The sequence below is a fragment of the Corynebacterium macclintockiae genome (assembly GCF_027570165.1).
In the GTDB taxonomy this organism is placed as follows: domain Bacteria; phylum Actinomycetota; class Actinomycetes; order Mycobacteriales; family Mycobacteriaceae; genus Corynebacterium; species Corynebacterium macclintockiae.
On the sequence record NZ_JAKMUV010000008.1, the window covers coordinates 1 to 90426 of the forward strand.

The 90426-nt window shown below is 62.1% G+C and carries 80 protein-coding genes, 1 tRNA gene and 2 pseudogenes; 46 read left to right on the forward strand and 37 right to left on the reverse strand.

What is annotated here, in order from left to right; genetic code table 11:
- Window positions 1–319 precede the first annotated feature (319 nt).
- From L8U58_RS07200 to L8U58_RS07215, 4 genes are all read left to right on the forward strand, one after another.
- Window positions 320–1468, forward strand: a complete 1149-nt coding sequence (locus tag L8U58_RS07200) for a DivIVA domain-containing protein (RefSeq protein ID WP_034977341.1) — start codon at window positions 320–322, stop codon at window positions 1466–1468.
- A gap of 60 nt (window positions 1469–1528) precedes the next feature.
- The gene (locus L8U58_RS07205) at window positions 1529–1687 is read left to right on the forward strand and encodes a hypothetical protein (protein WP_034972096.1); all 159 of its coding nucleotides are present in this window, start codon (window positions 1529–1531) and stop codon (window positions 1685–1687) included.
- A gap of 383 nt (window positions 1688–2070) precedes the next feature.
- The gene (gene ileS / locus L8U58_RS07210) at window positions 2071–5331 is read left to right on the forward strand and encodes an isoleucine--tRNA ligase (RefSeq protein ID WP_269955021.1); all 3261 of its coding nucleotides are present in this window, start codon (window positions 2071–2073) and stop codon (window positions 5329–5331) included.
- Window positions 5332–5364: 33 nt separating this feature from the next.
- Entirely contained in the window at window positions 5365–6711 is a 1347-nt protein-coding gene (locus L8U58_RS07215) for a DNA polymerase IV (protein ID WP_269955022.1), read from the forward strand.
- 26 nt (window positions 6712–6737) lie between these two features.
- Here the strand turns inward: L8U58_RS07215 and L8U58_RS07220 are convergent, their stop codons facing one another.
- On the reverse strand, window positions 6738–7778 hold the full coding sequence (locus L8U58_RS07220) for an asparaginase (RefSeq protein WP_269955023.1): 1041 nt from the start codon (window positions 7776–7778) through the stop codon (window positions 6738–6740).
- A 132-nt stretch (window positions 7779–7910) separates the two neighbouring features.
- Between L8U58_RS07220 and L8U58_RS07225 the strand changes: the two genes are divergently transcribed.
- The 3 genes from L8U58_RS07225 (at window position 7911) to L8U58_RS07235 (ending at window position 10189) form a co-directional block, all read left to right on the forward strand.
- The gene (locus L8U58_RS07225) at window positions 7911–8237 is read left to right on the forward strand and encodes an ArsR/SmtB family transcription factor (protein ID WP_034970082.1); all 327 of its coding nucleotides are present in this window, start codon (window positions 7911–7913) and stop codon (window positions 8235–8237) included.
- Window positions 8237–9370, forward strand: a complete 1134-nt coding sequence (locus L8U58_RS07230) for an MFS transporter (RefSeq protein ID WP_237743906.1) — start codon at window positions 8237–8239, stop codon at window positions 9368–9370. Before L8U58_RS07225 ends, L8U58_RS07230 begins: the two co-directional genes overlap by 1 nt.
- A gap of 264 nt (window positions 9371–9634) precedes the next feature.
- Complete coding sequence (locus L8U58_RS07235; protein ID WP_034970076.1) at window positions 9635–10189, forward strand: WKL family lipoprotein; 555 nt, start codon at window positions 9635–9637, stop codon at window positions 10187–10189.
- Window positions 10190–10230: 41 nt separating this feature from the next.
- Here the strand turns inward: L8U58_RS07235 and L8U58_RS07240 are convergent, their stop codons facing one another.
- Window positions 10231–11142 (reverse strand): DUF6263 family protein, encoded by a 912-nt coding sequence (locus L8U58_RS07240; protein WP_230580329.1) that lies wholly within the window; start codon window positions 11140–11142, stop codon window positions 10231–10233.
- Between the two features lie 40 nt (window positions 11143–11182).
- Here L8U58_RS07240 and lspA point away from each other — a divergent pair, with 40 nt between their 5' ends.
- From lspA to rarD, 4 genes are read left to right on the forward strand one after another with little or no spacing between them, the layout of a single operon-like run.
- Window positions 11183–11752, forward strand: coding sequence for a signal peptidase II (gene lspA / locus L8U58_RS07245; protein WP_230580330.1), 570 nt, complete (start codon window positions 11183–11185; stop codon window positions 11750–11752).
- A complete protein-coding gene (locus L8U58_RS07250) occupies window positions 11749–12726 on the forward strand; it encodes an RluA family pseudouridine synthase (RefSeq protein WP_034970068.1) in 978 nt (325 codons plus the stop codon). Before lspA ends, L8U58_RS07250 begins: the two co-directional genes overlap by 4 nt.
- Window positions 12723–13382 carry a hypothetical protein gene (locus tag L8U58_RS07255; protein ID WP_269955024.1) on the forward strand — a complete coding sequence of 220 codons (660 nt, stop codon included), beginning with the start codon at window positions 12723–12725 and terminating at the stop codon, window positions 13380–13382. The genes L8U58_RS07250 and L8U58_RS07255 overlap by 4 nt, the downstream gene beginning before the upstream one ends.
- The gene (gene rarD / locus L8U58_RS07260; RefSeq protein WP_269955025.1) at window positions 13383–14258 is read left to right on the forward strand and encodes an EamA family transporter RarD; all 876 of its coding nucleotides are present in this window, start codon (window positions 13383–13385) and stop codon (window positions 14256–14258) included.
- On the opposite strand, the gene L8U58_RS07265 is transcribed toward rarD, so the two are convergent.
- Window positions 14255–15604, reverse strand: a complete 1350-nt coding sequence (locus L8U58_RS07265) for a D-arabinono-1,4-lactone oxidase (protein ID WP_034970060.1) — start codon at window positions 15602–15604, stop codon at window positions 14255–14257. The two genes, rarD and L8U58_RS07265, sit on opposite strands and share 4 nt — an antisense overlap.
- Window positions 15604–16782: an amino acid deaminase/aldolase gene (locus tag L8U58_RS07270; protein WP_034977359.1), complete on the reverse strand. Its 1179-nt coding sequence runs from the start codon at window positions 16780–16782 to the stop codon at window positions 15604–15606. Before L8U58_RS07270 ends, L8U58_RS07265 begins: the two co-directional genes overlap by 1 nt.
- Before the next feature lie 77 nt (window positions 16783–16859).
- On the opposite strand from L8U58_RS07270, the gene dnaE reads away from it, so the two are divergent.
- Window positions 16860–20429 (forward strand): DNA polymerase III subunit alpha, encoded by a 3570-nt coding sequence (gene dnaE / locus L8U58_RS07275; protein WP_269955026.1) that lies wholly within the window; start codon window positions 16860–16862, stop codon window positions 20427–20429.
- 32 nt (window positions 20430–20461) lie between these two features.
- On the opposite strand, the gene treZ is transcribed toward dnaE, so the two are convergent.
- Window positions 20462–22159, reverse strand: coding sequence for a malto-oligosyltrehalose trehalohydrolase (gene treZ / locus L8U58_RS07280; protein ID WP_269955027.1), 1698 nt, complete (start codon window positions 22157–22159; stop codon window positions 20462–20464).
- A gap of 30 nt (window positions 22160–22189) precedes the next feature.
- On the opposite strand from treZ, the gene L8U58_RS07285 reads away from it, so the two are divergent.
- From L8U58_RS07285 to L8U58_RS07295, 3 genes are read left to right on the forward strand one after another with little or no spacing between them, the layout of a single operon-like run.
- On the forward strand, window positions 22190–22873 hold the full coding sequence (locus tag L8U58_RS07285; protein WP_035008402.1) for an IMPACT family protein: 684 nt from the start codon (window positions 22190–22192) through the stop codon (window positions 22871–22873).
- A gap of 38 nt (window positions 22874–22911) precedes the next feature.
- Window positions 22912–23163, forward strand: coding sequence for a hypothetical protein (locus tag L8U58_RS07290; RefSeq protein ID WP_051873952.1), 252 nt, complete (start codon window positions 22912–22914; stop codon window positions 23161–23163).
- 9 nt (window positions 23164–23172) lie between these two features.
- A complete protein-coding gene (locus L8U58_RS07295; protein ID WP_051891441.1) occupies window positions 23173–23568 on the forward strand; it encodes an RNA-binding S4 domain-containing protein in 396 nt (131 codons plus the stop codon).
- A gap of 16 nt (window positions 23569–23584) precedes the next feature.
- On the opposite strand, the gene L8U58_RS07300 is transcribed toward L8U58_RS07295, so the two are convergent.
- From L8U58_RS07300 to L8U58_RS07320, 5 genes are read right to left on the reverse strand one after another with little or no spacing between them, the layout of a single operon-like run.
- Complete coding sequence (locus tag L8U58_RS07300; protein WP_043014769.1) at window positions 23585–24553, reverse strand: GTP pyrophosphokinase; 969 nt, start codon at window positions 24551–24553, stop codon at window positions 23585–23587.
- Window positions 24553–26919 (reverse strand): malto-oligosyltrehalose synthase, encoded by a 2367-nt coding sequence (treY, locus tag L8U58_RS07305; protein WP_269955028.1) that lies wholly within the window; start codon window positions 26917–26919, stop codon window positions 24553–24555. Before treY ends, L8U58_RS07300 begins: the two co-directional genes overlap by 1 nt.
- An 18-nt stretch (window positions 26920–26937) precedes the next feature.
- Complete coding sequence (locus L8U58_RS07310; RefSeq protein ID WP_269955029.1) at window positions 26938–27693, reverse strand: BRCT domain-containing protein; 756 nt, start codon at window positions 27691–27693, stop codon at window positions 26938–26940.
- 2 nt (window positions 27694–27695) lie between these two features.
- Window positions 27696–29900 carry a glycogen debranching protein GlgX gene (gene glgX / locus L8U58_RS07315; protein WP_269955030.1) on the reverse strand — a complete coding sequence of 735 codons (2205 nt, stop codon included), beginning with the start codon at window positions 29898–29900 and terminating at the stop codon, window positions 27696–27698.
- Between the two features lie 10 nt (window positions 29901–29910).
- A complete protein-coding gene (locus tag L8U58_RS07320; RefSeq protein ID WP_192816855.1) occupies window positions 29911–30459 on the reverse strand; it encodes a TetR family transcriptional regulator in 549 nt (182 codons plus the stop codon).
- Window positions 30460–30526: 67 nt separating this feature from the next.
- Here L8U58_RS07320 and L8U58_RS07325 point away from each other — a divergent pair, with 67 nt between their 5' ends.
- Genes L8U58_RS07325 through nadC form a run of 3 tightly spaced genes read left to right on the forward strand, consistent with a single transcriptional unit; the run spans window position 30527 to window position 33165 of the window.
- Window positions 30527–31090, forward strand: a complete 564-nt coding sequence (locus L8U58_RS07325; RefSeq protein ID WP_269955031.1) for a hypothetical protein — start codon at window positions 30527–30529, stop codon at window positions 31088–31090.
- A gap of 48 nt (window positions 31091–31138) precedes the next feature.
- Window positions 31139–32155: a quinolinate synthase NadA gene (gene nadA, locus L8U58_RS07330; protein ID WP_420839863.1), complete on the forward strand. Its 1017-nt coding sequence runs from the start codon at window positions 31139–31141 to the stop codon at window positions 32153–32155.
- Window positions 32155–33165 carry a carboxylating nicotinate-nucleotide diphosphorylase gene (gene nadC, locus L8U58_RS07335; protein WP_269955032.1) on the forward strand — a complete coding sequence of 337 codons (1011 nt, stop codon included), beginning with the start codon at window positions 32155–32157 and terminating at the stop codon, window positions 33163–33165. The genes nadA and nadC overlap by 1 nt, the downstream gene beginning before the upstream one ends.
- 13 nt (window positions 33166–33178) lie before the next feature.
- On the opposite strand, the gene L8U58_RS07340 is transcribed toward nadC, so the two are convergent.
- A complete protein-coding gene (locus L8U58_RS07340; RefSeq protein ID WP_269955033.1) occupies window positions 33179–34432 on the reverse strand; it encodes a hypothetical protein in 1254 nt (417 codons plus the stop codon).
- A 56-nt stretch (window positions 34433–34488) separates the two neighbouring features.
- Between L8U58_RS07340 and hisD the strand changes: the two genes are divergently transcribed.
- The 16 genes from hisD to pyk all read left to right on the forward strand — a co-directional run bounded on the left by hisD (window position 34489) and on the right by pyk (window position 50169).
- A complete protein-coding gene (gene hisD / locus L8U58_RS07345) occupies window positions 34489–35826 on the forward strand; it encodes a histidinol dehydrogenase (RefSeq protein WP_034980720.1) in 1338 nt (445 codons plus the stop codon).
- A gap of 5 nt (window positions 35827–35831) precedes the next feature.
- Window positions 35832–36947 carry a histidinol-phosphate transaminase gene (locus L8U58_RS07350; RefSeq protein WP_269955034.1) on the forward strand — a complete coding sequence of 372 codons (1116 nt, stop codon included), beginning with the start codon at window positions 35832–35834 and terminating at the stop codon, window positions 36945–36947.
- A gap of 57 nt (window positions 36948–37004) precedes the next feature.
- A complete protein-coding gene (gene hisB, locus L8U58_RS07355) occupies window positions 37005–37619 on the forward strand; it encodes an imidazoleglycerol-phosphate dehydratase HisB (RefSeq protein ID WP_034977400.1) in 615 nt (204 codons plus the stop codon).
- On the forward strand, window positions 37619–38968 hold the full coding sequence (locus L8U58_RS07360; protein WP_034970007.1) for an MFS transporter: 1350 nt from the start codon (window positions 37619–37621) through the stop codon (window positions 38966–38968). Before hisB ends, L8U58_RS07360 begins: the two co-directional genes overlap by 1 nt.
- Window positions 38969–38979: 11 nt before the next feature.
- Window positions 38980–39735, forward strand: a complete 756-nt coding sequence (hisH, locus tag L8U58_RS07365) for an imidazole glycerol phosphate synthase subunit HisH (protein ID WP_034977403.1) — start codon at window positions 38980–38982, stop codon at window positions 39733–39735.
- 68 nt (window positions 39736–39803) lie between these two features.
- Window positions 39804–40568 carry a bifunctional 1-(5-phosphoribosyl)-5-((5-phosphoribosylamino)methylideneamino)imidazole-4-carboxamide isomerase/phosphoribosylanthranilate isomerase PriA gene (priA, locus tag L8U58_RS07370; protein WP_034972127.1) on the forward strand — a complete coding sequence of 255 codons (765 nt, stop codon included), beginning with the start codon at window positions 39804–39806 and terminating at the stop codon, window positions 40566–40568.
- Entirely contained in the window at window positions 40568–41545 is a 978-nt protein-coding gene (locus L8U58_RS07375; RefSeq protein WP_269955035.1) for an inositol monophosphatase family protein, read from the forward strand. The genes priA and L8U58_RS07375 overlap by 1 nt, the downstream gene beginning before the upstream one ends.
- Window positions 41542–42324 carry an imidazole glycerol phosphate synthase subunit HisF gene (gene hisF / locus L8U58_RS07380; protein ID WP_034991778.1) on the forward strand — a complete coding sequence of 261 codons (783 nt, stop codon included), beginning with the start codon at window positions 41542–41544 and terminating at the stop codon, window positions 42322–42324. Before L8U58_RS07375 ends, hisF begins: the two co-directional genes overlap by 4 nt.
- Window positions 42321–42692: a phosphoribosyl-AMP cyclohydrolase gene (gene hisI / locus L8U58_RS07385; protein ID WP_034980725.1), complete on the forward strand. Its 372-nt coding sequence runs from the start codon at window positions 42321–42323 to the stop codon at window positions 42690–42692. The genes hisF and hisI overlap by 4 nt, the downstream gene beginning before the upstream one ends.
- 1 nt (window position 42693) lies before the next feature.
- A complete protein-coding gene (locus L8U58_RS07390; protein WP_269955036.1) occupies window positions 42694–44265 on the forward strand; it encodes an anthranilate synthase component I in 1572 nt (523 codons plus the stop codon).
- Window positions 44262–44951: a TIGR02234 family membrane protein gene (locus L8U58_RS07395; protein ID WP_051873954.1), complete on the forward strand. Its 690-nt coding sequence runs from the start codon at window positions 44262–44264 to the stop codon at window positions 44949–44951. Before L8U58_RS07390 ends, L8U58_RS07395 begins: the two co-directional genes overlap by 4 nt.
- 19 nt (window positions 44952–44970) lie before the next feature.
- A complete protein-coding gene (gene trpC, locus L8U58_RS07400) occupies window positions 44971–45780 on the forward strand; it encodes an indole-3-glycerol phosphate synthase TrpC (protein ID WP_034969988.1) in 810 nt (269 codons plus the stop codon).
- An 18-nt stretch (window positions 45781–45798) separates the two neighbouring features.
- The gene (gene trpB, locus L8U58_RS07405) at window positions 45799–47088 is read left to right on the forward strand and encodes a tryptophan synthase subunit beta (protein WP_034969984.1); all 1290 of its coding nucleotides are present in this window, start codon (window positions 45799–45801) and stop codon (window positions 47086–47088) included.
- A 3-nt stretch (window positions 47089–47091) separates the two neighbouring features.
- Window positions 47092–47862, forward strand: a complete 771-nt coding sequence (gene trpA / locus L8U58_RS07410) for a tryptophan synthase subunit alpha (protein ID WP_034969970.1) — start codon at window positions 47092–47094, stop codon at window positions 47860–47862.
- Complete coding sequence (lgt, locus tag L8U58_RS07415) at window positions 47859–48710, forward strand: prolipoprotein diacylglyceryl transferase (protein ID WP_043012195.1); 852 nt, start codon at window positions 47859–47861, stop codon at window positions 48708–48710. Before trpA ends, lgt begins: the two co-directional genes overlap by 4 nt.
- 40 nt (window positions 48711–48750) lie before the next feature.
- A complete protein-coding gene (gene pyk, locus L8U58_RS07420; protein WP_051891442.1) occupies window positions 48751–50169 on the forward strand; it encodes a pyruvate kinase in 1419 nt (472 codons plus the stop codon).
- Here the strand turns inward: pyk and L8U58_RS07425 are convergent.
- Window positions 50151–51395, reverse strand: coding sequence for an amidohydrolase (locus tag L8U58_RS07425; protein WP_070550991.1), 1245 nt, complete (start codon window positions 51393–51395; stop codon window positions 50151–50153). The two genes, pyk and L8U58_RS07425, sit on opposite strands and share 19 nt — an antisense overlap.
- A 42-nt stretch (window positions 51396–51437) precedes the next feature.
- Window positions 51438–52796 carry a DUF4921 family protein gene (locus tag L8U58_RS07430; protein WP_420839864.1) on the reverse strand — a complete coding sequence of 453 codons (1359 nt, stop codon included), beginning with the start codon at window positions 52794–52796 and terminating at the stop codon, window positions 51438–51440.
- A gap of 114 nt (window positions 52797–52910) precedes the next feature.
- On the opposite strand from L8U58_RS07430, the gene L8U58_RS07435 reads away from it, so the two are divergent.
- Window positions 52911–53300, forward strand: a complete 390-nt coding sequence (locus tag L8U58_RS07435) for a hypothetical protein (protein ID WP_034969953.1) — start codon at window positions 52911–52913, stop codon at window positions 53298–53300.
- Here the strand turns inward: L8U58_RS07435 and L8U58_RS07440 are convergent.
- The 7 genes from L8U58_RS07440 to L8U58_RS07470 all read right to left on the reverse strand — a co-directional run bounded on the left by L8U58_RS07440 (window position 53281) and on the right by L8U58_RS07470 (window position 60466).
- Window positions 53281–54402: an HNH endonuclease signature motif containing protein gene (locus L8U58_RS07440; protein WP_269955037.1), complete on the reverse strand. Its 1122-nt coding sequence runs from the start codon at window positions 54400–54402 to the stop codon at window positions 53281–53283. The genes L8U58_RS07435 and L8U58_RS07440 overlap by 20 nt on opposite strands.
- A gap of 92 nt (window positions 54403–54494) precedes the next feature.
- Window positions 54495–55268, reverse strand: a complete 774-nt coding sequence (locus tag L8U58_RS07445; protein ID WP_269955038.1) for an amino acid ABC transporter ATP-binding protein — start codon at window positions 55266–55268, stop codon at window positions 54495–54497.
- Window positions 55269–55276: 8 nt separating this feature from the next.
- Entirely contained in the window at window positions 55277–56233 is a 957-nt protein-coding gene (locus L8U58_RS07450) for an amino acid ABC transporter permease (RefSeq protein ID WP_269955039.1), read from the reverse strand.
- Window positions 56230–57186, reverse strand: a complete 957-nt coding sequence (locus L8U58_RS07455) for an ABC transporter substrate-binding protein (protein ID WP_034972144.1) — start codon at window positions 57184–57186, stop codon at window positions 56230–56232. Before L8U58_RS07455 ends, L8U58_RS07450 begins: the two co-directional genes overlap by 4 nt.
- 40 nt (window positions 57187–57226) lie before the next feature.
- Window positions 57227–58642: a PepSY-associated TM helix domain-containing protein gene (locus tag L8U58_RS07460; protein WP_043012191.1), complete on the reverse strand. Its 1416-nt coding sequence runs from the start codon at window positions 58640–58642 to the stop codon at window positions 57227–57229.
- Window positions 58643–58778: 136 nt separating this feature from the next.
- Complete coding sequence (locus tag L8U58_RS07465) at window positions 58779–59726, reverse strand: ECF transporter S component (protein ID WP_269955040.1); 948 nt, start codon at window positions 59724–59726, stop codon at window positions 58779–58781.
- A gap of 206 nt (window positions 59727–59932) precedes the next feature.
- A complete protein-coding gene (locus L8U58_RS07470) occupies window positions 59933–60466 on the reverse strand; it encodes a hypothetical protein (protein WP_043012190.1) in 534 nt (177 codons plus the stop codon).
- 1155 nt (window positions 60467–61621) lie between these two features.
- Between L8U58_RS07470 and L8U58_RS07480 the strand changes: the two genes are divergently transcribed.
- Window positions 61622–62185, forward strand: a complete 564-nt coding sequence (locus tag L8U58_RS07480; RefSeq protein ID WP_269955041.1) for a GNAT family N-acetyltransferase — start codon at window positions 61622–61624, stop codon at window positions 62183–62185.
- Window positions 62186–62689, forward strand: coding sequence for a GNAT family N-acetyltransferase (locus L8U58_RS07485; protein ID WP_269955042.1), 504 nt, complete (start codon window positions 62186–62188; stop codon window positions 62687–62689).
- A gap of 271 nt (window positions 62690–62960) precedes the next feature.
- Here the strand turns inward: L8U58_RS07485 and L8U58_RS07490 are convergent.
- A tRNA-Leu gene (locus tag L8U58_RS07490) sits at window positions 62961–63034 on the reverse strand.
- Between the two features lie 75 nt (window positions 63035–63109).
- Between L8U58_RS07490 and polA the strand changes: the two genes are divergently transcribed.
- Entirely contained in the window at window positions 63110–65689 is a 2580-nt protein-coding gene (gene polA / locus L8U58_RS07495) for a DNA polymerase I (protein ID WP_269955043.1), read from the forward strand.
- A gap of 16 nt (window positions 65690–65705) precedes the next feature.
- Here the strand turns inward: polA and L8U58_RS07500 are convergent, their stop codons facing one another.
- Window positions 65706–66602 carry a DUF368 domain-containing protein gene (locus tag L8U58_RS07500; protein WP_269955044.1) on the reverse strand — a complete coding sequence of 299 codons (897 nt, stop codon included), beginning with the start codon at window positions 66600–66602 and terminating at the stop codon, window positions 65706–65708.
- 261 nt (window positions 66603–66863) lie between these two features.
- On the opposite strand from L8U58_RS07500, the gene rpsA reads away from it, so the two are divergent.
- The gene (gene rpsA / locus L8U58_RS07505) at window positions 66864–68330 is read left to right on the forward strand and encodes a 30S ribosomal protein S1 (RefSeq protein ID WP_005295768.1); all 1467 of its coding nucleotides are present in this window, start codon (window positions 66864–66866) and stop codon (window positions 68328–68330) included.
- A gap of 116 nt (window positions 68331–68446) precedes the next feature.
- Here the strand turns inward: rpsA and L8U58_RS07510 are convergent, their stop codons facing one another.
- The 3 genes from L8U58_RS07510 to L8U58_RS07520 form a co-directional block, all read right to left on the reverse strand.
- Complete coding sequence (locus L8U58_RS07510; protein WP_080721185.1) at window positions 68447–68722, reverse strand: hypothetical protein; 276 nt, start codon at window positions 68720–68722, stop codon at window positions 68447–68449.
- A 394-nt stretch (window positions 68723–69116) separates the two neighbouring features.
- Entirely contained in the window at window positions 69117–69653 is a 537-nt protein-coding gene (locus L8U58_RS07515) for a lysozyme family protein (RefSeq protein ID WP_230580338.1), read from the reverse strand.
- A 110-nt stretch (window positions 69654–69763) separates the two neighbouring features.
- Window positions 69764–70624, reverse strand: coding sequence for a MinD/ParA family ATP-binding protein (locus L8U58_RS07520; protein WP_034972151.1), 861 nt, complete (start codon window positions 70622–70624; stop codon window positions 69764–69766).
- Window positions 70625–71435: 811 nt separating this feature from the next.
- Here L8U58_RS07520 and L8U58_RS07525 point away from each other — a divergent pair.
- Complete coding sequence (locus tag L8U58_RS07525; protein WP_141747012.1) at window positions 71436–72092, forward strand: hypothetical protein; 657 nt, start codon at window positions 71436–71438, stop codon at window positions 72090–72092.
- Window positions 72093–72193: 101 nt separating this feature from the next.
- On the opposite strand, the gene L8U58_RS07530 is transcribed toward L8U58_RS07525, so the two are convergent.
- A protein-coding gene (locus L8U58_RS07530; RefSeq protein WP_269955045.1) for an IS3 family transposase occupies window positions 72194–73386 on the reverse strand; the annotation gives its coding sequence in 2 pieces (ribosomal slippage) (window positions 72194–73107 and window positions 73107–73386; 1194 coding nt in all).
- 66 nt (window positions 73387–73452) lie between these two features.
- On the opposite strand from L8U58_RS07530, the pseudogene L8U58_RS07535 reads away from it, so the two are divergent.
- Window positions 73453–74037: pseudogene (locus L8U58_RS07535) on the forward strand (transposase); the annotation flags it as partial.
- A gap of 542 nt (window positions 74038–74579) precedes the next feature.
- Here the strand turns inward: L8U58_RS07535 and L8U58_RS07540 are convergent.
- Genes L8U58_RS07540 through L8U58_RS07550 form a run of 3 tightly spaced genes read right to left on the reverse strand, consistent with a single transcriptional unit; the run spans window position 74580 to window position 77216 of the window.
- Window positions 74580–75401, reverse strand: coding sequence for an ABC transporter permease (locus L8U58_RS07540; protein WP_269955046.1), 822 nt, complete (start codon window positions 75399–75401; stop codon window positions 74580–74582).
- Complete coding sequence (locus L8U58_RS07545; RefSeq protein WP_014303357.1) at window positions 75394–76155, reverse strand: ABC transporter permease; 762 nt, start codon at window positions 76153–76155, stop codon at window positions 75394–75396. Before L8U58_RS07545 ends, L8U58_RS07540 begins: the two co-directional genes overlap by 8 nt.
- On the reverse strand, window positions 76152–77216 hold the full coding sequence (locus L8U58_RS07550) for an ATP-binding cassette domain-containing protein (protein ID WP_014303358.1): 1065 nt from the start codon (window positions 77214–77216) through the stop codon (window positions 76152–76154). The genes L8U58_RS07545 and L8U58_RS07550 overlap by 4 nt, the downstream gene beginning before the upstream one ends.
- A gap of 411 nt (window positions 77217–77627) precedes the next feature.
- Between L8U58_RS07550 and L8U58_RS07555 the strand changes: the two genes are divergently transcribed.
- From L8U58_RS07555 to L8U58_RS07575, 5 genes are read left to right on the forward strand one after another with little or no spacing between them, the layout of a single operon-like run.
- Entirely contained in the window at window positions 77628–78257 is a 630-nt protein-coding gene (locus tag L8U58_RS07555) for a sugar O-acetyltransferase (protein ID WP_014303359.1), read from the forward strand.
- Between the two features lie 7 nt (window positions 78258–78264).
- Window positions 78265–79482, forward strand: coding sequence for a glycosyltransferase (locus L8U58_RS07560; protein WP_269955047.1), 1218 nt, complete (start codon window positions 78265–78267; stop codon window positions 79480–79482).
- Entirely contained in the window at window positions 79479–80264 is a 786-nt protein-coding gene (locus L8U58_RS07565; protein WP_023018093.1) for a thioesterase II family protein, read from the forward strand. The genes L8U58_RS07560 and L8U58_RS07565 overlap by 4 nt, the downstream gene beginning before the upstream one ends.
- A 27-nt stretch (window positions 80265–80291) precedes the next feature.
- Complete coding sequence (locus L8U58_RS07570) at window positions 80292–82058, forward strand: ABC transporter ATP-binding protein (RefSeq protein ID WP_034970331.1); 1767 nt, start codon at window positions 80292–80294, stop codon at window positions 82056–82058.
- Window positions 82058–83782 (forward strand): ABC transporter ATP-binding protein, encoded by a 1725-nt coding sequence (locus tag L8U58_RS07575; RefSeq protein WP_014303363.1) that lies wholly within the window; start codon window positions 82058–82060, stop codon window positions 83780–83782. Before L8U58_RS07570 ends, L8U58_RS07575 begins: the two co-directional genes overlap by 1 nt.
- A gap of 3 nt (window positions 83783–83785) precedes the next feature.
- On the opposite strand, the gene L8U58_RS07580 is transcribed toward L8U58_RS07575, so the two are convergent.
- The 8 genes and pseudogenes from L8U58_RS07580 to L8U58_RS07610 all read right to left on the reverse strand — a co-directional run.
- Window positions 83786–85264: an ABC transporter ATP-binding protein gene (locus tag L8U58_RS07580; RefSeq protein WP_014303364.1), complete on the reverse strand. Its 1479-nt coding sequence runs from the start codon at window positions 85262–85264 to the stop codon at window positions 83786–83788.
- On the reverse strand, window positions 85261–86007 hold the full coding sequence (locus L8U58_RS07585) for an energy-coupling factor transporter transmembrane component T (RefSeq protein ID WP_014303365.1): 747 nt from the start codon (window positions 86005–86007) through the stop codon (window positions 85261–85263). The genes L8U58_RS07580 and L8U58_RS07585 overlap by 4 nt, the downstream gene beginning before the upstream one ends.
- Window positions 86007–86633 (reverse strand): MptD family putative ECF transporter S component, encoded by a 627-nt coding sequence (locus L8U58_RS07590; RefSeq protein ID WP_034970325.1) that lies wholly within the window; start codon window positions 86631–86633, stop codon window positions 86007–86009. Before L8U58_RS07590 ends, L8U58_RS07585 begins: the two co-directional genes overlap by 1 nt.
- 91 nt (window positions 86634–86724) lie before the next feature.
- Complete coding sequence (locus tag L8U58_RS10280) at window positions 86725–86835, reverse strand: hypothetical protein (protein WP_155270010.1); 111 nt, start codon at window positions 86833–86835, stop codon at window positions 86725–86727.
- A gap of 50 nt (window positions 86836–86885) precedes the next feature.
- Window positions 86886–87215, reverse strand: a pseudogene (locus tag L8U58_RS07595) (transposase); the annotation flags it as partial.
- Window positions 87216–87236: 21 nt separating this feature from the next.
- Window positions 87237–88471 (reverse strand): IS3 family transposase gene (locus L8U58_RS07600; RefSeq protein ID WP_230580339.1). Its coding sequence is split into 2 segments (ribosomal slippage): window positions 87237–88180 and window positions 88180–88471, totalling 1236 coding nucleotides; the frame shifts between segments, so codons are not numbered across the junction.
- Window positions 88455–89057: a hypothetical protein gene (locus tag L8U58_RS07605; protein ID WP_269955048.1), complete on the reverse strand. Its 603-nt coding sequence runs from the start codon at window positions 89055–89057 to the stop codon at window positions 88455–88457. Before L8U58_RS07605 ends, L8U58_RS07600 begins: the two co-directional genes overlap by 17 nt.
- A gap of 655 nt (window positions 89058–89712) precedes the next feature.
- Window positions 89713–90426, reverse strand: a 714-nt coding sequence (locus L8U58_RS07610; protein ID WP_274706539.1) for an HNH/ENDO VII family nuclease, incomplete at its 5' end; no start/stop codon positions are given.

Sequence of the window (90426 nt, forward strand, 5' to 3'; positions counted from 1 at the left end):
CTTTCGGTCACTTGTTACAACGCGGGGGAGTGCGAAGCGTTACGTGCTCTGCTAAAGAAAATTAAAAAGTGTCATATGGGGGTAATAGCAGGGGGGTGAGGCGCGTGGGGTGGTAGCTGTGAGGCTGATGTGATTATGGTCGACTCAAGTTGAGTGAAGTTGAGCAACGGTTAAGGTGTTAATCTAGAGCTAAAGTTGAGACTGATACAACAGATGCTGGTATGCTTTGTATCTGTTTCATAAACCATCAATAGTTTTCATCACTGTTGCGAACGCCTTCTAGCACTTTGAGGCAATCCGAAAGGGAAAGGGACAACCTATGCCACTCACTCCGGCTGATGTGCACAACGTAGCTTTTAGCAAGCCGCCGATCGGCAAGCGTGGTTACAACGAGGACGAGGTCGATCAGTTCCTGGACCTCGTGGAGGACACTCTTGCGGAACTGCAGGACGAAAACTCCGACCTCAAGCTGAAGGTAGACCAGCTGGAGTCCAGCTCCGCTGGCGCCGGCGCTGCCGGCGTAGCGGGTGCCGCAGGCGCCACCCAGGTGGATGAAGCTGCCCTGCGTCGCGAGATCGAGGCTGATCTGCGCCGCAAGTTCGAGTCCGAGTACTCCACCAAGCTGGAGCAGGCTCGCAAGGATGCCCGTGCAGAGGCACAGGCTCAGCGGGGAACCGCCCAGCCGCAGGGTGTAGCCGCTTCCCAAGCCAACGCTGCCGAGATTGAGAAGAAGATCAAGGCGGACTACGAGGCCAAGCTGAAGGCTGCCGAGGAGCGCGCTGCGAAGGCAGAGAAGGCTGCCGAGGATGCAAAGATGCAGGCTCCGGCCCAGGCTTCCGGTTTCGCATCCCAGGGTGCTGTCGCTTCCGGCGACGGCAAGTCCGGCGTTGCTACCGCCGAGACCCACATGCAGGCCGCTCGCGTCCTGTCCCTGGCACAGGAGATGGCAGATCGCCTGACCGGCGATGCCAAGGCAGAGTCCTCCAGCATGCTGGAGGAGGCTCGCGCTACCGCTAAGAAGACCATCGACGACGCGGACAACAGCTCCAAGAACACTCTGGCAGACGCCAAGCAGCGTTCCGAGGCTCAGCTGTCCGACGCGAAGACCCGCTCCGAGAAGATGCTGGCGGACGCCGAGGAGAAGTCCAACGCACAGCTGGCAGACGCAAAGCAGAAGTCCGAGGTCATGATCTCCGACGCTACTGCTCAGTCCCAGGCGCAGATCCGCTCCGCACAGGAGAAGGCAAACGCCCTGCAGGAAGACGCAGAGCGCAAGCACACCGAGATCATGAACACGGTAAAGAAGCAGCAGGCCACCCTCGAGGCACGCATCGAAGAGCTGCGCACCTACGAGCGCGAGTACCGCACCCGCCTGAAGACCTTCCTGGAGTCTCAGCTGGAAGAGCTGAACAGCCGCGGCACCGCAGCCCCCGCAGGTTCCATCGAGGTCGAGGGCGACAACAAGTAAGTAGTTCCAGAGCCCACCGGCTCTAACCTCACCGACGACCGCTAGGAGGATACACAGACGATGCTTTTCGCAGCGATCCTCCTGGCGGTCGTCGGTTTTGTGGCGCTCGTTGTCAGCCTGGCCGTCGGATCCACCACCTGGGCGTGGGTCTGCGTGGCTGTGGCAGCAGTAGGCGTGGCGCTGTTCATCTTCGACCTGGTTCGCCACCGCAAGCGCTAATGCTTTGAGCACCCCACGAGCACCCCACGCCGCCACCCCATATGCGCAGCGTGTAGGGTTAAAGGCGATTGACAATTTAATAGCCCCAACCACGCAACGATCCGGCCATCACCGGGGAGCGTTCCCGGAAGAACGGATGCGCACAGTGCATCTCACTAGACCCGGGCGGAATCGCGGCACGTCACAGCCGTAAGTGAAGAAGTGGGCGAGCCCCCTGCGCAAAGCTTTGGCTAAAGCGGGCTCGTCAATCAGGGTGGTACCGCGCTGGGCTTTAATGCCCATGCGTCCCTGTTGTTTTAATGGCACGTTCGCCGGTTCACGCCGGTGGGCGTCATAAAGAAAAAGACCAAAGACAACAGCGAACGACAGAATTAGGAACCACCATGGCTGAAGCAACTCCCGCAGGCGGCGCTTACCCGCGCGTCGATATGTCCAACGGCGGCTCGACTGCATTCCCCGCTCTCGAAGAAAACGTACTGAAGTACTGGGCGAAAGACGGCACCTTTAACGAATCGGTCGCTGCCCGCGACAACGCCGAAGAATACGTCTTTTACGACGGCCCGCCGTTCGCCAACGGCCTCCCGCACTACGGCCACCTGCTGACGGGCTATGTCAAGGACATCGTTCCGCGCTACCAGACCATGCAGGGCAAGAAGGTCGCCCGAGTTTTCGGCTGGGACTGCCACGGACTGCCCGCCGAGCTAGAGGCGGAAAAGCAGCTGGGCATCAAGGATCGCGCCGGTATCGAAGAGATGGGCATGCGCTCGTTCAACGACTACTGCGCGACCTCCGTGCTGCGCTACACGGATGAATGGAAAGAATACGTCACCCGCCAGGCACGCTGGGTGGACTTCGACAACGGCTACAAGACGATGGATCCGGGATTTATGGAGTCCGTTATGTGGGCCTTCAAGACCCTCTACGACAAGGGCCTGATCTACCAGGGCTTCCGCGTGCTGCCGTACTCCTGGGCAGAGCACACGCCGCTGTCGAACCAGGAAACCCGCCTGGACGATTCCTACAAGATGCGCCAGGATCCAACCATCACGGTGACTTTCCCGATCACCGGTGCGACCGAGGGAACGGCCTCCGTAGAGACTCTGGCGCAGCACCCGGAGCTGGTCGATGCTGCATTTATCGGCTGGACGACCACCCCGTGGACCACGCCGGCGAACCTTGCTCTGGCCGTTAACCCGGAGGTTGTCTACGCCGCGGTGCGGATTGGGGATGACGCCGCAGGTGCCGACGGAGCAGAGGGCATGCACGGTGCGACCGTGGTGCTAGCCGACGACCTGCGCGGTGCGTATGCCAAGGAGCTCGGCGAGAAGGCCGAGGTGCTGGGTACGTTCACCGGTGCGCAGCTGGAGGGCATGACCTACGAGCCGCTGTTCGGATACTTCGCCGAGCGCGCGGGCGAGAAGGTCGAAGGCGGCGAGGGGAACCCCGGCAGCGAGTTTAAGGCGGGTGCCTTCCGCGTGCTGTGCGCAGACTACGTCACCACCGCTGACGGTACGGGCGTGGTTCACCAGGCTCCGGCCTTCGGTGAGGACGATATGTTTACCTGCGAGGCTGCGGGCATCGACCTGGAGATTCCGGTGGACATGGACGGCAAGTTCACCTCCCTGGCGCCCGAGTATCAGGGCCAGCTGGTCTTCGACGCGAACAAGGCCATCATCAAGGACCTGAAGGCTGCGGGCCGCGTGCTGCGCCACCAGACGATCGAGCACTCCTACCCGCACTCCTGGCGCTCCGGTGAGCCGCTGATCTACATGGCGCTGCCGTCTTGGTTCGTCGCCGTGACGAAGTTCCGCGACCGCATGGTGGAGCTGAACCACGAGCAGATCGAGTGGGCGCCTTCCCATATCCGCGACGGTCAGTTCGGCAAGTGGCTGGAGGGTGCGCGCGATTGGAATATCTCCCGCAACCGCTACTGGGGCGCGCCGATCCCGGTGTGGGTCTCCGACTCCGAGGAGTACCCGCGCATGGATGTCTACGGCTCCCTGGAGGAACTGGAACGCGACTTCGGCCGCAAGCCGGCCTCGCTGCACCGCCCGGACATTGACGAGCTGACCCGCCCGAACCCGGATGACCCGACGGGCAAGTCCACCATGCGCCGCGTGCCGGAGGTGCTGGACTGCTGGTTCGAGTCCGGCTCTATGCCGTTCGCGCAGAAGCACTACCCGTTCGAGAACAAGGAGTGGTTCGATAGCCACTCTCCGGCGGACTTCATCGTGGAGTACTCCGGCCAGACTCGCGGTTGGTTCTACACCATGCACGTTTTGTCCACCGCGCTGTTCGACCGCCCGGCGTTCAAGAAGGTCGTAGCCCACGGCATCGTGCTGGGTGACGACGGGCTGAAGATGAGTAAGTCCAAGGGCAACTACCCGAACGTCAACGAGGTTTTCGACCGCGACGGCTCCGACGCTATGCGGTGGTTCCTCATGAGCTCGCCGATCCTGCGCGGCGGCAACCTGATCGTCACCGAGCAGGGCATCCGCGAAGGCGTACGCCAGGCGATGCTGCCGATGTGGAATGCGTACTCCTTCCTGCGACTGTATGCCTCCCAGCCCGCGCGGTACGATACGTCGTCCACCAACGTGCTGGACCGCTACATCCTGGCGAAGTTGCATGGCACGGTGCAGGCGGTATCCGATGCGTTGGATAACACCGATATCGCCACCGCGTGCGATGAGATCCGCTGGTTCTGCGACGCACTGACCAACTGGTACGTGCGCCGCTCCCGCGACCGCTTCTGGGCAGGCGACGCGGTTCACCCAGAGGCCTTCAACACCCTGTACACCGTGCTGGAGACCCTGAGCCGTGCCGCCGCGCCACTGCTGCCGATGACCACCGAGGTGATCTGGCGCGGCCTGACCGGCGAGTGCTCCGTACACCTGGCGGATTTCCCGAACGCCGCCGATCTGCCTGCGGATGCCGAACTGGTGGCGGCTATGGACGCCGTGCGCGCCGTGAGCTCCGCGACGAGCTCCCTGCGAAAGGCACACAAGCTGCGCAACCGCCTGCCGCTGCCGCAGCTGACCGTCGCGCTGCCGAATGCCGACGCCCTGGAGGACTTCACCCAGATCATCGCCGACGAAGTGAACGTCAAGGAGGTCGAGCTGACTGCGGACGTGGACAAGGTCGGCCGCTTCGAAGTTGTCGTGAACGCCCGCGCGGCTGGCCCGCGCCTGGGCAAGGATGTCCAGCGCGTGATCAAGGCTGTGAAGTCCGGCAACTACACCGTCGACGGCGCCGGTGTGGTCACCGCCGATGGCATCGAGCTGCAGGATGGCGAATTCACCCGCAAGCTCGTCGCCGCCGACCCGGATCACACCGCCGAGGTCTCCGGTCAGGACGGCCTGGTGGTGCTGGATACCCAGACCACCCCGGAGCTAGAGTCCGAAGGCTGGGCAGCCGACCGCGTCCGCGGCCTGCAGGAGGCCCGCAAGGCCGCCGACCTGCAGGTCACAGACCGGATCCACCTGACCCTGTCCGTTCCTGCGGACAAGGAAGAGTGGGCCCGCACCCACGCGGATGCGATCGCCAAGGAGGTGCTGGCCACGGACGTGAAGATTGTCGTCGGCGAGCAGCTCAGCCACGACGTTGCCGACGGTTGCACGGCGGACATCGTGGTGGCGTCCTAAAGAAAAAGGCGGTTAGACCCGCAGGGTAGGAACATGCGCTGGGTGGCTCACATCGACATGGATGCGTTTTTCGCCTCCGTCGAGCAGCTCACCCGACCGACCCTGCGCGACCGGCCCGTGCTGGTCGGCGGGCTGGGCGGCCGTGGGGTGGTGGCCGGTGCCTCTTACGAAGCCCGTGCCTTCGGCGCGCGTTCTGCAATGCCGATGAGCCAGGCCGTTCGCCTGTGCAAACACCGCGCGGTGGTAGTGCTGCCGCGCAAGGAGGTCTATACCGCGGCTTCGCGGCGCATCTTCCAGGTCATCCGGGCGCACGCGGGCGTGGTGGAACAGCTCTCCGTGGACGAGGGCTTCGCCGAGCCACAGGGGTTGACCAGCGCCGAAGAGGCCCGCGAGTGGGCCGAAAAGCTGCAGGCCACGGTGGAAAAAGAGACCGGCCTGCCAGCATCTGTCGGCATGGCCGCCACCAAGCTGGATGCGAAGATGGCCAGCGATCTGGCCAAGCCCCATGGGGTGTTCGTTGTGCCGCCGGAGTCCCGAATGGAAGTCTTTGCCGATCGGCCCGTTGGCGACGTGTGGGGGATCGGCAAAGTGGCACAGGGGAAGCTGCACACCATGGGTATCGATACGATCGGCCAGTTCGTAGCGGCAGATGCCGCCGATATTCGCGGGGCTTTGGGGTCCGTCGGCGCGGAGGTGCAGCGCATGGCCGCCGGGGATGATCCGCGCCCCGTTGCTCCCCGTGCGCCCGCCAAACAGGTCAGCGCCGAAAAGACTCTGCAGGTGGACGCGCGCACCACCACGGAGGCCATGCGTGTGCTGCACGAGACCGCGCTGGCGATGCACCGCCGTCTGCTAAAGGACGGCCGCGCAGCCCGCACCGTTACCGTCAAGACCCGCACCACCGACTTCCAGCTGCACACCAAGTCCGCCGGGCTGCCCGCGCCGACGGAGGACTTCGACAAGATCTTCGCCCTAGCCCAGCGCCTGTTGCCGCGCCCGGAGGAGGCCGGTGCTTTTCGCCTGGTCGGCGTGAGCGTCTCCGGCCTGGTGGCCGATCGCCAGGAGCTGTTGTTCCCCGAACTCGACGGCCCGCCGGTGCCCATCGTCGCTGGTAACGAGGCCGATTCGGGTCTTTCTGTCTTTACTCATGACGCCACCACGGCCCAGCCCCGCTGGCGCGCCACCCAGGATGTTTCGCACGTGGAGTATGGGCACGGGTGGGTCCAAGGGGCTGGCAACGGGGTGGTCAGCGTGCGTTTCGAGACCGCCGCGACCGGCCCGGGGAAGACCCGCACCTTCCGGATTGACGACGAGGACCTAAGCCCCGCGGATCCGTTGGACAGTTTGGGCTGGGATCTGGACGGGCTAGTGGAGGAGTGAGCCTAGCGAGAGCGGGGCACGGGGCGCTAGCGGCCGCGGGCGATTTCGTAGAGCAGTTCGATCCGCGCCTGGCTGGGGCGCAGCGCCCCGCCGCTGCGGAGGCCGTCGCGGGCGAGCTGCGCCCCGCCGCCACTGCCGCCGTAGACGAAGGAAACCCCTCCAGTGGGCACGCGGCTGCACACGACCACGGGAAGCTCGCCTGCCTGGGCACTGCGATCGGCGCGCCAGGCGGACAGCTCTGCCGCGACCGCGGTGGGGATGTTGCCGGAGCCCATGGCAGCCAGCACCAGGCCGTGGACCGCGCCGTCGCGCTCCGGCACCGCGCCGTCGCGATCTGAACCGGCGCCGTCCCGCTCCCGCAGCGCGCGGATGAGCAGCCCGTCATCGCCCGCAAAGGTGGTGACTATCGGCACGTTCAGGCCCGCGATCCGCGGCGGGGCGGAGGCGCTGGTGGGTTCGGGCTCTGTTTCTGCCGAGCCGGATCCCGTTCCTTCTGAGCCGGGTGAAGGTGCCTCTTGACCGGAGTCGGCCAGCGCGTTGCGGAAGGCGGTCTCTGCCGTTGTGTGCGCCTTGTACGCCCCGCGGGCGGGCAGGATGGCATCCCCGAAAACGATGTGGACATCCGGGGAGAGCTCACCGGAGGCAAGCGCGGCGAACGCGCGGGAAAGGTTGGCCGGGCCGTCCGGTGCGGCGTCATCACCCGGGCGCTGGGCGCCCGTAAACACCACAGGGCAGGGCAGCTCAAGGGCACAGGCGGCGGCCAGGGCGGATTCCTCCATCGTGTCCGTGCCGTGCAACACCACGATGCCCGCCGGAGTGGGGGAGTAGAAGCGTGCGATGTGGGCGACGAGCTGGTCGATCTGGGGGAGGGTGATGGAGCTGGAGTCGATGCTCATGATGTCGTGTGGCAGGGCCTCGAACCCCTGCGGAACGTGAGCCTGCCTGACAATGTCTGCACAGGTCAGGGTTGGAACAAGGTCGCCTTCGGGGGAGTGGGTGCAGCTGATGGTGCCGCCGGTGCCGAGGACGGGGATCTGCAGGCAGTTCCGCGAGGGGGTGGAAGTCATGTGACCAATGTACGTGACGCTTAGTCGCGTTGATCGAAGATGTTGATGGAGTTTCGGCGAATAGGACGGAGTTGTGCAGGAATACTTGCATGATTATTATGCAGGTATTGCTGCACGATTGAAGGAGGTTCCATGTCCCCTCGCAAGTACCACCACCCGGAGCCTGATGAAATTACCCTGGCCAGGGTGCTGGCAGCCTTGAGCGATCCCACGCGTCTCGAGATGATTCGTCGTCTGGCTGACGGGCTCGAGCACGACAGTCTCGAGCTCGCGGACGACTTGCCCCGGTCGACGCTGACGTACCACACCCGCATGTTGCGGGAGGCAGGGGTGACATGGACCCGGGGGGAGGGGCGTGCATGTCTGATCCGGTTGAGGAGGGAGGATCTCGATCGCTTGTTCCCTGGAGTGCTTTCAGCAGTGGTGGCCAATGCTGTCCCTACAGAGGTACAGGAATGATGGGGCGGCTCTGGCCCTTCGTGGTGGGCAGTGTCGCGCTCGGGCTGGACGCATATGTTGTCGCCGGTCTCCTTCCTACTATCGCCTCATCTCTAGACGCACGCGAAGCTACTGTCGGCCTGGGAGTAGCGGCCTTCACCGGCTCATATGCGATAGCAGGCCCCTTGTTAGCTGGACGCGCGGGAAGGCGGTCACGACAGAGCCTGATCGTGTCCCTGCTTATCTTCACTGTGGCAAACCTAGCCACGGCGTTCTCGCCGACTGTTGAGTTCTTCTTAGGCTCCCGAGTGGTGGCTGGCGCAGCAGCGGGTGTGTACTCACCGCTGTCGTCCGCGGTCGCGGCAGAGATTGCAGGGGAAGTACGTCGTGGACGTGCACTGGCGCTAGTCCTTGCGGGTTTGGCAGTTGGCACCGTATTTGGAGTCCCAGCAGGTCTGGCACTAGCGCAGTACTGGGGATGGCGAGCCGCCATCCTGCTGATCGCAGCTATCGGAGGCGCGGCGCTGGCGGGAACTTTTCTGCGGGGCCGCGACCTGCCTGCTATTCCTGCTTCGGGCGCTCGTGAACGGTTGCTCTCGATCGCGCGACCCAAAAATCTAGTTACGGTGACCGTAACTCTTCTGACAGGTGTCGCTTCTCTGGGGCTTTACACCTACATGACTGTGATTTTGTCCTCAGGGAGCTTGGCGTCTCACCAGACGCTTGCGATCTGGGTCTGGGGCATTGGGGGTGCGGTGGGAGCGCTAGGCGTAGGCAGACTGTTAGACCGGCGTGCCCCGTTGCAACTAAGCATGGTTATACTCGGAGGCCTCACTTTCGCGCTGCTCGGCATGACGCAAGACCAAACCGCGTGGATTTTGGTCGCTAGCCTGTTTCTCTGGGGAATGTGCGGGTGGGCCTCGCTCGCACCTCAGCAACACATCTTGCTTCAGGCGAATCCGGCCGACGGGGCTACAGCTGTGGCTGCGAATGCTTCCGCCAATTACTTGGGGTCCGCACTGGGGGCAATCTTCGGGGCTTTACTGGTTTCCGCAGATGCGACACCAACCGTTCTCTGCATTTCCGCGGCGAGCGTAGCAGTACTGGCGCTGCTCAGTCAGTTTGCTCGGCAGCACATGAGCGCCACGGAATAGTCGTGTATGCCAACGCATGGGGGAGACTGCTTCTGTCATGTCCATCCCTGGTCGACGGTTCGTGCGTTTTGGCGCAAATCACACGAATAACATCTGCAACAGTATGGCTTGTATAGTCGGAACCTGGTTCCCCAAATTTCTTGGGATGTGTACTCCATGTGCACAGCTGTCTACGGCAGTGTGCCACAGAGCACTATTTTCTTACTCGGCTAATTGCACACGATCAGTAGCATTACATTTTCCAACCATCGAAGGAGCATTCTCGTGCGTTCTACCCAGCGCCACTCTCGCAGCACCAAGATCTTTACCCGCGCAACGGCTATCTCCGCCATGCTGGCCGCTGGCCTAACCCTGTCTGCCTGTGGTGGCGATGAGGATTCCTCCGACAATTCCTCGACCTCCAGCTCCGCTAAGTCCAGCGCCGCCCAGTCCGAAGGTGCGGGGGATAGCAAAACCCCGACCGTAGAGCAGCTGGCTGCCGTGCTGAACCGCGCTGTGGACCCCAAGGTGCCGACGGACCAGAAGACCGATACGGTTGTCAACGGCGAGCAGGCGCCGGAGCTTTTTGACGCCCTGACGAAGTCCCGCACCGAGTCCGGCGCGACCCTCGAGGTCGTGGAGCCCGTACTGCCGAGCCTGAACCCGGGCAACGTCAACGCCACCGTGAAGCTGACCGTGCCGAACCAGGAACCGCACGTGGTCAGCGACGTGGAGTTCGTTAACGAGGGCGGTAAGTGGAAGCTGGATCAGGGATGGGCCTGCACCCTGGTAGAAAATGTTTTGCCGGACCAGGTTCCGCCGATGTGTAATGAGCTTTAAGCTCCACCCTTAACTAGCGGCTCCCACACCGGGGGCCGCTTTTATTGTTTGGGGCTCCACTTGGACTTCGAGGTCGTGGTTTGCACCACATGTACCGGGGACTTGTCCTGCCCGTAGATGATCTTTGTTTTCACGTTAATGTGCCCGCGGGTCGGCAGTACCTTGTTGAGGTCCAGTGCGATCTGTCCGGTGGACTCCGTGTTTACAGACAGCACCTTCAAATCGGTCTGCGCCAGCGTGGACACAGCAGGCAGGCGCTGAACCTCTACCTTCAAGGAGACAGACTGACCCTGGCGCTCCAGCAGGGTGTAGGTGATGTCCTGCTTCATCGATATATCACCATCGACGCGGTTGGACACTGTCCACTTCGCGCCCACGCCGACGGCCGGAGTGGGGAAGACGATGGGGAAGTCATTCATCTGGTTCAGCGCGGATTCCACGCTGGCGCGGGCGGTCTGGCTGGCACTATCGGGGGCGCTGTAGCTGCGCGAGGTCACCCGGCCGTCGACGTCTTGCTCGGAGGACACCTTAAAGCCCTCGGCCGTTGCGATGTCGTCGTTCTTGTCCTCATTCGTGCCGGATGGCTTGCCCACGGTCACGGTGCTCTGGCGGCCCTTGCCATCGGTGGAAGCCTCGGCGGACAGCGGCAGGTGCATCGTCACCTCGTCGTAATCCAGCTCCGCAACATCGGGACTATTTTTGTCATGCCCCTTCGTGTGCTGTTCAAAGCCCTGGGTGGCGTCGAAGGAAACCTCTTGGTTGCCCCCTTGGGAGAACCACACGAGGGGTTCCTGCGGAGTGGCGCCACGGTTCAGCACCTCGATCTTTACACCCGGCACAGCCACGTCGGCTGGCTTAGATTGCGGCTCCTCGGTATCGGAGCAACCAACGGCCGCAAAGGCCAGGCCAATGGCGCTGCACACGGCTAGCGCGGACTTCCTAGAATTACCCACAAGTTCACAGCGTAACAGGCGGACATTAGACTACTTAAGCGTGACTTCGAAACGCGCATCTATCGCAGCCTTGACCCTGATGTTTGGGATCATCGCCGTCGACCAGATCACGAAATGGGCGGTCGTCGAGAACCTCGAGCCACAGCGGGCCTACCCCGTTATCGGCGAATTCTTCCGCCTGTACCTGGTGCGCAATCCGGGTGCGGCGTTTTCGATGGGAACCAGCGCCACCATCTTCTTTTCCTGCTTCCAGCTGATCGCCTTCCTGGCCTGTATCGTTCTGGCCCTGCGTACACGTTACTTGGCGGGTGCGCTGCCGATTGGCCTGATCGGAGGCGGCGCAGCGGGCAACCTGATCGACCGTGTTTTTCGCGAGCCGGGAGGTATGCACGGCCACGTTGTGGACTTTCTGTCTTTCGGTAGCTTCGCCATTTTTAATGTTGCTGACGCCGCCATCACCGTCGGCGTGGCGTGTTACGTGATCTACGCATTCTTCATCGAGCCGGCGAATCATGTGCGCGCTGAGCGGGCTAGCGAGTCCAGTGAGGCTAGCGATACCAGCGATACCAGCGATACCAGCGAGGTGAGCGAGGGGGAGGAGAGCCGATGACCCGGGAAAACCGAGTGATGCCGGTGCCGGATGGCCTGGCGGGAATGCGGGTGGACGCAGGACTGTCCAAGTTGCTGGGACTCAGCCGTACCGCAGTTGCGGAGCTGGCTGCCGATGGCGACATTCTGCAGGACCAGTCGCCGGTGGGGAAGTCCGATCGGCTCATTGCGGGCGCATGGCTGGACGTGACCCTTCCCGCCCCGCCTCGGGATCTGGCCGCCGAACCGGCCCGGCATGTGGAGGGGATGGAGATCCTGTACTCCGACGAGGACGTCATCGCGGTGGACAAGCCCGTCGGCGTGGCTGCCCACCCCACCGTCGGCTGGGATGGCCCGACGGTGACCTCCGGTCTGGCGGCCGCGGGCTTCCGCATTTCCACTTCCGGTCCGCCTGAGCGCAAGGGAATCGTGCAGCGGCTGGACGTCGGCACCTCCGGCGTGATGATTGTGGCAGCCAGCGAGCGTGCCTACAGCGTGCTGAAGAACGCCTTCCGGGATCGCGAGGTCTCCAAGACCTATCACGCACTGGTGCAAGGGCACCCCGACCCGACGTCCGGCACCATCGATGCCCCCATCGGACGCCACCCCTCCGCAGGTTGGCGCTTCAGCGTGCGCGAGGATGGCAAGCACGCGATTACCCACTACGACACGCTGGAGGCCCACCGCCAAGCCAGCTTGCTGGAGGTCAAACTGCAGACCGGTCGTACACACCAGATCCGCGTGCATTTCTCCGCCCTGCATCACCCGCTGTGCGGGGATCCGATGTACGGTAGCGATCCGAAGCTCTCCGAAAGGCTAGGCCTCAACCGCCAATGGCTGCATGCCGTGGAGCTGGGGTTCCCGCACCCGGATGGGTCGTGGAGAACCGTGCAATCGCCATACCCCCAGGATCTGCAGCAAGCACTGGATAGGCTGCGGGATGCCAACGGCATCGGCGCGAAAGGCACGAAGAACGCTGGAGGCCACCAGCCGTGAGCAAGCCCCAGCAACACTCCGATCAGCAGTATCGGGGGCGTAGCCCGCAGCAGCTGAAAGCTAACAAGAAGCGCCAGCGCCAGCTGGACTGGGAGGACACCCGCCGACCAGGCTGGGTCGCTTGGCTGTCCGGCATTTGCCTCATTGCGATGGGATGTGGCGTCATTGCCATGGGCGCATCAGACCTGACCTCCAAAGCGCCGAACATCAACGGCGACCAGCTCGGCCCCTTCGATGGCACCCCGGCGCAGTACCGCGAGCACGCGCGCGCACAACTCGACCACATGACCGGCGAAGAACCGCGCTGGGCGCTAGTTTCCCCGGCACCGGAGCACGCATGGAATTCCAGCGAGGTGATCGAGCTGCTCAAGGGCATCGATGCGCGCGTGAGCACCCTCTACTTCGGTGCGACGGCCTATGCGACGCTGCCGGAACCAGCGGTGGGGCATACCCGCGCCGACGTTATCAACCGCGCCGTGGGGCGCATGGCGCGGAGCGCGCACACACAACCGGATAAGCTGCGTATCGACGGAGTGCTAGTCCACGCAACCCCGGAGCAGCTCCGTGAGCTGGCGAAACGCGCCTATGCCGTGGAACCTGCAGATCCGGGGGCGGTGTACGGACGCATTGGGATTCGACCGATGGGAGCGAGATAGTTGATCTGGGGCCTGCTGTGTTACCTGATGTGGGGGCTGTTTCCCGCCTTCTTCCCCCTGCTGCAACCGGCCACGCCGATGGAGATCCTGGCGCACCGCTTTGTGTGGACGCTGGTGTTTATGCTGCTGGTGCTCGCCGCCATACGCGGGTTTAAGCAGCTGCGCTCCATTACAGCCCGGCAGTGGCGGATCGTCGCCATCGCCGCGTTGCTGATCAGTGTGAACTGGGGGCTATACATCTATGCGGTCAACAACAATCACGTTGCCGATGCCGCCCTTGGATACTTTATTAACCCCCTGGTCAGCGTGCTGTTGGGTGTGATCGTGTTGGGCGAGAAGCTGCGCCGCCTGCAGCTTGTCTCTGTCGGCATCGCCACCATCGCCGTCGTGGTGTTGACCGTCGCGCTGGGGTCGCCGCCGGTGATCTCCCTGGCGTTGGCCTTTAGCTTCGGGTTCTACGGGCTCGTTAAAAAGCAGGTTAGTTTGACGCCCATTCAGTCCCTCACCGCCGAGACTCTTGTCCTGGCGCCGGTAGGGCTGATTTACCTGGGATTTTTGCAGTCCCGGGGCGCCAACACTTACGTGCAGCTGGGCGCTGGCCACGCCGCACTGCTGATGCTGGCGGGCGTGGTGACTGCGCTGCCGCTGCTGTGCTTCGCTCGCGCCGCCCAAGAGATGTCTTTGACGAGCCTGGGCATGGTTCAATACATCACGCCGGTGATCCAGATGCTGTGGGCTGTCTTTGTGAACAGCGAGCACATCGAACCCGCCCGCTGGGTCGGCTTCGTGCTGATCTGGCTTGCGGTGGTTGTCTTCATCGTTGACCTGGTACGCAACCGCCCGCCGCGGGTACGGCGGGTGAAGAAGCTGAGCTAGGCTAGGCCGAAAACCCGATCCACCATCGCATTGCGCATCATGCCCTGCGGATCCACCTTTGCGCGTACCTCGCAGGCACGCGCCAGATCCTCGTGCCGCGCCAAGAGGTCCTCGTGGGTGAGGGTGTGCAGCTTCCCCCAGTGCGGGCGCCCCGTAGCAACGGACTTGAAGATCGGCTCGATGTGCCGGAACAGAGCCTGGTGGCTGTCTTTGTTGTAGCGGTGGATGGCGATGTAGCAGGATTCACGCCCCTTCGCCGTGGACAGTGGCACGTCATCGGCCGCGGTTGCGCGGACCTCAATGGGGAACAGCACCTGCTCGCCGCATGTGTTCATGGTGTGCTGAACCTCTCGCAGTACCTCGCGGGCGTCCGCCAGGGGAACGCTGTACTCCATCTCGTTGAAACGTACGCGCCGGGAGCTGACGAACACGTCGTGGGCGACGTTGGAGTATTCGCGCTGCGCCAGGGTCTTCGCGCTCAGCTTCGCAAAGGGCTTGCTCAGCCGGGGGAAGAAGTGCGCCAGGTCGCACATCGCGCGGTAGGCGCCGTTGTTGAGAAGTTCGTCGTCGAAGACCTCCTTCCAGCGTGGTACTGGGTTGGTTGGAGTATTGCCTGGCAGTCGGGTGTTCGTCTTCACGTGGGCCACGTCGGTGCCGGGGAACCAGTAGAACTCCAGGTGGTCCTCGCCCCGCACGCGCTCGGCGAAGTTATCCACCACCTGTGCGTTTGGTTCCGCCCGCTCGACCGCATGCAGAACGAAGGTATCCACTACGTCGAGCTCTACCTCGGTAATGATGCCGTAGGCGCCCAGCGAGACTCGGGCGATGTCGTAGAGCTCTCCGGCGATGCCCTCCGCGCCGGCGTAGCATTCGTGGGCGTGGCCGTCCGGGGTGATGATGCGGAAAGCTCGCAACATGCCAGCAAAACCGGTGAATCCCAGACCCGTGCCGTGGGTGCTGGTGCCGATCGCGCCAGCCAACGACTGCGGATCGACATCCCCCTGGTTGGCCAGTGCCACTCCCAGGGGAGCCAGGATGCCCGGCACATCCCGCAGGCGGGTTCCGGCGCGCAGGCGGGCGGTCATCTTCTGCGGGTCAAAGTGGATCAAGCCCGCTAGGTTGTCCAGGCTGACCTGGATGCCATCGGTCGCGGCGACGGAGGTAAAGGAGTGCCCGGCGCCGATGGGCTTGATCCTTTCCCCGGAAGCGGCGGCGCGCTGGATCAGCTGGATCAGTTCCGCCTCATCGCGCGGAGCCACCTGTTTGCGCGGCTGGCCGGTGGTCACGCCGGACCAGTTGGACCAGCGGGAGTTATGGGCGGGCTTGCGGGTAATAGTGGTGCTCATTAGACAAAACTCTTTCCTTCGCCGCGGTAGGTGGGCCATTCCGCGACAATTTCACCGGCCGAGACGACCAGCACGCTATCGATGTATTCAGTTGCCTCGCCGGCTTTCGCGTGGCGCATCCACACGTGGTCGCCGAGGCGCAAGTTCCGGGCTGCGGAGCCGCTCAGCGGAGTCTGCACTTCGCCGGGCCCTTCCAGCGGGGCCATCTTTAGATCCCTTGGCCAGTCGACGACCGGCAGGCGATCCTTGCCCGGGGGACCAGAGGCGATACGTCCTCCGCCGGCGACCGTCACTGTCTCCGGCCCAGGGCGGCGCACCACTGGCACGACGAACCATTCCGCCGGAGTTGGCTGGAACTGGCGGTAGTGGTCGAAAAGTCCGGGGCCGATGATGCCGGAGCCCGCGCCGATCTCGGTGATGGCGGCCTCCGCGCTGGTGGTTTCGATCGAGCCGGTACCGCCACCGTTGACGAACTCCAGAGGAGGCAGACCCGCCACGCGCAGTTCCTCGGCGACGGCGGCGACGATCTTCCCGCGACGGCTAGCCAGCTCACGCACCGACAGCGCCTTCATCGCCGCGACGGCAGGGGAGGTGTCCGTGGTGCCGGCGACCTGACCCTCGTAGGCCATGAGGCCGACCAAACGGAATCCCTCGCGCTGGCGGACCTGTCGGGCGAAGTCGCGAACCTCCGCCACCGTATACAGAGGGGAACGTAAGGCTCCGATGTGAACGGGGCCGGCGCGCAACGCGGCGTCAATATCAATACAAACCCGAATGTCTCCACGCTCGTGGGGCGGCACCACAGAGTCGATAAAGTCCAGGTGAGCGACCGAATCAACCATGAGAGTGATGGCCTCGCGGGCGCGCGCATCGTGGATCAAACGATGCAGCGCCTCGCGGTGGGCAGAAGGGTAGGCAACGAGGATGTCATCGCTGACCTGCTCCTCGCAGAGCCATAGCGCTTCGTTCAGGTTGTAGGCCAAGATGCCGCGATAACCGGGGAGGGTAAGGACCTCCGAGATCAGCGAACGGATACGCAGCGACTTGCTGGCCACCCGAATCGGGGTACCGCGAGAACGGTGCGCCATGTCTTGCGCGTTGGCTCTGGCGGCATCCAGATCGAGCACCGCGAAGGGTGCGTCCAGGTGCGCCACTGCGAGGCGGGTATCTTTCTTCATGGAAAGTAACTGTATAGCGATAAGGAATCCCATGTGCCGAAAAAAGGGATTTTTACAACACGCTAAGATGGCCAACCATGAGCGGTTCCTCCTTCGTCCACCTGCATAACCACACCGAATACTCCATGCTCGACGGCATGGCTAAAGTCGATATGCTGGCCGCAGAAGCCAAGCGGCAGGGGATGCCCGCAGTAGGCATGACGGACCACGGCAACATGTTCGGTGCGGATGCTTTTTACCGGGCGATGACCGCCGCCGACATCAAGCCCATCATCGGCATTGAGGCCTACATCGCCCCCGAATCCCGCTTCAACCAGCAGCGCGTGCGGTGGGGTAAGCCGGAGCAGAAATCCGATGACGTCTCAGCCTCCGGTGCGTACCTGCACCAGACGATGATCGCGGAGAACGCGACGGGGCTGCGCAACCTCTTTTACCTGTCTTCGATGGCCAGCTACGAAGGCCAGCTGGGCAAGTGGCCGCGCATGGATGCCGAGCTGATCGCCCAGCACTCCGAGGGCATCATCGCCACCACCGGCTGCCCGTCCGGCGACGTGCAGACTCGCCTGCGCTTGGGACAGTTCGACAAGGCCCTGGAAGCCGCCGCCATGTGGCAGGACATCTACGGCAAAGAAAATTTTTTCCTGGAGCTGATGGACCACGGCCTGGAGATCGAAAAGCGGGTGCGCGACGACCTGCTGGAGATCGGCCGCAAGCTGGAACTGCCGCCGCTGGTGACCAACGACTGCCACTACGTACTGGAGCAGCAGGCTCCAGCGCACGAGGTGATGCTGTGCGTGCAGACCGGCTCCACACTGGACGAACCCACCCTGGATCAGGGCGGTAAGCGCTTTGCGTTCTCCGGCACCGGCTACTACCTGCGCACCGCTGAGGACATTCGCGCGCAGTGGGATAAGGAAGTACCGAAGGGCTGCGACAACACCCTCTGGGTGGCCGAGCGTGTGCAGGACTACTCCGAGATCTGGGAGGAGCACCCGCACGACCGCATGCCCATCGCCGACGTGCCGGAAGGCCATACGCCGACGACCTGGCTGACCCACGAAGTGATGAAGGGGCTGGAGGAGCGCTTCCCGGGCAAGGAAGTCCCCGCCGAGTACATCGACCGCGCCAAGTACGAGATCAGCGTGATCGACATGAAGGGCTACCCGTCCTACTTCCTGATCGTCGCCGAGCTGATCAAGTACGCCCGCTCCGTGGGCATCCGCGTCGGTCCCGGCCGTGGTTCGGCCGCCGGTGCGCTGGTCGCGTACGCGCTGACCATCACGAATATCGACCCGATGGAACACGGCCTGCTGTTCGAGCGCTTCCTGAACCCCGAGCGCCCGTCCGCACCCGATATCGATATCGACTTCGACGATCGCCGTCGCGGAGAGATGATCCGCTACGCCTCCGACCGCTGGGGCGAGGACAAGATCGCACAGGTGATCACCTTCGGCACAGTGAAGACGAAGCAGGCTATTAAAGACTCCGCCCGCGCCCACTACGGCCAGGCCGGATTCCAGATGGCCGACCGGATCACCAAGGCCCTGCCCCCGGCGATCATGGCTAAAGACATTCCGCTGCACGGCATCACCGACCCGGAGCACGAGCGTTACCCCGAAGCCGCCGAGGTGCGCCAGCTGATCGAAACCGACCCGGACGTGGCAAAGATCTACAAGGATGCACTCGGTCTGGAAGGCGTGATCCGCCAGGCCGGTGTGCACGCCTGTGCCGTCATTATGTCCAGCGTGCCGCTGCTGGACTGCATCCCCATGTGGAAGCGCAAGCAAGACGGCGCGCTGATCACCGGCTGGCCGTACCCCGCCTGCGAGGCCATCGGGTTGCTGAAGATGGACTTCCTGGGGCTTAGAAACCTTACGGTTATTGGTGACGCCCTCGATAACATCAAGACCAACCGCGACTTTGAGTTGGACCTGGAGAACCTCGATACGGTGGATGATCCCACCTACGAGTTGTTGGCGCGCGGTGAGACGCTGGGCGTGTTCCAGCTGGACTCCGCGGGCATGCAGAAGCTGCTAAAGCGCATGAAGCCGACGGGCTTCAACGACATCGTGGCCGCGTTGGCGCTGTATCGCCCGGGCCCGATGGGTGTGGACGCGCACTGGGAATATGCCGACCGCAAGAACGGACGCAAGCCGATTCTGCCGATCCACCCGGAGCTGGAAGAGGCGCTGCACGAAATCCTGGAGGAGACCTACGGCCTGATCGTGTACCAGGAGCAGATCATGAAGATCTCCCAAAAGGTCGCGAACTACACCGCGGGCCAAGCAGATGGCTTCCGCAAGGCGATGGGTAAGAAGAAGCCGGAGGTGCTGGAAAAGGAGTTCGTCACCTTCGAATCCGGCATGAAGGCCAATGGCTACTCCGCCGATGCCATCAAGACGCTGTGGGATACGATCCTGCCGTTCGCCGGCTACGCCTTTAACAAATCCCACGCCGCGGGCTATGGACTGGTCTCCTTCTGGACCGCCTACCTGAAGGCGAACTACGCGCCGGAGTACATGGCTGCGCTGCTGACCTCCGTGGCGGACAAGAAGGACAAGTCCGCGATCTACCTGGCAGACTGCCGCCACCTGGGCATTCGCGTGTTGTCCCCGGATGTGAACGACTCGCGCTATACCTTCCAATCCGTTGGTAAGGACATCCGCTTCGGCCTGGGTGCGGTGCGCAACGTGGGCGAGGACGTGGTGAACTCCATCATCGCCTCTCGCGAGGAAAAGGGCGCGTTCAAGGACTTCTCGGACTACCTGGACAAGATCGATCTGACTGCGGCAAACAAGCGCGTGACCGAGTCGCTGATTAAGGCCGGCGCCTTCGACTCGCTGGGCCACCCGCGCAAGGGTATGGTGCTGGTGCACGAGGACGCGGTGGACGCCGTCACCGCCACCAAGAAGGCCGCAGCCAAGGGACAGTTCGACCTGTTCGCGGGCCTGGGCGGGGACGACGACGCGGGCGATGTCTTCCGCGTGGAGGTGCCCGACCAGGAGTGGGAACGCAAGCACCAGCTGGCGCTGGAACGCGACATGCTGGGCCTCTACGTATCGGGCCACCCCCTGGACGGCTTCGAGGATGCCCTGGACGCGCAGATCGACACGCCCCTGACGACCGTGTTGTCCGGCGAACTGCCGAACAACAAGGATCTGAAGATCGGCGGCATCATCTCGGCCGTCGAGCGCCGCATCGACCGCAACGGCAACCCCTGGGCGATCGCCACGCTGGAGGATCAGCATGGTGCACAGGTAGAGCTGCTGGTGTTCCCGAAGACCTACCAGATGGTGGCCCCGCAGATCGTCGAGGACAACATCGTGCTGGCGAAGGCGAAGATTAACTACCGAGAAGACGACATGCGTCTGTTCTGCCAGGATCTCAAGTCCGCAGAGCTCACAGTTGGCGCTGGATCCGGCGTGCCACTGCGGCTGAACATCCGCGTGGATCAGGCCACGCCGGACAACATGGCCAACCTGCGCCGCGTGCTCAGCCAAAACAAGGGTGACTCGGATGTCTACCTGACCCTCATCGACGGGGAGGAGGAAGTTCAGTTCCTGCTCGGCCCCGAGATGCGTGTGAACAAGTCTCCATCGTTGATGGGCGCTTTGAAGGCCTCGACCTGGGAGGGCATTTTCTCCTAGATCTGCTGCGCGGCCAGCTACTGGCCAACTAACTATTCGGTGCCGTAGCGCGCCTCCCACGGGCCGAGCCCCAGCCCATCGTGGGGCGTGTCGGCCAAGTTCACGGTGACCTTCACCAAGGAATCGGGGGCCTGGTAGGTCAGCTCGATCCAGCGGCCGCTCGCTAGCTCGTCGTCCGCGTCGATCGGCGGCACCGTCGGGTTCACGCCCGCCAGGGTTTCGCTGACTGGTTCCTCGCCGTCGGCCCACCAGCTCACGTCCAGCAGCTCGGCCTCGGCCAGGCGGTGGGTGCGGCGGAACTCCAGCAGGTCCGTATAGCCGCGCAGGACTTCCGCGTGCGGGGATTCCGTGCGCTCCGCCCACTTCAGCACGCTGTCCCGGAAGGTCTCCTCGGCCGCCGGGTTCGGTACGTCCTTTGGATCCCACCCGGCGCGCGCGAACTCGCGCATGCGACCCTCGCGGGTGGCTTGGTTGAGCTCCTCGTTCTCGTGGTCGACGAAGAACGCGAACGGCGTGGATGCACCCCATTCCTCGCCCATAAACAGCATCGGGGTGAACGGGCTGGTCAGTACCAAGATGGCCTTGGCCAGTTGCTGCTTCACCGACAGGTTCATGCTCGGCCGATCGCCCGCCGCGCGGTTGCCCGTCTGGTCGTGGGTGGTCGTGTACGTCACGAAACGCCACAGCTCCGGATCCGTCACCGGCCGGCCGTGCGTGCGCCCGCGGAAGGAGCTGAAGCGCCCGTCGTGCCAGAACACCCGCTGGAACGTCGTGGCAAGTACCTCGACCGTCCCGAAGTCGGAGTAGTAGGCGTGATCCTCGCCGGAAACGACGGTGTGGATCGCGTGGTGGATGTCATCGTTCCACTGCGCGACCTTGTAACCCTCGGTGTACACGGGATCGTTCTGGTCCGTCTCGGCGATAATCCAGGCCGGCTCCGCAGCGTCACGGATCTGCTCAATGAGGCTCACCGCGCCCGTATCATCCAGCGCATGCACCGCGTCCAGGCGCAGGCCGTCGATGCCGAACTCCTGGGTCCACTGGCGCACCGCTTCCAGGATGTAGGCGCGCACCTCGTCGGAATCCCGGCCCTGCAGATTCACCACATCACCCCAACCGGTCGAGCCGCCGGCGGTGTAGGGGCCGAACACCCCGGTGTAGTTACCGTCGGGGCCGAAGTGGTTGTACACCACGTCCAACACCACGGCCAGGTCGCGGTCGTGGGCGGCGTCGATAAACCTCAACAGACCGTCCGGACCGCCGTAAACGTCCGTGACTGCCTGCCACATCACGCCGTCGTAGCCCCAATTGCGCTTGCCGCCGAAGGGTTGCACGGGCATGAGCTCTATGGCGGTGACGCCCACCGCTTTGAGTTCGTCGAGCTTCTCAATTGCGGCGTCGAAGGTGCCTGCCGCGGTGAATGTGCCGACGTGAAGTTCGTAGATAACCTCGCCCTGCAGCGGGCGGCCCAGTTGCGTGCGGGGTTTGTCGATCTGCCAGACCTCCGACAACCCGTGGATACCGTCGGGCTGGCGCTTGGAGCGCGGGTCGGGGAATACGGGCGAACCGTCGACGGAAAATCCATAGCGGTCGCCGGGATTGGCGGGCACATCGGCGAGGAACCAGCTATCGGCCTCGCGGGTCATGGGGATGCGCTGTTCGGTACCGGTTGTTGCAGGCCGCAAGACTAGTTCTACGTTTTCGGCCAAAGGAGCCCACACGGAATACATGGGTTCCACCCTAGCTGCGATAATGGGAGAATGCCCGACGATACAGTGCCTCTCAACGCCAACCGGCCCGAACCTTCCTACGTCCGCCCACAGCAGGGGCGGTTCACAGCGGAGGTGGAGATTAAACGCTCCCGCTTTATCGCGCTGGCCGAGCGCTGCACCAGCGAGGACGAGGCGCGCGAGTTTATTAACAGCATCCGGCGCGAGTACCCGGATGCGCGTCATCACTGCAGCGCCTTCGTGGTGCACGTGGACTCCGCGCAGCCGATCGAACGTTCCAGCGATGACGGCGAACCCGCCGGCACTGCGGGCCAGCCCATGCTGGAAGTGCTGAAGGGCTGGCACACCCCGGAACCGCTGCAGGACGTCGCGGTCGTCGTGGTGCGCTACTTCGGCGGGGTGAAGCTGGGCACCGGCGGACTGGTGCGCGCTTACCAGGAGGCGACCCGCGAGGTTCTGCAACAGGTGCCGTTGGTGCTGCGCCGACAGCTAGATCTATACACCTGCGACGTGCCGCACGCAGATGCCGGGCGCGTGGAAGCCGAAGTGCGCGCCGCCGGCTACACCGTGGTCGGCGTGGAATATCGGGCGGTGGCGGAGCTATCAATCGCCTGCGAGCCCGGCGCACCGCTGCCGGACTTCCTGGCCAGCATCACCAGCGGGACAGCGGAGCCACACCTGGAGGGGCAGCGCTGGATCGAGGACACGCTGTAGCCGATTAACGACACGCCGATTAACTACACTGGAGAACCATGAGCAATTACGGCAACCTGCCCGCCCGCCGTGCGGGCAACGACCCCATCGCCCAGCGCAAGGCCGAGGTTCGCAAGCACTCTCGGAACATTCAGATCGCCGGTGCCGTGGGTGCAGTCAGCCTGGTCGGTGGCCTAACGATCCTGCCCACCACCTTCTTCGCCATCATCGTGCCCCTCCTGGCAGTGGCGTTCATCGCCTACAGCGGCTTTCAGATCAAGGGGATCGTCGAGCACAAAGATCAGTGGTGACGCGCCCCGTTGGCCAGCCCTGCAACTTCTAGCCCTTCTAGCCCTTCTAGCAAGGTCCGCATCGACGCGTGGGTGTGGGCCGTCCGTCTGTGCAAGACTCGCTCCCAGGCCGCGGAAGCCTGCCGCGCCGGGCACGTAAAAATCAACGACGTGTCGGTGAAGCCCGCCCAGCCGGTTGTGGTGGGCGATACCGTGCGCGTGTGGATCAACCACCGCGAGCACATCGTGGAGGTCACTCAGCTACTGTCCAAGCGCGTCGGCGCGGAGCTGGCCCGCAAGGCCTACATCGACCATTCGCCACCCCCGCCCGTGATCCCCGCGATGCCGCGCCGGGATCGGGGAGCGGGCCGCCCGACGAAGCGGGAGCGCCGCCAGCTGGAGCGTTTCAAACGCGGCGAGATCTAAACTCCCCGGGCGAGCTCTAGCCGGTCTTTTGCCCCAATTGCTGCCACCTGGTGCCCAGCCTGCCGGGGCGCGACTGCGCATTGTCGCCGATGTGCACCGTCCTGCGGATGTGTTCGCGCCCATAGGCGAACAGCAGCATGTCGTCCACCAGGCGCACCTGGCCGGGGTAGTAGGGATAATTCATGGCCTTACGCAGCGCCTTCAGTCGCTTCGGAGCCAGCAGTTCCCGCAGTTGCGCGACCGTCGTGATCTCGTGAGCCGCCAGCATGTCGATGGCATAGCGGTAGTAATCCACGCGCGAGGTCGGGTATTTCTCGCCCACAATCCGCGTAAGCACGCGTGGTAGCGATGCTTCGTCCAGAGCCCCCTCGACGTCCTCGCCGGGGGTTCCGATGATGCTCGCGATCTTGTCGAACTGCTCATCCGCCAGCTCGATGAGCCCCGCGGCCAGCGTAAACGCGCGTTGAACCTCAGGGGCGCTGGTGTCTGGGTGCTCCTGGTTTTTGTAGCGCACGTCGTGTTCGAACTCGGCCCATGCGTGCTGCAGCACCGTACGCAGTTGTATCTCTATGTACTTTGGTGACGCCCCCTCGTCAGCCGCCCACGGCTCGTCCTTTGCGGACACAATCAGGTGCTGGCTGGCATACCCGAAGCGCCCCTCGCGGGCGGTCTCGGCGGCCTTGTCGATGACTCGCACCACGGTGAAAAGGTCGGATAGTGCATCCTTGAGCTGGGGGATCTCCGAGGAGTGGAAGGTGATGACCCGCACGCCGATGACGTCGTGCGCGTCGGTAAACGAGTCGTAATCCGGGTACGCCTCGTTGGAGAGTTTGCGGGCGAAGCTCGTTCGATCCTTGATGCGAACGCTGACGCGGTCAAACGTCAGGCCGGCGTCATCAAGAACATCAATGACGTGCGCCTCCAGGTCGGCGGCGACGGTGGGGTGGGCGTGGATCCAGGCGTCGTAATCCTGCAGCGCAGACATCAGGCCCCCATGCGGGTAAGGATCGCCTGGCCGCGCTCGCTGAACAGGCTGGCCAGCGGGACTTCGCCCTCCCACATACTGCCGGAGAGGCGATCCTCCCACACGCCCTCTGGTAGAGCCACCGTCGTGTCGGCCCAACCGTCGCGCAGAATATCCAGCGGGCGACGGGTGACCAGGGTGATCACGTCGTCGCCGCGCAGGGTGCCCAGCACGTGGCGCTCCATGGTGCCGGTGGCCATGACGGGAAGGTAGCTGGCATTGTCCAGCTCGAACTGGTTGCGGATCTGCAGGGCGGTGGCGATGAGGTAGAGGCGCTCATCGTCCTTGTCGCGCACATCGCCGCGGGAGACGCGATCCAGGGCTTCCAGGCGCTCGGCGAAGTCCACCGGTCGGCGATTGTCCGGGTCGACTAGCGAATCCGTGAAGAACTCCGTGCCCTGGTAGATATCCGGGATACCTGGCCCCATGATGTGCAGCAGCTTCTTGGATAGCGAGACCATCTCCGCCGCAGGTGCGATCTGCGCAACAAAGGCGGTGATGTCCTCCCCGTGGTTATCGATGGTGGCATCGATCCACTGGTGGATGGAGGTTTCGAATTCCTCGTTCACATCGAACCAGGTGGTGTGTACTCCAGCTTCGCGCATGGCCTTCTCGGCGTAGGCGTGCAGGCGCTCCCGCAGTTCGTTGGAGACGTTGCCATCCACCGGCCACACGCCGATCATGTTCTGCAGTAGGAAGTGGCAGGTGCCGCCGTCGGTGTACTCGATGCCATCGCAGAGTTCGGCGAAACGCTCGGCGGATTCGGTGATGCAGCTGATGCGGCTACGCACGTCTTCGCCTCGCTTCGTGTCGTGCGTGGTCAGGGTCGTCATCGCCTTCGGCCACAGGCGGGCGCGCTCGGCCTGCAGCAGGTGGAACTCGGCGGGGGAAACGCCGAAGCGGCCGGGAGCTCCGCCGACTTCCTGCAAGCTCACCAGGCGCGAACCGCGGTAGAAGGCGGTATCCTCCACGCCCTTGGCCATCACCGCGCCGCAGACCTGGGCGAAGCGCACGTTTGCCTCGCCGCGGGAAATCAGGGCGGTGGCGATCAGGTCCAGCGCGTCTGCGCGTTCCGGGTAGCGGATGATCATCTGGGCGATCACGGTGCTGGTCACGCGGGACAGGGATTCGTAGTCCGCGCGGTAGACCGGCATTGCGGCGATGAGTTCGATGAGGGTGTCGCGCAGTTCTTTATCCGACACTGCCTCGCCGGATGTCGACCAGTTATCGCTGCGGATCGCGCGGGCCAGGCGGCGCACCTCCGCCGCGAGTTCTTGGCCCGCCACCTCGGACTTCAGCTCGTACTCGGCGTTGTCGAAAGCTTCGGCGTCCCACTTAGAGCCCGTCATGTCCAGCGCCAGCTCACCCATGGTGCCCACGGCTGGGCGGTGCACGAACACGCCGTCGAGCTCACGCAGCGCGTCGTAGCCGGTGGTGCCGTCGACCGTCAGGCGGGGATCCAGCGGCTCGGTGACCCCGAGGATCTTCTCCACCAGCAGCCAGCGATCCTCGCCGATCAGCTTGCGCAGCTGCTTCAGGTAGTTAAAAGGATCGGCCAGGCCATCCGGGTGGTCCACGCGCACGCCGTCGATGATGTTCGCCGCGATCAGCTGGTTCAGAATGCGGTGGGAGTGCTCGAACACCACCGGGTCTTCCTGCCGCAAGCCCGCCAGACCGTTGATGCTGAAGAAGCGGCGGTAGTTAATCACCCCGTCGCGCCAGTACATCAGGCGGTAGTGCTGGCGGTCGTGCACCTCCTGCGGGGTGCCGCCGAGGGTGCCCTCGGCGATGGGGAAGCGGTTGTCGTAGTAGCACAGCACCGGTTCGGTGCCCTCGCCGTCGGCCCCAGCCTCGGCGCCTTCTTCGATCCGCAGCTCCGCCACGTCTTCTTCGCTGCCCAGCACCGGCAGCCCCAGCCGTCCGCCAGCGCCGTTGTCCTCCGACCAGTCCACGTCGAAGTAGTCCGCGTACTCGGATTCCTTGCCCTTCTTCAGCAGATCCCACCACCAGGGGTTTAGCTGCGGGTCGTCCACACCTACGTGGTTCGGAACAATGTCCAGCAGCAGCTTGATGCCCAGCTCGTGCGCTTTGTCGGCCAGGGATCGTAAGCCTTCGATGCCACCGAGTTCCGGGTTGATGGTCGACGGGTTTGTTACGTCGTAGCCGTGAGTGGAGGCTTTCGGCGATTGCATCACCGGGGACAGGTAGAGGTGCGAGACACCCAGGCGCGAAAAGTACGGCAGGTGCTCTTCCGCATCGGCGAAAGTGAAGGCTTGGGCGGGGTCGGATCCAGGTCCACGGAGCTGAAGGCGATAGGTCGCTGACATGCCTCCTAGGCTACTTGCCTACTTGATTAGCTGCAGGAACTCCTCAAACCCTATGATCTGCAGCACCTGGCCCTTGCTTTGCAGCTCGCGGGCACGCTTTTCCTTCGAGGTCACGCTTGGCCATTCGCCGACGATCAACATCGTCGTCTTCTTGGTGACGTTCTTCGCCACCACGCCACCGCGGGAGGCAATCATGTCCCACACTTCGCCCTTGTCATAGGGCTCCACGTCGCCGGTCACGCACACCGTCTGCCCATAGATGGGGCCGTCGATATCTGCTTCCTCGTTCGCCTCCGGCACTTCGTCCGGGGTAGCGACCTTCGCCCACGGCGCGGGGGAGCGCTTCTGTTTCTTTCTTGGTGACGCCCCCTCGTCCCCGCCACCGGCGGATTCAGCGGAACTGACCCACTCCGCGGCGGAGACGCTTCCGCTGTTCTCCGTGTTCGAGCCAGCGCTTTCCTGGCCGGCCTCCAGAGGGTACCCAGCCTGCAGATTCGTGAGCTGCAGATCAAGGGCGGCGAACTCGTCCGCGTGCGAGGGAGAGAAGTTCACGCGGGGGCGTTCGGCGTCAAAAAGTAATTGGATATACCCCGGCGAACAGCCATCGGGCGCCTGCTTGTACCAGCCGATAAGCTCGTCGGGTCGGCGAGAAACATCGGGGTACAGCGAGGAATTCAGCGGCGAGCGAGTCACCCGGATTTCCTGCTCGGAGAGCGTGACGGTCGCGCCCCGGGCGGGGAAAGACACAGGGGAGGGGGACGATCCGGAAGCCATGCTTAGAGCTTGACCTCCGTGGTGATCGGGCGCTGCAGGACCACCGTGCTCCGCGCGGCGATCTCTAGAGTATCGCCACCGGAGAAACGGCGGGTTTCCTCTGGCACACCGGTCGGCTCTGCCGTATCGACGACGACGGTCCAGCTTTCCTCCTCGCTCGGCTCGACGTGCATCACGTTGTGGCGGCGCGGCAGGGTGAAGGTGATCGGCTCGTGGTGGGCGTTGAAGCAGAAGATGAAGGAATCGTCCTCCACCGGGCGACCCTGCGGATCCGGCTCCTCGATGGCCATGCCGTTGAGGTGAACCATCAGCGACTTTCCGAAGTCCGCGTTCCAATCGGAATCGGACATCAGGGAGCCGTCCGGGGTGAGCCATGCGATGTCGCGCTTCGCCACGTCCTGGCCCAGCGGGCCGCCGGCCAGGAAGCGACGGCGGCGGAACACCGGGTGCGCCTGGCGCAGGTGGATGAGGTAACGCGTGAAGGCGTGCAGATCCTCGTCCATGTTTTCCCAGTCCATCCAGGAGATTTCGTTGTCCTGACAGTAGACGTTGTTGTTGCCGCCCTGGGTGCGGCCGATCTCATCACCGTGGGAAATCATCGGGGTGCCCTGGGAGAGCAAGAGGGTGGTCAGGAAGTTGCGGCGCTGCTTATCGCGCAGCTGCAGGATCTCCTCGTCATCCGTCGGGCCTTCCACGCCACAGTTCCAGGAACGGTTGTGGCTTTCACCGTCACGGTTGTCCTCGCCATTGTCGGAGTTGTGCTTCTCGTTGTAGCTGACCAGGTCGTTGAGTGTGAATCCGTCGTGGGCGGTGATGAAGTTGATCGACGCAGTCGGGCGGCGACCGGTGTAGAGGTCGGAGGAGCCCGTCAGACGGGAGGCGAACTCGCCCAACGTCGAGGGCTCGCCACGCCAGAAATCGCGGACCGTATCGCGGTACTTACCGTTCCACTCGTTCCACAGAGCCGGGAAGTTACCCACCTGGTAGCCACCCTCCCCGACGTCCCAGGGCTCGGCGATGAGCTTGACCTGGCTAACGATGGGATCCTGCTGCACCAGGTCGAAGAAGGCGGACAGGCGATCGACGTCGTGGAACTCGCGGGCCAGGGTGGAGGCCAAGTCGAAGCGGAAACCGTCGATGTGCATTTCCGTGACCCAGTAGCGCAGGGAATCCATGATCAGCTGCAGGGTGTGCGGGTGGCGGACGTTCAGGGAGTTACCCGTACCCGTGTAGTCCATGTAGTGGGCCTCGTCGCCATCGACCAGGCGGTAGTAGGCGGCGTTGTCGATACCACGGAAGTTTTGGGTGGGGCCCATGTGGTTGCCCTCGCTGGTGTGGTTGTAGACCACATCCAGGATCACCTCGATGCCCGCGTCATGGTAGCTGCGCACCATCTGTTTGAATTCCGCAATCGCGCCCTCCGCGCTGGGGGAGGCCGCGTAGTCGCGGTGCGGGGCGAAGAAGCCCAGGGTGTTGTAGCCCCAGTAGTTGCGCAGTCCCAGCTCCCGCAGGCGGTCGTCGTGGATGAACTGGTGAACCGGCATCAGCTCCACGGCCGTGACGCCCAGATCCTTGAAGTACTCCACGATCGAGTGGTGGCCCAGGCCGGCGTAGGTGCCACGCAGGTGCTCTGGGACATCCGGGTGCGTCATCGTCAGGCCCTTGACATGGGTTTCGTAGATGACGGTCTTGTGCATCTCGATGTTCGGGCGACGGTCGTTGTGCCAGTCGAAGTAGGGGTTGATAACCACCGAGCGCATCGAGTGCGGCGCGGAATCCTCCTGGTTGCGCGCCTCCGGATTATCAGGATCGTTGATGTCGTAGTTGAACAGCGAAGGGTGCCCGTCGTAGGCGCCGTCGAAAGACTTGCCATAGGGGTCCATCAGCAGCTTCGAGGGGTCGCAGCGCAAGCCACGAGCCGGATCCCACGGGCCGTGTACTCGGTAGCCGTAGCGCTGGCCGGGGACGATGCCGGGCAGGTAGCAGTGCCAGATGTCCGCGTCGACTTCCTCCATCTTCACCCGAGTCTCCGCCCCCTGGCTATCGAAGAGGCAGAGTTCCACGGCTTCTGCTACTTCGGTGAACAGGGCAAAGTTGGTGCCGTTGCCGTCAAAGGTGGCGCCGAGAGGGTAGGGCTTTCCAGGCCACCCGACCAGGGGTTCGCCGGGCGCTCGCAATCCACTTTTATCTGACAGTCCGAAAGTCATGTGCACCATTCTAACGGCTAAAACCGCGCAATATTGTTTCTACTCCCAGCACTAGATCCTCCCGTGCTAGGCGGTGGGAACTTCCTGCATCTTCCTCTGCCGTGCCCAGACTCAAGGCCACGCCCTGGCGCGCCTGCAGCTCCAGCGCGGAGCCGAATACGAAACGCAGGAGCAGCTTGGAAGCGGCCTCTGTGACGTCCACGGCACCGTCCACGGCATCGTCCACTACACCGGCATTCAACTCGGTGGCCAGTTCTGCGCCCAGCTCGACCGCCAGTTCTCTGTCAAGCGTGTCGCTGGCCACTGCTGCCAGTGTGATTTCGGCGCCATCGCGGAGGGAGGTGAGGGCGTCAAAAAGAAAAGAACAATAATCGGCCGCACTGCCGGGGCGGGCGGGCACGGCGGTGAGGATCGACTCGGCAATGCCTCCGAGGAGGGCCTGCTTGTTGGGGAAGTGCCAGTACAGGGCGCCGGGCGCGACGTCGAGGGCGCGGGCGAGCCGCCGCATCGTGAGGTCGGCCAGGCCGTACTGCTGCAGGATGTCGACTGCGGTGCTCACGATTTTCTTGCGGTTTAACTGCACAGTGTCCCAGAGTAGTGGACTAGATTGCCGTAGGGTGAGCCACATGAAGTTTCGTGACGGTGCGCTGGACCAGAAGAACCAGCGCCAGTTAATCCCCCGACCGATCGGGGAAGCAGCGCTGGTCTTATTCGTCACGCTGGTCACGTTTTTGTTGCTGGGCGTGGTGTGGGGCGCGATTCACCCCACATCAGAGCTGAAAGTCACGGCCCACGGGAGCGCTGACACAGTGCCGGGGACGGAGGATGCCTCGTTCCGGGCTTATGTCTACTACCTTGGCCTGACCACTGTGGGCGGCGTTGCGATTGCCATCTGGGCTTATCGCACTCGCATCCGTGGTCTGCTGATGATGCTGTGGACCACACTGGCGGTGCTCTGGGGTACGACAGCGACCTGGTCGCTGGGGGCGTGGGTGGCCGATAAGCTGCACTCCGACCCGGTGCCTGCCGACCCGCAGCCGGGGGACGTGATTCAGCTTCTGGAGGTAGCTAACCCCTCGGTGGGGCTGGTGGTGGCCCCGGCGTTGGCGCTGATTGTGTACTGGCTGGGCGCAACGTTCGCCGACCCGGAGGACTTTGAAGGAGCAGGGAAAGGGGAAAAGGGGAAGTAGCCCCTTTAGCTCAGCATTCGTACTAGCGTGGATGGAATGCTGAGCAACATGTTAGAGAGCATCACTCGCGTGGATGGCCGGTGGGACATGCCGGACACAGTCTCCCTCGACGAGTGGGCCACGGAGGTTCGTCGCCTCAAGGAAGAGAAGAATGCGCTGATTCTGGCGCACAATTATCAGCTGCCGGAGATCCAGGACATTGCCGACCACACCGGCGATTCTCTGGCGCTGTCGCGCATTGCCGCGGAGACGGACGCCGACGTGATCGTCTTCTGCGGAGTGCACTTTATGGCGGAGACCGCGAAGATTCTGTCGCCGGAGAAAACCGTTCTTATTCCGGACGCCGCCGCGGGGTGTTCGCTGGCCGATTCCCTTACGGCCGACGAGCTGCGCGAGTGGAAGGCCGAGCACCCGGAGGCCGTGGTGGTCAGCTACGTGAACACTACCGCCGACGTGAAGGCATTGACGGATATCTGCTGCACCAGCTCCAATGCTGTCGATGTGGTGGCCAGCCTGCCGGAGGATCAGGAGGTGCTGTTCGGGCCCGATCAGTTCCTCGGCGCGCACGTGCGCCGCGAAACCGGGAGGGACAACATCCACGTCTGGGCGGGCGAGTGCCACGTGCATGCGGGGATCTCTGGGCAAGAGTTAAGCCAGCAGGCGCACGACAACCCGACGGCCGACCTGTTTATCCACCCGGAGTGTGGCTGCGCGAACTCCGCGATCTACCTGGCTGGGGAGGGCATTGTGGAACCCGAGCGGGTGAAGATGCTGTCTACCGGCGACATGATCACACAAGCGAAGACAACCAGCCAGTCCACCGTTCTGGTGGCTACCGAGGTCGGCATGCTGCACCAGCTACGGCAAGCAGCCCCGGGCGTGGACTTCCGTGCCGTCAACGACCGGGCAGCCTGCACGTACATGAAGATGATCACCCCGGCGGCGCTGCTGCGCTGCCTAGCGCTCGGCGAGGACGAGGTCACGGTGGACGAAAAGACCGCGGCGGCGGCGCGCCGGTCCGTGGAACGCATGATCGCTATCGGCAACCCGGGAAGTGGGGAATAGTGGACCACGGAGAAGTCGACCACGGAGAAGTCGACCACGGAGAAGTCGACCACGGAGAAGTCGAACACGGAGACATCGAACACGGAGACATCGAACACAGCGAAACGGAACTGCCTTACCCGAACCAACTCACCGATCCCTCCCGCATAAGGGCTGCGTACCTGCGCATGGCGAAAGTAGCGCTGGAAGAGGACTTCGGTGATGGTGCGGATGTCAGCACCTTGGCCACCGTGCCCGCCGAGGCGACCGGTGTGAAGGTCATGCGCGCTCGACAGTCGGGTGTTATTAGTGGTCTGGATGCAGTGGACATTGTCGCGGAGGTCGCCGCAGATCGGCACGTGGACGTCACCGCGGTGGTGGCCGATGGAGACCGGGTGGAAGCGGGGGACGAGGTCGCCCGCGTCGAAGGCAAGATCCAGCACATCTTAATGCTGGAGCGCACGCTGCTGAACATTCTGAGCCACGCCTCCGGCATCGCCACGCAGACCCGCGCCTGGGTCGACGTGGTGGAAGCTGCGGCCACTAGCCCGCGCGGATGCCGGGTGCGCGATTCCCGCAAGACCTTGCCGGGCATGCGCATGCTGGAAAAGCGCGCGATCGTGCACGGCGGTGGCTACCCGCACCGCTACAACCTGGGCGACCAGGTGATGGTCAAGGACAATCACGTCGAACTGTCGAGTGCCGCCGAAGCCTATGCGCGGGTGCGGGATTTCTTGGGGGAGGACGCCACCACGTGGGTAGAAGTCGAAGTGGATAACCTTAACCAGCTCGCGGAGCTGCTGGCCACTGATCGGCCCCACCCGCCCCAGGTGCTGCTGGATAACTTCAGCGTGGAAGATACCCGCAAAGCAGTGGAGCTGCGCAACCAGCTGGCCCCGCAGGTGCTGTTGGAATCTTCCGGCGGGCTGACGCTCGACGTCGCCGGGGACTACGCCGCTGCCGGCGTGGAGTCCGTGGCCGTTGGGGGCCTTACCCACAGCGTGCAGGCGCTGGACATCGGGCTGGATTAAGCCACGTACCCTATCAAGATTCCCACCGCTCCAGCGCGGCCAGGCGGCGTTCGTCGATCTCCGCGGCGATCGCTTCGTGGCCCAGCTCTGTGGCCGCCACCAGCGCCATCGTGTAGCTGCCGATGGTGCGCTCGTCGTCGGCGCTGAACTCGGACCACTCCGCCACCAGGCGCGCATTCGCCAGGGCTTCCTCAAACAGTCCGCAGTTCAGTGCGGCCTCCGCCAGTGTGTAGCGCAGGTTTAGCACCGCGGGGGATAGGGGACAGCCCGCGATGGCGTCCAGCTCGGCGTTGGCCAGTTCCCAGGCCTCGCCGGGGTATCCCTCGCCCAGCAGAGCCATCGCCGCCAACCCCGCGCAGCGCAACGCAATCACTCCCGCGTCGAGTTCACCTGCCAGCGCCATGCAGGTTCTCCAGTGATCGGCGACGGACAAAAGGGAACTCGCTTCGCTCTCTGCCGCCCGGAACATTTCGAAATGCGCCAGCATGTCGTGCGCCTCGTACAGCGAAACTGTTTGCGCGCCGGAGCCGCCACCGCTCGGCACAGGGTCTTCCTCGCCTTCTTCCAGCCTCTCGACCAGTGCCGTGACCAGCTCGAAAGCCTCTTCGCGGCGCCCGCGGAACCAGGCCTCTTGGGCGAACCACAGCTGCCGGTCGGCCGCGCTCGGGGGTTTCCGGCCGAACCGGCGCACAAGTTTGGCGAAGGTATCGGCGAAGTCGCACGCGGTGGCGTCATCCTCCAAAGAACCAGAAAGGTTCGTAGCCACCGCAAAGCCCGTTGTGGCCGCCGAAGTCAGGCGATCGGCAACAGTTGGGTCGAGGTCGCGGTGCGTGATGTGCGGCGCCTCGCCGAGGGTGGGGGAATCCGGGTGCGGGCGAAAGCCGTCGAACCCCTGCGCCAGCTGTGCCAGCATTTCGCTCGGCGAGTGCAGCTCGGCGAAGGCGGTGGGGTCTTCCTCCTGGCCGAGAGCCTGGTGGGCCAGCAGAGCCAAGGCCTCCAGCGCCAGCGCGTGATCGTCGTGGCTGCGCGCCCAATGCCGCAGGTCGCGTAGCGCGCCGACCGCCTCGTCGGCGAAGCCCAAGTGGTCCGCGGCGCTGGCCCGCATGCTGTAGAACTCGCCGCGCAGCTCGTCCGGAACCTCGTCCGGGGTGGCCAGCCAGTACTGCCGGGCGAAGTCGCTGGCTAGGCGCCAACTCGTCGCAGCGTGCGCCCCCGAAACAGCGGCCGCGCGACTGTCACGGAGCAGTGAAAGGAGTGTCTGGGCCATGGCGTAAACTCTAGCCCAGCATTAAATGAAGCACTCGGAAGGAAGCTGCGTACACCATGACCCTCGCCCAGCTGGACTTTAGCCGGATCGACCTGCGTGGGCAGGCCCCAACGACCGCCGAGCTGCGCCGCCGACTTCCCCGTGGAGGGACAGACGTAGACGCGGTGATTCCCACCGTCGCTCCCATCGTCGACCAGGTGCGTACGGGTGGTGCGCGCGCGGCGCTGGAGATCGGGCAGCGTTTCGATGGCGTGACCCCGGATTCGGTGCGGGTTCCTGCCGAGGTTATTGACGCCGCCGTGGGGACGTTGGCCGACGGCGTCATCGCTGCACTCGAGGATGCCATTGAGCGCGTGCGTGCATTCCACTCCGCCATTCACCCCGCCGACAAGCAGGTGGAGGTCGCGCCGGGTGGCACTGTGACCGAGCGCTTCATCCCCGTCCAGCGCGTGGGCCTATACGCGCCGGGCGGCAACGCGGTGTACCCGTCGAGCGTGATTATGAACGTCGTGCCGGCCCAAGAGGCCGGAGTGGAATCGCTCGTGGTGGCCTCCCCGCCCCAGGAGGGCGGCTGGCCACACCCGACCGTGCTGGCGGCCTGCAAGCTGCTGGGTGTGGAGGAGGTCTGGGCTGTCGGCGGCGCGCAAGCGGTCGCACTGCTGGCTCACGGTTCCACTGCCGACGGTGGGGAGGAGCTGGAGCCGGTGGATATGGTGACCGGCCCGGGCAACATCTTCGTCACCGCGGCCAAGCGACTGTGCCGTTCCGTGGTGGGCATCGACTCCGAGGCAGGGCCGACCGAGATCGCCGTGCTCGCAGACGACAGTGCCGATGCGGTGGAGATCGCCTACGACCTGATTAGCCAGGCAGAGCACGACACGATGGCGGCCTCCGTGTTAATCACCGATAGCGAGAAGCTGGCCGACGCAGTGGTGACCGAGATGAACGAGCGCTACCACATCACCCAGAACTCGGAGCGCGTGGCAGAAGCACTGAATGGGCAGCAGTCCGGTGTGGTGTTGGTCGACGACATCGCCGCGGGCATCCGTGCGGCCAACGCTTATGGGGCGGAGCACCTGGAGATTCACACCAAGGACTCCCACGAGGTAGCCGCACAGATCACTAACGCAGGTGCGATCTTCATCGGTCGCTTCAGCCCGGTGCCGCTGGGCGACTACGCAGCGGGCTCCAACCACGTGCTGCCGACCTCCGGCACGGCCCGGCATTCCTCCGGTCTGTCCACCCTGACATTCCTGAAGTCCGTGCACGTCATCGACTACAACGAAGAAGGCCTGCGGGGCGTGGCCGACACGGTGATTACCCTGTCGAAGTCCGAGGGGCTGCCCGCGCACGGCGAGGCCATCAGCGCACGCATCAACGCGGAGGAGGGTTAAGAACCATGACCGAGCAGAAGATTTCGCTATCCGATCTGCCGCTGCGCGAGGAGCTGCGCGGCAAGTCCGCTTACGGCGCCCCGCAGCTGCATGTTGCCAATCAGCTCAACACCAACGAGAACCCGTATCCGCCGTCGCAGGAGATCGTCGAGGGTATCGCCCGGCGCGTGGCGGAGCTGGGCCAGCAGCTGAACCGCTACCCCGACCGCGACGCAGTGGGGCTACGCGCGGCCCTAGCGGCTTATGTGAGCGAGCAGACCGGTGTGGGCGTCACAAAAGAACAGGTATGGGCGGCCAACGGTTCCAACGAGGTACTGCAGCAACTCCTGCAGGCATTTGGTGGACCCGGGCGCAGTGCGATGGGTTTCGTACCGAGCTACTCCATGCACCCGATCCTGGCGGCAGGTACGCAGACCGAGTTCATTTCGGTCGAGCGTCGTGCCGAGAACCGCTTCGCGATTAATGTTGAAGAGGCGCTCGCGGCCATCGCGGAACACGCCCCTGACGTGGTGTTTATCACCACCCCCAACAATCCCACCGGCAACATCACGCCCCTGGCCGACATCGAACGGATCCTGCAGGCAGCCCCCGGAATCGTGATCGTGGACGAGGCCTACGCGGAGTTTTCCGACGAGCCTTCAGCGGTGGGACTGCTAGAGGACTACCCGACGAAGCTGGTGGTTTCTCGCACCATGTCCAAGGCCTTCGACTTCGCCGGCGGACGGTTGGGGTACTTCGTGGCCGACCCGGCTTTCATCGAAGCTGTGATGCTGGTGCGCCTGCCATACCACCTGGCCACCCTGTCGCAGGCGGCGGCGGAGGTGGCACTGGAACACTCCGCGGCAACGCTGCAGACGGTGGCGAAGCTGCGCGAGGAACGCGACCGGGTTGTCGCCGAGATGCGCGAGCTGGGCTTCGACGTCATTGATTCCCATTCCAACTTTGTGTTCTTCGGCAACTTCGACAAGTTAGGCGACGCGCCCACGGTGTGGCGGCGCTTCCTCGACCGCGAAGTGCTGATCCGCGACGTCGGCGTGCCGGGCTGGCTGCGCGCGACCGTCGGACTGCCGGAGGAAAACGACGCTTTTCTTGCCGCCGCGGCGCAGATGATGGACGATTAGGCTGACGTTTCAAGAGGAAAAGACAGCAAAAGACGGAGAGGTAGGTACAGAGACACCGTGGCAACGAACCCCACCCCGCGCATCGGGAAGGCCCAGCGCGCCACCCAAGAATCGGACATTCAGGTTGAGTGGAACCTGGACGGCACCGGCAAGACCGACATCGATACGGGTCTGCCGTTCTTTGACCATATGCTGACTGCCCTCGGTGCGCACGGCTCCTTTGACCTGACCGTGCACGCCCGCGGCGACGTGGAGATCGACGCCCACCACACCGTGGAAGACACCGGCATCGTCATGGGCCAGGCGCTGGCGCAGGCCCTGGGAGATAAGGCGGGCATCCGCCGCTTCGGCGATGCCTTCATCCCCATGGACGAAACTCTGGCGCACGCGGCAGTGGACGTATCCGGTCGTCCGTACTACGTGGGCGTGGGGGAGCCGGAGCAGATGCTGAGCGCCGTGATCGGCGGACACTACGCCACGGTGATTAACCAGCACTTCTTCGAGACGCTGGCGCTGAACGCACGCATCGCGCTGCACGTGCGCTGCCTGTACGGCCGCGACCCGCACCACATCACCGAAGCGGAGTTTAAAGCCGTGGCCCGCGCGCTACGCGCCGCAGTGGAGGACGACCCGCGCGTAGGTGGGGTGCCATCGACCAAGGGAACGCTGTAATGGCGCGCCCGAAGGCGCTGAGCATTGAAGAACTAGAAAAGATCGATTCCGTGTGGCAGGCCCCCGGGCTGAAGGCCACGCTGGTCTCGGTCTTCTGTGCTTTCGGTGGTTGGGCGCTACTTCTGCCGGTCATCCCCATGGCCGTGATCGCTGGGGGCGGAACCGATAGCGTGGCCGGCCTGTCCACGGGCGTGTTTATGGCCGCGACTGTTCTTACGCAGGCCTTTACTCCGCGCTTGCTGCGCGGAGTGGGCTACACCCCGGTGATGTTCGGCGCGGGTCTGCTGCTGGGACTACCGGCTCTGGTTTATGTTGCGGACATGTCGGCGGTGACGGTGCTGGCGATCGCCGCGGTGCGTGGCGTGGGCTTCGGCGCGGTGACGGTGACAGAGGCTGCGCTGATCGCAGAGCTGGTGCCGCCCAGGCTGGTGGGCCGGTCGTCTGGCGTGTTCGGCGCGACGGTGGGTGTGACACAGCTGATCAGCTTCCCGCTGGGCATGTGGCTATACGACAGCTACGGCCTGGCCTGGGCGTGTGCCGCGGCTGCGGTGTATTCGATCGTCGGCGCGTTGGCGGCGCTGCGCCTGCCGAAGGTGGAGCGCGAGAATTCGCCCGGCGTGGCGGCCGACATTCCCGCTAACGCGACCGCACAGGCGGACTTCACCCCGGCAGCCCCGCGCGTGGCGACGTGGAAGCTGGCCACGGTGCCGGGTCTGTCCATCGGTGCGGCGGCCGTGGGTTTTGCCTCTTTCAGCACGTTCCTGGCGCCTGCCGCGGGCGAGATCGACGCTGGCGTGGCCGCCACGATCTCTGGCCTGGCGCTGAGCGTGGTGGGCCTGATGCAGATCGGTTCGCGACTGTTCAGCGGTTGGTACGCCGACCGGGTGGGCGAGCCGGGGCGCCTCAACGCGCTGGGCTTGGTTCTGTGCGTGGTGGGCCTCGGATCCGCCGCGGTGATGCTGGGTGTGCATCCCAGTGGCGGGCTGCTACTGGGATGGTCGTTGCTGTCGGCCGCGCTGTTCGGTGCGGGCTTCGGCATTAACCAGACCGAGGCGCTGTTGATGCTGTTCGATCGCCTTCCCCGGGAGGAATCCGCCAAGGCTTCCGCATTGTGGAACATGACCTTCGACGGCGGCACGGGAGCGGGTGCGATCCTGCTGGGCTTCGTTGCTGGAGCGCTGACGTACCAGGGTGCGTTCGTGGCGGCCGGGGCGGTTGCCGCGTTCGGTTGTGTGGTGGCTGTCCTCGACCGAATCGTGGGGCGTCACCGCGTAACCGACTACGGCAATGTCCGCGAGACCCTGCGTAGAGTACGCCGACGTGAATTGCGCCCGGGTAAGTCCGGCTAGACTAACTGGTTATGACTCCTTCGACTTCTCTTTCTTCTCGACGCCCACACGTCGCCCTGCTGGACTACGGCAGCGGAAATGTACGTTCTGCCCAGCGAGCCGTAGAAAAAGCCGGCGCCGAGGTAGAAGTGACGAAGGATCCGGAAGTGGTACAGCGGGCCGACGGCTTGCTGGTGCCGGGTGTGGGGGCATACAGCGCGTGCATGAAGCAGCTGCACAGTGTGTACGGTGATCGCCTGATCGGCCAGCGTTTGGCGGGAGGACGCCCGGTGTTGGGCATCTGCGTGGGCATGCAGATCCTTTTCGATCGGGGAGTGGAGTTCGCGGAAGGCTCTGGGGAAGGCGCTGGGGACGGCACTGGTACTGGGGATGGGGAAAGTGCCTTTACTGAAGGTATGGGCGAATGGCCGGGCACCGTGGAAAAGCTGGATGCCGACGTGCTGCCGCACATGGGGTGGAACACGGTAGAGCGTGGCGACGGATCCTCCGCCAGCGCTCTGGGCGCGGCGGCGAGCGAGCCGTCGAAGATGTTCGCCGGGATCGAGGATTCTGAGCGGTTCTACTTTGTGCACTCCTACGGCGTGCGGGAGTGGGAGCTGATGACCGACGGACGCACGGAGCCCCCGCTGGTGCACTGGGCAACTCACGGACGCAGCCGCTTCGTGGCGGCCGTGGAAAACGGCCCGTTGTGGGCCACGCAGTTTCACCCGGAGAAGTCGGGGGAGGCGGGCATTCGCCTTCTGCGCAACTGGGTGGAGACACTTTAGCTCTAGAACTAGCACTAGTTTCCCTGTTTCAAACGTCGCCGAAGTTTATACGCGTTAGGATTCTCCCTATGGCTTCTACAGATAACTCCCGTGCCCTGACCTTGCTTCCTGCCGTCGACGTTGCCGACGGCCAAGCCGTCCGCCTAGTACAGGGCGCAGCGGGCACGGAAACCAGCTACGGAGCGCCGATCGAGGCAGCCCTGGCCTGGCAGAACGCGGGGGCGGAGTGGATCCATCTGGTGGATCTGGACGCCGCGTTCGGTAGGGGCAGCAACTTTGAGCTTCTCAAGGAAGTCACCGGCCAGCTGGACGTCAACGTTGAGCTGAGCGGCGGCATCCGCGACGATGAGTCGCTGGAGCGCGCCCTATCCACCGGCTGCCGCCGGGTGAACATCGGCACCGCCGCACTGGAAGACCCCGACTGGTGCGAGTCTGTTATCGCCCGCTACGGCGACAAGGTCGCCATCGGCCTGGATACCCGCGAGATTGACGGCGAGTGGCGCCTGCGCGGTCGCGGCTGGACCTCCGACGGCGGTGAGCTGTGGGAGGTGCTGGAGCGCCTGGACTCCCAGGGAGTGTCCCGACTCGTGGTCACCGACGTCAGCCGTGATGGCATGCTGAACGGCCCGAACATCGATCTGCTGCGCGACGTGGCGGCTGCTACCGATGCGCCGGTCGTGGCCTCTGGTGGTATCTCCAGCCTGGATGACATCCGTGCGCTGACCGCCGTGGTGAACGAGGGCGTGGATTCTGCGATTGTGGGCAAGGCTCTGTACGCCGGCAAGTTCACCCTGGAGCAGGCCTTGGAAGTCGCGAGCGGGGTCGATAACTAATGACAGTCTTCCACGGAGTCCCCCCAGAAGAGCTGGATACCCGCTCGCTGCTGGCCATTGCCGAGGCTGCAGTGGACGAAGCGGAAACGACCTTCACCGCAGCCGTCGGCGCGGAGCCCGAGGTCATCAAGTCCCCCGGTGATTTCGCCACTGAGGCGGATCTGACCGTCGAGCGCCAGCTACGCACTCTGTTGACCCAATACACTGGCCTGCCCGTGCACGGCGAGGAGTTCGGCACGGTCCGCCCCGGTGAGGTTCCGGGGGAGAATATCACCGAGCCGAACCCGAGCGACGCGATGGCCGACGGCCTGGACGGCCCGCGACGGAAATCCCTGGAAGCCGGGGACCAAGAGCTGCCGGAGACCTTCTGGGTCGTCGACCCCATCGACGGCACGGCCAACTACGCGGTGGGCAACCCCTTTGCCTGCATCCTGGTTTCCTTGGTGCACCAGGGGCAGACCATGGTTTCTGTGACCGAGATGCCGCTGCTGGGCAAGCGCATCACCGCGCGACGTGGCGAGGGACTGCTGGTGGATGGGCACCCGGCTCGGGCCATGCCGCCATCGGACCCGGGCGTGACCCAGATCAGCTTCGGCTCTATCCTGTCGCAGCGCCGCGGTAACCTGCCGATTTCCTACCGCCAGGACATGCTGAACGAGATCGGCAAGTCCTACCCACGCATGCGCGTCACCGGCTCGGTGGGCATCGACCTGGCCTTCACCGCCGCCGGCGTGTTCGGCGGGACGGTGACATTCAGCCCGAACCTGTGGGACAACGCTGCGGGCATCCTCGCGGTGGAAGAAAACGGCGGCATTGCCACCGACTTCGCGGGCAATCCCTGGCGCCCGGGCGTGTCCGGCCTGGTCGCCGGCGAGCCAGAGGTACACGCCACCATCCTGCAGCACATCCAGGCTGTGCCGATCGGCACAGCCGCCCGCAACGCCCAGGAGATCCGCGATCGAGGAGGCATCCGATGAGCGTTACCGTGCGCGTCATCCCTTGTTTGGACGTGGACAACGGCCGCGTAGTCAAGGGCGTGAACTTCGAGGGTCTGCGCGACGCGGGTGATCCCGTGGAGCTGGCGAAGCGCTACGACGCGCTCGGCGCTGACGAGTTGACCTTCCTGGACGTTTCCGCCTCCAAGGACGGCCGTGGCACCATGCTGGACGTCGTCCGCCGCACCGCAGACCAGGTATTTATCCCGCTGACCGTCGGCGGGGGAGTACGCAGCGAGGAAGACGTGGACGCCTTGCTGCGCGCCGGAGCCGACAAGGTCTCCGTCAACTCTTCCGCCGTCGCCCGCCCCGAGCTGTTGCGGGAGCTTTCGCAGCGCTTCGGCGCGCAGTGCATCGTGCTATCGGTGGACGCCCGCCGCGTGAAGGATCCCTCCGAGGCGGACAAGTACCCCTCCGGTTTCGAGGTCACCACCCACGGCGGTACCAAGTCCGCTGGGCTGGACGCCATCGACTGGGCCCGCAAGGGCGAGGAACTGGGCGTGGGGGAGATCCTGCTGAACTCCATGGATGGCGACGGAACCAAGGCCGGCTTCGATATCGAGATGCTGCAGTCCGTACGCAAGGCCGTCTCCATCCCGGTCATCGCCTCCGGTGGCGCAGGCGCCCCGGAGCACTTCCCGCCCGCCGTGGAAGCCGGCGCAGATGCGGTACTAGCTGCCTCTATCTTCCACTTCCAAGAAGTGGAGATCAGCGAAGTCAAGCAGGCCCTGGCCGACGCGGGCTACGAGGTGCGCCTGTGAGCAGCACAGACCCCAACACAGATCCGGCAACCTACGACCTAGACCCAGTCATCGCCGAGCGCGTCCGCTTCAACGCAGACGGCCTCGTACCCGCTATCGTCCAGGACGTCACCAATGGCGATGTGCTGATGATGGCGTGGATGAACGACCACGCCCTGGCCCACACCCTGGCCACCAAGAAGGGCACTTACTGGTCCCGATCCCGCCAGTCCTATTGGATAAAAGGCGAAACTAGTGGCCACACCCAGCGCGTCGAAGAGGTGCGCCTGGACTGTGACGGCGACACGGTGCTGCTGAAGATCGAGCAGACCGGTGCTGCGTGCCACACCGGCGACCGCACTTGTTTCGACGCCGACCGCTTGGCCTAGCATGTTAGCCATGGGTGACAACACTTCCAGCCATTCCGTCGGCGACCTGACAAGCCGCGACACTTTCCGCGAGCTTGCGGCGAAGCACCGCGTGGTGCCCGTCGTGCGCAAAGTCCTCGCCGATGGAGAGACCGCACTGTCGGCCTACCGCAAACTCGCCGACGGCCGCCCCGGCACGTTCCTGTTGGAATCGGCAGCGCACGGCCAGTCGTGGGATCGCTACTCCTTCATCGGCACTGGCGCCCGCTGCGCGCTGACGGCCAAGGGCAGCGTGGACGGCGGAGCTGCGCGCTGGATTGGCCAGCCGCCCGTCGACATCCCCGCGGGCACCGATCCGCTGGACGCGATCCGCAACACCCTGACCCACCTGCAGACCGCTCCGATGCCGGGCCTACCGCCGCTGACCAGCGGCCTGGTGGGATACATGGGCTACGACATGATCCGCTACATCGAATCCGTGCCGGACACCTGCACCGACGACCTGGATATTCCCGACATGGTGCAGCTGCTGGTCGAGGACATGGCCGTCGTCGATCACCACGAGGGAACGATCTGGCTGATCGCCAGCGTGATCAACTGGGATAACTCCGACGAGCGCGTGGACGAGGCCTACGACGAGGCAGTGGAACGGCTAGGCACCATGGTGGAACGGCTGGCCACGGGCGACGCGGGGGGCGTCACTACCTACGACAACCCTGCGCCCGACTACCGCAGGCAGCGCACCTACGACGACCACCGCGAGCGCATCGGCAAGGTCAAGGAGCACATCAAGGCCGGCGATGCCTTCCAGGTGGTGCTGTCGCAGCGCTTCGAGATGGATACCGACGTTGACCCGATCGATATCTATCGCATGCTGCGAGTATCGAACCCTTCGCCCTACATGTACTTGGTCAATGTTCCTACCGAGGGTTTTGACGCCACAGCGTTCCACATCATCGGCTCCTCCCCGGAATCGCTGGTGCAGGTCCGGGATGGCGATGTCACGACATTCCCGATTGCCGGATCCAGGCCGCGCGGCGAGACGGTGGAGCAGGACTTCGCCTTCGAGCGCGAGCTGGTCAATGACGAGAAGGAGAACTCGGAGCACCTGATGCTGGTGGATCTGGGGCGCAACGACCTGGGGCGCGTGAGCAAACCCGGCACGGTGGAGGTGCACGACTTTAGGCACGTGGAGCGCTATTCCGCAGTGATGCACTTGGTCTCCGGTGTGACGGGCAAGCTGGCCCCGGGCAAGACAGCGGTGGATGCGTTCACCGCGACCTTCCCGGCTGGCACGCTGTCGGGAGCGCCAAAGCCCTCGGCGCTGAAGATCATCGACGAGCTGGAGGACACGCGCCGCGGGGTCTACGGCGGCACGGTCGGTTACTTCGATTTTTCCGGCAACACCGATCAGTCCATCGCCATCCGCACCGGGCTGTACAAGGACGGCACGGTGTACGTCCAGGCTGGCGGGGGAATCGTTGCCGATTCGGACCCCGAGGCTGAGGACTTGGAAACCCGCAACAAGGCCGCGGCGGTGCTGCGGGCAGTAGCGGCGGCGGAGACCATGAAGAACGCAGGGGAGAAGCAGTGAGCAAGGCAGAGGACGTAACACAGAAGGCCAAGCGCATCCGACAGATCGCTCTGCTGTGCGTGGTGCTGAGCGCCGCGGGGCTGTGGGGCGCAAGTCGCCTGAAGTTCGTGACCGTGGCCGTCGACGACGACAAGGCCGGAGCCTCGACCAAGGAGCTCGTGGGCTCCGTGTGGGATCCCGCGTTGGTGCCGTTGGCGCTGGCGATGGTGGCCTCGCTGATCCTGTCGATCGCGGTGCAGCCGATAGTTCGACGCATCCTGGGCGTAGTGATCGCAGCGCTGGCGGCCACCGCCAGCTTCCGTGCCGTGCAGCTGCTGGGCAACGACGTAGACCTCGCGCGAGCCAAGAGCCTGCTATCCAGCGGGGCGGCCACGCAGAAGGAATCCGACCCGGTGCAGATCTCCGAGTGGGCACAGGTGGTCAGCGGCGAAGTGCACACGATGGGAATCGTGCTAGTGCTCCTCGCCGCCGCCCTCGGCGTGGTCGGCGGCGCGATCCTTATTCTGCGCCCGGGCGAGCAGTCCAAGGGACACAGCCGCTACGAAACCCCGGAGGTGCGCCGCGCGGACGCAGAGGAAGACCTCGCAGAGAATCCGGACTCCACTCGCGTGCTGTGGGATGCCCTGGATGCGGGGGTGGATCCGACCGAAGAATCCGATTTCTCCCGCACCAAGCGCGGGCGATAAGCTTTGAAATGTGACACACATGACTGTTCTCGACCAGATCATCGCCGGAGTACTCGAAGACCAGGCCGAGCGCGAAGCCAAGATTCCCTATAAGGAAATCAAGGCCATGTCGCTGGACGCCCCTCCGGCAATGGATGCCCACGCTGCGCTGGCCGCCCCAGGGGTCAGCCTCATTGCTGAAGTGAAGCGTGCCAGCCCCTCCAAGGGCCACCTCGCCGACATCGCCGAGCCTGAGGTTCTCGCCAAGGCCTACGAGGATAATGGCGCGACGGCCATCAGCTGCCTCACCGAAGAGCGCCGGTTCAAAGGCTCACTCGCCGACTTCGACGCAGTGCGCAGCGCCGTGAATATTCCCCTGCTGCGCAAAGACTTCATCGTCAACCCCTACCAAATCCACGAAGCCCGCGCCCACGGCGCTGACATTGTGCTGCTGATCGTCGCCGCCCTCGAACAGCAGCGGTTGGAATCCCTGCTGGATCGCGTCGAGACCCTGGGCATGACTGCTCTTGTGGAAGTACACACCGCAGAGGAAGCAGAACGCGCCGTCGCGGCCGGTTCGAAGGTGATCGGCGTTAACGCCCGAAACCTCAAGACCCTGGACGTTGACCCGGAAGTGTTCGGCAAGATCGCCCCGCTGCTTCCGGACGGCGTCGTGAAGATCGCAGAATCGGGCGTCAAGAATAAAAACGACCTCAACGCCTATGCCGCAGCGGGCGCGGACGCAGTGCTTGTCGGCGAGGGGCTGGTCACCGCAGGTAACCCCGCACAGGCGTGCCGGGACCTCGCAGCAGCCGGGAAACACCCCGCTTGCCCACAGAAGAGTTCCTAACCGATAGCATGTGACACTGTGACTACCGAAAAGACCTCCAAGAACGCCGACGCGCAGGGCAAGCGCCTGCCGACGGTAGGCGAGATTCTGGGCACCGCCACCCACCACGAACCCGACGAGCGCGGACATTGGGGGGAGTTCGGTGGCCGCTACGTCCCGGAAGCCCTCATGGCCGTTATCGAGGAGATCACCGATGCTTGGGCGAAGGCGCGCTCTGACCAGGCTTACCTGGATCAACTCGACGAGCTGCATCGCACCTACACGGGGCGCCCGTCGCCGCTGTACTACGCCGCGCGCTTCTCCGAGGCTGTGGGTGCGCACGTGTGGCTGAAGCGCGAGGACCTGAACCACACCGGCTCCCACAAGATCAACAACGTGCTCGGCCAGGTGTTGCTGGCAAAGCGCATGGGCAAGACCCGCGTGATCGCGGAGACCGGCGCGGGACAGCACGGCGTGGCCACGGCGACGGCTTGTGCTCTGCTCGGTATTGAGTGCCGGATCTACATGGGGGCTGTGGACGCCGAACGCCAGGCCCTGAACATCGCCCGCATGCGCCTGCTGGGTGCCCACGTGGAAGTGGTGCAGATCGGCTCCCGCACCCTCAAGGACGCCATCAACGAGGCCATGCGCTACTGGGTATCCAACGCTGATGACACCTACTACTGCTTCGGTACCGCCGCCGGCCCGCACCCATTCCCACAGATGGTGCGCGATCTGCAGCGCGTAATCGGCGTGGAGGCGCGCCAGCAGCTGCTGGCAGAGACCGGCAAGTTGCCCGACGCAGTCATCGCCTGCGTGGGCGGTGGCTCCAACGCAATTGGTCTTTTCCACCCGTTCATCGAGGACGAGGGCGTGGACATCATCGGTGCCGAGGCTGCGGGCGACGGTATGGAGACCGGTCGCCACGCTGCGCCGATCACCCTGGGAATGCAGGGCGTGTTCCAAGGTGCATACGCAGACCTGATGCAGGACGAGGACGGGCAGATCATCGAATCGCACTCCATTTCTGCTGGTCTGGACTACCCGGGCGTGGGGCCGGAGCACTCCAAGCTGCACGCCGAGGGGCGCGCCCGCTACCTGCCCATCACCGACGCGGAGGCCATGGAAGGTTTCCAACAGCTGACCCGCCTGGAGGGCATCATCCCCGCCATCGAGTCCTCCCACGCCGTGGCCGCCGCAGTCAAGGTTGCCGCCGAGAAGCCAGGAGCAACGCTGATCGTCAACGTCTCCGGCCGCGGCGACAAGGACGTAACGACGGCTGCGAAGTGGTTCGACATGCTGGGCCAAACGAGCAAGAAGGACAGCTAACCCATGACCTCCCGACTTTCACAGATTTTCACCGACGCGCGCGCCGAGGGGCGGGCCGCACTCGTGGCCTACTTCCCGGCCGGCTATCCCACGGTAGCTAAGTCCAAGGAACTGGTCACGGAGCTGGCACAGCACGCCGACCTGATTGAGGTGGGCATTCCATTCACCGATCCGATGATGGACGGCCCCACCATCCAAGCTGCCGCCGACGAGGCGCTGGCTAATGGCTTCCGCGTGAGAGACACTCTCGACGTGGTCCGCGCCGTCACTGAGGCCGGCGGCCAGGCCGTCATCATGTCCTATTGGAACCCCGTGCTGCAGTACGGCCCGGAAAAGTTCGCCGCCGACCTGGCCGCCGCCGGGGGATTGGGATCCATCATTCCGGATCTGCTGCCGGAGGAAGCCGAGCGCTGGGCGGAGGCCTGCAAGGCCAACGACCTGTCGCCGGTCTATCTTGTTGCGCCGTCTACCACGCCCGAGCGTATGGCCCTAACTGTGGACGCCGCCGACGGCTTCATCTACGCTGCGTCCCACATGGGAGTAACGGGGGCACAGGATGAAGTCTCGCACTCCGCCGAGGAACTCGTCGCCCGCGTCCGCGAAGCCACGGATCTGCCGGTGGCAGTGGGGCTGGGCGTGAAGACAGGGGAACATGCGGCGAACATCGCCTCCTACGCTGACGGCGTGATCGTCGGCTCCGCCCTCATCCAGGCCGCTGCCGAAGGCAAGCTGGGCGAGTTGGCCGCCGAGCTGGCACGGAGCGTTCGCGCATGATCGCGGCGGCCATTCCATCGCCGCCCCAAGGGGTATGGGAGCTAGGCCCCATCCCCATCCGCGCTTACGCGCTGTGCATCCTCACTGGCGTGATCGTGGCCTACTTCTGGACGCGCCGGCGCTACGCCAAGCTCGGCGGCGACCCGGAAGTGGCCGTCGACGCGCTGCTGGTTGCCGTGCCCGCGGGCATTATCGGCGCCCGGCTCTACCACGTGATCACCGACCACGATAAGTACTTCGGCGAGGGGAAAGACCCAACGCAGGTCTTCAACATCACCAACGGAGGATTGGGAATCTGGGGCGGAATCGTGCTCGGCTCCCTGGCCGTGTGGTTGCTCTTCAAGGCGAAGAAGCTGCCACTAGGCACCTTCGCCGCCGCCGCGGCTCCCACGATCCCGCTGGCGCAGGCCATCGGGCGCCTGGGCAACTGGTTCAACCAAGAGCTCTACGGAGGGCCAAGCGATTCCCCCTGGGCCCTGGAAATCTACCGTCGCGTGGATGAAAACGGCTATTCCGCACCAGTCACCGGACACTCCACCGGCGAAGTGCTGGCCACGGTACAGCCGACGTTCCTTTACGAACTGCTGTGGAACCTGCTCGTCGTTGCGCTGGTGCTCATCGCCGAGCGCCACTGGCGGGTCAGCGGGGGCAGGCTGTTCACCCTCTACGTCATGGGGTACACCTTCGGGCGCTTCTTCATCGAAAACATCCGCACCGATGCAGCCACCACTGTCTTCGGGGATATACGCATCAACGTCGTGGTTTCGGCAGTGGTGTTCCTCGCTGCGACAGCGCTGTTCGTCTGGTGGACAATCAAGGAACGCAAGCGAGAGGGCGTCACTTCCTAAGAAGTAGCGAGGACAACGGCGCAGGGCTATCCTCGAACTCGTGAATAGAAGAACCAAGATTGTATGCACCCTGGGTCCCGCGGTCGCCTCGAAAGAGCAGATCCGCGGGCTCGTAGACGCAGGAATGAACGTTGCGCGCCTGAACTTCTCCCACGGCGAGCACGCTGATCACGAGCAGAACTACAACTGGGTTCGAGAGGCGACCGACGAGTCCGGCAAGGCCGTCGGTGTGCTGGCCGACCTGCAAGGACCGAAGATCCGCCTGGGACGCTTCGCCGAGGGCGCAACCGTATGGGCAACCGGCGAAACCGTGCGCATTACCGTCGACGACGTGCAGGGCACGCACGATCGCGTGTCCACGACCTACAAGGGTCTGGCTCGCGACGCACGCCCCGGCGACCGGCTGCTGGTCGACGATGGCAAGATCGCGCTGGTGTGTAAGGAAGTCGACGGCAACGACGTCGTGTGCGAGGTCACCGAGGGTGGCCCGGTTTCCAACAACAAGGGTGTGTCCCTGCCGGGTATGAACATCTCCGTGCCGGCGCTGAGCGAGAAGGACACCGAGGATCTTCGCTTCGCCCTGCAGCTGGGCGTGGACTTCATTGCCCTGTCCTTCGTCCGCAGCCCCTCCGACGTGGAGCTGGTGCGCGACATCATGGACGAAGTTGGCCGCCGCGTGCCGGTGATCGCCAAGCTAGAGAAGCCGGAAGCCGTCGACGCGCTGGAGCCCGTCATCCTGGCCTTCGATGCCATCATGGTTGCCCGTGGTGACCTGGGCGTAGAAGTACCGCTGGAGGACGTGCCACTGGTACAGAAGCGCGCCATCCAGATCGCCCGCGAGAACGCCAAGCCGGTGATCGTGGCGACGCAGATGCTGGACTCCATGATCGAGAACTCCCGCCCGACGCGCGCCGAGGCCTCCGACGTGGCCAACGCCGTGCTCGACGGTGCGGATGCGGTGATGCTCTCCGGCGAAACCTCCGTGGGCAAGCACCCGATCACCACAGTAGAGACCATGGCCCGTATCGTGCGCGCCGCCGAAGTGGACGGTGAAGTACCGCCGCTGACGCACCGCCCGCGCACCCGCCGTGGCGTGATCTCTTACGCAGCCAAGGATATCGGCGAGCGCCTCAACGCGAAGGCACTCGTGGCCTTCACGTCCTCCGGCGATACTGCCAAACGCGTGGCGCGCCTACGTTCGCACTTGCCGCTGCTGGTGTTCACCCCGTCGCAGGCCGTGCGCTCGCAGCTGGCGCTGACGTGGGGCGTGGAGACATTCCTCATCGAAGACGTGAAGTCCACCGACGAAATGATGGACACCGTCGACCACCACCTGCTGGCCATGCCGGAGTACAAGTACGACGACATGATGGTCGTCGTCGCCGGCTCCCCGCCCGGGATCTCCGGCAACACCAACATGATCCAGGTGCACCTGCTGGGTCAGGAACGGAAGAGGTAACTCAAGGTCGCGGCCAACGCCGCGTCCGTGGAAGTGCCCAGCGCCTCAATGCTCGGCGCGAAGGCACCATGGTGGTTGCCGGGCACCGGTTCGCCGGAATTCCACAGTTCAGGGTCCGTGGTGCCAATCGTCCAGAACAAGTACGGCACCTTGAAATGACGCGGTATCTCTGAGAAATCCTCGGAAGCGGTCCACGGTTCGGCGTCAATAGAATCTTCCCCGAAAACCGCATCGAACACGGGGCGAACGTGCTCGAACGTGCTGGGCGAGTTGTCGGTCAGCTCGCCGTGGGCGGAGTAAACAAACTCGGGTGGGACCTCACAGCCAGAGGCATCGCACTCGGCGCGGACGACCCGCTCGATCGCGGCGTAGGTCTTGTCGCGCACGTCAGTGTCGTAGAAACGGCAGTTCAGAACCAAAGTTGCCGTGTCGGGGATCGTGTTGTTCGTGTGCCCGGCCGATAGCGTGCCGACGGTGATGACGGCGAAATCGGACGGCGCAACCTCGCGGCCGACGATGCCCTGCAGGCGCACCACAATCATCGCGGCGAGGAACGTCGGATCGATGGAATCCTGCGGGCTCGAACCGTGGGAAGACTTACCGTGCAGAGTGATGGTGATCGTGTCGCACGCCGCCAAAACCGGGCCGGGCGCCGACATCACAGTGCCGAGCCGACCAGGCAGAATGTGCTGGCCCAAGCACACATCGGGGGTGGGGATCTTGTCAGCCAGGCCATCGTTGATCATGTTGCTGGCGCCGGCGGTTACTTCCTCCGCGGGCTGGAACAGCGCAATGAAGGTGCCGTGCCACGCGTCGCGACGTTCGTCCAGGACGGCGCACAGCCCCATCAGCGCCGTGGCATGCATATCGTGGCCACACGCGTGCATTACGCCGTCGTTCTTGGACGCATAGGGCAGGCCCGTGATTTCCTGCACGGGCAGGGCATCAAAGTCGGCGCGCATCAGCACGGTCGGCTCGTCAGCCTTGATTTCGGCGCTCCCCGGATTGCGGAACACCGCCGTGATGCCATGGCCGCCGATGCCCGTCGTGACCTCGCAGTCCATCTGCGCCAGCCGCGCGGTGATGTGCTTCGCCGTCTGCTCTTCCTGCAGCGACAGCTCGGGGTTCTCGTGCATCCACTGGTAGAAGCTGTCCTGCCAGCTGAGGTCGACACCGTGGTTCGAAATGAACTCGGCGATGTTCGCTGTTGCCGCTTCGTTGCTCATTGCGGTGCTCTCTTTCTTTCTTATTGACGCCTACGTCTCCGCTTAACGGATCGCTGGGTTGTACTTCAGCATGTTGGGGCGAGTGGCGCTGTCGTCGCCGAGACGGATCCCTGGGGCGAGCAGGCCTTCCTCTTGGGCGGTGTACAGGGCATTGAGAACCCGGTCGCGCAGGTCGGCGGGGGAGATGGTGTTGATGTAGATCTTCGTGCCGCCTTCGAATCCAGCCATGGTGGACACGCGCCACTTAATCACGATGCGCCAGGGCATGGGCACGTCAACGTCGAGGGGACGGTGCAGCCACTCTTCGTTGCAGGAGACGTGTGGCCCGGCGGCGACGTGGCAGGCGTGAACCAAATCCGAGACGGCATCGCGTTCGGCGTCCGACATCAGCCAAGGTTCGGTCGTGGCGGACTTGGAGAAAACCTCGAGGGTCGGCCAACGGTGCCCGAAGCCTGCGAAGGCGATGGCGTGGTCGTTCTCGGCGAAGACGAGGTTGTGGCGGGCAGCGTAGTCCACAGCCCATTCGTTGTACATGTTCGGGTTAGCGCGGACCTGGGCGATTTCGAGTTCGTTCTGCAGGCCGTGCTCGTCGATGGCGACGAGTTGCTTGTGGAGGTGCTCGAAGCTGGCGCCCGCGGGGGCTAGCCAGTTCTGGAAGGCGGCAACGTAGCGCACGTAGCGGTTGGCGCGGTAGAGGTGATCCATGCCGTCGACGGTGAAGGCGATGAAGTGACGGTGGTTTTCCCAGCCGAGCGTGCCACTGGAGGCCAGCTGGTCGGTGGTGTCGGCGCCGGGGATGTAGTGGTCGCGGGCGATGATCACGTCGTGGCCGCCGGCGAAGAGGCCGGTGCTCTTTTCGTAGAGGGTCTGTAGGCGGTTGTCGGGGGAGAAGAGCTCGTCGAGTTCTTCCCGAGTCATGCCACCGGCGGACCACTTGGCGCGCAGTATCTGCTCTACGTGGTCTTGGCCGGCTTCTTCGGCAAGGTAGTCGGTCATGTGCTTCGCCGCTGCGGGGTTCATGCGGTAGCCGTAGTTCATGAGCCAGTAGTCGTAGGTCAGGATCTCGAAGAGGTTGGCCACGCGGCGGAATAGCGGCTCGGTGTCTTCCAGCTTGCTGACGGGCAGACCTCGCAGGATGTGGGCCTTGCCGTCTTCGTCCAGCACCAGGCGGGCTTTTTCCGGTGGGGTATCCAGCTTGCGATTCAGCCCGAATGCGGTGGCGGAGTCGCGGTCGCCTACGGTGCGGACCTCCGGCCGGTGCTCGGCGATGGGGCGGTTGCCGCGGCCCGGGACTGTCCACACTTCGGTGCCGGAAAACGGATTGACCTGTTTGATCGTCCCGTCCGGCAGGGTGGTTAGGGGTGGCACGGGCGCTGGGTGCGAAGCATGGGAACCAATCACGGCACACAGTTTAGTCGTTTTCCTATTCCGCCGATCACACTGTCGGGGCTTGGTCGTGCTTGTCGCGCTTAACCGTGCTTGCCGTTCGCCACCGCGTGCTGCCACACTAGGGGAATGCCAAAGATTACTTTCCGGTTGCTGGCCAACAAGGAGCAGCTGGCTGCCATCGAGCAGGACTTCCGCTCCATGATCTCCGCTCTCGGCGAGGCGTTTGAGGGCACGCTGAATCTCCAGTCCGGGCTCCCTGCAGACCCCGAACTGGTCGCTACCTGGGTGGAGCTCTTCGGCGAAAGCCCCGATGAGGGATCCGACCCCGCCACCGGCGCCGAGCTAACTGTCGACGTTATCCGCTATGACATCGGCTCCGTTTCGGGCCTAGCCATGCACTTCGCCGAGCTCCTCACGACTCGCGAGAAAGAGCCCGCCGAGCCGATCCTGCGCCAGGTCCAGGACGATCCTGGCACGCCCCGCGTTCCGTGGCACGTCACTGTGGCTTCGGTATAACCCCCCTTGCGTGTGTGGTGAATTCCTCCCCGTGGTGGTTCACCCACTTGATCGTCCAGCCCCCGTCGTCGGTGCTTGCCCGCCACTGACCGTTGGTTTTCAGGTTGTGGTGGGTGCGGCATAAGCACTGCATGTTCCGCACATCCGTCGGTCCGCCGTCCGTGGGCGTTTTATGGTTGTACGGAACGATGTGGTCTTTGTCGCACATTGGTGCGGGGTGTTCGCAACCGGGGAATCGGCATGTCCCGTCCCGCCCGACTAGGAATTCCTTCATTTCCCTGCTTGGTGTGTACTGCTCCACGGCCGGCGGCACTGTCACGCTATCGACTTTCGTGGCGAACCCTTCGTAGTAATCGGCTTGTTTAGTGCTGATTGCGCCGACTCCCGGGATGAACCCTGGCCCGTTTTCCCACCGGAATACGTGCACGTGCACCACCGTGTTGGGTTCTTCGCCGCTGATCAGCCCTGCGATTACGTCTAGCCGCGCTTGCGCCAGATCGCAGTCTGTCTCGTCGGCCAGCGCCTTCGCTTTCTTCGTCACCGCTTCCCACATGCGCTGCGATTGGTCTTTAGGCATGTTCAGCGTCCACCGGGAAAGCTCGGCGGTTCCGCCCAGCGTCGTCACGGATCCCCGCGTCGCGGATCGTTCCTCCGCCGCTGCCTTCTCTCCTTCGGCAAAGGGGGTAGGGAAGTCTCGCGCGATCACTTCGCACAGGTATTCGCCTAGCTCCTTCGCCGTCGGTCCGTCTTCGCGTGCGCTGATGCAGTCCACCGCGTGCTTTTCTAGGTAGCGGTTGAACTGTTCCATGTCCATGATCGCGTGCCCTGCATCGTCGGGCTCTGTCAGCTGTGCTGCGTAGGTTTTCCGCACCCGCCACACTTGTTCTAGGTGCCGCACGCCGATCATTCCGGCTTTGAGCGCTGCCAGCCCGAGCATGTTCATTACTGCGAGTATCTGTGCCGCGTGCGAGAACACTATCGCATCCGCCGTCCCCGCCTTCCGCAGCGCTTGTATCCGCGCCACGGTCGGGTCGTCGATCACGCTGTATGCATACGCCGCGTCGACCCTATTACACATCCGCCGCATCTCGTCGGCATCCATTTTTGCCCCCTTCTTGTCCGAGCGCCGCTTACCTTACACACGGCCCCGGACAACCCCTTCCCCTTCTTATCGACGCCCCCTCATTTTCACCCCTAGAGCAGGCTCGATAGGAATTCTTGGGTGCGTTCGTGCTGCGGATTTCCAATGACTTCCTGGGACGGGCCATGCTCCACGATCACACCGCCATCCATGAAGGCAACTTCGTCGGCGACTTCGCGGGCGAATCCCATCTCGTGGGTCACCACCAGCATCGTCATGCCGTCGTCGGCCAGGCGGCGCATGACGTTGAGCACTTCGCCGACCAGTTCCGGGTCCAGGGCGGAGGTTGGCTCGTCGAAGAGCATCAGCTTCGGCCGCATTGCCAGTGCGCGGGCGATGGCCACGCGCTGCTGCTGTCCGCCGGAGAGCTGCACGGGGTAGGCGTCGGCCTTGTGGGCGAGCCCCACCTGGTCCAGCAGCTTGCGGGCGTGTGCGATCGCGTCGTCCTTGTTTTCGCCACGCACCTGCACGGGTGCTTCGATGACGTTCTCCAGCACGGTGCGATGGGTGAACAGGTTGAAGTGTTGGAACACCATTCCGATGTCCACGCGCTGGGCCGCTGCTTGCTTCGGCGTCAGCTCGTAGAGGTTGCCGTTCTTTTCGCGGTAGCCAATCAGTTCGCCGTCGACTTCGATCCGCCCGGAGGTTACTTTCTCCAGGTGGTTCACGCAGCGTAGTAGGGTGGATTTGCCGGAACCGGATGGGCCGATCAGGCAGGTCACGCCACCGCGGGGGACTTCCAGGTCGATGCCTTTTAGAACGTCTAGTCGGCCGTAGCGCTTCCACACGTTCTTGATGGCAATCATCGGTGCGTTGTTGTCAGACATGGTGGTTACTAGTCCTTCTTTTCGTTCGGCCCGACGGTGATGTTGCGCGGGGGCACGCCTTCGGCGTCGGCAAGGGCGGCGAGCTGGCGTTGCGTGAGCTGGCGCGATGATCCGCGAGAGAAGTAGCGCTCGACGTAGAACTGGGCAACCATCAGAATGCTGGTGATCACCAGGTACCACGTGGCGGCGACCAGCAGCAGGGGAACGGGCTGGAACAGTGAGTTCGAGATGTCGGTCGCACGGCCGTAGAGCTCGGCGGCGTAGGGCACGGCGATGACCAGAGAGGTGGTCTTCAGCAGCGAGATAAATTCGTTGCCCGCCGGCGGGATAATGATGCGCATGGCCTGCGGCATCACGGTGCGGCGCATGTTCTGGCCCCAGGTCATGCCCAGGGCCTTTGACGCCTCGGATTGTCCCTCCGGCACGGCTTGGATGCCGGCGCGGACGATTTCGGCCATGTAGGCGGCCTCGTTCAGACCCAGGCCCAGCACTGCCAGCATGAAGGCGTTCTGTAGTACCTGTTCAAGATTGATTTCGGCGAAACCGACGTTGATGGATTGGTACAGGGAGCTCAGCAGACCCCAGAACACCAGCTGCACATACACGGGTGTGCCGCGGAAGATCCACAGGAATAGCCAGGCCACGCCCTGCAGCACCGGGTTCGGCGACATGCGCAGCACCGCAACGATGGCGCCAAGTACTACGCCGATGATCATCGCCAGGATTGTCAGCGCGATGGTGTGCATTGCCGCCTTCGCGATGCGCGTATCCAGCAGGTATTGGAAGTAGGTATCCCAGTGGTAGGCCTCGTTCTGGGCTGCGGAGATGATGAACCACACCACGAGCCCCGCGAGGATCACCGCCGCGATCCAGCGACCGGGGTGGCGCAGTGGGATCGCTTTGTTCTCGGTGGGGCGCCTGCGCTGTGTGGCGTCAGAGGCGATTGAGGCGTTTGGGGTGCTCACTTGGTGCCTTCTTTCGTTTGGAGCGTGCGGGGCAGCTGGTACGGCTTGAGGTTGAACGTCACGGCGTCAAGCCCACCGTCTTCTAGCCCCCACTGCTTCAGGATCGCTTCGTAGGTGCCGTCGTTCATCATGGTCTGCAACGTTGCGGCCAGCGCTTTTCCTAGCGGGTTGTTCTTTTTGACGCCCATACCGAACGGGGCGGTATCGAAAGGTTCGCCAACCCGCACCAATTTGCCTTCAGAACGGGCGATGGCGAAGTCGATCACCGGCGAGTCAGAGCTGTACGCCTGCGCTTTTTTCAGGATGGTTGCGGTGGCGGCGGCGTCGGCCTTTTCATAGACGAGCTTTTCAATCGGGGGTTTGCCCTGGGCCTCGCATTCTTCGGAGCGCCCCTGTACTTCGTCCGTGTCGGAGTAAGTGCCCTTTTGGACGGCGACCTTCAGGCCGCAGGCGTTGTCGGGGTCGACAGTGTTTTCGTTGCCCGGTTGGGTGGCCCAGGAGATACCGGCGCTGTAGAAGTCGACGAAGTCGTAGTTTTTTTGTCGTTCTTCGGTGTCGGTGAAGGCGGTAGCTCCGACGTCGACTGATCCTGCGCTGAGGGCGGGCAGAATCAGGTTGAAGTCCATTTGATTCACTTCGACTTCGAGGCCCATCATGGCGCCGGCGGCGCGGATGAGGTCCATTTCGAAGCCGATGATGTTGCCGTCGGAGTCTTTAAACTCGTTGGGCGCGTAGGGCGGGTTGGTGCCGACGGTGATTTTCCCTCTTGCTTGAATCTCTGGGGGAACAAGGGCGGCTAGCTGGGGATTCTTCGCTGGGAGGATTTCCTCCCAGCCTTCCGGATTGCCGAGTTCTTCGTTGGTCACACATCCCGCCAGCGATGCTGAAAGAAGGATCGCGAGGGTGCCGCCGGCCACGGAACGGACCAGCGAGCGGGGGCGGCTTATTCTCATAGAGTGGATTATATCGGAATATGTGAATATTCCTGAATGGTTAGTGACTGTCGACAGTCACCGGCTCTTTCTCCTCGTCGTTGGGCTCCTTAAGAATGACCTTAGGGCTCTTCTGTGTGTTCTTAGAGCGGAAGTCCAGGGCCCAAGCGATGACGAACAGGATCGCACCGCTTACGGCAAAGAGCGGAGCCAACACGCTGTATCCGCCGAGCAGGACGGCCAGTGCCAGCCAGTGCTTCCAGGTCAGTGCGCTCAAATCCACGCGGGCGCCGGAGTTCTTTCCGCCACGTCGGCGCCACCACATGATGTAGCCGTAAACAATCAGCGCACCGATGCTCAGCGCCAGCAGCGCCAGCGCGATCTGGCTGGTCAGGCCGAACAGGGTGCCCATGTGTAGCTGGATAATCCAGCTGGTCAGTTGGGCTGCGATCGGCCACGACTTGAAGGGGAGGCGGTCGACAACATCGCCGTTTTCGCCATTTACCGTGATTGCGTCGTTGTACATCTTGTAAGCCTGTCGGGGCTCACTGACTGTCCATGCCTGGCCAGGTTTGCTCGGGGGAACCAGCTGCAGCGTGCCGGTCAACCCTTCGTCACGGCCAACCTGCAGGACGGTATCGGCCTGACCGAAGTCCACTTCGGACGCTGCTGCGCCGCCGTGACCTGCGTGCTCGCCGTGGCCTGCGTGACCTGCGTGCTCGCCGTGACCAGAACCGCTGTCTTGCGTCGACTGTTCGCCGTTGATGTTCGTGTTCGGCTTGGGTGCGATCCAGTTCAGCTCTTCGCGTACGAGTGCAATGTTGTCACCGGCGAAGTGGGACCACGTCAGACCGGAGATACACAGGAAGATCAGCCCCGGTGCGGCTACCAGTCCGATGAGGGTGTGGCGCTTCATTGCCTGGCGTCGAGACTTCTTCTTGGGTGCGCGTTGGTTCTTCTGCTTGCGCATGAACCACCACATGGCCACGCCGGTGACGGCCATGGGGCCAAGCCACGTCGCGGCGGCTTCGGAGTAGATTCGGCCCGGCGTGTCCAGCCACAGGTTGCGGTGGCCTTCGGATAGCCATGCACGGAACGGTAGGGAGGCAGCGCTGCCGTACTGAGTCAGTTCGCCGGTGATGTGCAGATCACCCGGATCGACGAAAACTGCTCGAGTGTAGCTTTCCGAGGGCAGTGTCGGGTCGGCAAAGAGCACGCGAGTGGTCTTGCCTTCCTCGTCGGGAATCTGCACCTTAGCGACCTCTAGGTCGGGGTGGATGCGCTTGGCAGCTTCGATTTGCTTAGCTACGGGCTGCGCCTGGCTGGAGGATGTTGCCGTGAGTTCTCCGTCGTACACCCAACTTTCGATAGTGGGCGCGAGGGCGTAGAAGAAGCCAGACAGGGTGGCTACGAGGATGAGGGGTGCGATGAAGAGTCCTGCAAGAGTATGGACTCTGCGAATAATTCTGCGAGACATGCTTCATTAGTCGCATGCTTGGCAGAATCGGTTCCCGTTTGCTTTTAGTAGCGGGTGGAGTGGGGGTAAAGAACGAAAAAGCTCCCGCTGCATCCTCTGAAGGGAGGAGCGGGAGCTTTCCGGCTAAAGCTAAACCTTACTGCTGGTTCGGCTGACCGTAGTCGTTCTGACCGTAATTGTTCTGGCCAAAGCTGTTCTGCTGTGGCTGCTGACCGTAACCCTGCTGTGGCTGCTGACCGTAATTGTTCTGGTCAAAGCCGTTCTGCTGTGGCTGCTGGCCGTAACCCTGCTGCTGACCGTAACCCTGCTGCGGCTGCTGACCGTAACCCTGCTGGCCGAATGCTGCCTGCGGAGCGGACGGAGCCAGCTTCTTGTCGTTCAGGAGGGCAAGCACGCCAAAGACAATGATTGCGATGGATGCAATGAGGATAAAGATCAGGCCAGCACCAACGCTGACCTCAACGGAGTCGTCGTTCACTTTGCCAGCCTTCGAGCCGATGTTAGCCCAGTCGATGATGGCGATTAGAAGGAGGACAGCGCCGATAACGATCACCGGAATGCCGCGCCACCACTGCTTGATCAATTGCTCGACGAACAGGAAGGCTGCAATTCCGCCGATGACGATGAGGGAAAGGAACATGGTGAGGATACCGTCACCGCCGTCAGTGCCGGACACCGTGATGGTTCCATAGAAAGGAACCGTAACCTTGCCCCAGGTCATGAAGCTGCCGATAAAGCTGATTAGCGCGGAAGCCGCCGCAAGTACCAGCCACAGCACGGACTTGTTCGAGAAGTCGAGGTACTGCTTAATGTCGAACTGTCCGGCCTGGCCGTTCTGTCCGTTGAAGCCCTGCTGGTTCTGGTAGCCGTTCTGCGCGTTCTGTGGAGCACCGTAGGCGTTCTGTCCCTGCTGCTGCGGCGCGGCCTGCTGGTTCCAGTCCTGCTGGGGCTGCTGGTTCGGCTGTGCGTAGGGGTTCTGTCCCCAGTTGCCCTGGGCCTGAGCTTGCGGCTGTTCGGGCTGCTGCGGTGCGCCGTTGTTGGCGGGGTTCACGGGACCGTTGGAACCGAAGTTCTCTTCCGTCATGGTTCTCCTAATGTCGCGAGTATGTAACTTAACAGCCCTTAAGAAAGGACTGCGGGTATTCTCCGCGACTCATACTAACGGAGATTATGTGCTTCCGATGGGTAAGCTGTGACCTATGGCATGTCGGGGGTGAAATGTTGTTTCTTTTTGACGCCCTCACCTCAACGACGCGAACGGTGACCTATCCGATCAGGGCGAGATGGCTCTTAGTTTCCGGCCTCCGCGCACTGCTGAGGATCGATGTACCCCTCACGGCAGCCATATTCGAATTGGATTTCGCCACTGCTGCGGTTCGGGGTTCCGTCGGGTGCAATTCCGTATCCGCACTTGTAAGCAGGGCAGGTTCCACCGTTTGCATAGGGGATTTCAGAAGGGTTGAGACCTGCATTGCGCTCCGCTTCAAGAATCTCGGCAGCTCCGGGTTGGTTGCCGCAATACTCCGTGTTCCGGACCGTGCCGTCCGACATGCGGGAAGGCCCAGGGGTGCCGGGCAAACATTCAACGACGTAGGTTCCTGCAGCGGTTGGTTGGGACGCGGTCGTGGTGGAAGCTGCCTGTGAAGAAGACGATGGTGAAGCTTCCTTCGCAGGGGTAGTTTTAGTTTCCTTCGTTGTCTCGGAAGATGAATTGTTCGTGGAGGAAGAGTTACCCGAGTTGGGAGCGTCCTCATGCTGGGAGCAGGCGGCTAGACCGAGTAGAGGGATTGCGAGGGTAGCTACAAGTGATTTCCGAAGGTTCATGCTGCTGAGTCTTTTCAAGAAGTAGGGAAGCGCTTCAGGATCCCAAAGACATAGTTGGGGGTGGTCATCCATACCGTGCACTGGTATCCAGATTACTTTGAGACTTCACGCTGTTATGTCGCGTGGTCGGGTTCCTATAAGCAGTTGGAGTATGTCCCTGCCTTCGGTGGCATCTCCCTGGATTATTTCCAGACAGGGACAGGAATTAGCCATACCGAAGCCAGCGACGTTTGTTCCTCCAAATGAAGGAACGGAAACAAACATAGCCCGCCCCAATACGAGGGAACAGGCTATGAATCTTCGGACCCCTCGGATGGAGCACCTAATTACGTAATGGGGCAAAGGCGCGTTTGAGGTGGCTTTAGCTGACGCAGCCCGAGAATCGACGCCATTACTTTGTGACATTGGCGGCGGCTCAACGTATCGAAAGTACGTGCCTGACCGTCTTTGCTCGCCCACACTCAGTAGGTCATCACATCGACGCTATACCGCTGTTCGTGTGAGCGAGAATGCCGTTGATGCCGTCTGTGAGGATTGCCTCCGGGCTAATGTGGTGGTCGGAATGTAGGCGAGCGTATGTCGGGGCTTGGTCAGCGTCAATCGGAGAGTGTCTCTCATTAGAAGCCATGGGGGCGGTGAGTGCACTTCCTATCACTAGGTTCGATAGGCGGTATGCCGAACCCAACGGATCTTCTACACCGGCCTGCTCGAGTAGAACACACATGCGCTCAGAAAGACTCATGTAGGCAGGGCCGCGTGGGGCGCGCATTGCAATCACATGACCTGCCCAGTGGTGAGAAGTTAGGTGACGAAAAAACTCCATCATGAGATCAGTGAGACTTGCTTCGTTGATCGCCTCTTGCATGGTCGAATCTTCTGCCAAGGCGATATCTAAGGCAAGGTCGTAGAGATCGTCTACCGAGCGGACCCGCGAGTACAAACTTGCGGGAGCCACGTGTATGGACTGTGCCGCCGCGCGCAGTGTCAATGCGCGGAGGCCTCCGTTATCCAGCAGTGTGACCGATGCGCGAGCGATTTCGGCGACATCTACTGCTCGATTGCGTTGCACAGGCTTGCGGTGGTCCCAATAGCTCACTGCTCCAGACTATCCGAACATCCTTCAGTTAGCTATGCGATCTATGTTAGGTTAGTGACATGTTGAAGCCTTCGATACTTCCCCTTTCATCAGGCGACACCTGTTTACGGCGTATGACGAATGCGGATGCGGCGGCGTATGCCGCTGGTACGGAAGATGAGACGGTACGTAGGTTCGGGCATCTTCCGGAGCCTAAATACACACCTACATCGGTACAGACCATGATCCGAGAAGTAGTGGAACCCGGATTAGTCGATGGCAGTTTGGCTGTGCTCACTCTCGCGGATGTTGAATCGGACGAGTTTGTTGGCTCCATTGTGATCTTCGACGTCAGTGCTGAATCGGCAGAAGTGGGTTTTTGGATTGCACCTGATTGGCGAGGCTGTGGCCATGCCTCTCGCGGTATTGAACTGGCGGTTGAACTCGCTCGGGAGTCTGGACTGAAGGCTCTGACTGCTCGTACTGTCACTACTAATGAAGCGTCTCAACAGTGTCTGGTTAATGCCGGTTTTGTGGAAATGTTTCGCAAGACCGGCACAACGCCAGCCGGCATTCGGGAAGATCTGATTCACTACCACCGTAAACTCTATCCAGATCCAATTTTTCCGCTGCACACTGAATGATTGCAGCTCAGGCTGCATTTACCAGGAGACCATGTGTGGCTGCAAGCTCTCTATTCTCGTCCAGAGGTCGCTAGATACTTGCTTGACGTCCCTTGGACTTCCGAGGACACGGGCAAGAATCTCACCCATCGAATCGCAAAAACCGGACTCGGGTCTTCCAGTGGCGCACTGGCTCTCGTTGTCGAATACAACGGCCGTGCAATCGGTGATGTCGCATTATGGCTGACTGACCGAACTCGTGGCCAAGCAGAAATTGGTTGGGTACTGGATCCAGAATATGGCGGGCGAGGGTTCGCAACAGAAGCCGTCCAAGGAGTTCTCAACCTAGGGTTCCATCACTATCACCTGCATCGGATCACTGCACAGATGGATGATCGTAATGCTGGCTCTGCGGCATTAGCCAAGCGGGTTGAGATGCGCTTGGAGGCTCGCCATATCCAGGACTGGTATAGCAAAGGAGAATGGACCAATACCCTCGTCTTTGCTTGTCTAGCTAGCGACTGACCTAACCCGCCTCATGAGGAGGCTTAGCTGAATTCCTGGAGTCCTGAGCTGAGGGTAGCGCGTCCGAGGCAGGGGGTATCAGTGTCTCGGAATCTGTTGTGGTGACGCACTTGCCGGTGGTAAAGGTGCTCGTGGGGGAAGTTAGCTGAGCATTCGGATAACCAAGTTTTGCACCCGACCGGTTAGAAGCTGAATGTAAAAGCTTCGAACCCTCCGCGACCACATAAGCCCCGAGACATATTCAATGGCGGCGCCTCGCCGGTTGAAATTGTGCCCCAGGTGAGACTCGAACTCACACTGGACGGGTTTTGAATCCGTTGCCTCTGCCAATTGGGCTACTGGGGCGATAAGTGCTTACCGGAGCATAATACGCCACGGCCTTTCAGCCAACCAAAACCGCACTCCGTTAAAGTTGAGCGCATGGCTAAACTCCTTCTTCTCGATGGGCACTCGTTGGCGTTCCGCGCCTTCTATGCCCTGCCCGCAGCCAATTTTTCCACCGTCGGTGGCCAGCACACCAACGCGGTGTATGGCTTTCTCGGCATGTTCCTCACTCTTATGGATAAGGAACAGCCCACCCATGTAGCCGCCGCGTTTGACCTGTCCGGCCCCACATTCCGCGAGGAATCCTTCCCGGAGTACAAGGCGCAGCGCCCGAGCACGCCTGAGGAGTTCAAGGGCCAGATCGAGCTGATTCGTCGCACGCTCGAAGCGTTGGGCGTCACGACCCTAGATAAAGAGTCCTACGAGGCCGACGACATCATCGCGACCCTAGCCACAGAGGGAGCGAAGGACGGCATGGACGTCCTGATCTGCACCGGCGATCGCGATTCGCTGCAGCTGGTCACCGAGGATGTGACGGTGCTGTACACGCTCAAGGGCGTCTCTGAGCTGCATCGTTTTACTCCGCAGGCCGTCGAAGAGAAGTACGGCGTGACCCCCACCCAGTACCCAGACCTCGCGGCGCTGCGCGGCGATACCTCCGACAACATGCCTGGCGTGCCCGGCGTTGGCCCGAAGACCGCGCAGAAGTGGATCGCCAAGTACGGCAGCCTGCAGGGTGTGATCGACAACATGGACGACATCGGCGGGAAGGTCGGCGCCAACCTGCGCGAAAACATCGACAATGTGGTGCTCGCGCGCGACATTACGGAGATGGTGCGGGATCTTAAGCTCGTCGATGGTATGGACGCCCTCAGTCCCCGAGACATCGATCCCAACGAAGCGCTGGGCATGTTCGAGGAGCTGCAATTTGGCACGGGGCTGCGCAATAGGGCATTCAAGATCATGGGCGTGGAGTTCGCCGACAGTGCCGCGGTGCCCGTCACTGTGGAGGAGCCGAAGCCGGGAAAGTTGGGCGCGTGGCTGAAGAAACGTACCCGTGGCACGGTGGTGGAGGTGGATGGCGAGCAGCTGACCCTGCTGGACCGCGATAATGTCGCCATCGTTCAAGACCTCGCTGACGTAGACCCGAAGGATGAGAAGGCGCTGGCAGAGTGGCTGGCCAACCCGCAGGTCACGAAGTGGCTGCACGACTCCAAGCAGGCGTATCACGCGCTACAGAATCAAGGCCTAAAGCTTGACGGAGTTGAGCATGACACGTCCCTGGCGGCGTATCTGCTGCGCCCCGACGTGCGCACTCTCGGCCTGGCGGACGTGGTGCAGCGCCACGTGGGTCACGAACTTTCGGCGGATGCCACCGGCCCCGAGCGCGCCCAGGCTGTCGCCGAACTGGTGAAGGCCCTCACCCCAGAGATCGAGGCCGCCGGCCAGGCCGAACTGTACTTTGACCTGGAAGTTCCCCTGGCCCTGATCCTCGCGGCCATGGAACACGCGGGCATTGCCGTGGACGACGCAGCGCTACAGGAGCTCTCCGACGATTACGGCGCACGCCTTAACGAGGAGATCGCCGCCGCCCGCGAACTGGCGGGGGAGCCGGAGCTCAACCTTTCCTCCCCGAAGCAGCTACAGAAGGTCCTCTTCGAGACCTTCGACCTGCCGAAGACGAAGAAGACCAAGACCGGGTATTCCACGGCCGCCGCGGAGTTGGAGAAGCTGGCAGCCCAGTCCAACCACCCGTTCCTCGGCCACCTCATGGCCCACCGCGAGTACCAAAAGATGAAGTCCACCATCGACGGACTGATCGAGGCCGTGGGCGACGACGGGCGCATCCACACCACCTTCAACCAGAAGGGTGCGGCGACGGGTCGCCTGTCTTCCTCCGACCCGAACCTGCAGAACATCCCCGTGCGCACCGACGCCGGCCGTAAGATCCGCGCCGCGTTCACGGTCGGGGAGGGCTACGAAACGCTGCTGACCGCCGACTACTCCCAGATCGAGATGCGTGTGATGGCGCACCTGTCGGAGGATGCGGGCCTGATCGAGGCCTACGCCAGCGGCGAGGATCTGCACAACTACGTCGGCTCGCGCGTGTTCGACGTCCCGGTCGATGAGGTCACCCCGGAACTACGCCGCCGCGTGAAGGCACTGAGCTATGGCCTGGTCTATGGCCTGTCCGCCTTTGGCCTATCCCAGCAGCTGAAGATCAGCGCGGGGGAGGCGAAGAAGATCATGGACAACTACTTCGAGCGCTTCGGCGGTGTGAAGCGCTACCTGGACCACGTGGTGGAGGTCGCTAAGGAGACCGGCTACACGGAGACTCTCTACGGCCGCCGCCGTTACTTGCCGGAGCTGAACTCTTCTAACCGTGTGGCCAGGGAGAATGCCGAGCGCGCCGCCCTCAATGCGCCGATCCAGGGCACGGCTGCGGACATCATCAAGCTGGCCATGCTGCGCGTGGATCGGGAGATCACCCGCCAGCAGCTGGCTTCCCGCGTGCTGTTGCAGGTCCACGATGAACTCGTGGTGGAGGTCGCGCCCGGCGAGCTGGAGCAGATTACCGAGCTAGTCGAGCGGGAAATGGACGCCGCCGCCCAGCTGCGCGTACCGCTGGATGTCTCCGCCGGCACGGGCGATAACTGGGATCTGGCAGCGCACTAGTCGCGCGCCAGCCGGGTTAGCTAGCGTTGGCCTTTGCGCTCGAGGCCTTCTCGGCCGCCAGCATTGCCACGACGATCACCGCGCCCAGCAGGAACAGGCCGATGGCGGCGCCCAGGTGTTCGCCCGGCGCCTGCAGGTTCGCGTCCCCGTCCTGCCACGGCCACAGCGCACGCAGGGAGCCCAGCATCAGGCCCGTCATCACGAACAGGGTGATGGTGCGGTGGTTGTTAAGCAGGTACTCCAGCAGGCGCACGAAGCATACAATGCCGGTCAGTGCGCCCAGGAAGAACACGCCCAGGTAAACCAGGTTCCTATCGTCCACCGCTGCCATCGTTGCGGAGTACAGTCCCACGGCTAGCAGGAAGAAACTGCCCGATACGCCCGGCAGCACCAGCGCACACACCGCGATCGCCGCGGCTACGAATACCCACAGCAGGTTCGGGTCAGACTGTGGGGAGCTGGTCAGACCCGTCAGGAAGAACGTCGCTACTGCAGCCACAACCAGGCCGAGGATCGCCATCGGCAACCTGCGCCGGGCATCTTCCTTATCTGTCATGCCAATCGGCACGCTCAGGGAGAGCAGCACCATACCGAAGAACAGTGCGCGCGCGTGGACCGGCTTGTCCGTCACGAAGCTCTCCATCACGCCGGCAAGCGACAGCACCACGGCGCCCATGCCTACCACCATCGGCAGTAGCAGCATCCAGTCCAGCGCCTTGTACTGGGCAAACGCGGCCTTACGATCCTTCGGCAGCTTCTTCGTCGCATCCAGGAAGAGGTTCGCCTGGTGCAGTACGCGCTCGTAAACGCCGGTGACCAGCGCAATCGTGCCGCCGGAAACGCCCGGCACGAGCTCGGCCAAACCGATCAAGCCACCACGGACCATATTTATTAGTATTTGCAGTATCTTCATCGCGCACCATCGTACTGCACGCCCCGGACAACCCCGCCTCAACTCGCGGCCGAAAGTGCATGTTTGCGCTGTTCACTGTGGTCGTGTAGCGTTATGCCCGTTGTGCGCCCTCTCTTTTATTCTTTGGGACGCCCCACGTGGAGCACCAAGAGGTTCCCCGCCAGGTAATTGACGCTGGTGGTGGCGTCAAAAAGAAGGGTTTGCAGAACTAGAGTAACTGTCCATCTTCTATTTCTATTCGTTCCGAAAGACATTCAACATATGCCCACCAACAACGTCCCTCAGGTAGCCATTAACGACATTGGCTCCGCTGAGGATTTCCTCGCTGCCGTCGACTCCACCATCAAGTACTTCAACGATGGTGACATTGTCGAGGGCACCGTCGTCAAGGTCGATCACGACGAGGTCCTGCTGGACATCGGATACAAGACGGAGGGTGTCATCCCTTCCCGCGAGCTGTCGATCAAGCACGACGTTGACCCGGGTGAGGTTGTTGAGGTCGGCGACGAGATCGACGCTCTGGTTCTCACCAAGGAAGACAAGGAAGGCCGCCTGATCCTGTCCAAGAAGCGTGCACAGTACGAGCGCGCTTGGGGCACGATCGAGGAGCTCAAGAAGAACGAGGAGCCGGTTACCGGTACCGTCATCGAGGTCGTCAAGGGCGGCCTGATCCTGGACATCGGCCTGCGCGGCTTCCTGCCCGCCTCCCTGGTGGAGATGCGCCGCGTCCGCGACCTGCAGCCCTACATCGGCCAGGAGATCGAGGCCAAGATCATCGAGCTGGACAAGCACCGCAACAACGTTGTGCTGTCCCGCCGCGCATGGCTCGAGCAGACCCAGTCCGAGGTCCGCTCCGAGTTCCTGCACCAGCTGCAGAAGGGCCAGGTCCGCAAGGGCGTTGTCTCCTCCATCGTCAACTTCGGCGCATTCGTCGATCTCGGCGGTGTCGACGGCCTGGTTCACGTCTCCCAGCTGTCCTGGAAGCACATCGACCACCCGTCCGAGGTTGTCGCAGTCGGCGACGAGGTCACCGTCGAGGTTCTGGATGTGGATCTGGACCGCGAGCGCGTGTCCCTGTCCCTGAAGGCAACCCAGGAGGACCCGTGGCGCGTATTCGCACGCACCCACGCCATCGGCCAGATCGTGCCGGGCAAGGTCACCAAGCTGGTTCCGTTCGGCGCATTCGTCCGCGTCGAGGAGGGCATCGAGGGCCTGGTTCACATCTCCGAGCTGGCCGAGCGCCACGTCGAGGTTCCGGATCAGGTTGTTGGCGTTGGCCAGGACGCAATGGTCAAGGTCATCGACATCGACCTGGAGCGTCGCCGCATCTCCCTGTCCCTGAAGCAGGCTGATGAGGACTACACCGAGGAGTTCGACCCGTCCAAGTACGGCATGGCTGACTCCTACGACGAGCAGGGCAACTACATCTTCCCGGAGGGCTTCGACCCGGAGACCAACGAGTGGCTCGAGGGCTACGACGAGCAGCGTCAGGCATGGGAGGAGCGCTACGCAGAGTCCGAGCGTCGCCACCGCCTGCACACCGCTCAGATCGAGCGCAACCGCGCCGCAGCTGCCGAGGCCGCTGCAAACGGCGAGGGCGGCTACTCCTCCGAGACCCAGACCGAGTCCGCACCGGCTTCCTCCGAGGCGCCGGCTCAGGACGCTGGCACCCTGGCTTCCGACGAGCAGCTGGCTGCTCTGCGCGAGAAGCTGGCCGGCGGCGAGTAAACCACTCGACACCGCTAGCGGGGACCGCTGCTTAATCAGCTAGGTCCGCGCGCTAGGAACATTTAAAGGCACCCACTTCGGTGGGTGCCTTTTTGTTTTCGTAGGTGCGGCTTTGGCTACAGCATCTGAATGACGGTGGCGGCGCCGATCGTAACTACAAGCATGACGGCTGCGATAATGGCCGAGCCCATGAGGATCTTCACGGTTCGCGGCGTCACACTCGGTTGAATTTCGCCATGCCGGATCGCTTTGCCTGCGATATCCATGCGCAGCTTGTGCGCCTGCACGGCAGCGCGATGGTCCTTCTTAGCTGGAGAGGCGGCCGACGGGGGAGACGACGTAGAAGAAGCCGCAGGCGCGCTCTGAGCTGCGTCGGGCTGTTGGATAGACATTGGGAGCTCCTTTCAGCTGGGCGCCTGGCTTAAAGGTATGGCTTCAGCTCTGGTGGGAGTTGGATGCGGATCTCTGGTGAATCATTCGCAGGCGGCCTGGGTGCTGGCGCCCTGGGAGGCCTGGGTGCCGGTTTCGCAGGGGGCTTAGAAGGAGGCGGAGCAGTTTCTGTTACCGTCTCTGGCTCCGGAGCTGGGGCCGGCGGGGGTGCGGGCTTGGGAGTTTCAGACTTTGTGCTCGGTGCCGTCACCTCTTCAGGCAGCTCAGGCACTTTGCCCAGTGGTGGAACTTCATCATTCACGGTCTGCTCTTTGGCATGACCTGGCGATTCGCATGCAGCTAGCGTGCCTGCAAGCGAAATCAAGAGCAGCGCGCTTGCGGTGTGAGTTTTCCTCATTAGCGTGAATACTCCTTGGCCTTTTTGTGCACAGCCTTCAAGAACACTGGGCTGGGGTTGAATTCCGAGACTGCTGTGGTCCACCCTTCTGGGCTGGTGAGGTCGCCCGCGCTACAAGTGATTTTCGCGGTGGTTAGGGCGGCGTCGTCGATGTTGTCCGGATTTGGCGCGTTGCCAGGCTCAGCGGCAGTGCCATATTGCTCCCAGCGCGACGGCATGAGTTGCATTGGTCCCACCGGGATGTCCTTCGTGGAATCGCCGTCGATGTCTCCTCCGTCGGTATCGGGCACGGACTTTTTGCCACCGGCGGCAGGCGCAACGGCGCGTATAGGCTTCGAGGTCACGCCATCTTCGTCGATGGTGGTGGAGTTCACTTGCCCATGTTGGGTCAGCACATCACCCAATGCAGCAAGTGTTTGCCAGCCGACGGCGCAGCCTTGTTCCTGTTCCACGTTGTAGGCGGCGTATGCGTATGCCTGAAGCGCGCGTTCGGGGATGTGGTAGGGCTCGGCACGCTCGGTAGCCCACTGCTTCATGGTATCCACTTGGGCGTGTTGCTCTGGCACAGGTGGTTCTAGGCGATCGGCGCAGCTGGCTAGGGTTGTTGAAGCAAGGAACCCGACGCCCAGCGCGGCCACCCCTCGGCCTACGAAGCTGCGTGACGGTGCCACGAATCAAAGTCCTCCGCAACAATTGCTGCTAGTTCCATGTAAGCCTGCTTGGTTTCCTTGCTGATGCGGTCAAGATCAACCGTTGCGCCTTCGGAGAGGTGGCGGTCGAATGGAATGACGTGCACTGCGCGGGTGCGGCTACGGAAGTGTGCAATCAACTGGTCCATATCAATCGTCGCATTTTCAGGGTGTGCCGCAGAGACAACCACTACAGAGTTTGCTGCGAGTTGTTCGTAGCCGTGCAGGTTAAGCCAGTCCAAAGTGGCGGAGGCTGATTGAGCGCCGTCAAGGGCAGGAGAGGTGACGAGCACCAAGGAATTGGCCAGCTCCAACACACCGGACATTGCGGAGTGCATCAGCCCTGTTCCGCAGTCAGTGAGCATCACGTTGTAGTGGTGCTGCAGAATGTCGACCGCGTGGCGGTAGTCCTCATCACTGAAGGATTCGGACACGGCGGGATCGCGCTCCGAGCCGATAACTTCCAAGCGAGACTTGGCCTGGGTAGTGAACTGGCGAATGGAGGCGTATTTTGATGTGTCTTCTGCGTTGAGGAGGTCGCGGATCGTCGCCGGACCGGGGGCAGCCACACGCTGTGCTAGGGTGCCGAGGTCCGGGTTGGCATCGATGGCGATGACGCGGTCGTGTCGGATGGAAGAGAAAACGCCACCCAATGCCACGGTGGTGGTGGTTTTGCCCACGCCACCCTTAAGGGACATCACCGCGATGCGGTAGTCGCCACGCAGTGGACGGCGAATTTTTTCCAGAAGCTGATCGTGTTCAAGATCTTGCTGGGAGTCACCAACGTTCCAGTGCCCACCGGTGACGTTGTAAAGCATTTTGCGCCATCCACTGCGCGGTGCCTTCTTGACGGCATTGACCAGGTTTGTCTGGTCCAGTGCCGGCGGTGGCTTTAAGTCATATTCGGACGGTACATGGTGCTTACCGTGATACGGGGCCTGCTGCGGTTGGGGCTGGGCCTGCTGTGGGTGGGCTTGCTGTGGCTGGGCCTGCTGAGGAGCTCCAGATGAAGCGGGAGAGCCTTGCGGGGCAGTGCCCTGCGGTGCTGTTCCCCGGGGAGGCTTAGGATTCTCTGCGGAATCACTTTCCTCTTGGTTGGCTCGGTGACCTTGCTGAGGCTTGGATTCGTGAGCTTGCTGAGGCGCCGCAGGGACTCGATGCTGACCTTCATTAAAAGAAGGGGAGGACGCAGGAGACTCTGCAGCGGGCGGCTCTTGGGGCTGAGAAGGTTGTTGTGGTGGGGTGGCTGGTTGTGCTGGCGCACCATCACCAGTGAACTGGAGCCAAGAGGGCAGTCCTTCGTGGGATGGCTGGTTGGTTGACACTACGCACTCCTCGTGTACTTCACTCTTTGTTACCGACAACTTCTCTACGTATAACCCGTCCTATACTAATGTGTGTTGTGCAATTTGCACTGTGTGTCCCCCACAGATGTGTTTGATTTGCTCTAGGCAGAATGGAAGAGATCGCTAGATGAATTCCCCAAAGGTAGCTAACGCTGCACGAAGTGGAGGTTCGGGCTCGCTGGTCTCGGGGCGTAGCGTTTTCGGCAGGGCTGTGTGGGCTTCGCGTGTTGCACAGGCACGGAGGTTTTCTTCAGTCGACACATCTAGGCCGATGGTTATCGCAGTGGCTTCCATTGACAACCGAATGCTGACTTCGCCTGTGACCGCTTTGGTTTCCATGATTGCCGAAGAGGTTTCTGAACTACCGATGGTGGTCCTGGACGCAGATGTGCAAGCTCAGCCAATGCGGGGACCGTTGGGTGCGTGGGCAGCGGGAGACGTTCTTGGGCTGGCGGCGACGGAACCGCTGGATCTGACCCGCAAGAAGATGGAAAACTTTGCGGATAGCTCCGGGGCAGTCCCGCTGTTGACTGCTTCGCAAGGTACTCAGGGGCAGATGGCTGCTGATGTACTGGATACTGTGGTTAGTCGTGCCCAGCACAGGTGGCCAATTGTTGTGGTGAACTTGCCTTACACGTGTGCCGGGGAGACCATTGCCGCGGGCACAGCTATGGCGGATCATGTGCTGTTGGTGGCTGATAGACACCATGAACAGCATGGGTGGCTGTACCAGCCGGGTCACCACCTGACGGAGCTGGCACAGTCCAGGAAGGTGACTGTTGTCAAGGTGGGGGCAGCTGCGGTCGATTTGCCGCAAGATACGGTGGTTCTGCCAAGCGTAGATGCTCAGTCGACGAGCAGGTCGCGGATTGTTCCATCGACGAACCCGGAGGACGTGTCGATGTATCACCGTTTGCTGTCGAGGGTTTTCGGTAGTTGAGGACTCCTACACACTGTGAAGAGTCCTGGGTTTATTTCCTATCTCTGCTAGGGAAGGATTGAAGGGCCCGACCCCCGGAAAGTGGACACATCGGGGGCTAGCTATGCTGCTGTGGTCAGTATAGCCGAAGTCTCGGCTTCAAAGACATCAGGAGCTACGAGATTGCACCAGGAGTGCCGCCTGCGCGTGTTGTAGCGCATGCACCACCGGAAGACCTCTTGACGACAGCTAATTGGGTTGTCAAAGACTTTCCGATCACGCAGCACTTCCCGCTTTAAGGTGGCGTTAAAGGATTCTGCCAGGGCATTATCGGCACTCGTTCCAACTGCGCCCATGGACTGGCGCACACCTAACGACGAGCAGTAGTTCCTAAAGGCTTGTGAGGTGTACACGCTGCCGTGATCGGAATGGAAAATAGTCCCGTCAAGACTGCCGCGCACGCCGTGTGCGTGGGCTAGAGCATCGATAACTAGTGAGACCCGCATGTGGTCTGCGAGTGCATAACCTGCAAGTTTACGTGAATACGTGTCAATGACTGTGGCAAGGTACATGTTTTTGCCTCCCCTACACGGCAGGTAAGTAATGTCACCGACATACACACGATTTGGCTCGCCAGCTGTGAACTTGCGGCCTACTAGATCTGGCATGACACGGTGACCAGGCTTACGCCTGGTAGTAATGCATCGACGCCGTTTGCTAAAGCCTTTTAACCCCATGGATTTCATGATGCGTGCAACTTTCTTGTGATTGATCGGGATATACGTCGTGTCCTCCTTGAGGCTTGCGGCGATGCGTTTAGCACCATAAAGCCCGTGCTTATCATCGAAGATGGTCTTGATTCTTGCACCAATAACGGCATCAGAATACATCTTTAACCTGCGTTTTTTACGGGTGCTCACCCACTTGTAAAACGAGGAACGATTCAGCTTTAACACATCGCACATCCGCTTAACCGAGTACTCGGTTCGGTGGTCATCGACAAACTGGAAGCGGATCACCAGTGAGTCTCTTCGGCAAAATATTTCGCGGCCTTACGCAGGATGTCGCGTTCTTCGCGCAGCTTAGAGACTTCTTTTTCCAGCTGACGGATTCGCGCAGAATCATTCGCCGCTTGGGCTTGATCGTGCACGGCCTTCGTGCGGGCACGTTTGCCAGTGCCGTACTTTTTGACCCAAGAATGTAGCGAGGCACGGTTGATACCGAGCTCAGCTGATGCTGAGTTCAGCGAGAGATCCTCGTTGTTCTCATAGAGGGCTACGGCATCGCGTTTGAACTGTTCGGAGTACCTGGACATGGTGGTAGATTACCTTTCTTCCCAGCTCGACTGGGCTGGATATCAGGTGTCCACCACATGGGGGTCAGGTCCCCTGAGCCTGTCATCGATGCCATGCTTGCTGCCATCCACGAACAGACCGTATCCATTGCCGGCGCAGAATACGCCGAACTTGGCGTAGCAATGTCCGCCACAGATGCACTAACCAAACTCGAGCATCGTAAAGAAATCGAAGCGCAGGTACTCAAGCTGATTCAGGACATTCCGCAGACCGAGATTCTTTTATCCATGCCTGGTATCGGCCCGCGTAGCGCAGCGCAGATCCTCATGACTGTTGGCGATATGTCCGACTTCCCCGATGCAGCGCACCTAGCATCCTATGCAGGGCTATCACCGCGGACGAATCAGTCAGGAACGTCTATCATGTCGAATTCGCCTAACCGGGCTGGCAACAAAAAATTAAAGAACGCCCTATGGCAATCGTCTTTTGCATCGATCAGATTCCACGAGCGTTCCCGGCAATTCTATGAACGAAAACGCAAAGAAGGCAAAAGACACAACGCCGCAGTCGGCGCACTCGCACGCCGGCGCCTCAACGTTCTCTTCGCCATGATGCGAAACGGCGAGCTCTACCGAGACATCTCCACAGTCCAGGAGGCCGCAGCAGCCTAGAACCAACAGACCCTCACCTCAAGCCGATTGCACAGCAAGCCCAATCGGCTCCTCACCGTGCCCGAAAACAACATCCACAAGGAAAAGCAGAAACCCTTCACACCCCCCAACAAACTCACCCACGGAATTGACAAACTATATAGGAACACCTCCCTGGGCGATGGTGCAGGCGCGGAGAGCGCCGCTGTTGCCGATGCCGCGCCCAACACCGCGACGGTAGTAGAGTACCCGCTGCCGGTGCAGGAGTTTGCGGTGACCCGCTACGATTTGCCCGCCGGCACCACGGTTTCCACGCAGCTTCCCGGACCGGCCATCGCCCTGGCTACTTCTGGTGTGGTCACGGTAAACGACCTGGAGCTAGCCCCGGGCGAGGCCGCCTGGTTGCCGGTAACCGGCGGCGACACTACCCGCCTTAGCGCGGCCGCGGGTAAAGATTCGCAGCTCTTTATCGCGGCGGCGCGCCCTGCGCGGCAAGTAGCGCTACCGCGCCGCTGGGGACGCCGCCGCGCGACAAGTAGCACTGTCGCGCTAACCGGCGCTATTTACGACATGGTGGGGCGGCGGAACGCAGCTGCGGCGGCTAGCAGCACTACGGTGAGTGCTACCATCCAGGCCACGAAAGCCCAGACTGCGGTGCCGGGCTGGCCGGTGGCAAGGATTTCGGCGCTTGGCGTGCCGTCGATGGCGGCGCCGGCGCGGGCGGCGAAGGTAAGCGGATTCCACCGGGCGATGGGTTGAACCACACCAGCGAATTGCTCCACGGGCACGAGGCCGCCGTTAAGTGCCATGGCCGCCATGATGATGGGGGCCGGGCCAATGGCGGCCTCCGGGATGGCGCACATCGCGCCCACCATGGCCGATAGCGAGGCGGCCACCACCGCGCCGAAGATGATGACTAACAGCACCCAGCCAAACCCGGCCAGCGTGTGAATACGCAGGCCAGAAGCCACGGAAGCCAGCAGCACCGCGCAGCCGGAGATAAGGCTGCGTAAGGAATCGAAACACCAGCGGCCGAAGATCTCCGGGCTGGTGCCGTAGCGCGTGGTCGCGATGCGGGTGGTGATACCGCGTTGGCGTTCCTTAATTATCTGCGCGGCGGCGGAGGTGCCATTCATCAGTTCGCTGGAAAGGATGAGCGCGATGGTAAGCGGTAACGCGTCGAGCGTGGCAGAGCCTTGCGAGGCCGCCATGAGGTCGCCAAACAGCCACCGCATGACCAGGAACATCAAAACGGGACCAGCCACGGTATTGGTAATTACCGCGCTATCGCGGCGGGCGGCGCGCAGGTGCCTTCCAAAATGCGTGGCGACAGTGGACAGCCAGGTGGTGTCGTGCGACACGGTGGCGGTGGTGTGGTTAGTCATGTTTCCTCCCCTGGAAAGCGGTGATAAAGCCCCATACGCCAACGACGGTCATGGCGATGAGCCAGCACAGTGCTTCGACTCCGCGCGCCCCCAGGGCAGCGCCACCTAGTAGGTTGCGGGCGGTGTCCAAGATGGGAGATAGCGGTACGTGCCGGATGATGGGGCCAATGCCGCCGGGCAGCGCATCCGCAGGCACGAATGCGGTGGAGAACATCACCATGACCAGCACGAGGTTTTGGAAGAGCAAGGACGCCGAGGTGGGCTTGGGGGCCAACAGGCAGGAGCCATCGATAAACGCGGAGAGGATGATGGTGAGGGCGGCGAAAAGGGCGATGGTAAGGATAATACGACCCGGTCCGGCAGCGTAGCGGGCACCGAGCAGGATCGTGGTGAGGACGACGATGCTGCACGACCACGCGGCGCGGGTGAGATCTGCCAGCAGCCGGCCGACGACCGTGGCCCAGGCGGGCGTCCCGGTGGCGCGGATGCGGTCGTGGATGCCGTTTTCGGCGTCACGCGTAATCGCCAAGGAGGAGCCCCCGGCGGCGAACACAATCGCCTGAATAACGCCGGCGGGCAGGAGGAAGGCGGCGTAATCGATGCCGAGTTCCGTCGAAGCCTTGGCGAAGGTGGCGTAAAAGATGACCATGAACAGGCTGGGTATTGCCACGGCGGAAACCATTACGGCCTTGTTGCGGACGGTGCGCAGGACATTGCGGTGCCACGAGGCAGCGACTGCTCCGAGCGCGTTCACTGGGAGCCTCCACCGGTGTGGGGAGCCTGCTGCGCGATGTCGCCGGACCCGGCGATAGCGAAGTAGACATCGTCCAAGGAGGGCGGAACCAAGGAGACGTCCGCGACCGAGGTGTCGTCGCCATCCCACAAGGCCAGCGCCCGGACTAGGGTGCGGTGGCCATCGGGCGCATCGACGCGCAATACGGTGTCCTCTTGGCGGCAGTCGATGCGGTGTTCTTGCAAGGTGTGGGTGAGGCGTGCGGCATCGTCCGGGCTAGACATCGTGATGAGGCACACCGTGGTGCCATAGCGGTCCTTGAGCTCGGCGGGGGTGCCTTCGTCGAGCACCTTGCCTCCGGCGAGCACGGCGACGCGGTCTGCGAGCTGGTCAGCTTCTTCCAGGTATTGGGTAGTAAGCAGGATCGAGGTGCCGTCGGCCGCCAGCCCGCGGACGGTATCCCACACGGAGCTGCGCGCGGCGGGGTCGAGGCCCGTGGTCGGCTCGTCGAGGAACAGCAGCGCGGGCGGGACAGTGAGGGAGGCGGCGATATCTAACCGCCGGCGCATGCCGCCCGAGTATGCCGAAACCAGGCGGTCGGCGGCGCCAACCAGATCGAAGCGCTCAAGAAGTTCCGCGGCGCGGGCCTTCGCATCGCTAGCTTTAAGCCCTGCCAGGCGGCCAAAGAAGATGAGGTTTTCCTTGCCGGTAAGCTCCTCATCCACTGCGGCGTATTGCCCGGTCAGCGCGATGGAAGCGCGCACCTTGGAAGGATCCGTGGCTAAGTTGTGGCCATCGATGATGGCGGTTCCGCCCGTGGCGGGCAGCAGCGTGGAAAGGACATTGACCAAGGTTGTCTTGCCGGCACCATTGGCGCCTAGGACGGCGAGGATGCCCCCGCGCGGAATGGCGAGGGTCACACCGCGCAGGATTTCCGTTCGCTTCTTGACTTTTCCCAGGCTACATCGCAGATCTTGGACATCAAGCACCAGGTCGCGGCCTTTTGCGTGGGCGCTGGTTGAGGGGACTGCGGTGGCGCTGGGGTCACCGCTAGCGGTTGCCGTGGTGGGGTTTTCTTTCATGATTCATCCCTGGATATACGTCAACGGTCTATTAGACGGCGCACCGATTCTCCTACCGCAGAAGGAAAACCGATTATTGCCCGCGAACGATGGATTGTGGTCCACGGAGCAAGCGCCTGGGGTAGTGCCAACTAATCCTTAGAAAATGATGTATGTCTAGCGGCACCGGGTCGTGCACAGCGCCCCGCAGGAGAGGGCTGCACAGGTTGGCTGATCGGCGGCGACGCTGCAGGTTGCTGCAAAGTTGAGCATACCATAATTAGGCATGGCATGCTTGACAATTAAGTCGAAGGCCTGTAAGCCACCAAGTGTGAGCTAAGAATCTGGGTATTCCGACTAGTCAGGGTCAAACCGCGTGGCTGACCGTAATTCGTATTGTGGCTCGCGCCTCTCAAGCACAAAGGAGTATCCATGGATTCTCGAGAGCAAATCGAAGATAAGATTCTCTGCGGTCAGCCCTTCCGCCCTATTGAGGACCCGGATCTCTATTACGAGATGATGGAGGCGGCGGAGAAGTGTCACGATCTCAACCAGCTTCGTCCACTTCAAACAGCGGAGAAGCAGGCAGTGATGGCAGACCTGCTTGGTGAACTGGGGGAGCGCTTAATGGTTTTCCTGCCATTTCATGTCCAATATGGCTCGAAAATCAAGGTCGGAGATGGCGTGACCTTCAATCGAGGAACGACGGTACTTGATATGGCCCCGGTGACATTTGGCAATGAGGTCATGGTTGGTCCATGGTGTTCCTTCTTTGCTGGCAATCACGCCTTAGACCCCGTAGAGCGGCAATACATGGTGTGTACCGGGGGTGCGATCACCATACAAGACCATGTGTGGCTTGGTGGCAATTGCACGGTAACTGCGGGTGTCACGATTGGGCATGGTGCAGTAATTGGTGCTGGCAGTGTTGTGACAAGAGATATTCCGCCCATGGTACTCGCAGCCGGTAATCCGTGCCGAGTCATTCGTGATATTGGCCCGGAAGATAAGCTCATGGGGGAGTCTTGGGTTCCTGAGTGGCCTAGTTGGATTACGGATTGAGACGGCTGTGAAAGTTCTCGCGGTCGTCCTGGGTTCTGAGGGTGATATGCTGCCATTTGCGCACCTTGGTGTCGCACTTCGAGATCGTGGCCACCAGTTTGTTTTGGCTGGGTTTAGCGAATTCGGCGGGAGTTTTCGTGCAAACGGGGTGGACTACATCGAGTTACCCGGTGATTACCGGGCGTTAATGAAGCGCCTTTTGGGCGATAGTAAAGGCATGATGGACACTGTCTTAGGTATCCGTGAGATGATATCTGACGCCCACGTTTTCGATGTGTTAGAGCATGCCATGGATGGCGTTGACGTGGTCATGTACACCCAATTCAGTGAAGTTGCTCGGTTGTTAGGGGCTGCACGCGGAGTCCCCAGCGTTCGGGTGCAGGTTTTCCCTACCGAACCCTGCCTCCGTTACAGCCTCGTGGATCCGCGAAAACTGGACGGCTCTGTCGGAGCTCTGGTCACCCACTGGATGTCCAATACTCTGATGGCTTGGGCGATGCGCCCAGTGATAGCGGCATGGCGCCGTAGGTTGGGGCTGCGTCAGCGAGCGCTCTCCTCTCCACCAACCACGATCTACCAATTCAGTCCCGCGTTGAGTCCGCCGGCGCCGGAATGGAAAAACCACATTCACGTCACTGGCGAGTGGCTTGACCCGCACCACAGTGAACTCGCCCTAGACCCAGCAGTCGAGGAGTTTGTGGCTGCCGGCTCGGCCCCGGTTCTGGCAAGCTTTGGGAGTATGGTCTCAGATCGCGTTTATGACCTTCAACGATGGACTCGAGACGCGTGCATCGAGCATGGTCTGCGGGCGATAATCGTCGATCCCGATTATGAGCCTGGTGTGAGAGAAGGAATCCTCACCGTCGCCCGGGTCCCGTTCGCGACTGTGCTTCCGTGGTGCCGTGCAGGCATCTGCCACGGCTCACTGGGCACCACCGGGGCGATCCTGCGCGCCGGCAAGCCGTGCCTTGCGGTTGCATTCGGTGGTGACCAACACTTCCATGCCAACGCAGTTTGTCGAAACGGTGCCGGGCCGAACTATATTGACGCCCAGCGAGGCGAACTGAGTGCCCAGTCCCTGGCCGCCGGAATTGCCGATTTGGTAAGTGGAGCATACGACTCCGCAGCCCGCAGGATGCCCGAGTTGCTTGCCACAGACCCGGGTACCGTCGCAGCAGTAGAAATCGTGCTTAATCAGTCCGACCTAGCGAAAGGCGAAAAATGACAGAAATCAGCTGCGAGGGAGTCTTTCCGTTTGTGGCCGGACATCGCACTGGAACCCTCTTGTTTTGCTTCCATCACGCAGGAGGCAGCGCTTCCGTCTATCGTGGATGGGTGGGGGTCAACCCAAGCATTGACGTGGTGCCGGTGGAGCTTCCCGGAAAGGCAACCCGTCGCCGAGAGAAATGGGTAAGCGACTTTGACAAGCTCGCCGATATGTGCGCAACCGAGATAGTAGATCTGGCGGCGGGCGCGCCGATTGCGTTGTACGGCCACTCCATGGGGGCAGCGCTGGCCTACCAGGTTGCTGCCTGCCTGCAGCAGATGCATCGGCCCACTATACCGGAAGCCGTGGTGGTGGCCGCACGGCAGGCGCCCGGAGAAACCGTGCCTGGGGAATACCACTCGTCAATGGGGTTCGGTGCGCTGCGCAGGGAGTTTGAGAAGGTAGGTGGCACACCACCTGAGATCCTTGCCAATGATGATGTGATGAAGCTGCTGCTCGCTGACATTCGTCGCGATTATGTGTTACACGAGGGCTTTCACCATGCAACCACGGTGCTTCGCTCTCCTGTGCTGGCATTGGCGGGGGATAGCGACCCAGCTGTCAGCCCAGAGATGCTTTCCCGGTGGGAAAATTTTACCAGCGGTAGTTTTGAACTGAAGGTCCTGCCGGGTGGGCATTTCTTCCCGCTCGATACTGGAACCGAGTTCCTCGACCTGCTTGCCGGTTTTCTAGCGGGAATTACTGGGAACACTGCCTGGTTAGCGCGGAACAATGCGTGATTGTGACTGTTAAGTAAAGAGGCCCCGATGACCGAACAAAAACCACCCATTACATTTAGGCAAATATCTCAACCTGCCCACCGGCAGATCACGGTGTCGCTGCTATTGGCGGTGCTGGCGGCGGTTTTGTCGCTGGTGCCGGTAATCGTGCTGGTTGAGCTGGTGCGCACCGTAATGCTGTCCTTCCAGGGAGAGCCGATAGATGCGTCAAAGCTGTGGCTGCTAGTCGCGGCGCTCATGGTGGCCACCGTCCTACATGGACAGGCAACCGTGAAGAGTCTCCAGGTAAGCCACCAGGCCGACGGCCTTTTGGGCGAGCACTTACGCCAGCAGCAGATTACCAAGCTGGGTAGGCTCCCGCTGTCTTGGTTTACGCGGACACCTTCGGGGACTGTGAAAACCTACATCGAAGACGACGTCACCAAGATCCACCAGCTCATCGCCCACGCGCCGCACGATTATTCGGCCGGTGTACTCGTACCGCTATTGAGCCTGGGATACATGTTCGTGGTGGACTGGCGGATAGGCCTGCTGGGCCTGGTACCACTGCTGTTGGCAGTGGCCACCATGCCGTTTATGATGCGCGAGTTTCAAGAAAAGGCGGAGAAATTTAAGTCCAGCCAGAAGCAGCTAGACGCCGCCGTCGTAGAGTTGGTGCGCGGCATCCCGGTTATCAAGGTGTTTGTTCCGGAAGGCTACGACGAGAGCATTTTCCTTAGTCGTTCCCGGAGTTTTGGTGGGTTCTATCGCGAGTGGTTGCACGCCACCGTACACCCCACCGCTTTGATGAAGATCTTCACCTCCACCGGGTTTGGCCTGCTGGTGGTAGCCGCGGCCAGCCCGTGGCTCATCACGTCTGCGGGCGTACCAGTGGCCGATGTGCTGGCAGCGTTTTTGTTCATCAACAACATCGCCGCGCCTCTGCTTATGCTTTCGCGCACTAACATCATGTTTTCGGAGGCGAAGGCTGCCGCGGCGGATCTCACCGAGTTCTTCAACATCCCGGTATTGCCGCCCGCTGCTGGCGGCAGGGAGCCTGCAAACGCCGGAATTGAGTTGAAAGATTTAAGCTTCTCCTACGTGCCGGACACCCCGGTGCTTTCCGGCATTAACCAAAAACTTACCGCCGGCAGCATCACTGCGGTGGTGGGACCTTCCGGCTCGGGGAAGTCCACGTTAGCCGCGCTCATCCCCCGGCTATTAGACCCCACGGAGGGGTCGGTGCGCATTGGTGGCGTCCCTAGTACTGATCTCCGATCTGACCAGCTCTACCGTAGGGTAGGGTTCGTCTTCCAGGACCCTTACCTTATGCGGATGAGCGTGCGGGATAACATTCGCCTCGCTCACCCGGAGGCCACCGACGCAGACGTGGTTCGCGCCGCCCGCGCCGCCCAGATTCATGAGCGCATTACCCATCTGCCGCGCGGCTACGACTCGGTGGTGGGAGAGGACGCGCAGCTTTCCGGTGGCGAGCAGCAGCGGCTGGCTATTGCCCGGTCCATCTTGCTCGACGCGCCGATCCTCGTGTTGGATGAGGCCACCGCTTTTGCGGATCCGGACTCCGAGGCCGCGATCCAGCGGGCCATTACCGAGCTGGTGGCCGGGCGCACGCTAGTAGTTATCGCACACCGGCTCCACACGATCACCGGCGCTGACCGGATCCTCATGCTGGAAAACGGTGAGGTCACCGAAGCAGGCACTCACGAAGAGTTAGTGGCGGCAGGCAAGGGCTACGCCACGATGTGGGCACGCTACCAAACCGCGCAGGCGGGCATCCAAGGGGAGGAAAAATAATGATCCGCACGCTCTATTCACTGGGCAGTCCGGCTGATCGTCGCCGTCTGGTGCTGGTCCTTACGCTAATTGGGATTTCCGCGGTGGCGTTGGCCATTGGCCTTATCCTCATTGCACTGTTTTTGGACACGCTGTTTAGCGAAGATCCCGCGCAGGCCGCAGCATGGTTGCCCTGGATCATTATCTCCGTCCTCGTCTACGCCGCCGCAGACTGGCCCACTGAGGTTATTGCCCAGGACCTGGGGCATGATTACGTGCTGCGCATCCACCGGCTTATCGCCGATCGCACGGCACAGCTACCCCTGGGCTATTTTGAAGAAGATCGCGCCGGCCAGATCGGTGTTGTAGCCACCAGCGGTGCGCTGTTTGCCGCTAACGCGCCGGCAATGATGCTGCGGCCCATGCTGCACGGTGCTGCCTCGGCCGGTTTGGCTTGCGTGTTTCTCATCGCCGTGGACTGGCGGCTGGGGCTGGTTACCGTTGCAGTGGCTGCCGTGGTGTGGTTCGCCTATAACCGCCTAATGCGGCAGTACCGCGTGGCAGAGCGCCAGAAGGGCGAGCGCAACGAGCACGGCGCCGCGGAGGTGCTGGAGTTCGCCCAGGTGCAGCCGGTGCTGCGCATGGCTGGGCCGGATTCGCTGGGGGAGCGCGCCGTGCGCGCCTCGATTCGAGAGCAGCTTAGCGCCCAGCAGCACACCCAGAAGACAGGTGAGATGATCATGGGTCGTCTGGCTTTAATCATCATGGTCGGTACCGTGGTCATTGATGCCCTGGCCACCGTGCTACTTCTCAACCACTGGCTAGAAGCAGGCACCTACATTGGCGTCATTGTGTTGGTGTTCATCCTGGCTCGCGTTGCTATGTCGGGCATACCCTACGGCGAGGGCTTGGAATCCGCGCGCAATACCTTAGATGAGATCCAAAAGATCCTCGATGCGCGGGTGTTGCCGGAGCCTGCGGTTCCGGCGGCGCCACGCGACTATGGCATCGAGTTCGATGGGGTGGGCTTTGGCTACGAACCCAACACCCCAGTGGTCCGCGACGTGAGTTTCCGCGTGGCGCCCGGAACTACTACTGCGTTGGTGGGTCCCAGCGGCTGCGGCAAGAGCACCTTGCTAAAACTTGCGGCACGCTTCTATGACGTTGACCAGGGGACCATCCGTATCGGTGGTGTGGATATTCGCGATCTTGGCTCCCGGGCGGTGTTGGATTCGCTGGCTATGGTGTTCCAATACGTGTACCTCTTCGAGGACACACTGTATGAAAACATCCGCCTGGGCTGCCACAATGCAACGCGGGAGGAGGTGCTCCGCGCAGCGGAGTTGGCCGGTGTCACCGAGATTGCCCGGCAGCTGCCGCAGGGGTTTGACACCCTGATTAGCGAGGGCGGGCAGAATCTCTCCGGTGGTGAGCGTCAGCGTGTCTCCATCGCTCGTGCGCTACTGAAGGACGCGCGGATCGTGCTGCTTGATGAGGCGACTAGCTCTCTAGACGTGCAGAATGAGCACCTTGTGATGCGCGGTATGAAAACGCTTTCTGCCGAGCGCACCATCGTCGTCATTGCGCACCGGCTGCACACCATCCGCGACGCGGACCAGATTGTGATGATGAGTCCCTCCGGCACCGTGGAGTCTATCGGCAACCACGAGGAACTCATGGAGAGTTCCCCACGCTACCGCAGCTTCTGGGGTGAAAAGAGCGACGCCACCAGCTGGAAGCTGTAGGGACTAGCTGTCGCGGCCGCGTAGATACCGCACCGTGCGCGCCAGTGCGAGATCATCGCACGGTTCGCAGGCGGTAAGGCGGCCTTTTTCCACGCGCAGGAGAAGATCGCAGCACCGCGCCACCAGCTCCATGTCATGGGTTACTACCAAAACGGTCTTGCCCTGCCGGGCTAGGGCGTCTAGCAGGTGGGCCACCCGGTGCATGCGGCACAGGTCCAGCCCGCTGGTGGGTTCATCGAAGACGATTACCTCGCGCTCACTTAGGACTGCTGAGGCGATGGCCACGCGCTGGCGTTCGCCGCCCGAAAGCGACATCGGGTGCCGGGCCCGCTTGTCCGCGAGATCAAGTGCACCAAGCACCTCGGTAAGGCGCGCTTCGTTTTTCCCATCCGGTCCACTGGTGCCGATGATTACGTCGGACTCCACGCTCTCCCCGAAAAGCTGGTGGTTTACGTCCTGCATTACTAAATAGGACTGGCGCAGGCGCTGCCGGGGACCCGAGAGCGAGCGGTTATTGATGTCCACCACGCCGGTGGCCTTAGATTCCAGGCCAGTCAGAACGCGCACAAAGGTAGATTTTCCGGCCCCGTTGCGTCCTACCACGCCGATGACTTGTCCTTGCGGCAACTCCGTGTGGCTGATGCTCAGGGATGGCTCTGTAGCCTTGGGGTAGGTGAACTGTAGCTTTTTGAGCACCATCGTGCCACTTGAAGGGCGTGGCTCGCGGGTCACCTCGGGGACCTGCTGCGCTGAGCGCAAGCCCATGCGGTACAGTTCGGCCTTGTCTAGGGTGCGAAACTCCGAGCCGCTGAGATCATGAGCGATCTGCCCGTCCTGCATAACCAGCACTCGGTCCACGATGTCAACTAGGTAGGAAAGCCGATGCTCAGCGATCAGGACGGTGCGGCCCTGTGTCTTCCACTGCGCGACGATGCGGCGCAGCTCATCGACGGCGGCGAGGTCGAGATTTGATGATGGTTCGTCTAGTAGTAGTACCTGTGGGTGCATCGCGGCCACTGAAGCGCATGCTATTTTTTGTTTCTGGCCGCCGGAAAGTGTGAACAGGTGCCGGTCGAGGAGATGAACCATGCCGAAATCTGCGGAAAGTTCCCCAATACGCTGTCGAATCTCGTTGGGCGCCACGCCGAGGTTTTCGCAGCCAAAGGCGAGTTCGCTGGCTACTTCCAGCGTGAAAAATTGCGACTTGGGGTTTTGGAACACTGAGCCTACGCGTTCGGCGATGTCGTGTGGGTGGGCATGAGTGATGTCTTCGTCGTCCAGCAGCACCTCCCCCGAAATCTGGGCGTCGCAGAACGTGTGCGCCACGCCGTTTATCAGGCGTAGCAGGCTGGACTTACCGCAGCCTGATTCGCCACACACTAGAACTAGTTCGCCCTTCGCCACGGTGAGATTTACGTGGTGCAGCACCGGCTCCGCTGTGTTTTGACCATAGGATAGTGACACATCGTGCAGCTTTATCACGGCAGCATCACTATATTTACCAGTAGTAGGATCAGGGACACGACGAGCACGCTTATGACTATTGCGTCGCCTACGCGGAAGCCTATCTCGCACAGCGTGGTTCGTCGGCGAGGCGAGCCCAATCCGCGGGTCACTGCAGACATAGCCAGCTCGTTGCCGATGCTCACAACGGACGCCAACAGTGGCACAAAGCGGTATTCGAGCATAGCGATCGGGTTGCGCAGGCCCGAGATGCCACGCATCTGCATGGCGGTGCGGATATCGCGGTATTCCTCGAGAATCGTCGGGAAGAACCGGAACATGATGGACGTGGGGATGGTCAGGGCGTCGGGGCTCCGCATGCGCTGCATCGCGGCCATGAATTCGCTGGCCGAGACGGTGCGTAGTAGGTACCAGCAGCACGTGATGCCAGGGAGGATGAGCGAAAGCCCTGCGAACCACGTAGCGCACACGTCCACGATGATGTGGCGCTCGGGCAGGGCCTGTACCACCACCGCAGGAAAGCCGGCGAGCACCGCGAAGGTGAGTGCGTATCGCAGTGCAGCGGCCACCATGCCGGAGGCGAGGAAAAGTGCCCCGGGAACGGCAATGAGCATCCACCGGGCGGTGCTGCCCAGCGCCCCACTGGACCCGGCCGGTGAGATGAGCACCGAGGACACCACGAGGATGACCAGCACCGTGGTGCGTGGGTCCAGATGGAGTCCCGCTGTGTGCGTGCCTGATCCGGGCAAAGTGGGCGACATCAGGCGATTCCTGCTCGCTGGAAGTGCTTGGTGAAGATGCGCCGGCCGAGGATCCCGCCGAGGATCCCGCAGACGAAGGTTACTATCACAATGATGAGGAATAGCCAAGTCATCTGGCCAATAGAGGTGAGGCCATCCGCGAAACTAGCACCATATTTGGTCTGCATGCCGCTGCTCTCTATGTAGCGCCGAGTGGTGAAGAAAAGCGGAATATATGATGCGGTGGGTGACACTGCTACAAAGGCATAGGCGATCACACTGTGTATTGCGCTCGTATACTTGCCGGCGCGCAAAATTAACTCGGCAAACACGGCCATGACCAAGCTGAGCAGCAGTGGCCATATGCCTAAACCAAGCAGCAGGCTGGCGAGGCCGCTGAGAAGAAGGAATATGAAGACCATGCCGGGCTTGTGCACCTTGGCCAAGAACAGCATCATCGGGATGCCCAGGATGAGGGCCTGAACGCTGGTGATCATCACGTAGGTGATGGGGGTGATGCCGATGAAGGCGATGACCACGCCGGCTACCAAGTTGATGACGAAGAAGATGCCGATGTTCATCAGGTCGGTGATGTTCAGCCGTCCTGCTTTTGCATCTTTCGGGGTGGTGTGGGGAGTACTGGGCATGATGTTTCCTTTCAGATTAGGCTGCTTGTGCGTAGCACTGGGTTGGGGGCAAGTGGCTTGTCAGGTGAGCGAAACAGGTGTGGCATGAACTCTAAATCTCGCCTTCTTCTACGTCGCTGCCGACGATGTCGGCGATCAGGTCGGACAATTCTCGGACCGTTGGATGGTTGAATACGTCACGTATGGAGATCTCTACTGACATTTCTCGACGAATGGGCCCGACCCCCGGAAAGTGGACACATCGGGGGCTAGCTATGCTGCTGTGGTCAGTATAGCCGAAGTCTCGGCTTCAAAGACATCAGGAGCTACGAGATTGCACCAGGAGTGCCGCCTGCGCGTGTTGTAGCGCATGCACCACCGGAAGACCTCTTGACGACAGCTAATTGGGTTGTCAAAGACTTTCCGATCACGCAGCACTTCCCGCTTTAAGGTGGCGTTATAGGATTCTGCCAGGGCATTATCGGCACTCGTTCCAACTGCGCCCATGGACTGGCGCACACCTAACGACGAGCAGTAGTTCCTAAAGGCTTGTGAGGTGTACACGCTGCCGTGATCGGAATGGAAAATAGTCCCGTCAAGACTGAAGTGTCCCGGGTTTTGTTCCTAGGCTTGTGCCTTGATTTCCATTATTTCTCGACTGGGGTGGTGTTCCCAAAATTCGGTTTCGACTTCAGCCGGCGTGCGGTAGCCCAGGCTCTGGTGGAGCCTTGACTCGTTCCACCAATTCACCCACTCGAACGTCGCGATTTCCACGTCGACGACATCGGCCCACGTTCGCCTATGAATCAGCTCATTCTTGTAGGAGCCGTTGACGTTCTCAGCCAAAGCATTGTCATAGGAGTCGCCCACCGTCCCAGTGGACGCTGCGATACCGTGCTCAGCCAAGCGCTCGTTGTAGACGATGCTCACATATTGTGAGCCGTGGTCTGAATGGTGAATCAAGCCCGTTGTTTCCTTAGCGCACACGATTGCCTGGTTCAACGCCTGCAGCGGCAAGGCTTCGGTGCGCATCGAATCGGACAGCGCCCATCCGACGATCCTCCGGGAGAATACATCGGTCACGAACGCGGTGTACACAAAGCCTTTTCGGGTGCGCACGTAGGTAATGTCCGCCACCCACAGCCGATTAGGGCCAGGGGCCTTAAACTCACGTTTTACCAAGTCAGGGCGATGATCCGGGCCCTTGGGTTTGCGGGTTGTGATTGGTGCCCCACCTTTGCCCTTGCCGGACAGTCCAGCACTGCGCATCAGCCGGGCTGTTTGCTCGCGTCCAATGTCAATGCCCTGGCGGCGCAGCACGCGCCACATTTTGCGAATCCCGTAGACACCGTAGTTTTGTTTATGAACTTCGGTAATGCGCTCTACTAGGGCAGCGTCGCGAAAAGCGCGGGAGCTTAAGCCCCGGGCCTTGGATTGGCGGTATCCACGCGAGCTAAGAAAACCGCCTTCGCGATGCTTGTTTAACGTCTGGCAGATGAACTCGACTGAGAAACGATTCCGATGCTCATCGATGAATCGGATCATTTCCGACGTTTTGGGTCGAGTTCGGATGCGAAAAAAGCTGAGGCGGCTTTCAACAACTCATTGGTGTCCCGCAGCTCTTGATTCTCTCGACGCAACCGTGCGTTTTCTGCAGCAAGGTCCTCGGGCATTGATTCCACAACACGTCCTTCGCGACGAGCGGCCTGCGTCCATTGCCTCGCCGTGTGCCACGAGACGCCCAGCTTTGGGGCTACTGCCTGGCACGCGGCTTGCATCGACATATTTTCCGCCAAGATGCGGTCTTCCACGAGACGGACCACACGGTCCTTGGCATCCTGGTCAAATTTCCTTGGCATATTCCAGATTTTCCCATCTACTCAAACGGAACAAAACCTGGGACACTTCAGTGAAGACGTCGCGGTGGGTCACTTCTCCGGTGGTGGTGTTGATCGTGTCTTTGGCTACACGCCTGCCGAGACCATCGTAGGTGTAGCGATAGCCAACACCGGGAGCATCACTTGAGCTAAAGCCGATGGGTTGTTCACCGGTGGCGTAGAAGAAGTGATGAACCAACGGTTTCTTACCGAGGCGTTTGGTTACCGTGCGGGTGATACGCCCTGCAGCGTCGTAGGTGTAGGTAGTCCGGCCGACTTTGACCGGCAGTGTGTTGTGGTAGTCGATTGCCCCGTCGGTGGTGGAGGCCAGGACACCTGCTGGGGTGAAGGAGTAGTTTTCCTGGGCGGGAACCCCATTGGTAGCAGCACTGCCTGCTCGTGCAGGAGTGTGTGTCGTGGTGTGCGGTGGGGTGGAGCCCCGGTCACTGGGGTTGGTGTGGGGTGTGCGGGTGGTGTTGCAGTCTGTGTCGAGGGTGTCGGTGACAAGTCCCCGTACGTTGAGGGTGTGGCGGCAAAGGAGCTTAGAAACTTGACGTGTGACCACCATGACCGCTCGAGGAGAAAATGATTAGTTTTGCAATCTTGAAAGATTGCGTAATCTCTAAGATAGTTGATGATTGGGCTTTGGAATGGTTACATCCTCCAAAAGATACAGTAGGTAAATCGTTTGTCATTAAACACTGTATCCATAAACGCATCGTCGCGACTACACCTTTTACTGTCTGCGCCACTTTCCGATCATCTAGTATGTCGTTAATTCATCCATTTGAGCCGGGCTCGCAAGGGCTGTTTATCCGTAGCTATTCACCCACTCCTCGAATGTCTTGAAGGGGCCTTCAACGTAGTCCTTTTCTTGAAAATCGTACATTCCACATATAACCGATCCATTGGGTTTCTGTTCGAAGACGCCCCAGACAAAACTGTCATCGTAGGCTACTGGGAAGAAGCGTTTTGAATCGACAAGATCGGCTGACCGGAAATCTTCTAGAAACCCTTCGAAGGCGTTTTCATAGACTCCATATGGGGCAGGTGTGAAGAAAATTAACGATGGCGGAGAAAAGGCTGTGTAATGCTTCCAGAATTGGAAGTATTGTTCGGGAATCCAAGATGGAGCCATCGACTTCAGCTGAGACAGTTCACTTTTACTTAGACCGTCGCCGTACAAGTATGAGAGTAGCTGATCTGAGAGTTTTTCTGACCGGTCATAGATAGTCCAATGCTATTTCTTTCCAGTATGTGTGTCTCCATTCCCTAAAGGATGCGCGGTCGACAGGGGTTACATCTGTTGGAAACTCGCTCCTATTCATTCCGTGGAATATATGGAGAACTTTAGCGTTTTCTGCGTGCATCTGTTTTGTAATTTCTACCACAGCTGATCGATCATCTTGTCCGATATGGTGCAAGTTCACCGGGTTTCCATCTACCCCTATGGGGGCGCGCCCATGCCTCATTAAATCGACATTGATGCCAATTCCACCACCAATTTCCCGAGGAAGGTACACCTCTTTGTGCGGATTGAATACCTGTCTACCAGTCTGTTGATATACAACCTTCCCTTGAACTTTCTTGGCCGCCCAACAGCCGTGCAGTCCCAGCACGTCGACCCAGAATGCCGCGTGGTCGACATACCCTTGTGCCGAGGACAACTTGGGGACTAGTCCGAGTGGGTCTTGGGCGTTGTAGGCGCCAAGGGTGGGGTTGTAGTAGCGGAAGCGGTTGTACGCCCACCCGGATTCCGCATCCTCGTACTGGCCGGCAAACAACAACGAGCTGGTACACCGACCCGCCCACGTGCGCTTGCCGTACAGGGTTTGGGTGGTGTGTCCCTCGACGACACCGGTGGTGGTGTTGATCAGTTCCTGAGGCGCACCTGCCAGGTCGCACACCAGGGCGAAGAACGTCGCATCAACCCGCGC

Excerpts from the sequence above, each read along its gene's own strand:
- L8U58_RS07200 (WP_034977341.1), top strand. The coding sequence starts at position 320 with ATGCCACTCACTCCGGCTGATGTGCACAACGTAGCTTTTAGCAAGCCG.
- L8U58_RS07205 (WP_034972096.1), top strand. The coding sequence starts at position 1,529 with ATGCTTTTCGCAGCGATCCTCCTGGCGGTCGTCGGTTTTGTGGCGCTC.
- ileS (WP_269955021.1), top strand. The coding sequence starts at position 2,071 with ATGGCTGAAGCAACTCCCGCAGGCGGCGCTTACCCGCGCGTCGATATG.
- L8U58_RS07215 (WP_269955022.1), top strand. The coding sequence starts at position 5,365 with ATGCGCTGGGTGGCTCACATCGACATGGATGCGTTTTTCGCCTCCGTC.
- L8U58_RS07220 (WP_269955023.1), bottom strand. The coding sequence starts at position 7,778 with ATGACTTCCACCCCCTCGCGGAACTGCCTGCAGATCCCCGTCCTCGGC.
- L8U58_RS07225 (WP_034970082.1), top strand. The coding sequence starts at position 7,911 with ATGTCCCCTCGCAAGTACCACCACCCGGAGCCTGATGAAATTACCCTG.
- L8U58_RS07230 (WP_237743906.1), top strand. The coding sequence starts at position 8,237 with ATGGGGCGGCTCTGGCCCTTCGTGGTGGGCAGTGTCGCGCTCGGGCTG.
- L8U58_RS07250 (WP_034970068.1), top strand. The coding sequence starts at position 11,749 with ATGACCCGGGAAAACCGAGTGATGCCGGTGCCGGATGGCCTGGCGGGA.
- L8U58_RS07265 (WP_034970060.1), bottom strand. The coding sequence starts at position 15,604 with ATGAGCACCACTATTACCCGCAAGCCCGCCCATAACTCCCGCTGGTCC.
- L8U58_RS07270 (WP_034977359.1), bottom strand. The coding sequence starts at position 16,782 with ATGAAGAAAGATACCCGCCTCGCAGTGGCGCACCTGGACGCACCCTTC.
- dnaE (WP_269955026.1), top strand. The coding sequence starts at position 16,860 with ATGAGCGGTTCCTCCTTCGTCCACCTGCATAACCACACCGAATACTCC.
- treZ (WP_269955027.1), bottom strand. The coding sequence starts at position 22,159 with ATGTATTCCGTGTGGGCTCCTTTGGCCGAAAACGTAGAACTAGTCTTG.
- L8U58_RS07285 (WP_035008402.1), top strand. The coding sequence starts at position 22,190 with ATGCCCGACGATACAGTGCCTCTCAACGCCAACCGGCCCGAACCTTCC.
- L8U58_RS07290 (WP_051873952.1), top strand. The coding sequence starts at position 22,912 with ATGAGCAATTACGGCAACCTGCCCGCCCGCCGTGCGGGCAACGACCCC.
- L8U58_RS07300 (WP_043014769.1), bottom strand. The coding sequence starts at position 24,553 with ATGTCTGCGCTGCAGGATTACGACGCCTGGATCCACGCCCACCCCACC.
- treY (WP_269955028.1), bottom strand. The coding sequence starts at position 26,919 with ATGTCAGCGACCTATCGCCTTCAGCTCCGTGGACCTGGATCCGACCCC.
- L8U58_RS07310 (WP_269955029.1), bottom strand. The coding sequence starts at position 27,693 with ATGGCTTCCGGATCGTCCCCCTCCCCTGTGTCTTTCCCCGCCCGGGGC.
- glgX (WP_269955030.1), bottom strand. The coding sequence starts at position 29,900 with ATGACTTTCGGACTGTCAGATAAAAGTGGATTGCGAGCGCCCGGCGAA.
- L8U58_RS07325 (WP_269955031.1), top strand. The coding sequence starts at position 30,527 with ATGAAGTTTCGTGACGGTGCGCTGGACCAGAAGAACCAGCGCCAGTTA.
- nadA (WP_420839863.1), top strand. The coding sequence starts at position 31,139 with ATGTTAGAGAGCATCACTCGCGTGGATGGCCGGTGGGACATGCCGGAC.
- L8U58_RS07340 (WP_269955033.1), bottom strand. The coding sequence starts at position 34,432 with ATGGCCCAGACACTCCTTTCACTGCTCCGTGACAGTCGCGCGGCCGCT.
- hisD (WP_034980720.1), top strand. The coding sequence starts at position 34,489 with ATGACCCTCGCCCAGCTGGACTTTAGCCGGATCGACCTGCGTGGGCAG.
- L8U58_RS07350 (WP_269955034.1), top strand. The coding sequence starts at position 35,832 with ATGACCGAGCAGAAGATTTCGCTATCCGATCTGCCGCTGCGCGAGGAG.
- L8U58_RS07360 (WP_034970007.1), top strand. The coding sequence starts at position 37,619 with ATGGCGCGCCCGAAGGCGCTGAGCATTGAAGAACTAGAAAAGATCGAT.
- hisH (WP_034977403.1), top strand. The coding sequence starts at position 38,980 with ATGACTCCTTCGACTTCTCTTTCTTCTCGACGCCCACACGTCGCCCTG.
- priA (WP_034972127.1), top strand. The coding sequence starts at position 39,804 with ATGGCTTCTACAGATAACTCCCGTGCCCTGACCTTGCTTCCTGCCGTC.
- L8U58_RS07375 (WP_269955035.1), top strand. The coding sequence starts at position 40,568 with ATGACAGTCTTCCACGGAGTCCCCCCAGAAGAGCTGGATACCCGCTCG.
- hisF (WP_034991778.1), top strand. The coding sequence starts at position 41,542 with ATGAGCGTTACCGTGCGCGTCATCCCTTGTTTGGACGTGGACAACGGC.
- L8U58_RS07390 (WP_269955036.1), top strand. The coding sequence starts at position 42,694 with ATGTTAGCCATGGGTGACAACACTTCCAGCCATTCCGTCGGCGACCTG.
- trpC (WP_034969988.1), top strand. The coding sequence starts at position 44,971 with ATGACTGTTCTCGACCAGATCATCGCCGGAGTACTCGAAGACCAGGCC.
- trpA (WP_034969970.1), top strand. The coding sequence starts at position 47,092 with ATGACCTCCCGACTTTCACAGATTTTCACCGACGCGCGCGCCGAGGGG.
- lgt (WP_043012195.1), top strand. The coding sequence starts at position 47,859 with ATGATCGCGGCGGCCATTCCATCGCCGCCCCAAGGGGTATGGGAGCTA.
- L8U58_RS07425 (WP_070550991.1), bottom strand. The coding sequence starts at position 51,395 with ATGAGCAACGAAGCGGCAACAGCGAACATCGCCGAGTTCATTTCGAAC.
- L8U58_RS07435 (WP_034969953.1), top strand. The coding sequence starts at position 52,911 with ATGCCAAAGATTACTTTCCGGTTGCTGGCCAACAAGGAGCAGCTGGCT.
- L8U58_RS07440 (WP_269955037.1), bottom strand. The coding sequence starts at position 54,402 with ATGGATGCCGACGAGATGCGGCGGATGTGTAATAGGGTCGACGCGGCG.
- L8U58_RS07445 (WP_269955038.1), bottom strand. The coding sequence starts at position 55,268 with ATGTCTGACAACAACGCACCGATGATTGCCATCAAGAACGTGTGGAAG.
- L8U58_RS07455 (WP_034972144.1), bottom strand. The coding sequence starts at position 57,186 with ATGAGAATAAGCCGCCCCCGCTCGCTGGTCCGTTCCGTGGCCGGCGGC.
- L8U58_RS07460 (WP_043012191.1), bottom strand. The coding sequence starts at position 58,642 with ATGTCTCGCAGAATTATTCGCAGAGTCCATACTCTTGCAGGACTCTTC.
- L8U58_RS07465 (WP_269955040.1), bottom strand. The coding sequence starts at position 59,726 with ATGACGGAAGAGAACTTCGGTTCCAACGGTCCCGTGAACCCCGCCAAC.
- L8U58_RS07470 (WP_043012190.1), bottom strand. The coding sequence starts at position 60,466 with ATGAACCTTCGGAAATCACTTGTAGCTACCCTCGCAATCCCTCTACTC.
- L8U58_RS07480 (WP_269955041.1), top strand. The coding sequence starts at position 61,622 with ATGTTGAAGCCTTCGATACTTCCCCTTTCATCAGGCGACACCTGTTTA.
- polA (WP_269955043.1), top strand. The coding sequence starts at position 63,110 with ATGGCTAAACTCCTTCTTCTCGATGGGCACTCGTTGGCGTTCCGCGCC.
- L8U58_RS07500 (WP_269955044.1), bottom strand. The coding sequence starts at position 66,602 with ATGAAGATACTGCAAATACTAATAAATATGGTCCGTGGTGGCTTGATC.
- rpsA (WP_005295768.1), top strand. The coding sequence starts at position 66,864 with ATGCCCACCAACAACGTCCCTCAGGTAGCCATTAACGACATTGGCTCC.
- L8U58_RS07510 (WP_080721185.1), bottom strand. The coding sequence starts at position 68,722 with ATGTCTATCCAACAGCCCGACGCAGCTCAGAGCGCGCCTGCGGCTTCT.
- L8U58_RS07515 (WP_230580338.1), bottom strand. The coding sequence starts at position 69,653 with ATGAAGCAGTGGGCTACCGAGCGTGCCGAGCCCTACCACATCCCCGAA.
- L8U58_RS07520 (WP_034972151.1), bottom strand. The coding sequence starts at position 70,624 with ATGCTTTACAACGTCACCGGTGGGCACTGGAACGTTGGTGACTCCCAG.
- L8U58_RS07540 (WP_269955046.1), bottom strand. The coding sequence starts at position 75,401 with ATGACTAACCACACCACCGCCACCGTGTCGCACGACACCACCTGGCTG.
- L8U58_RS07550 (WP_014303358.1), bottom strand. The coding sequence starts at position 77,216 with ATGAAAGAAAACCCCACCACGGCAACCGCTAGCGGTGACCCCAGCGCC.
- L8U58_RS07555 (WP_014303359.1), top strand. The coding sequence starts at position 77,628 with ATGGATTCTCGAGAGCAAATCGAAGATAAGATTCTCTGCGGTCAGCCC.
- L8U58_RS07565 (WP_023018093.1), top strand. The coding sequence starts at position 79,479 with ATGACAGAAATCAGCTGCGAGGGAGTCTTTCCGTTTGTGGCCGGACAT.
- L8U58_RS07570 (WP_034970331.1), top strand. The coding sequence starts at position 80,292 with ATGACCGAACAAAAACCACCCATTACATTTAGGCAAATATCTCAACCT.
- L8U58_RS07575 (WP_014303363.1), top strand. The coding sequence starts at position 82,058 with ATGATCCGCACGCTCTATTCACTGGGCAGTCCGGCTGATCGTCGCCGT.
- L8U58_RS07585 (WP_014303365.1), bottom strand. The coding sequence starts at position 86,007 with ATGTCGCCCACTTTGCCCGGATCAGGCACGCACACAGCGGGACTCCAT.
- L8U58_RS07590 (WP_034970325.1), bottom strand. The coding sequence starts at position 86,633 with ATGCCCAGTACTCCCCACACCACCCCGAAAGATGCAAAAGCAGGACGG.
- L8U58_RS10280 (WP_155270010.1), bottom strand. The coding sequence starts at position 86,835 with ATGTCAGTAGAGATCTCCATACGTGACGTATTCAACCATCCAACGGTC.
- L8U58_RS07605 (WP_269955048.1), bottom strand. The coding sequence starts at position 89,057 with ATGGTGGTCACACGTCAAGTTTCTAAGCTCCTTTGCCGCCACACCCTC.